Source organism: Mycobacterium timonense (assembly GCF_025821985.1).
GTDB lineage: Bacteria > Actinomycetota > Actinomycetes > Mycobacteriales > Mycobacteriaceae > Mycobacterium > Mycobacterium avium.
In genome coordinates this window covers 1-114,220 of the sequence record NZ_JACKSY010000042.1, presented here as the reverse complement: position 1 = coordinate 114,220, position 114,220 = coordinate 1, and the positions used below count along the sequence as shown (strand labels likewise).

Annotated in this window: 102 protein-coding genes, 2 tRNA genes, 3 rRNA genes and 4 pseudogenes (1 of these 111 cut by a window edge); 40 read left to right on the top strand and 71 right to left on the bottom strand. The window is 68.1% G+C overall.

Annotated elements, in window-relative coordinates:
- Positions 1 to 372: the start of an SDR family NAD(P)-dependent oxidoreductase gene (locus tag H7I87_RS12210; protein WP_003873143.1), read on the bottom strand. The gene continues 453 nt to the left of window position 1, outside the view; 372 of the gene's 825 nt are visible here — the first part of the coding sequence; the start codon lies at positions 370 to 372; its stop codon lies off the left edge, out of view.
- Positions 373 to 429: 57 nt separating this feature from the next.
- A complete protein-coding gene (locus H7I87_RS12205) occupies positions 430 to 1,650 on the bottom strand; it encodes a cytochrome P450 (RefSeq protein ID WP_020371241.1) in 1,221 nt (406 codons plus the stop codon).
- A gap of 181 nt (positions 1,651 to 1,831) precedes the next feature.
- Between H7I87_RS12205 and H7I87_RS12200 the strand changes: the two genes are divergently transcribed.
- On the top strand, positions 1,832 to 3,328 hold the full coding sequence (locus tag H7I87_RS12200) for an acyl-CoA carboxylase subunit beta (protein WP_009975813.1): 1,497 nt from the start codon (positions 1,832 to 1,834) through the stop codon (positions 3,326 to 3,328).
- Between the two features lie 72 nt (positions 3,329 to 3,400).
- Here the strand turns inward: H7I87_RS12200 and H7I87_RS12195 are convergent, their stop codons facing one another.
- Genes H7I87_RS12195 through H7I87_RS12180 form a run of 4 tightly spaced genes read right to left on the bottom strand, consistent with a single transcriptional unit; the run spans position 3,401 to position 7,576 of the window.
- Positions 3,401 to 4,441 (bottom strand): TIGR03857 family LLM class F420-dependent oxidoreductase, encoded by a 1,041-nt coding sequence (locus tag H7I87_RS12195; RefSeq protein ID WP_019732716.1) that lies wholly within the window; start codon positions 4,439 to 4,441, stop codon positions 3,401 to 3,403.
- The gene (locus tag H7I87_RS12190) at positions 4,438 to 4,818 is read right to left on the bottom strand and encodes a nuclear transport factor 2 family protein (protein ID WP_003873147.1); all 381 of its coding nucleotides are present in this window, start codon (positions 4,816 to 4,818) and stop codon (positions 4,438 to 4,440) included. Before H7I87_RS12190 ends, H7I87_RS12195 begins: the two co-directional genes overlap by 4 nt.
- Positions 4,818 to 5,939 carry an alpha/beta hydrolase family protein gene (locus tag H7I87_RS12185; RefSeq protein ID WP_009975810.1) on the bottom strand — a complete coding sequence of 374 codons (1,122 nt, stop codon included), beginning with the start codon at positions 5,937 to 5,939 and terminating at the stop codon, positions 4,818 to 4,820. Before H7I87_RS12185 ends, H7I87_RS12190 begins: the two co-directional genes overlap by 1 nt.
- A gap of 14 nt (positions 5,940 to 5,953) precedes the next feature.
- Positions 5,954 to 7,576, bottom strand: coding sequence for a flavin-containing monooxygenase (locus H7I87_RS12180; protein WP_011724246.1), 1,623 nt, complete (start codon positions 7,574 to 7,576; stop codon positions 5,954 to 5,956).
- A 116-nt stretch (positions 7,577 to 7,692) separates the two neighbouring features.
- Between H7I87_RS12180 and H7I87_RS12175 the strand changes: the two genes are divergently transcribed.
- The 8 genes from H7I87_RS12175 to H7I87_RS12140 all read left to right on the top strand — a co-directional run bounded on the left by H7I87_RS12175 (position 7,693) and on the right by H7I87_RS12140 (position 16,274).
- Entirely contained in the window at positions 7,693 to 8,706 is a 1,014-nt protein-coding gene (locus H7I87_RS12175; RefSeq protein WP_011724245.1) for a Rieske 2Fe-2S domain-containing protein, read from the top strand.
- The gene (locus tag H7I87_RS12170; protein ID WP_019732715.1) at positions 8,703 to 9,332 is read left to right on the top strand and encodes a cysteine hydrolase family protein; all 630 of its coding nucleotides are present in this window, start codon (positions 8,703 to 8,705) and stop codon (positions 9,330 to 9,332) included. The genes H7I87_RS12175 and H7I87_RS12170 overlap by 4 nt, the downstream gene beginning before the upstream one ends.
- Entirely contained in the window at positions 9,329 to 9,961 is a 633-nt protein-coding gene (locus H7I87_RS12165; RefSeq protein ID WP_011724244.1) for a PaaI family thioesterase, read from the top strand. Before H7I87_RS12170 ends, H7I87_RS12165 begins: the two co-directional genes overlap by 4 nt.
- Before the next feature lie 8 nt (positions 9,962 to 9,969).
- Positions 9,970 to 11,622, top strand: coding sequence for an acyl-CoA synthetase (locus H7I87_RS12160; protein ID WP_083071338.1), 1,653 nt, complete (start codon positions 9,970 to 9,972; stop codon positions 11,620 to 11,622).
- A 41-nt stretch (positions 11,623 to 11,663) separates the two neighbouring features.
- Positions 11,664 to 12,506 carry an SDR family NAD(P)-dependent oxidoreductase gene (locus H7I87_RS12155; protein WP_009975804.1) on the top strand — a complete coding sequence of 281 codons (843 nt, stop codon included), beginning with the start codon at positions 11,664 to 11,666 and terminating at the stop codon, positions 12,504 to 12,506.
- 128 nt (positions 12,507 to 12,634) lie between these two features.
- Complete coding sequence (locus tag H7I87_RS12150) at positions 12,635 to 13,837, top strand: cytochrome P450 (RefSeq protein ID WP_019732712.1); 1,203 nt, start codon at positions 12,635 to 12,637, stop codon at positions 13,835 to 13,837.
- Between the two features lie 22 nt (positions 13,838 to 13,859).
- Positions 13,860 to 15,074, top strand: a complete 1,215-nt coding sequence (locus H7I87_RS12145; protein WP_011724241.1) for a CaiB/BaiF CoA transferase family protein — start codon at positions 13,860 to 13,862, stop codon at positions 15,072 to 15,074.
- 54 nt (positions 15,075 to 15,128) lie between these two features.
- Entirely contained in the window at positions 15,129 to 16,274 is a 1,146-nt protein-coding gene (locus H7I87_RS12140) for a thiolase family protein (protein ID WP_019732711.1), read from the top strand.
- A gap of 135 nt (positions 16,275 to 16,409) precedes the next feature.
- On the opposite strand, the gene H7I87_RS12135 is transcribed toward H7I87_RS12140, so the two are convergent.
- The 6 genes from H7I87_RS12135 to H7I87_RS12110 are packed head-to-tail and all read right to left on the bottom strand — an operon-like array spanning position 16,410 to position 23,186.
- A complete protein-coding gene (locus H7I87_RS12135) occupies positions 16,410 to 17,603 on the bottom strand; it encodes an acyl-CoA dehydrogenase family protein (RefSeq protein WP_019732710.1) in 1,194 nt (397 codons plus the stop codon).
- Positions 17,604 to 18,650 (bottom strand): acyl-CoA dehydrogenase family protein, encoded by a 1,047-nt coding sequence (locus tag H7I87_RS12130; protein WP_019732709.1) that lies wholly within the window; start codon positions 18,648 to 18,650, stop codon positions 17,604 to 17,606.
- Between the two features lie 2 nt (positions 18,651 to 18,652).
- A complete protein-coding gene (locus H7I87_RS12125) occupies positions 18,653 to 19,483 on the bottom strand; it encodes an amidohydrolase family protein (RefSeq protein ID WP_019732708.1) in 831 nt (276 codons plus the stop codon).
- Positions 19,480 to 21,117 carry an acyl-CoA synthetase gene (locus H7I87_RS12120; protein WP_019732707.1) on the bottom strand — a complete coding sequence of 546 codons (1,638 nt, stop codon included), beginning with the start codon at positions 21,115 to 21,117 and terminating at the stop codon, positions 19,480 to 19,482. The genes H7I87_RS12125 and H7I87_RS12120 overlap by 4 nt, the downstream gene beginning before the upstream one ends.
- Before the next feature lie 22 nt (positions 21,118 to 21,139).
- A complete protein-coding gene (locus H7I87_RS12115; protein WP_003873162.1) occupies positions 21,140 to 22,342 on the bottom strand; it encodes an amidohydrolase family protein in 1,203 nt (400 codons plus the stop codon).
- 19 nt (positions 22,343 to 22,361) lie between these two features.
- A complete protein-coding gene (locus H7I87_RS12110; RefSeq protein WP_009975795.1) occupies positions 22,362 to 23,186 on the bottom strand; it encodes an enoyl-CoA hydratase in 825 nt (274 codons plus the stop codon).
- A 311-nt stretch (positions 23,187 to 23,497) separates the two neighbouring features.
- On the opposite strand from H7I87_RS12110, the gene mbp1 reads away from it, so the two are divergent.
- Positions 23,498 to 23,740 carry a microaggregate-binding protein 1 gene (gene mbp1 / locus H7I87_RS12105; protein WP_003873164.1) on the top strand — a complete coding sequence of 81 codons (243 nt, stop codon included), beginning with the start codon at positions 23,498 to 23,500 and terminating at the stop codon, positions 23,738 to 23,740.
- A gap of 53 nt (positions 23,741 to 23,793) precedes the next feature.
- Here mbp1 and H7I87_RS12100 read toward each other — a convergent pair whose 3' ends face one another.
- Together H7I87_RS12100 and H7I87_RS12095 are read right to left on the bottom strand one after the other, a co-directional pair.
- Complete coding sequence (locus H7I87_RS12100; RefSeq protein WP_011724239.1) at positions 23,794 to 24,810, bottom strand: dihydrodipicolinate synthase family protein; 1,017 nt, start codon at positions 24,808 to 24,810, stop codon at positions 23,794 to 23,796.
- Between the two features lie 44 nt (positions 24,811 to 24,854).
- Complete coding sequence (locus H7I87_RS12095; RefSeq protein WP_009975793.1) at positions 24,855 to 25,652, bottom strand: SDR family NAD(P)-dependent oxidoreductase; 798 nt, start codon at positions 25,650 to 25,652, stop codon at positions 24,855 to 24,857.
- 180 nt (positions 25,653 to 25,832) lie between these two features.
- Here H7I87_RS12095 and H7I87_RS12090 point away from each other — a divergent pair, with 180 nt between their 5' ends.
- Entirely contained in the window at positions 25,833 to 26,636 is an 804-nt protein-coding gene (locus H7I87_RS12090) for a TetR/AcrR family transcriptional regulator (protein WP_009975791.1), read from the top strand.
- Between the two features lie 19 nt (positions 26,637 to 26,655).
- Here the strand turns inward: H7I87_RS12090 and H7I87_RS12085 are convergent, their stop codons facing one another.
- Positions 26,656 to 27,546: an enoyl-CoA hydratase/isomerase family protein gene (locus H7I87_RS12085; RefSeq protein WP_011724238.1), complete on the bottom strand. Its 891-nt coding sequence runs from the start codon at positions 27,544 to 27,546 to the stop codon at positions 26,656 to 26,658.
- Complete coding sequence (locus tag H7I87_RS12080) at positions 27,543 to 28,238, bottom strand: hotdog family protein (protein ID WP_003873169.1); 696 nt, start codon at positions 28,236 to 28,238, stop codon at positions 27,543 to 27,545. Before H7I87_RS12080 ends, H7I87_RS12085 begins: the two co-directional genes overlap by 4 nt.
- A 177-nt stretch (positions 28,239 to 28,415) precedes the next feature.
- On the opposite strand from H7I87_RS12080, the gene H7I87_RS12075 reads away from it, so the two are divergent.
- The 6 genes from H7I87_RS12075 (at position 28,416) to H7I87_RS12050 (ending at position 35,521) form a co-directional block, all read left to right on the top strand.
- On the top strand, positions 28,416 to 29,237 hold the full coding sequence (locus tag H7I87_RS12075) for an enoyl-CoA hydratase/isomerase family protein (protein WP_009975786.1): 822 nt from the start codon (positions 28,416 to 28,418) through the stop codon (positions 29,235 to 29,237).
- A gap of 104 nt (positions 29,238 to 29,341) precedes the next feature.
- The gene (locus H7I87_RS12070) at positions 29,342 to 30,154 is read left to right on the top strand and encodes an enoyl-CoA hydratase/isomerase family protein (RefSeq protein ID WP_003873171.1); all 813 of its coding nucleotides are present in this window, start codon (positions 29,342 to 29,344) and stop codon (positions 30,152 to 30,154) included.
- Entirely contained in the window at positions 30,145 to 30,951 is an 807-nt protein-coding gene (locus tag H7I87_RS12065; protein WP_011724236.1) for an enoyl-CoA hydratase/isomerase family protein, read from the top strand. The genes H7I87_RS12070 and H7I87_RS12065 overlap by 10 nt, the downstream gene beginning before the upstream one ends.
- A complete protein-coding gene (locus H7I87_RS12060; protein WP_033726734.1) occupies positions 30,951 to 32,408 on the top strand; it encodes a class I adenylate-forming enzyme family protein in 1,458 nt (485 codons plus the stop codon). The genes H7I87_RS12065 and H7I87_RS12060 overlap by 1 nt, the downstream gene beginning before the upstream one ends.
- The gene (locus H7I87_RS12055) at positions 32,398 to 33,972 is read left to right on the top strand and encodes a class I adenylate-forming enzyme family protein (protein ID WP_009975779.1); all 1,575 of its coding nucleotides are present in this window, start codon (positions 32,398 to 32,400) and stop codon (positions 33,970 to 33,972) included. Before H7I87_RS12060 ends, H7I87_RS12055 begins: the two co-directional genes overlap by 11 nt.
- Positions 33,965 to 35,521 carry a class I adenylate-forming enzyme family protein gene (locus H7I87_RS12050; RefSeq protein ID WP_011724233.1) on the top strand — a complete coding sequence of 519 codons (1,557 nt, stop codon included), beginning with the start codon at positions 33,965 to 33,967 and terminating at the stop codon, positions 35,519 to 35,521. Before H7I87_RS12055 ends, H7I87_RS12050 begins: the two co-directional genes overlap by 8 nt.
- On the opposite strand, the gene H7I87_RS12045 is transcribed toward H7I87_RS12050, so the two are convergent.
- The 6 genes from H7I87_RS12045 to fabG all read right to left on the bottom strand — a co-directional run bounded on the left by H7I87_RS12045 (position 35,497) and on the right by fabG (position 41,016).
- The gene (locus H7I87_RS12045) at positions 35,497 to 35,859 is read right to left on the bottom strand and encodes an Rv1352/Rv1906c domain-containing protein (protein ID WP_011724232.1); all 363 of its coding nucleotides are present in this window, start codon (positions 35,857 to 35,859) and stop codon (positions 35,497 to 35,499) included. The genes H7I87_RS12050 and H7I87_RS12045 overlap by 25 nt on opposite strands.
- Positions 35,860 to 35,933: 74 nt before the next feature.
- The gene (locus tag H7I87_RS12040; protein ID WP_011724231.1) at positions 35,934 to 36,626 is read right to left on the bottom strand and encodes a GntR family transcriptional regulator; all 693 of its coding nucleotides are present in this window, start codon (positions 36,624 to 36,626) and stop codon (positions 35,934 to 35,936) included.
- A 6-nt stretch (positions 36,627 to 36,632) separates the two neighbouring features.
- On the bottom strand, positions 36,633 to 37,826 hold the full coding sequence (locus tag H7I87_RS12035) for an acyl-CoA dehydrogenase family protein (protein ID WP_003873177.1): 1,194 nt from the start codon (positions 37,824 to 37,826) through the stop codon (positions 36,633 to 36,635).
- Between the two features lie 22 nt (positions 37,827 to 37,848).
- On the bottom strand, positions 37,849 to 39,048 hold the full coding sequence (locus H7I87_RS12030) for a CoA transferase (protein WP_003873178.1): 1,200 nt from the start codon (positions 39,046 to 39,048) through the stop codon (positions 37,849 to 37,851).
- Between the two features lies 1 nt (position 39,049).
- Positions 39,050 to 40,270, bottom strand: a complete 1,221-nt coding sequence (locus H7I87_RS12025) for an acetyl-CoA C-acetyltransferase (protein ID WP_009975768.1) — start codon at positions 40,268 to 40,270, stop codon at positions 39,050 to 39,052.
- Complete coding sequence (gene fabG / locus H7I87_RS12020) at positions 40,267 to 41,016, bottom strand: 3-oxoacyl-ACP reductase FabG (protein WP_015632616.1); 750 nt, start codon at positions 41,014 to 41,016, stop codon at positions 40,267 to 40,269. The genes H7I87_RS12025 and fabG overlap by 4 nt, the downstream gene beginning before the upstream one ends.
- 167 nt (positions 41,017 to 41,183) lie before the next feature.
- Here fabG and H7I87_RS12015 point away from each other — a divergent pair, with 167 nt between their 5' ends.
- From H7I87_RS12015 to H7I87_RS12005, 3 genes are read left to right on the top strand one after another with little or no spacing between them, the layout of a single operon-like run.
- Positions 41,184 to 42,377 (top strand): acyl-CoA dehydrogenase family protein, encoded by a 1,194-nt coding sequence (locus H7I87_RS12015; protein WP_011724230.1) that lies wholly within the window; start codon positions 41,184 to 41,186, stop codon positions 42,375 to 42,377.
- Positions 42,377 to 43,198 (top strand): mycofactocin-coupled SDR family oxidoreductase, encoded by an 822-nt coding sequence (locus H7I87_RS12010; RefSeq protein WP_009975763.1) that lies wholly within the window; start codon positions 42,377 to 42,379, stop codon positions 43,196 to 43,198. The genes H7I87_RS12015 and H7I87_RS12010 overlap by 1 nt, the downstream gene beginning before the upstream one ends.
- Positions 43,199 to 43,246: 48 nt before the next feature.
- On the top strand, positions 43,247 to 43,675 hold the full coding sequence (locus H7I87_RS12005) for a pyridoxamine 5'-phosphate oxidase family protein (protein ID WP_033726733.1): 429 nt from the start codon (positions 43,247 to 43,249) through the stop codon (positions 43,673 to 43,675).
- Between the two features lie 4 nt (positions 43,676 to 43,679).
- Here the strand turns inward: H7I87_RS12005 and H7I87_RS12000 are convergent, their stop codons facing one another.
- From H7I87_RS12000 to H7I87_RS11990, 3 genes are all read right to left on the bottom strand, one after another.
- The gene (locus H7I87_RS12000) at positions 43,680 to 44,756 is read right to left on the bottom strand and encodes a phosphotransferase family protein (RefSeq protein ID WP_023863557.1); all 1,077 of its coding nucleotides are present in this window, start codon (positions 44,754 to 44,756) and stop codon (positions 43,680 to 43,682) included.
- Positions 44,757 to 44,834: 78 nt separating this feature from the next.
- Positions 44,835 to 46,571: an ABC transporter ATP-binding protein gene (locus H7I87_RS11995; RefSeq protein ID WP_011724227.1), complete on the bottom strand. Its 1,737-nt coding sequence runs from the start codon at positions 46,569 to 46,571 to the stop codon at positions 44,835 to 44,837.
- Positions 46,568 to 49,177: an ABC transporter ATP-binding protein/permease gene (locus H7I87_RS11990; protein ID WP_024637120.1), complete on the bottom strand. Its 2,610-nt coding sequence runs from the start codon at positions 49,175 to 49,177 to the stop codon at positions 46,568 to 46,570. The genes H7I87_RS11995 and H7I87_RS11990 overlap by 4 nt, the downstream gene beginning before the upstream one ends.
- Here H7I87_RS11990 and H7I87_RS11985 point away from each other — a divergent pair.
- Complete coding sequence (locus H7I87_RS11985; RefSeq protein WP_019732864.1) at positions 49,124 to 49,453, top strand: hypothetical protein; 330 nt, start codon at positions 49,124 to 49,126, stop codon at positions 49,451 to 49,453. The two genes, H7I87_RS11990 and H7I87_RS11985, sit on opposite strands and share 54 nt — an antisense overlap.
- A 78-nt stretch (positions 49,454 to 49,531) precedes the next feature.
- Here the strand turns inward: H7I87_RS11985 and H7I87_RS11980 are convergent, their stop codons facing one another.
- The 5 genes and pseudogenes from H7I87_RS11980 to H7I87_RS11960 form a co-directional block, all read right to left on the bottom strand.
- The gene (locus H7I87_RS11980; protein WP_009975755.1) at positions 49,532 to 49,894 is read right to left on the bottom strand and encodes a hypothetical protein; all 363 of its coding nucleotides are present in this window, start codon (positions 49,892 to 49,894) and stop codon (positions 49,532 to 49,534) included.
- Between the two features lie 177 nt (positions 49,895 to 50,071).
- A complete protein-coding gene (locus H7I87_RS11975; RefSeq protein ID WP_023861317.1) occupies positions 50,072 to 50,596 on the bottom strand; it encodes a lipoprotein LppJ family protein in 525 nt (174 codons plus the stop codon).
- An 86-nt stretch (positions 50,597 to 50,682) separates the two neighbouring features.
- Positions 50,683 to 51,121 (bottom strand): annotated as a pseudogene (locus tag H7I87_RS11970) (putative alpha/beta hydrolase); the annotation flags it as partial.
- Positions 51,122 to 51,602: 481 nt separating this feature from the next.
- The gene (locus H7I87_RS11965; protein ID WP_129560134.1) at positions 51,603 to 51,836 is read right to left on the bottom strand and encodes a hypothetical protein; all 234 of its coding nucleotides are present in this window, start codon (positions 51,834 to 51,836) and stop codon (positions 51,603 to 51,605) included.
- Positions 51,837 to 51,845: 9 nt separating this feature from the next.
- On the bottom strand, positions 51,846 to 52,190 hold the full coding sequence (locus tag H7I87_RS11960; protein ID WP_033717905.1) for a hypothetical protein: 345 nt from the start codon (positions 52,188 to 52,190) through the stop codon (positions 51,846 to 51,848).
- 407 nt (positions 52,191 to 52,597) lie between these two features.
- Here H7I87_RS11960 and H7I87_RS11955 point away from each other — a divergent pair, with 407 nt between their 5' ends.
- The 3 genes and pseudogenes from H7I87_RS11955 to H7I87_RS11945 form a co-directional block, all read left to right on the top strand.
- Complete coding sequence (locus tag H7I87_RS11955) at positions 52,598 to 53,362, top strand: hypothetical protein (RefSeq protein WP_129560133.1); 765 nt, start codon at positions 52,598 to 52,600, stop codon at positions 53,360 to 53,362.
- A 126-nt stretch (positions 53,363 to 53,488) separates the two neighbouring features.
- The gene (locus H7I87_RS11950; RefSeq protein ID WP_129560132.1) at positions 53,489 to 53,779 is read left to right on the top strand and encodes a hypothetical protein; all 291 of its coding nucleotides are present in this window, start codon (positions 53,489 to 53,491) and stop codon (positions 53,777 to 53,779) included.
- Positions 53,779 to 54,267: pseudogene (locus tag H7I87_RS11945) on the top strand (tyrosine-type recombinase/integrase); the annotation flags it as partial. The gene H7I87_RS11950 and the pseudogene H7I87_RS11945, both read left to right, overlap by 1 nt.
- Positions 54,268 to 54,368: 101 nt before the next feature.
- On the opposite strand, the gene H7I87_RS11940 reads toward H7I87_RS11945, so the two are convergent.
- Positions 54,369 to 54,452 (bottom strand) — tRNA-Leu (locus H7I87_RS11940).
- Between the two features lie 69 nt (positions 54,453 to 54,521).
- Between H7I87_RS11940 and H7I87_RS11935 the strand changes: the two genes are divergently transcribed.
- Together H7I87_RS11935 and H7I87_RS11930 are read left to right on the top strand one after the other, a co-directional pair.
- Positions 54,522 to 54,914, top strand: a complete 393-nt coding sequence (locus tag H7I87_RS11935) for a hypothetical protein (RefSeq protein ID WP_023861312.1) — start codon at positions 54,522 to 54,524, stop codon at positions 54,912 to 54,914.
- On the top strand, positions 54,911 to 55,261 hold the full coding sequence (locus tag H7I87_RS11930; protein ID WP_003873191.1) for a DUF3817 domain-containing protein: 351 nt from the start codon (positions 54,911 to 54,913) through the stop codon (positions 55,259 to 55,261). The genes H7I87_RS11935 and H7I87_RS11930 overlap by 4 nt, the downstream gene beginning before the upstream one ends.
- Positions 55,262 to 55,275: 14 nt before the next feature.
- Here H7I87_RS11930 and rdgB read toward each other — a convergent pair whose 3' ends face one another.
- The 8 genes from rdgB to clpS form a co-directional block, all read right to left on the bottom strand.
- Entirely contained in the window at positions 55,276 to 55,893 is a 618-nt protein-coding gene (gene rdgB, locus H7I87_RS11925) for an RdgB/HAM1 family non-canonical purine NTP pyrophosphatase (RefSeq protein ID WP_196766668.1), read from the bottom strand.
- Positions 55,894 to 56,366: 473 nt separating this feature from the next.
- On the bottom strand, positions 56,367 to 57,146 hold the full coding sequence (rph, locus tag H7I87_RS11920; RefSeq protein ID WP_003873193.1) for a ribonuclease PH: 780 nt from the start codon (positions 57,144 to 57,146) through the stop codon (positions 56,367 to 56,369).
- 33 nt (positions 57,147 to 57,179) lie between these two features.
- Positions 57,180 to 57,962, bottom strand: coding sequence for a cyclic nucleotide-degrading phosphodiesterase (locus H7I87_RS11915; protein WP_019684009.1), 783 nt, complete (start codon positions 57,960 to 57,962; stop codon positions 57,180 to 57,182).
- Between the two features lie 72 nt (positions 57,963 to 58,034).
- On the bottom strand, positions 58,035 to 58,862 hold the full coding sequence (gene murI / locus H7I87_RS11910; RefSeq protein WP_009975745.1) for a glutamate racemase: 828 nt from the start codon (positions 58,860 to 58,862) through the stop codon (positions 58,035 to 58,037).
- On the bottom strand, positions 58,859 to 59,530 hold the full coding sequence (locus tag H7I87_RS11905) for a rhomboid family intramembrane serine protease (RefSeq protein WP_003873196.1): 672 nt from the start codon (positions 59,528 to 59,530) through the stop codon (positions 58,859 to 58,861). The genes murI and H7I87_RS11905 overlap by 4 nt, the downstream gene beginning before the upstream one ends.
- A gap of 50 nt (positions 59,531 to 59,580) precedes the next feature.
- Positions 59,581 to 60,621, bottom strand: a complete 1,041-nt coding sequence (locus H7I87_RS11900) for a P1 family peptidase (protein WP_033717900.1) — start codon at positions 60,619 to 60,621, stop codon at positions 59,581 to 59,583.
- Positions 60,622 to 60,631: 10 nt separating this feature from the next.
- Positions 60,632 to 61,219: an oxidative stress transcriptional regulator AosR gene (gene aosR, locus H7I87_RS11895; protein WP_063971717.1), complete on the bottom strand. Its 588-nt coding sequence runs from the start codon at positions 61,217 to 61,219 to the stop codon at positions 60,632 to 60,634.
- A 24-nt stretch (positions 61,220 to 61,243) separates the two neighbouring features.
- Complete coding sequence (clpS, locus tag H7I87_RS11890) at positions 61,244 to 61,561, bottom strand: ATP-dependent Clp protease adapter ClpS (protein ID WP_023881213.1); 318 nt, start codon at positions 61,559 to 61,561, stop codon at positions 61,244 to 61,246.
- Between the two features lie 67 nt (positions 61,562 to 61,628).
- Here clpS and H7I87_RS11885 point away from each other — a divergent pair, with 67 nt between their 5' ends.
- Both H7I87_RS11885 and H7I87_RS11880 read left to right on the top strand, forming a co-directional pair.
- A complete protein-coding gene (locus tag H7I87_RS11885; RefSeq protein WP_009975739.1) occupies positions 61,629 to 62,963 on the top strand; it encodes a nicotinate phosphoribosyltransferase in 1,335 nt (444 codons plus the stop codon).
- Positions 62,964 to 62,996: 33 nt separating this feature from the next.
- Complete coding sequence (locus H7I87_RS11880) at positions 62,997 to 65,009, top strand: ATP-dependent DNA helicase (RefSeq protein ID WP_033712534.1); 2,013 nt, start codon at positions 62,997 to 62,999, stop codon at positions 65,007 to 65,009.
- On the opposite strand, the gene glgP is transcribed toward H7I87_RS11880, so the two are convergent.
- Positions 64,993 to 67,608 carry an alpha-glucan family phosphorylase gene (glgP, locus tag H7I87_RS11875; RefSeq protein ID WP_023881211.1) on the bottom strand — a complete coding sequence of 872 codons (2,616 nt, stop codon included), beginning with the start codon at positions 67,606 to 67,608 and terminating at the stop codon, positions 64,993 to 64,995. The two genes, H7I87_RS11880 and glgP, sit on opposite strands and share 17 nt — an antisense overlap.
- Before the next feature lie 305 nt (positions 67,609 to 67,913).
- Between glgP and H7I87_RS11870 the strand changes: the two genes are divergently transcribed.
- The gene (locus H7I87_RS11870; protein ID WP_208618395.1) at positions 67,914 to 69,998 is read left to right on the top strand and encodes an alpha-1,4-glucan--maltose-1-phosphate maltosyltransferase; all 2,085 of its coding nucleotides are present in this window, start codon (positions 67,914 to 67,916) and stop codon (positions 69,996 to 69,998) included.
- 34 nt (positions 69,999 to 70,032) lie between these two features.
- Positions 70,033 to 72,228, top strand: coding sequence for a 1,4-alpha-glucan branching protein GlgB (gene glgB, locus H7I87_RS11865; RefSeq protein ID WP_019732737.1), 2,196 nt, complete (start codon positions 70,033 to 70,035; stop codon positions 72,226 to 72,228).
- Between the two features lie 25 nt (positions 72,229 to 72,253).
- On the opposite strand, the gene H7I87_RS11860 is transcribed toward glgB, so the two are convergent.
- Positions 72,254 to 73,165 (bottom strand): tetratricopeptide repeat protein, encoded by a 912-nt coding sequence (locus H7I87_RS11860; protein ID WP_011724214.1) that lies wholly within the window; start codon positions 73,163 to 73,165, stop codon positions 72,254 to 72,256.
- Positions 73,166 to 73,355: 190 nt separating this feature from the next.
- A complete protein-coding gene (locus tag H7I87_RS11855; protein ID WP_011724213.1) occupies positions 73,356 to 74,537 on the bottom strand; it encodes an acetyl-CoA C-acetyltransferase in 1,182 nt (393 codons plus the stop codon).
- 81 nt (positions 74,538 to 74,618) lie between these two features.
- Here H7I87_RS11855 and mce point away from each other — a divergent pair, with 81 nt between their 5' ends.
- Complete coding sequence (gene mce, locus H7I87_RS11850; protein ID WP_003873207.1) at positions 74,619 to 75,083, top strand: methylmalonyl-CoA epimerase; 465 nt, start codon at positions 74,619 to 74,621, stop codon at positions 75,081 to 75,083.
- A gap of 10 nt (positions 75,084 to 75,093) precedes the next feature.
- On the opposite strand, the gene H7I87_RS11845 is transcribed toward mce, so the two are convergent.
- Together H7I87_RS11845 and nucS are read right to left on the bottom strand one after the other, a co-directional pair.
- On the bottom strand, positions 75,094 to 75,390 hold the full coding sequence (locus tag H7I87_RS11845; RefSeq protein WP_023861306.1) for an Rv1322 family protein: 297 nt from the start codon (positions 75,388 to 75,390) through the stop codon (positions 75,094 to 75,096).
- A 23-nt stretch (positions 75,391 to 75,413) separates the two neighbouring features.
- Positions 75,414 to 76,085, bottom strand: coding sequence for an endonuclease NucS (gene nucS / locus H7I87_RS11840; protein ID WP_003873208.1), 672 nt, complete (start codon positions 76,083 to 76,085; stop codon positions 75,414 to 75,416).
- Positions 76,086 to 76,130: 45 nt separating this feature from the next.
- On the opposite strand from nucS, the gene H7I87_RS11835 reads away from it, so the two are divergent.
- Together H7I87_RS11835 and H7I87_RS11830 are read left to right on the top strand one after the other, a co-directional pair.
- Positions 76,131 to 77,765 carry an adenylate/guanylate cyclase domain-containing protein gene (locus H7I87_RS11835; protein ID WP_019732736.1) on the top strand — a complete coding sequence of 545 codons (1,635 nt, stop codon included), beginning with the start codon at positions 76,131 to 76,133 and terminating at the stop codon, positions 77,763 to 77,765.
- A 60-nt stretch (positions 77,766 to 77,825) separates the two neighbouring features.
- Positions 77,826 to 78,206: a hypothetical protein gene (locus H7I87_RS11830; protein ID WP_175417506.1), complete on the top strand. Its 381-nt coding sequence runs from the start codon at positions 77,826 to 77,828 to the stop codon at positions 78,204 to 78,206.
- A 21-nt stretch (positions 78,207 to 78,227) separates the two neighbouring features.
- On the opposite strand, the gene H7I87_RS11825 is transcribed toward H7I87_RS11830, so the two are convergent.
- The gene (locus H7I87_RS11825) at positions 78,228 to 79,475 is read right to left on the bottom strand and encodes an MFS transporter (protein ID WP_019733946.1); all 1,248 of its coding nucleotides are present in this window, start codon (positions 79,473 to 79,475) and stop codon (positions 78,228 to 78,230) included.
- Positions 79,476 to 79,556: 81 nt separating this feature from the next.
- On the opposite strand from H7I87_RS11825, the pseudogene H7I87_RS11820 reads away from it, so the two are divergent.
- From H7I87_RS11820 to H7I87_RS11810, 3 genes and pseudogenes are all read left to right on the top strand, one after another.
- Positions 79,557 to 80,442, top strand: a pseudogene (locus H7I87_RS11820) (LysR family transcriptional regulator).
- A gap of 86 nt (positions 80,443 to 80,528) precedes the next feature.
- A complete protein-coding gene (locus tag H7I87_RS11815) occupies positions 80,529 to 82,028 on the top strand; it encodes a DNA-3-methyladenine glycosylase 2 family protein (RefSeq protein ID WP_009975720.1) in 1,500 nt (499 codons plus the stop codon).
- On the top strand, positions 82,025 to 82,522 hold the full coding sequence (locus H7I87_RS11810; RefSeq protein ID WP_009975719.1) for a methylated-DNA--[protein]-cysteine S-methyltransferase: 498 nt from the start codon (positions 82,025 to 82,027) through the stop codon (positions 82,520 to 82,522). Before H7I87_RS11815 ends, H7I87_RS11810 begins: the two co-directional genes overlap by 4 nt.
- A gap of 47 nt (positions 82,523 to 82,569) precedes the next feature.
- On the opposite strand, the gene H7I87_RS11805 is transcribed toward H7I87_RS11810, so the two are convergent.
- The 5 genes from H7I87_RS11805 to murA form a co-directional block, all read right to left on the bottom strand.
- Positions 82,570 to 83,067 (bottom strand): pyridoxamine 5'-phosphate oxidase family protein, encoded by a 498-nt coding sequence (locus tag H7I87_RS11805; protein ID WP_003873214.1) that lies wholly within the window; start codon positions 83,065 to 83,067, stop codon positions 82,570 to 82,572.
- A gap of 195 nt (positions 83,068 to 83,262) precedes the next feature.
- A 5S ribosomal RNA gene (gene rrf, locus H7I87_RS11800) occupies positions 83,263 to 83,375 on the bottom strand.
- 90 nt (positions 83,376 to 83,465) lie between these two features.
- Positions 83,466 to 86,578 (bottom strand): 23S ribosomal RNA (locus H7I87_RS11795).
- A 280-nt stretch (positions 86,579 to 86,858) separates the two neighbouring features.
- Positions 86,859 to 88,391: ribosomal RNA gene (locus H7I87_RS11790) — 16S ribosomal RNA — on the bottom strand.
- The 16S, 23S and 5S rRNA genes sit together here, the layout of an rRNA operon.
- A 358-nt stretch (positions 88,392 to 88,749) precedes the next feature.
- Entirely contained in the window at positions 88,750 to 90,003 is a 1,254-nt protein-coding gene (murA, locus tag H7I87_RS11785) for a UDP-N-acetylglucosamine 1-carboxyvinyltransferase (RefSeq protein WP_003877298.1), read from the bottom strand.
- 84 nt (positions 90,004 to 90,087) lie between these two features.
- Here murA and H7I87_RS11780 point away from each other — a divergent pair, with 84 nt between their 5' ends.
- On the top strand, positions 90,088 to 90,681 hold the full coding sequence (locus H7I87_RS11780) for a cob(I)yrinic acid a,c-diamide adenosyltransferase (protein WP_019732348.1): 594 nt from the start codon (positions 90,088 to 90,090) through the stop codon (positions 90,679 to 90,681).
- Here H7I87_RS11780 and H7I87_RS11775 read toward each other — a convergent pair.
- The 21 genes and pseudogenes from H7I87_RS11775 to argS form a co-directional block, all read right to left on the bottom strand.
- Complete coding sequence (locus H7I87_RS11775) at positions 90,678 to 91,121, bottom strand: DUF2550 domain-containing protein (protein WP_003873218.1); 444 nt, start codon at positions 91,119 to 91,121, stop codon at positions 90,678 to 90,680. The two genes, H7I87_RS11780 and H7I87_RS11775, sit on opposite strands and share 4 nt — an antisense overlap.
- Positions 91,122 to 91,137: 16 nt before the next feature.
- Positions 91,138 to 91,503 carry a F0F1 ATP synthase subunit epsilon gene (locus H7I87_RS11770; RefSeq protein ID WP_003873219.1) on the bottom strand — a complete coding sequence of 122 codons (366 nt, stop codon included), beginning with the start codon at positions 91,501 to 91,503 and terminating at the stop codon, positions 91,138 to 91,140.
- Positions 91,504 to 91,542: 39 nt separating this feature from the next.
- Positions 91,543 to 93,000 (bottom strand): F0F1 ATP synthase subunit beta, encoded by a 1,458-nt coding sequence (atpD, locus tag H7I87_RS11765; RefSeq protein ID WP_009975712.1) that lies wholly within the window; start codon positions 92,998 to 93,000, stop codon positions 91,543 to 91,545.
- A gap of 28 nt (positions 93,001 to 93,028) precedes the next feature.
- Positions 93,029 to 93,943, bottom strand: a complete 915-nt coding sequence (locus tag H7I87_RS11760) for a F0F1 ATP synthase subunit gamma (protein ID WP_003873221.1) — start codon at positions 93,941 to 93,943, stop codon at positions 93,029 to 93,031.
- A 6-nt stretch (positions 93,944 to 93,949) separates the two neighbouring features.
- Positions 93,950 to 95,614: a F0F1 ATP synthase subunit alpha gene (gene atpA / locus H7I87_RS11755; protein ID WP_003877295.1), complete on the bottom strand. Its 1,665-nt coding sequence runs from the start codon at positions 95,612 to 95,614 to the stop codon at positions 93,950 to 93,952.
- A gap of 67 nt (positions 95,615 to 95,681) precedes the next feature.
- A complete protein-coding gene (locus H7I87_RS11750; RefSeq protein ID WP_011724204.1) occupies positions 95,682 to 97,022 on the bottom strand; it encodes a F0F1 ATP synthase subunit B/delta in 1,341 nt (446 codons plus the stop codon).
- Positions 97,023 to 97,029: 7 nt separating this feature from the next.
- Positions 97,030 to 97,563 carry a F0F1 ATP synthase subunit B gene (locus H7I87_RS11745; protein WP_033726727.1) on the bottom strand — a complete coding sequence of 178 codons (534 nt, stop codon included), beginning with the start codon at positions 97,561 to 97,563 and terminating at the stop codon, positions 97,030 to 97,032.
- A 9-nt stretch (positions 97,564 to 97,572) separates the two neighbouring features.
- Positions 97,573 to 97,821: a F0F1 ATP synthase subunit C gene (locus tag H7I87_RS11740; protein WP_024636915.1), complete on the bottom strand. Its 249-nt coding sequence runs from the start codon at positions 97,819 to 97,821 to the stop codon at positions 97,573 to 97,575.
- 84 nt (positions 97,822 to 97,905) lie between these two features.
- Positions 97,906 to 98,664, bottom strand: a complete 759-nt coding sequence (gene atpB, locus H7I87_RS11735; RefSeq protein ID WP_003873226.1) for a F0F1 ATP synthase subunit A — start codon at positions 98,662 to 98,664, stop codon at positions 97,906 to 97,908.
- Complete coding sequence (locus H7I87_RS11730; RefSeq protein WP_003877292.1) at positions 98,657 to 99,139, bottom strand: ATP synthase subunit I; 483 nt, start codon at positions 99,137 to 99,139, stop codon at positions 98,657 to 98,659. The genes atpB and H7I87_RS11730 overlap by 8 nt, the downstream gene beginning before the upstream one ends.
- Before the next feature lie 215 nt (positions 99,140 to 99,354).
- Positions 99,355 to 100,576: pseudogene (locus tag H7I87_RS11725) on the bottom strand (glycosyltransferase family 4 protein); the annotation flags it as partial.
- Positions 100,577 to 100,604: 28 nt separating this feature from the next.
- Entirely contained in the window at positions 100,605 to 101,264 is a 660-nt protein-coding gene (locus H7I87_RS11720) for an L-threonylcarbamoyladenylate synthase (protein WP_062888084.1), read from the bottom strand.
- Positions 101,264 to 102,211 (bottom strand): peptide chain release factor N(5)-glutamine methyltransferase, encoded by a 948-nt coding sequence (gene prmC / locus H7I87_RS11715; protein ID WP_081256532.1) that lies wholly within the window; start codon positions 102,209 to 102,211, stop codon positions 101,264 to 101,266. The genes H7I87_RS11720 and prmC overlap by 1 nt, the downstream gene beginning before the upstream one ends.
- A gap of 13 nt (positions 102,212 to 102,224) precedes the next feature.
- Positions 102,225 to 103,298 (bottom strand): peptide chain release factor 1, encoded by a 1,074-nt coding sequence (gene prfA, locus H7I87_RS11710; RefSeq protein WP_003873231.1) that lies wholly within the window; start codon positions 103,296 to 103,298, stop codon positions 102,225 to 102,227.
- 96 nt (positions 103,299 to 103,394) lie between these two features.
- Positions 103,395 to 103,637, bottom strand: coding sequence for a 50S ribosomal protein L31 (rpmE, locus tag H7I87_RS11705; RefSeq protein ID WP_003873232.1), 243 nt, complete (start codon positions 103,635 to 103,637; stop codon positions 103,395 to 103,397).
- A gap of 101 nt (positions 103,638 to 103,738) precedes the next feature.
- Complete coding sequence (rho, locus tag H7I87_RS11700) at positions 103,739 to 105,601, bottom strand: transcription termination factor Rho (RefSeq protein WP_062888078.1); 1,863 nt, start codon at positions 105,599 to 105,601, stop codon at positions 103,739 to 103,741.
- 267 nt (positions 105,602 to 105,868) lie between these two features.
- Positions 105,869 to 106,804 (bottom strand): homoserine kinase, encoded by a 936-nt coding sequence (gene thrB / locus H7I87_RS11695; RefSeq protein ID WP_003873234.1) that lies wholly within the window; start codon positions 106,802 to 106,804, stop codon positions 105,869 to 105,871.
- Between the two features lie 41 nt (positions 106,805 to 106,845).
- The gene (thrC, locus tag H7I87_RS11690) at positions 106,846 to 107,928 is read right to left on the bottom strand and encodes a threonine synthase (protein ID WP_044543606.1); all 1,083 of its coding nucleotides are present in this window, start codon (positions 107,926 to 107,928) and stop codon (positions 106,846 to 106,848) included.
- Positions 107,925 to 109,250: a homoserine dehydrogenase gene (locus tag H7I87_RS11685; RefSeq protein WP_003873236.1), complete on the bottom strand. Its 1,326-nt coding sequence runs from the start codon at positions 109,248 to 109,250 to the stop codon at positions 107,925 to 107,927. The genes thrC and H7I87_RS11685 overlap by 4 nt, the downstream gene beginning before the upstream one ends.
- Before the next feature lie 3 nt (positions 109,251 to 109,253).
- Positions 109,254 to 110,672, bottom strand: coding sequence for a diaminopimelate decarboxylase (lysA, locus tag H7I87_RS11680; RefSeq protein WP_062888076.1), 1,419 nt, complete (start codon positions 110,670 to 110,672; stop codon positions 109,254 to 109,256).
- Positions 110,669 to 112,321 carry an arginine--tRNA ligase gene (argS, locus tag H7I87_RS11675; RefSeq protein ID WP_019734135.1) on the bottom strand — a complete coding sequence of 551 codons (1,653 nt, stop codon included), beginning with the start codon at positions 112,319 to 112,321 and terminating at the stop codon, positions 110,669 to 110,671. The genes lysA and argS overlap by 4 nt, the downstream gene beginning before the upstream one ends.
- A gap of 115 nt (positions 112,322 to 112,436) precedes the next feature.
- Between argS and H7I87_RS11670 the strand changes: the two genes are divergently transcribed.
- The 3 genes from H7I87_RS11670 (at position 112,437) to H7I87_RS11660 (ending at position 114,151) form a co-directional block, all read left to right on the top strand.
- Positions 112,437 to 112,509, top strand: a tRNA-Arg gene (locus tag H7I87_RS11670).
- A 173-nt stretch (positions 112,510 to 112,682) separates the two neighbouring features.
- The gene (locus H7I87_RS11665; protein WP_084027909.1) at positions 112,683 to 113,078 is read left to right on the top strand and encodes a hypothetical protein; all 396 of its coding nucleotides are present in this window, start codon (positions 112,683 to 112,685) and stop codon (positions 113,076 to 113,078) included.
- A gap of 632 nt (positions 113,079 to 113,710) precedes the next feature.
- Positions 113,711 to 114,151: a PIN domain-containing protein gene (locus H7I87_RS11660; RefSeq protein ID WP_063971716.1), complete on the top strand. Its 441-nt coding sequence runs from the start codon at positions 113,711 to 113,713 to the stop codon at positions 114,149 to 114,151.
- The last annotated feature ends 69 nt before the right edge of the window (positions 114,152 to 114,220 follow it).

The window sequence follows — 114,220 nt, the reverse complement described above, 5'->3', positions numbered from 1 at the left end:
GGCCCGGGACTCCAGCAGCACATCCAGCAACTGGGTGGTCAACAGGAACGGCGCCAGGTAGTTGACCTGATAGGTGCGTTCGTAGCCGTCGGCCGTCAGCTCGATCCTGCTGGCCACCCCGCCCGCGTTGTTGAGCAACACGTCGATGCGCGGGTATTGCGCACGCATCTTGTCCGCCAGCGCCCGCACCTGGGACAGGTCGGCGTAATCGACGACGAAGTGATCGGCGCCCAATTCGGCGGCCACCGCGGCGGTCTTGGTTTGGGAGCGGCCGACCACGACGATCCGGTCGCCGGCGCGGCTGAGGCGACGAGCCGCGGCCGCGCCGATGCCGTCGCTGGCGCCCGTGATGACAATCGTCCTGCGCGTCATTGCCAGACCTCCACGGGGAGTGTAGCGATCACGCAGAGGTGGCGGCCTGACCCCGGCTCAGGCCAGCGAATACCGCACCGGCAGGTGCTTGAGGCCGCCGACGAAGGTGGTGGCCACTAGCTCCGGATCACCGGTCAGCTCAATGGATTTCAGCCGGGGAAGCAGCTCGGTGAAGAAACTGTTGACCTCCATGCGGGCCAGCGCCGCACCCATGCAGAAGTGCACGCCGTAGCCGAAGGCCAGATGCTTGTTGGGGTCGCGCCCGACGTCGAAGCGGAACGGCTCGTCGAACACGTCCTCGTCGCGGTTCGCCGAGACGTAGGACAGCAGCACGGATTCGCCCGCGGCGATGGGCACTCCACGCACCACGGTGTCTTTGGCGGCGGTGCGCATGAACTCCTTGACCGGGGTGACCCAGCGGATCATCTCCTCGGTGGCCAGCGGCATCAGGTCGAGGTTGTCGCGCAGCCGCTGCAGCTGGTCGGGGTTCTCGATGAGTGCCTGCAGGCCACCGGAGATGGTGGCGCTGGTGGTGTCGTGGCCGGCGGTGGCGACGATCAGGTAGTAGGAGACGGTGTCGATGTCCGAGAGCGGTTCGCCGTCAACCCGGGCGTTGGCGATCGCCGACGCGAGATCCTCGGTCGGATGCTCGCGGCGCGCGGCGGTGACACCGTTGAAGTAGCCGAACATGTCCAGCAGCGCCGGCAGCTGATCCTCGTTGGAGCTGCCGCGCTTGAATTCCGAGTCGTCGCTGCCGAACAGCTCCTGGGTCAGTTTGAGCATCCGGGGGAAGTCGGCCTCCGGCAGGCCCAGCAGCGACATGATCACGTAGAGGGGGTAATTGACCGCGACCTCCTGGACGAAGTCGCATTCCGGTCCGGCCGCCAGCATCTTGTCGACGTAGATCTTGGCCAGCTCGTCGACGCGAACCTTCAACGCCCGCATCGCCTTTGGCCGGAACCAGTCCGAGCCGATGGCGCGCACCACCCGGTGCTGGGGGTCGTCCATGTGGATCAGGGTGCGCACCCCCGCGGCGGCCTGCATCTCGTCGCCCTCGGCGGTCGTCAGCACCGGGCGCGGCCAGTTGGTGAACAGCATGTTCTCCCGCTCGATGTCCATGACGTCGGCGTGTTTGGTGATCGCCCAGAACGGCTTGTAGTTCGGCACCTCCACCCAGGACACCGGGGCGTTGGCGCGCAGGTGGGTCAGTGCCGCATGCAGTCGCTGCTCGTCGGTGTAGGCCATCGGATCGGCCAGCAACTTGGCGGCCTCGTCCATCGTGGTTGTGCTCACTGGTGCAACTCCTCGATCCGGGATGCTCGGTGCCGCCGACCTCGAGACGGCCGGGGTCAGGCATGCGGGTAACTTTACAGTAAGCAATCCAGTATGTGACCCTGCAGATCTGCGGCCCGCCCCCGACTGGTCGCGCGACGAATCCTCCATGAGGTAGGACATAGGCATGCCGAAAGCCCAGGACTGGGAAGAAACGCTCGCCGATCTCCAGCGGCGCCGTCAGCACGCGTTCGACATGGGCGGCCCGGAGCGGCTGGACAAGCACCGCAACAAGGGCAAACTCGACGCCCGCGCCCGCATCGAATACCTGCTCGACCCGGGCACGTTCCGTGAACTCGGCACCCTGGTCGGTGGCGAGATCGCCGCCGATGGCCTGGTGGTCGGCTCCGGCGAGATCAACGGCACGCCGGTGATGCTGGGCGCCGAGGATTTCACCACCCTGGCGGGCAGCATCGGGCCCGGCGGCAACTCGAAGCGCTACCGCATCGCCGAACTGGCGTTGCGGGACAAGATTCCGTTGGTCATGCTGCTCGAGGGCGCGGGCTTTCGCCCCACCGGCGGGCATTACGGCCGCACCCCGACCGACCTGCTGGCCCAGGCGCAGTGCTCTGGTCGCGTCCCGACCGTCGCCGCCGTGCTCGGCCCGTCGGCCGGACACGGCGCGCTGGTGGCCCCGGTCTGCGACTTCCGGATCATGAGCAGGCAGGGGGCGATCTTCACCGCCGGGCCTCCCGTCGTCAAAGAGTCCACCGGAGAAGACATTTCGAAAGAGGACCTGGGCGGGCCGGATGTCGCGCTGCCCAGCGGCGTGATCCACAACGTCGCCGAAAACGACGAAGCGGTGCTCGACGACGTCCGCCGCTACCTGTCCTACTTCCCGCCCAGCGCCTGGTCGTACCCGCCGTCGCTGCCCGCCGGCGACGCCGCCATGCCGCGGCCGACGCCGGAGCTGCTCGACATCGTCTCCCGGGACAACCGCCGCGTCTACGACATGCGCGCCGTGCTCGACGTGGTGTTCGACAGCCCCGACTGGTTCGAGGTGCAACCCCAGTTCGGCAAGGCGATCATCTGCGCGCTCGCCCACCTCGGCGGCCACCCCGTCGCGGTGGTGGCCAACCAGCCTCAGGTGCTGGCCGGCTCCATCGACGCCGACGCCGCCGACAAGGCGGCACACTTCATCATGGTGGCCGACTCGTTCCACCTGCCGATCGTCTTCCTCGCCGATAACCCGGGCATGCTGCCCGGCAGCCGGTCCGAACGCAGCGGTGTGCTGCGCGCCGGCGCGCGGATGTTCGCCGCCCAGACCGCGGCGACCACGTTGAAGCTGCACGTCACGCTGCGCAAGGCGTACGGGTTCGGGTCGATGGTCATGTCGCTGTTGGGATTCGACCATCAGGTCGCGACGTTCGCCTACCCGGGTGCAACCATGGGCGCGATGAGCGCGGCGGCGCTGAGCCGCGCCTCGCACGCCGGTGAGGACCTCTCCACCAAGCTGCGCAACGCCGAGCTGCAGGCCTCCTACCGGTCGGCCGAGCACATGGGGTTCGACGAACTCATCGACCCGCGTGAGACGCGGGACGCGTTGCTGGCGTCGTTGCGGCGCGGCCTGTCCAGCCGGCAGGCCGCCGCCGAACCGGTGAGCCGGACCGTCATCATGCCCTGAACCGGTACGCCGCGAGAGTGCAACTACCGACGGCACCTCTCGGGAAACGCGTCGCTAGTTGCACTTTCGCGGTCAGCCGGCTCGGTAGGCGGCGACGATCGGCTCGAGCTCGTCGGGTGTGGCGCCGTGCAGGATGACCGCGTCGGCGCCGTAGTCGAATTCCTGGCGGATGCGGGCCACACACTGCTGCGCAGACCCGGTGGCCGAGGGTTCCAGCCATTCGTCGGGGATCAGCGTCGCGATGTGCTCGATCTGCTCCGGGGTGGCCTTGTGGTCGATCCCGCCGGCGATCGACGTCACCACCGGGTCGTCGCGGAACCGTTGCAGCACAGCGGAATCCCAGTCGTTGGTGCGCACCAGCAGGTCTCCGTAGCCCTGCAGGTAGGTGGCCAGCCGGGCGACCGTCTTCTTCAGCCGCAGCTGTTCGGGCAGATGGTCGCCGACGGTGGCGAAGCACGACCACACCCGCACGCTGTCGGGGTCGCGGCCCGCCTTCTCCGCGGCCGACTTGACGGTCTTGACGCTGCGCTGCAAGGTCTCCGGGGTGAAGTAGGTGTGCAGTATGACGTCGTCGAATACCCGCCCGCCGAGCGCGAGCGTGTTGGGCCCGAACGCCACCAGGGCCAGCCGGATGTCCTCGTTGAAGTCCGGATCGAGAAACAGGATGGGGTACTTACCCATCGGTCCGTCGTGGTTGAAGATCAGCTCGCCGTGCCACAGGCGGCGCATCACCCCGGCCCAGTCCTCCATCTGCGCGGTCGTCACCGCCGGTATGCCGAACGCCCCATAGATCGCGGCGATCCCCCGTCCCACGCCGAGGGTGAACCGGCCGCCGGACAGTCGATGCATCGTGGTCGCCCACGACCCGGTGATCAGCGGATGACGGGTGTTGTGATTGGTTGCGGCGGTGGCGATCTGCATCCGGTGGGTGACCGCGCACGCCGCCCCGACCAGAGACGACGCCTCTTTGACGTTCCACCGCTCGGAGATGAAGGCGGTGCCGAAGCCGAGTTCCTCGCCGCGGCGGGCCTCGTCCATCAGGGTCGCGGGGCCCTCACCTCCTGCCCCGGCCAGCAGATAGAAGCCCAACTCGTCAAGCACCCGGTCGCTCAATTCCAAACCCCTTGCTGGTAGCCGCAGTTCCAAACCTCGGTGATCTTGCCATCGACGACCCGGAAAACCTCGATGCCGGCGATGTTGGTTTCCGCGCCGTCCTTGGTCCTGATCGTCGAGTCGTAGACGATCGCCACGTGCTCGCCGTCGTCGCCCTCGACGACGACGTTGAGGTCGAAGTGCAGCGAGTCGGCCATCTCCCACATGTCCACCACCCGCTGTACCGCCTCGGCGTGTGTCAGCGTGTGCGCCGCGCCGACCTCATGCCGGATAACCGTGTCGCCCAACAACTCCCGGGCCAGTTCGATGTTGCGTTCGTTCCACACCACCAGGTTGTACAGCTCGACCACGGTGCGAGCGGTCCAGGTGGGCCGCATCAGGCAAGCACCGCGTCGCGCAGGAACCGGTCGGTGATGCGCTGTACCCGCCGGGAGAAGATGTGCCCGACGTGGCTGCCGTCGTACCAGTACAACTGGCCGGCCCAGCGGTCCTGTAAGGCGTTCGCGGGCTCGCGCATCGCCATCCGGTCGTGCCAGGCCCCCACGATGAGCCGGCGCTCCGGCGGCGGCGCCGGGGTCACCGCCAGCGGGTCGATCACCGAGGTGAGCCGGGTGACCACCGGGGATTGCAGCAGTTCGCGGAATCCGTCCCGGGCCGGCCCCCAGCGCTGCAGGTGCCGGGCGATCATCGCGTTGAGTCCCAGGATGGGCGTGTACAGCGCGACGGCGTCGACCTGCCTCTCCAGGTGGGAGACCAGTGCGGCCACCGGGCTGCCCATCGAAATGCCCGCCACCACAAGGGTGCTGGCCTGCGACCGGGCCCAGCGCACCACGGCGCGCACCTCCGACACCGCGCGCATCATGCCCGCGACGTTGCCCAGCGGATCCATGTCGGGGTAGACCGGCCACTGCCGGCGCCGGCACCCGTGTCCGGGCTGTACCGGCATCGCGATGTTGAACCCCAGCTCGCGATGTATTCGGCCGATGCCGGACAGCAGCAGGTCTTCGGTGCCGCCCTGGCCGGCGCCGTGCACCCAGACCAGCCAGGGTCTGGGCCCGTCACGGTGCCGGCGCAGGTGCACCACCGCCCGGGCCGGGCCGCCCAAGCCGTCGGCCACCAGCGTCGCCGGCAGCGCGGGGTCGTGCTCGAAGGCCATCCGTTCGTAGTCGAGACCGGCGATGCTGCGCCGCCGAATCGAGGTCGGCCGCAACGGGTTCGGCGCGGCGTGCGCGCCGTCGATGCCCAGCGCGGCGAGTTCCTCGGCGGCAGCGGCGCAGGCGTCGACCGGGCGCAGCGCCGCCGGGCTGCCACCCAGCAGCGAAAAGGCGCTCAGCACAAGCTCGTCCAGCATGACCTCACCGAACTGGCGTGCACCGCGGGGCGACAGCGGAGCCCAACCGGTCGACTCCTGCAGGCCCGCCACCGTCCGCGGCACCAGCATGGCCAGTTCCCGGGCGGCGTCTCTGGCCAGGCTGAGCCCGCTCAATGCCTTCGCCATCCGCTCACCTTCAACTAAGCCAGCTTGAAACCGGTGTAGCCGCCGGCCGCGATTTCGTCGCACCTGCGCCGGTATTCGGGGATCCCGCCGGTATAGCCCATGTACATCCGTTTCTTGCCGGGCACGTTGCCACCGTTGTACCAGGAGTTGCACGACGGGTGGACCAGAACCGTGGGCGCGACGAGCGCGGTGGTGTGCTCGATCCACTCCTGCTGGGCGGTGCTCAGCGCCTCGATGGTGCGAATGTGGTTGGCGCGCAGGTATGCGATGCAGTCGCCGATCCATTCCACGTGCTGTTCGAGGGCGGCGACGAAGTTGGTGGCGGCACTGGGGCTGCCCGGGCCCTGGACGGTGAACAGGTTCGGAAAGCCGGCGACCGCCAGGCCCAGATACGACAGCGGCCCCTGGGTGGCCCAGAACTCGGCCAGCCCGATGCCGCCGCGGCCCCGGATGTCGATCCGGCTGAGCGCACCGGTCATGGCGTCGAAGCCGGTGGCGTAGACGATGACGTCGAGCTCGTGGAATCGGTCGTCGGTGCGAATGCCGGCCGGGGTGACCTCCCGGATCGGCGCCTTGCGCAGGTCGACGAGGGTGACGTTGTCGCGATTGAAGGTCTCGTAGTAGCCCTGGTCGATGATCGGCCGCTTGCAGGCGAAGGGATGCACCGGCACCAACGACGCCGCGGTCTCGGGGTCTTTGACGATCCGCGCGACCGCCTCGCCGTACAGTTCGGCGGCCATCCGGTTGGCTTCGATGTCGAAGAAGACGTCACCCCAGTTCAACGCCCCCAGGACGCCGTGCTCCTCGATGGCGCGCAGTTGTTCTTCGCGGGTGGCCGATTTCAGCGGCGGCCGCCCGAGCATTTCCAGCAGGACGGAAAAGGCGCTCAGCCGGGCCGCGCCGATCGGGTGGGCGCGTTGAGCGGCGCGGATTTCGCCGTAGCGCGCCTTCATCTCGTCCAGCTCGCCGGGTTGGAATCGGTGCACCCGCCAGGGCAGGGTGTATGCGGGTGAACGCTGAAACACCGAGAGGTGCAACGCTTCTCGGGCAACCACGGGGATGAGCTGGACACCGGTCGAGCCGGTGCCGATGACGCCGACGCGCTTGCCGGTCAGGTCGACGCCCGCGGCCGGCCAGCGGCTGGTGAACAGCGACGTCCCGGCGAAGGTGTCCATCCCGGGGATGTCGGGCTGCAGCGGCACGGACAGGATGCCGGAGGCGGCGACCACGAACGGAACGCGGAAGGTGTCGCCGGACCGGGTGCGCACCGACCACCTCGCGGCGTCTTCGTCGAAGGTCATCGCGACGACCTCGGCGCCGAATTGGATGTCGCGGCGCAGGTCGAGCCGGTCGGCGACGTAGTTGAGGTAGGCCAAGATCTCGGGCTGCGCCGGCATCGACTCCGTCCACACCCACTCCTGCTGGATCTCCTCGGAGAAGCTGTAGGAGTATTCGATGCTCTCGATGTCGCACCGTGCGCCCGGATAGCGGTTGAAAAGCCAGGTGCCACCGACGTTTTCGGCCATCTCCAGCACCCGGGCGGGGATGCCGAGTTGGCGCAGCCGGTGCAGCATGTACAGCCCGGAGAATCCCGCGCCGATGACGAGTACGTCGAACGGGGTGTCGGCTTCGGTCATCCTCACCGCCCTGGCTGGTCAGCCGCTGTCGTCATGTCACTCCTTGCCGCGCGACGGCCGGACTGCTGAAATCTATACTGTAATGGACTTAGTATCAACGTATCGGAGGCGCTGGCGTGAAAGTCCCCTTCACCTGGAAGGTCACCGGCTGGTTCATGGTCGGCTGGTCACCGGAGTTCCCCATCGGAGAGGTGCGCCCGTTGCACTATTTCGGCGAGGACCTGGTGGCCTACCGCGACGAGTCCGGCGAACTGCACATCTTGGAGGCGCACTGCAAACACCTGGGCGCCCATCTCGGGCACGGTGGCACGGTGGTCGGCGACTGCGTGCAGTGCCCCTTCCACGGCTGGCGCTGGGGGCCCGACGGCACCAACCGCTACATCCCCTACCAACCCGATCGGCCCAACCGCGGGTTGCGGCTGAAGGTGTACCCGGTGCGCGAGCAGTACGACTGCGTGTTCGTCTGGCACCAGCCGCACGGCAAGGAGCCGCAGTGGGAGATGCCGGACATCTTCGGTAAGTTCCCGCAATTCGAGACCGACCCGGCGGCCTACTACCGGGCCTACCCCGAGTTTTCCCGGCGCGCCGAGCGTGAGCCGGTGCATCCGCAGATCGTGGCCGAAAACGCGCCCGACAGCGCCCATTTCGAGTACGTGCACCACGCCACGGTGACGCCGCGGGTGCTGGACTGGAAGATCGTCGAGCAGGAATGGCAGTTCGTCGCCGGCTGGCCCGATGCCAACAGCGACGACCCCGAGGCCCTCGCGCTGCGCTTCCACAGCCACCTGTTCGGCCTGGGCGGGGCGATCAGCGTCTTCGAAGGCGCGCAGAACCATCGGCTGATCTTCACCTGCACACCGGTCGACGACGAGTGCTCGGACCTGTTCTATTCGATCTGGTGGCCCCGCCTCCCCGGCGACACCGCCGACGTGCCCGAGGGCAAGCTGCGCGAGGTCATCGAAAAGCAGTTCCTGTCCACCGTCTTCGACGATCTGCAGATCTGGCGCTACCAGAAATACGTCGAGCACCCGCCGCTGTCCAAGGTCGACGCCAAAGGCTATATGGCACTGCGCAAATGGGCCACCCAATTCTATGAGTTGCCGCCGGCCGGAACGTCGTCACCGGCATGACGGACCTGGCAGAGCTGGTGGCGCCGGCGCACACCGCCGTCATCACGCAAGAAGTCCAGGGCGCGGTCGTCGGTCCCGACGCCGGCCTGGGCGCGCTGGCCGCGGAAGCCCGCCGGGTCGCGCTGCCGAACATCGTGCGGCTGTTGCCGCCGGCCCGCGCAGCCGGTGTGCGAATCGTGCACTGCCTGGTGCAGCGGCGCCCGGACGGACTGGGCTCCAATCACAACGCCAAGATCTTCGCGCTGGGTCGCCGCTCCGGGCAAGGCCGGGTGGACATCTCCCCCGGCACCCCGGGGGCCACGCTGTTGCCCGAATTAGGCTCCGCGCCAAGCGATTTGGTGCTGAGCCGGTGGCATGGCGTGGGCCCGATGGGCGGTACCGACCTCGACGCGGTGTTGCGCAACCTGGGCGTGTCCACCCTGGTGGTGGTCGGCGTCTCGTTGAACATCGCGATTCCCAACGTCGTCATGGATGCGGTCAACGCCGCCTACCGCGTCGTCGTCCCGCGCGACGCCGTCGCCGGCGTCCCCGCCGAGTACGGCGAGGCGGTCATCGCGAACACGTTGTCGCTGCTGGCCACCATCACCACCACCGACGAGCTGCTGCGCGCCTGGAGCCGGCCATGACCGACACCGCACCCGGCACGCTGGACGGGTCTGCCGGCGGATTCCCCGAGATCAAGCCCGCCGAGTCGGCGCCGCCGGGTCTGGGCCGGCTGGTCGCCGCGCTGCGCCGGCTGCAGGACCTGACCGTCGCCACCAACCCGGCGGATCCGCTGTGGACCGTCGCCGCCCGGCACGTCGAGGACGCCTGCGCGGTGCTGGACGGCCACCAGGTTCCCGAAGGCGTGTCGCCGGCCGGGCGGGTCATCGAACTGCCCGGCCTCGGCCACCCGCTGCTGCCGCCGTGGACCGTCGTCGACTCCGGCGCGCACGGCGTCACCATGCAGGGGCATTTCACCCGATCGCACGTGGGCGGCAACAACGCCGTGCACGGCGGCATGATCCCGCTCTACTACGACTGGCTGTTCGGCATGGTGGTGTCCGGCGCGAACTGTCCACCCACGCGCACCGCCTTCCTACACGTGGATTACCGCAACGTCACCCCGATCGACGCGCCGCTGACGGCGCACGGCCGCATCACCGACGTCGACGGCCGCAAGATCTTCATCTCCGCTAGCATGACGGCGGCCGACGGCACGCTGCTCAGTGAGGCCACCGGCCTGATGGTCCGCCTGCTACCCCACCAGCCGTGAGAGGCAAAATGTCCGACACCACAACAGCATTCACGGTACCGGCGGTCGCGAAGGCCGTCGCGGCCGCGATTCCCGACCGCGAGCTGATCATCCAGGGCGACCGTCGCTACAGCTACCGGCAGGTGATCGAACGGTCGAACCGGCTCGCCGCGTATCTGCACTCCCAGGGTCTGGGATGCCACACCGAGCGCGAGGCGCTGGCCGGCCACGAGGTGGGCCAGGACCTGCTCGGCCTCTACGCGTACAACGGGAACGAATTCGTCGAAGCGCTGCTGGGCGCCTTCGCGGCGCGCGTCGCCCCGTTCAACGTCAACTTCCGCTACGTCAAAAGCGAACTGCACTACCTGCTCGCGGACTCCGAGGCGACCGCGCTGATCTACCACGCGGCGTTCGCGCCCCGGGTGGCCGAGATCCTGCCCGACCTGCCGCGGCTTCGGGTGCTCATCCAGATCGCCGACGAGTCGGGCAACGAATTACTCGACGGCGCAGTGGATTACGAGGACGCGCTGGCGTCGGTGTCCGCGGAGCCACCGCCGGTGCGGCACTGTCCGGACGACCTGTACGTGCTGTACACCGGCGGCACCACGGGAATGCCCAAGGGCGTGTTGTGGCGTCAGCACGACATCTTCATGACGTCCTTCGGGGGGCGCAACCTGATGACCGGCGAGCCCTCGTCGTCGATCGACGAGATCGTGCAGCGCGCCGCGTCGGGGCCGGGAACCAAGCTGATGATCCTGCCGCCGCTGATCCACGGCGCGGCCCAGTGGAGCGTGATGACGGCGATCACGACCGGCCAGACGGTCGTCTTCCCCACTGTCGTCGGCCATTTGGACGCCGAGGACGTGGTGCGCACCATCGAGCGGGAAAAGGTCATGGTGGTGACGGTGGTGGGTGACGCGATGGCGCGCCCGTTGGTCGCGGCCATCGAGAAGGGGATCGCCGACGTGTCGTCGCTGGCCGTGGTGGCCAACGGCGGCGCGTTGCTGACCCCGTTCGTCAAGCAGCGCTTGATCGAGGTACTGCCGAACGCGGTGGTCGTCGACGGCGTCGGGTCGTCGGAGACCGGGGCGCAGATGCACCACATGTCGACGCCCGGGGCGGTGGCGACCGGCACCTTCAACGCCGGCCCGGACACCTTCGTGGCGGCCGAGGACCTGTCGGCGATCCTGCCGCCCGGGCACGAGGGGATGGGCTGGTTGGCCCAGCGCGGCTATGTCCCGCTCGGGTACAAGGGCGATGCCGCCAAGACCGCCAAGACCTTTCCGGTCATCGACGGGGTGCGCTACGCGGTGCCGGGCGACCGGGCACGCCACCACGCCGACGGCCATATCGAGCTGCTGGGCCGCGACTCCGTGTGCATCAATTCCGGCGGCGAGAAGATTTTCGTCGAGGAGGTCGAGACGGCCATCGCGTCGCATCCCGCGGTGGCCGACGTGGTGGTGGCCGGACGGCCGAGTGAACGGTGGGGCCAGGAAGTCGTCGCGGTGGTCGCGCTGTCCGACGGCGCCGCCGTCGACGCCGGAGAATTGATCGCCCACGCATCGAATTCGCTGGCGCGCTACAAGCTTCCCAAGGCGATCGTGTTCCGTCCGGTGATCGAGCGCAGCCCGTCGGGCAAGGCCGATTACCGGTGGGCGCGCGAGCAGGCGGTGGACGGATGAAACCCCCTGGGGCCGAGCGCTTTTAGGCTAGGAGCACACCGATGAAGTACCAAGGGCGGGTCGTGGTGGTCACAGGCGCCGGCTCGGGCATCGGCCGGGCGCTGACGCAGGCGCTCACCGCGGGCGGCGCGCATGTCGCGGCGTCCGACATCGACGACAACGGCCTGGCCGAAACCCAGGCGTCGTGCGGGCCCGGACAGGTCACGCCGTATCGCATCGACGTGGCGGACCGGGATGCGGTGCTGGGCTTCGCCGATGAGGTGCGCCGCAAGCACGGACCCGCCTCGATGGTGTTCAACAACGCCGGCGTCGACCTGTTCGCCAGCGTGGCCGACATGTCCTGGGAGGACTTCGACTGGCTGATGGGCATCAACGTCGGCGGTGTGGTCAACGGGACCAAAGCCTTTCTGCCGCAACTCATCGAAGCCGGCTCCGACCGGCGGCCGTCGCGGTTGGTCAACCTGTCCAGCGCCTTCGGTCTCATCGCGGTCCCCTACCAAGGGGCCTACAGCACGTCGAAGTTCGCGGTGCGCGGTTTCACGGAGGCCCTGCGCCAGGAGATGATCATCGAACGCCATCCGGTGACGGTGCACTGCGTGCACCCCGGAGTCGTGCGTACCAACTTCGGCGCCAACATGCGCACCTCGGACACCGAGGATCCCGACCTGGCCGCCCAGCTCTTCGACCGGGCGGCGCTCACCACCCCCGCCAGGGCCGCCCGGCTCATCCTGCGCGGCGCCGAGAAGAACCGGGCCCGGATCCTGATCGGGGCCGACGGACGGGCGATGGCGGCGCTGCCCCGGCTGCTCGGCGTGGCTTATGCGGGCCTGCTGGCGCGTGCCGCGCGGTTGACCGACTCCCGCGCGGCCCACTCCGGACGCTGACCACACCTGCGGCGCCGCAGCCGGTGGCGATCGGGGCATGGCCCCGCCATATTGTCTACTGTAATAATTACAGTATGATCTTACGAAGAAGTGTTCGATCGTGCTGAGATCAAGATGCTGGAGATCAGGTGACGACCAACGTTCCCACCGCCGCCGGAGGCGAGACCGTCAGCCTGCGTGACCCCTACCCGTTCTTCGCCCGCAAACGCCGCGAGGCCGGCGTGTTCGCCGGCACGGTGATGGACTACTCCAAGACGCCGGAGTCCCTGATGCCCAAGCAGGAATACTCCGCGGTGTCCTTCGACGCGGTCAACACCGTGTTCCGCGACGGCCGGGTGTTCAGTTCCAAGCCGTACGACAAGACCATCGGGCTGTTCATGGGGCCGACGATCCTGGCGATGGAGGGCAAGAAGCACCGGGACCACCGCAACCTGGTGTCGGCGGCGTTCAAGTCCAAGGCGCTGGCCCGGTGGGAGCCCACCATAGTGCGCCCGATCTGCAACGCGCTGATCGACGAGTTCATCGATGCCGGAACTGCCGACCTGGTAAGGCAATTCACCTTCGAGTTCCCCACCCGGGTGATCGCCCGGCTGCTCGGGCTGCCCGACGAAGACCTGCCGATGTTCCACACCCGCGCGGTGCAGTTGATCAGCTACCACGTCGACTACGAACGGGCCTTCGAGGCGTCGGCGGCGCTCAAGGACTACTTCCTCGAGCAGATCGAACAACGCAAGTCCAAGCCCACCGAGGACATCATCGGCGACCTGGTCACCGCGGAGATCGACGGCGAAAAGCTCAGCGACGAGGCCATCTACTCGTTCCTGCGGCTGCTGCTGCCGGCCGGGCTGGAAACCACCTACCGGTCGTCGGGAAACCTGCTGTATCTGCTGCTGACCCACCCGGACCAGTTCGCGGCGCTGCAGGCCGATCGCGAGCTGCTGGCGCCGGCGATCGAGGAGGGGTTGCGCTTCGAGACGCCGCTGACCACCGTGCAGCGGTTCACCACCGAAGACACCGAACTGCACGGCGTGCGGATTCCTGCGCGTTCGGTGATCGGCGTGTGCATCGGTTCGGCGAACCGCGACGAGCGGCGCTGGGAGCGTTCCGAGGAATTCGACATCTTCCGTAAACACGTGCCGCACATCTCCTTCGCCGCCGGCGAGCACACCTGCCTGGGCCTGCATCTGGCGCGGCTGGAGACGCGCGTCGCGATGGAATGCCTGCTGAATCGGCTGACCAACGTCACCCTGCTCAGCGACGACGACCCGCACATCCACGGTCAGCCGTTCCGGTCTCCGACGGCACTTCCGGTTACCTTCGACGCCAAGTAGGGTCCCGGGAATGGTGAAGGTAATGCAGGGCTTTCGGGTCCTCGAGGTTGCGCAGTTCACGTTCGTCCCGGCCGCCGGCGCGATCCTGGCGGACTGGGGTGCCGACGTCATCAAGGTCGAACACCCGGTGCGCGGCGACACCCAGCGCGGCTTCGTGAACATGGGTGGCATCCAGGTTGATCCAGAGCGTCACCCGCTGATGGAGCACCCCAACCGGGGCAAGCGCAGCGTCGGGGTCGACGTGTCCACGCCGGGCGGCCAGGAGGTGATCTACGAACTGGCCAAGACCTCCGATGTGTTCCTCACCAATTACATGCCCGCGCAGCGTCGCAAGCACAAGTTCGACGTGGAGCACATCCGGGCGGTCAACCCGAACATCGTGTACGCCCGCGGTTCGGCGTACGGGGACAAGGGCGCCGAGCGTGACGTCGGCGGTTACGACGGGACGGCGTTCTGGACGCGCAGCGGGATCGGCTACGCGCTGACGCCGGAGGAGTTGGGCGGGGCACTGGGACAAGGCATTCCCGCATTCGGCGATTCCATCGGCGGCATGTTCATCGCCGGCGGGATCTCGGCGGCGTTGCTGCACCGTGAACGCACCGGCGAGGCCGTCGAACTCGACGTATCGCTGCTGAGCACGGCATGGTGGGCGGCGGGCGCCAGCGTGACGCAGGGCATGGAGACCGGCGAAGTGATGCGCACCCCGATGCCGGGTGCCGGGGCGCCGTCGGTGAATCCGTTTATGGGCAACTATGAGACCTCCGACGGCGGCACCATCAACCTGTGCATCATCAGCCCGACCGGGCTGATCCGCGACACGTTCGAGCACCTCGGCATCCCCGAGGCGGCCGACGATCCCCGGTTCTGTGATGTGCTGCCGCTGATCCAGAACGCCGACGCGGCCGCCGAGCTGATCGCAAAGGCGTTCGCCGCCAAGCCCTTTGACTATTGGCGCCAGCACCTGAAGACGATGAAGGGCCAGTGGGCACCGTTCCAGAGCCTGCTCGACCTGATCGACGACGAGCAGGCCATCGCCAACGACATGATCGCCGAGGTCGAACTCGCCGGCGGCGGAAAGCCTTTCCGCGTGGTGCGCGGCCCGGTGCAGTTCAATCACGAGCCGCTCGCGACCACGAGGGCACCCCAGGCAAGTGAGCACACCGAGCTGGTGCTGATGGAGTTGGGGATGGACTGGGACCGCATCGAGGAGCTCAAGAATGCAGGAGCCATTGCGTGAGTGCGAGTCGCGCCGCAACGATGCAGAGCGAAGCGATGAGGAGGAGCGGCGCCAATGAGTGACGTCGCCATCATCGGCGTCGGCCTGCACCCGTTCGGCCGCTTCGAGGGCAAGACCGCGATGGAGATGGCCGTCGACGCCATCCAGCTCGCGGTGGCCGACGCGGGTGTCGAATGGAAGGACATCCAGGCCGCCACCGGGGGCAGTTGGACGGTGGCCAACCCGGACGCGATCGTCGGCATGGTGGGGCTTTCGGGCATTCCGTTCACCAACGTGTTCAATGCCTGCGCGACCGCGGCCAGTGCCGCCAAGGCGTGCGCCGACGGAATCCGGCTCGGTGACTACGACATCGGCATCGCCATCGGCCTGGACAAGCACCCGCGGGGTGCGTTCACCGAGGACCCGGCCCTGGTGGGGATGCCGCGCTGGTATGCCGAGAATGGGCAGTACCTCACCACACAGTTCTTCGGCATGAAGGCCAACCGCTACCTGCACCAGCACGGCATCTCGCAGCGGACCCTGGCCAAGGTCGCGGCCAAGAACTTCCGCAACGGCGCCCGCAACCCGAATGCCTTCCGGCGCAAGCCGATTCCGGAGGATGAGATCCTCAACTCGCCGATGCTGAACTACCCGCTCACCCAGTACATGTTCTGCGCGCCCGACGAGGGCGCGGCGGCGGTGGTGATGTGCCGGGCCGACATCGCGCACCGGTACAGCGCCAAGCCCGTCTATCTGCGCGCGGTCGAGGTGCGCACCCGCCGCTACGGCGCCTACGAGGTGAACACCACCTTCGCCCCGATCGACGAGGATGTGGCGCCCACCGTGTACGCGGCGCGGGCCGCCTTCGAAAAGGCCGGTGTGGCACCGCAAGACGTCGACGTGATCCAGCTGCAGGACACCGACGCCGGGGCGGAGATCATCCACATGGCCGAATGCGGGTTCTGCGCCGACGGCGAGCAGGAGAAGCTGCTCGCCGACGGAGTCACCGAGATCACCGGCGCGATGCCGATCAACACCGACGGCGGGCTGATCGCCAACGGCGAACCGATCGGCGCGTCCGGCCTGCGCCAAATCCACGAGCTGGTGCGGCAATTGCGTGGCGAAGCCGGCGATCGGCAGGTGGCCGGTGAGCCGCGCGTCGGGTTCGCTCAGCTCTACGGCGCCCCGGGTACCGCGGCGGCCACCATCCTGACCACCTGACCGTCGCCGAGCGTGCACCCAGCGCGAAAAAGTGCGCGGAATTTCGCCGCCAGTGCACGTTCGGCGCGCAGGAGGCGCGGCAGGAGGCGCGCCAGCGCGGCAGGAGGCGCGCAGGAGGCGTGCCGGCGCGCGCCGTCAGCTGGCGCGCTGGGCCACCGGCGCGTAGGCCGGCTTGCCCAGGCCGAGCATGTACTGCGCGATCATGTTGCGGAACACCTCGAGGGTGCCGCCGTAGATGCCGACCAGCGGGGCGAACCGGAAGACGTACTCGGAGGCGCCGTCGTCGGCCGCGCCGTCGGTGCCGACCGGCAGCGCGGACGCCGTGCCCAGGATGTCCATCAGATCCGGGGAGATGTCGCGCATCGTCTGGGCGAGGGCGACGCGTCCGTAGATGCTGGGCGCGCTCAGCGCCGCCTCCATCCGCGCGGCGTTGCGGCCCAACCGATACGCGATCGCCGAGTCGTCAATGAGCCTGCGCCCGTGCGGGTCTGGCTGCGTGACCTTGGCCGCGACCTTGTCCAGGGCGTCGGCCATGAACCCGGCCTGGTGCATCATGATCGACACGTCCTGCAGCCCGTCCGGGGCCGCCGCCACCGCCCCGTGTTCGACGTTGAGCGGCTCGCGCAACACGGTCCAGCCGGCGTTCACGTCGCCCAGCCGATACTTGTCGTCGACCCGCACGTCGCTGTAGTAGACGATGTTGGTGCGGTCCCCGTCGACGGTGCGGATGCCCTGGATGTCGATGCCCGGCGAGTCCAGCGGAACCAGGAACATGGTCAGGCTCTTGTGCTTCGGCGCATCCGGGTCGGTGTTGGTGATCAGGAAAACGTATTGGCAGTTGTGCGCCCCGGTGGTGAACATCTTGGAGCCGTTGACGATCCAGCCGTTGCCGTCCCGGACAGCCCTGGTCTTGCAGGTGGCCACATCGGATCCGCCCTCGGGTTCGGTATAGCCCAGGCACAGCCGCACGTGCCCGCTGAACACGCCGGGCAGCACTTCCCGCTGTAACTCCTCGGACCCGAACTTGGCCACCGAGCGGGCCACCATGGCGGTGGTCCCCCAGGTCACCCAGGGCACGTGGGCGCGTCGCTTCTCCAGCTCCCAGATGCGACGTTGCACCCGGCTGAAACCGCCCTCGGCCTCGGGCTTCCATTCGCGTTCCAGATAGCCGGCCGCACCCAACGCCAGGTGCACGCCCTCGTCGAAGTTGTCGCCGGTTTCCCGGTCCCGGCGCCTGACCTCGTCGGTCACATGGGTGCGCAGGAACTCGCGAGCCTCGTCCAGGAATCGCTGGTCCTCGTCGGACAGCGTGACACGTGAGAAGTCCACCTATGCGCCCTTTCCGCTTTCCCGCGCGGCGACGAGCTCGCCGATGTACTTCGCGCTGACCCCGGGATCCCCGCCGGCCAGCGCCCAGCCGCGGGCCCGCACCAGATACGCCGTCGCCGCCGCCTCCGCCGAAACACCAAGCCCGCCTTGCACATGCACCGCCATGGTGGCCGCCTTCGCCGCTTCCTCGGCCATGAACACGAACGCCGAGGGCGCCAGCTCCGGCCGCTCGTCGGGCTCGTTGTCCAGGAACCAGGCCGCGCGCCGGGCCAGGTTGCGGCCGCCCTGCACGGTGATCGCGATGTTGGCCAGCGGGTGCGAGATGCCCTGCAGCGTCGAGATCGGCACCCCCAGCGTGTAGCGGGTCTTGGCGAACTCCGCCGCGATCGTCATGGTCTCCTCCACCAGGCCGACCAGCGCCGCGGCGGTGAGCACGCGCCACTCGTCAAGTGCGCGTTGATATTCCGCGAGTGCGTCCGATCCGCCGGCCAGCACGGTGCGGGTGTCGGCCGCCGCCGGATCCACCCAGGCCATGGGCAGCCGGCCGATGTTGTCCACCTTCGCGGGGCGGGTGCCGAAGCTCAGCGCGACGACGTCGTCGCCGTCGCGCACGATGATCGCGTCGGCGATCGACCCGGTCGGGATGAGCCGGGGCCCCGACAGGCTGTCGTGCTGCGGATCGAACCCCGCGAGCCGCTTGCCGTGAACGACATCGGGTTCCACCGCACCGAGCCGGGCCAGCAGCCGGGCGGTGCAGACCTGGTCGATCCACGGCACCGGCGCCAGCGACCTGCCGATCTCCTCGGCCACCAACGTCAGGTCGACCAGCGTCGCCCCGTCGCCGCCGGCGGATTCCGGGACGGCCATGCTCGTTGCGCCCATGGCGCACAACCGCTCCCACAGGTTCTTGTCGAAGCCGGTCTCCTCCGCGGCGCGTACCGTCTCGATCGGGCAGTGCGTCGTGAAGAAATCGCGGTAGGCCGCCTGCAACGCCTGGTGATCGTCGGTCAGGCTGTAGTCGAGCCTGCGCAGTTCATAGCGGTCCATACTCAGCCTTCCTTGCGGCCACCGAAGAAGAATTCGTGCGCGTTGTTGTAGAGGTAGTTTTCCAGCACGTCGGCGGGCAGATCCAACCCGGCCGCCTCGGGGACGACGCGATGCATTTTGAGCACCGGCCAGTCGGACGCGAAGATGACCTTGTCCTGCCCGCGGGTACGCATGTAGTGCAACAGGCTCTCCGGCAACCGCTTTGGCGACCAGGCCGACGTCATCAGGCGCAGGTTGGCGTATTTGAGCAACAGCCTGATGGCGACGTCCCACCAAGGGTCCGCGCCGTGGATCATGCACAGCTTGAGTTCCGGGAAGCGCACGCAGACCCGGTCGAGGTGGATCGGATTCTGCACCTCCCCCGGGATCGGGGGCCCGGGAATGCCGGTGTTGACGCACAGCGGCAGCTCGAGCTCGGCGCACTTGGTGTAGAGCGGATAATAGACGGCGTCGCTGGGCGGATACTGGCCATCCCCCCAAAAGCTCGGTCCCACAGCGGCATACGCGACGGGCAGGTCGGCGACGACGGCGGCGAGCTCGCGCAGGGACGGGATCGGCCGCAGCAGGTTCACCCCACCCATCGCCAGGGCGAAACGCTCGGGCTTGTCCTCGACGAACTTGCGCGCGCTCACCGACGGCTTGGCCAGGTTGTCCATCAGGATGGCTTTGCGCACCCCCTGGGCGTCCATCTCGTCGATCAGCTCGGACAACTCGACGGGCGCGAACATCGACGCCGGTCCCTTGAAGTAGTCGTCGCGCACCTTGAGCATCCACGTCGGCTGCTTCTCGGTCTCGCCGAAGTGCACGTTGACCAGACAATCGATTGCTTTCATGTCGACATCGGCGCCTTCTCGCTAGCTTCGGTGACAGCGTGACGTTTGGCCCAACGGTAATCCGCCTTACCGTTGCCCAGGCGCTGAACCGCAGCGACGAACAGAAATTCCTTGGGCGCCTTGAACCGCGCCAGCCGCGACGTGCAGTGCGCGTGCAACTCGTCGGCGGCGGCACCGGTTCCGGCACGAAGTTCCACCAGCGCGACGATTTCCTCGCCCCAACGCCCGCTGGGCCGCCCGACCACCAGCGCGTCGGCGACGGCTGGGTGGGCGCGCAGCACCTCCTCGACCTCCTCGACGAAGACCTTCTCCCCACCGGTGTTGACCACCAGCGAGTCCCGCCCGAACAACCGCAGTGTTCCGTCGGGTTCCAGGGCGGCGCGGTCTCCGGAGATCACCACTCGTTTGCCGTCGATCACCGGAAAGGTCTTGCGGGTGGCGTCGGGATCGTCGAAGTACCCCAACGGGATTCGTCCCTCGCGGGCGACCCAGCCCAGCTGCGGCTCGCCGGGAGAAAGGAAGCGGCTGTAGTCCTCGGCGAGCACCAGCCCACCCTCGCGCAGTGTGAAGGTGTCGGTTCGGGTGCCGGTTCGGCTGTGGCCGAATCCCATGTTGCCGGTCTCCGACGACCCGTAACCGTTGATGAGAGTGATGTGGGGAAGCAGCTCCAGCAGGGCCTGCTGGTATTTGGGGTTGGTTGCCGCTCCCCCGGTGCCGATGGCGTACAGCGACGACAAATCATAGGAGCCGCACTGCAATTCGGCGACCAGCGGTGCCGCGTAGGCGTCGCCGACCATGGTCATCATCCCGACCCGCTCACGCTGGGCGGTCTCCCACACCGATCGCGGGTCGAGCTTCTTGCCGGTGTCGTAGAGCACCACGGTGGTCCCCGCCATGATCGCCGCGAACGCCGTCCACATGCCGGCCGCGTGCATCAGCGGCGAGACGGCGAACCACGGCGCCCCAGCGGCGCCGCTGACCTTGTCGCGGATCTCCTGAGCGCAGGCGTGATCCGCCCCCACCATCGACGACACGTAGATGTCGGACTGGCGCCACAGCACCCCCTTGGGCCGGCCCGTCGTCCCGCCGGTGCAGATCATCAGCAGATCGTCCGGCGATCCCGGCACCGGGTGACCGGTATCGCCTTGGGCCAGAGCATCATCCAGCGACACCGCGCCCGGCAGTTGCGCGGCCTCGCTGCCGTCGTCGACCGCGATGAGCAGGTCGACGTCTCCGCGGCCGAGGACGTCGGCGAACTTCGGCCCCAGCCCGCGGTGGTAGATGACCGCCCGCGGTCTCAGGTAGTCGAAGAGCTCACCGACCTCACGCGGCGTGTAGTGGTAGTTGACGTTCACCGGCACGGTGCGCGCCTTGAGGCAGCCGACGACCATGTCCGGGTACAGATCGTTGTGCATGACCAGGGCGACCCGGTCCTGCCCGCACTCCCAGTTCTGCAGGACGGCGCGTTCCCGGTGCACGCCCAATCCGTTGCCGGACAGGAAGTTCGCCAACCGGCGGGTGCGGTCCGCCGACTCGGCGAACGTGCTGCGGCGGTCGCCGCACACCGTCATCGTGCGGTCGGGGATGACGTCGGCGATTTCGTCGAGAACCGCCCCTATGGTCCATTCGCTCACGGGCGTCGTCGGTTCCGGATACTCAGGCGGCCGAGCCGACTTGCACGCCGAGCAGATCGAGGGCATTGTCCCGCATGATCTTTCGAATGTCGGACTCGCTGAATCCCTTCAGTTCCGCGGTGAACGACACCGGCGATGCGAGGCCTTCGCCGTGCGGCCAGTCGGAACCGAACAGGATCTTGTCGACGCCGATGACCCGCGCCAGCTCCGGCAGGTCGTCCTCGTAGTAGGGGGCGATCCACACGTTGTTGCGCAGCTGTTCCACCGGGTCCTCGGGGAAGTACTGGGGCTGGGTGTTGGCCGCCTTCTTCAGCCGCTTGATCAGCCGATGCACGAAGTACGAACCGTTTTCGATGCTGACCGCCTTGAGTTTGGGGTGCCGGGTGAACACGCCGTGCACGATCATCGAGGCCATCGTGTCGTGGATCGCCCGGTCGTCGAGCAGCACCTGATCCAGCGGGTCCTTCGCGCCGAAGCCCTCGAACGTCGACTTGCCGCCCCAGGCCGCCGCGATGTGCAGATAGCCGCTGTCGGACAGGTGAAATCCCACCGGCACCCCGGCTTCGGCCAGCCGGGCCCACACCGGGTCGTGGCTGCGATCGCCCAGCGACCGCGGCTTGACCAGGCCGGGCACCGGCGCCGGGCGCACCAGCACCAGCTTGGCGCCGCGGGCCAGCACGAAGTCGACCTCTTCGACCGCCCTGGTCGGATCGGCCAGCGAGACGATGGGCGCGGCGATGATCCGGTGATCGGGCCGGTCGAAGCCCCAGTCCTCGTCGAGCCACAGGTTGAACGCGTGCACGGACGCCATCGTCGCCTCGATGTCGTGCTTGAGCGCCTCCTCGACCCCGCAACCGAACGTCGGCAACATGAACGCCGTCTCGATGTCCTGCTCGTCCATCACCGCGATCCGGGCGTCGCGGTTCTGGTACTCGGGGTGATCGGCCAGCCGCTCGACCTTCATCAGCGACGCCGGGTCGACGCCGTCGGGGATCTCGCCGCGGAACAACAGGTCCAGGCAGCCCGGCACGATGATCGGGTCGAAGGTGGGGTTGGGGATGAAGTGGTTGACCCGGTCGCCGATCACCGCCCAGGTGCGCTTGCCGTCGCTGAGCATCTGGACGCCGCGGCGCTTGAACTTCTTGTCCAGGTGGCGGGTGAACGAGTCCAGCGGCTCGTAATAGTGGTTGTCGACGTCGATCACGCGATAGTTCAGGGCGGTCATGATGATCCTTTCCGGCGGGTCAGGTGGCCAGGGGTGGGAACCGCGGCGGCCGCTTCTCCAGGAAGCTGGTGATGCCCTCGATGACGTCGGGGCGCTGCAGCGACTCGTGCATGAGGGTTTCGGCGCGGGCGCTGACGTCGACGACGTCGCGCAGCGCGTCGTCGTAGGCCTGCCGCTTGATCACCGCCAGCGACGCCGGCGAACAGTTGCGGGCGATGTCGTCGGCGTAGGTCAGGGCGCGGGCCATCAGCTCGTCGGGTGCGACGATCTCGTTGACCAGCCCGAGTTTTGCGGCCTCCTCGGCGAAGAAGGTGCGCCCGCTCAACAGCAGGTCCATCGCCGCGCCCCAGCCGGCCAGCCGCGGCAGGATCCAGGTGATGCCGTACTCGGCGATCAGTCCCCGGCGGGTGAACGCGGTGGCGAACTTGGCGCCGGCGGCCGCGAACCGCACGTCGCACATCAGGGCGTGGGTCAGCCCGATGCCGACGCAGGCGCCGTTGATCGCGGCGATGATCGGTTTGCGCAGTGCGGTCAGGAAGTGGGGATGGCGATCGCCGACCAACGCGGTGACGTCGGTGTCGCCGTCGCCCAGCTTCGCATCGATGGATCCCGCGCCGCCCAGGTTGGCGCCCGCGCAGAACCCCCGACCGGCGCCCGTCAACACGATCACCCGGACCGCGGGGTCCGCCTCGGCGCGGTCGATGCACGCGTAGAAGCCGCTCGAGATGTCGGGTCCCCAGGCGTTGAGCCGCTCGGGCCGGTTGAACGTCACGACCGCAACGCCGGTTTCCGTGGTCTGGTACAGCACCGCCTCGTCGGTGACCACATGGTCGGCGGCACTCATCAAGGCGTCCCCTCACAGCTGACCCGGCAGGGCTGACCCGGCAGGCAAGTTTGTACCCATACTGTATACCTATCGGTAGCGCATTCCACAACTGCGGTATGGCGCGCGTGAACCGGGACTAATCTGCGATTTTCGCCGCGCCGCCTGCCGCGCCGGCCACGTGGCTGCCGTGGGTACCGCCGGGTGCTGACGGCCCGGCCGCGCGGAGCGCAGTCGTTGTGGCGAGGGCCACGCCGGCGCCATGTTTGCCCCCGGCGGGACGACGGGAACGTCCGTGGAAAGAACCGACCATCATGGGGGAAGGAGACGCAATGGTTGACGTCAAGAGCGGCCCGGTCGAGCTGGTGCAGGGCATCGTCGACGACGTGCTGGGCAGGGCCAAGCAGGTCATCGGCATCATCATCGGCCACAACGGCCTGATCGAGCAGGGCAAGGCCCAGCAGGACAAGGCGGATGCTCAGCGCAGCGCCGGCAAGAAGGAAGCCGCCGCCGAGAAGGCCCGGGGCAAGGCCAAGGCCTACGAGCAGCGCGAACGGGCCGAACAGCAACAGTGAGTGACGCGAGGCGGGCCCGGTCGACGACCGGGCCCGTTTCCGTGTAACCGCTTCTACCGCAACGCCGTTGCCAGGAGGCCCAGCCGCTGGTAGGCGTTCTCGATCTGGGCCTTGGCCTCGGCGGGCAGCTCGGCCTGCGGGGGACGCGAGTGCGGGTAGGCGCCGGTCGGCAGCCCCAGCAGCGAGGCGGCGTACTTGAACGCCCCGCCCCAGTGGGTGAAGTAATCGGCCCTGCCCGGGTAGCAGGTCCACCACGAACCGACGTCCAGGTCGAACTGGTCCAACCCGGATTCCCGGCCGTAGTCCATCGCCTCGATGAGCTTGCCGCTCTGCACCAAATCCCAATATTCGGAGAACAATCGGCGCTGCGGGGTCTCGAACAGGTAGCCGGCGGTACCCAGCTGCGCCGGGCACACGATCCCGTCGCGCAGCCACCCGGCGCGGTACACCGTCTTGTCGCATTCCCAGAGCACCAGGCCGGGTGCCAGCTCGTGCAGCAGCCGGCTGGCCCCCGGCCGGAAGGCGCCTTCCTTGGTGGCGCACACCGCGGGAACCTCGTGATAGATCCGGGCGCTTTCGGCCGGCGTCAGCACGTAGCCCGACGACGGCGAGTTGAACATGCCCAGGGCGATGTCGGTGCGCGCCGCCACATACTCGAAGAAGCGCAACACGCCTTCGCCGCCGTGGGCCTCCATCATCGGCGTCTGGATGTAGGCGATGTCGGCGCCCACCTGCTGGGCGTGCAGCGTCAACTCCACGCAGTCCTTCGCCGACATGGCCGCCGTGCAGGCCTGGATCACCACGTCGGGATTCGCGGCGCGTCCTTCTTCGATTGCCACTTCCAGCAGGCGTTTTCGCTCATCGAGGGTCAGGGCCCAGAACTCGGCGATGCCGCTGGTGCACCACAACATCGGGTGGCCGAGATCGCCGACGCAGTAGCGCACCAGTTCCCGGTAGGCGTCCCAGTCGATGTCGTCGCCGTCCGGTCCGCAGAACGGGGTGTAGAGGGAGTCACCGATCCCCCGCAATGCGCCGCGCGCCCAGGTGCGCGCGTCTGCTGCCGTAGCCACAGTCGACTCCTTTTGTCTGCCAATCGTTTTCTTTCACCGCCGGTTCAGGTGAAGTCCGAACCGCCGTCGACGTTGATGTTGGCGCCCGTCATGTAGGAGTTGCGTCGTGAGGCCAGGAACGCCGCGACCGGTCCGATCTCCTCCGGCAGGCCGGCGCGCGGCATGTGCGCGGGATGACCGAAATGCTTGCCGATCGCCTCCATCAGGGCGTACGGGTCGCGCCCGTCGACGCCCACCGAATTCGCCCAGCCCACCAGCGATTCCGACGCGATGCTGCCCGGCGAGATCACGTTGACCAGGATCTCGTCCTTGGCCAGCAGCAGGGACAGGTTCTTGGAAACACTCGTCAGCATCGATTTGGCCGCGGTGTAGGCGGGCAGCAGCACGCTTTGACGCTGCGTCGAATGCGCCGAGAAGTTGACGATCCGCGCCCATTGCGCCTTGCGCAGCAGCGGAAGTGCCGCACGGACACAGCGCACCATGCCCAGCACCCCGTCCTCGACGGCCTGGCGCCACTGCTCGTCGGTCAGGTCCTCGAACGTGCCGGCCGCGCCCGGCCCCACCGTGATCACCAGAGCATTGAGTTCGCCGTCCCAGCGCCGCGCGAGCTCGCCGAACGCCTGGCCCACCGCGGCGTCGTCGCCGATGTCGGCGACCAGCCCGAGCGCGTCCGGGCTGCCGCGTCGGGTGAGATCGGTCACCGCCGAGTCGAGGGCGTCGCGGCTGCGGCCGATCACCGCGACCCGCGCGCCCTCATCGGCCAGGCAGCGCGCCGTCGCCAACCCCATCCCGCGGCTGCCGCCGACCACCACCGCGGCGGCATTGGCCAGCCCTAGATCCATTGCTCTAGCCTGGTCATTTTCGCCTGTCCAGCCGATTTACCAAAAAGCCTACGATAGGTATTACAGTAGCAGAGGGAAATTGCGACACGTAAGCGTATACGCAGGTCAGAACCGAGGAACCGGTAAATTCGAGTTTACCGGCTGCGCCGCCGCCGGACCGCATGCACGGAACAGATTTTGATGGAGGTGCCCGTAGTGGCAAAACAGGCAACCGCCGACAAGCGCCAACGACGCGAGCGCGGGTCCATCAATCCCGATGACATCATCACCGGCGCTTTCGAACTCGCGGAGCAGGTGTCGATCGACAACCTGAGCATGCCGCTGCTGGGCAAACATCTCGGTGTCGGTGTGACGAGCATCTACTGGTACTTCCGCAAGAAGGACGACCTGCTCAACGCCATGACCGACCGCGCGCTGAGCAAGTACGTGTTCGCCACCCCTTACGTCGAAGCCAGCGACTGGCGCGAGACGTTGCGAAATCACGCCCGTTTGATGCGTAAGACGTTCATGGGCAACCCCATTCTGTGCGACCTGATTCTGATTCGGGCGGCGCTGAGCCCCAAGGCGGCGCGGCTGGGGGCCCAGGAGATGGAAAAAGCGGTGGCCAATCTGGTGCAGGCCGGCCTGTCACCGGAGGACGCGTTCGACACCTACTCGGCGATCTCCGTTCACGTGCGCGGTTCGGTGGTGCTGCAACGGCTCTACGAAAAGAATCAGTCGTCCGACGTCGGGCCGCGCGCCATCGAGGACGCCGTTGCCATCGATCCGGAAAAGACCCCGCTGCTGGCTCAAGTGACCCGGATCGGTCATCGCATCGGGGCGCCCGACGAAACCAATTTCGAGTACGGCCTGACCTGCATCCTCGACCACGCCAGCCGGCTGATCGAGGAGGGTAAGGGCGCTAAGGCCGGGCCGTCGCGGCAGCGCAAGCCCGCCAAGTCGTCGGCCGCGCGGGGCCGCACCAAGGCGCCGGCGAATCGCTGACCGTTCCCGAAAAGGCTTGTCACGCCTCGGGTTCCGGCACGTGGAAGTGCTCGTCGCGAAGCCGGAACGCTTCCTTGGCGCCGTGCTCGGCGCGGGTCTTGACGAAGTTGAACTCCCCCGGGGCGAATTGCAGGTTGGTGCCGAAGGCATGGAACAGATAGCTGGCGACCTCCTCGCCCTGATACGCCTGGCTCTGCTCGACCAGCCGGAAGGCCTCCTTGGCGATCACCACCCCGTCGGCGGGCATCTTCGCCGCCTTCTCGGCCCAGTAGCGCGCCCGGGCCGTCACCGCAGCGGGATCGCAGGTGTCGGTGAAGATTCCGAGGTGTTCGACCTGCCCGGCGTCGATGATGTCGCCGGTCAGCAGTAGGCGCCGAGCCAGCACCGGCCCCAGCCGGTGGAAGAACATGTGCAGGCTGCCGAGCGCGGGGCCCAGGAAGCGGGTGGCCGGCATGCCGATCTTGGTGTCCCGCGCGATCACCGAGATGTCGGTCATCAGCGCCATCTCGAAGCCGCCGCCGAGCGCGTAGCCGGCGATCTCGCCGACCGTCACCTTCGGGAAGCCCATGAAATTGTGGTAGAAGCCAAAAGACTTGCGGTCCACCGTGAGTCGCCGACGCTGGCTGGGGCGGCGCCGGGTGGACTCGTCCGCGTTGCGTGACGTGCCGTACCAGCCGTAGGCGTTGTTCATGTCGGCCCCGGTGGAAAAGACCCCCTCGGCCCCGCGCAGCAGCACGACGGTGAGGTCGTCGTCCTCGGCGACGCGATCCAGGCAGCGGGCGATGGCCTCGCGCATGGCGGCGTCGTAGGAGTTGCGCTGCTTGGCATTGTTCAGCGTGATCGTCGCGATGCGGTGCTCGGCGTCGACGTCGAAGAGCACGCGATCGTCGGAGGTGCTCGAGGCGGTCATGTGTCGGACTCCTTTCGGCGCCGGCCGAATCGCGACCCGGCGAGCTGATCCGGGCGCGACGCCAACGTGTTGACCTCGCCGGTGCACAGCACGTCGTCGCCGAGCAACAGCCGTGCGGTCGAGGTGATGCCCCGTTCGCCCTGCGACCGAGTGATGTCGAATGCCAACTCGGTCAGCACCGGCGTCGGCCGGCGGAACGTCACGGCCAGGGAGCGGGTCTTCCCGGACCGGCCGGTGACGCAATTATGGTGCTGGATAACGCAGTCGAAGAACACGGCCAGGAATCCGCCGTGCACCAGCCCCGGCGGCCCTTCGTAGACCAGCGGGAAGTCCACACGCCCCGTTGCCTTTTCGGCATCCAGCCCGGTGAACCGGTACTCGGGGAAACACGGGTTGTAGGCACCGATGTCGGTGGCGTGGTTCAGATAGACCCGCCGCGGGTCATCAGGCATCTCCCCGATGCGCGGCGCATTGTCCGCCGGTGCCGCGGCCGACAGTTCGCTCTCCCACTCGGTGAACTTCGCCAGCATGGCGTCCACCGCCGGGTGCGGATGTTCGAGGGACACCAGCAGCGAGCTGAGCCGCCGGATGGCGGCGGCCGCGGCCACCGTCTGGGCAAGCGGCGCCTCGCCGAACCGGGCGTCACCGCCGGGCGCCGACGCGGGTGCGGCCTGCCCCTCCTCGATCGTCATCGGCGCCGCTCCTCCTCGTCGCTTCGCTGTGCGTCGCCGCCCGCGCGGGTCGCGCTGTCACCGGCTTTCACCGGGGTTGTTTCGCAGGCAGCGTATCCTTGCTAACTTATACAGCGTATCAATCGTATTGCCTACTGTATGGGTAACCGTATCGGTGAAGAAAGGCCGGATTCGACGGTGAGTCAGGGGGCCGACGCGGCCGCAGCCGAGGGTTCGGTGGCGGTGCACCGCCAGGGTGCGGTGCTGCGCCTCACGCTCGATCGCCCGTCGCGGCGTAATGCGTTGACGCAGTTGATGATCGCCACACTGGTCGATGCGTTGACCGCCGCGGCCTCCGACGATTCGCTGCGCGTCGTCCACATCGTCGGCGCCGGGGACGACTTCTGCGCCGGCGCCGACTGGGTGGCCGTCAACGATCCGGGCGGGCCCCGCCCGCGCGCCGGTGATCTGGTGCGCCGCATCCCCCACGCCGCGCACCGGGTGATCGAGCTCGTCGCCGGCATCCAGCTGCCGGTGGTGTGCAGTGTCCGCGGCTGGGCGGTGGGGTTCGGCTGCAATCTGGCGCTGGCCGCCGACTTCACCGTCGCCGCCGCCGATGCGGTGTTCTGGGAGCCTTTCGTCGAGCGAGGATTCAGCCCCGACTCGGGATCCACCTGGTTGCTGGCCCGGCTGGTCGGCCTGGCGCGGGCGCGGCGGATGCTGCTGCTGGGCGAGAAGGTCGGCGGACGCGACGCGGCCGACTGGGGGTTGATCCACCGGGCGGTCGGCGGCGCCGAACTCGACGACGCCGCCGAGGAGTTGGTGGGCCGGCTGGCCGCCGGACCGACCGCCGCGCTCGGCCTGGCCAAGCAGGCGCTGAGCTTCGGTCAGCACGCAACGCTGAGCCAGTCGCTGACCCAGGAGTTGTTCAATCTGGAATTGTCTTGCCGAACAAGTGATTTCAAGGAAGGCCTGGAGGCGTTCCGGCAGCGACGGGACCCGGATTTCCGTGGCCGCTGACTACAGGCGCCGGGGCGTCGAGCGTGGGCGCCATGCACGAAAAGCGGCGCCCACCCGTACATACGGCCCACGCTCGGTGGCGCCGGGATACGAAGGGATGACTCATGCCCGTTGATTCGTTCGACACGATCAAGTACGAGGTCGACGGGCACACCGCGACCATCACCCTGAACCGCCCGGACGCCCTCAACGCGCTCAGCCCGCACATGATCACCGAACTGCGGGCCGCCTACCACGAGGCGGAGAACGACGACAGGGTGTGGCTGCTCGTCGTCACCGGCACCGGCCGCGCGTTCTGCTCGGGCGCCGACGTCAAGGAGATCCCCGAAGACGGCAAGGTGATCTACGAGCGGCCGTACCTGTCGACCTACGACCAATGGGAGGCCCCGCAGGAAGGGACGCCGCCGTTTCGCACCATGGCCAAGCCGGTGCTGACCGCGGTGAACGGAATCTGTTGCGGCGCGGGCATGGACTGGGTCACGACGACCGACATCGTGATCGCGTCCGAGCAGGCCACCTTCTTCGACCCGCACGTCAGCATCGGCCTGGTGGCCGGCCGCGAATTGGTCCGGGTGTCGCGGGTGCTGCCCCGCTCGATCGCGCTGCGGATGGCGTTGATGGGCAAGCACGAGCGGATGAGCGCACAGCGCGCCTACGAGCTCGGGCTGATCAGCGAGATCGTCGAGCACGACCGGCTGCTGGAGCGGGCGCACGAGATCGCCGACATCGTCAATTCCAATGCGCCGCTGGCCGTTCGGGGCACCCGGCTGGCCATCCTCAAGGGGCTGAACGTGCCGCTGCACGAGGCGGAGATCCTCGCCGAGACCTTCCGCGAGCGGGTGTTGCGAACCGAGGACGCGGCCGAAGGACCGAGGGCCTTCGTGGAAAAGCGCCAACCGAATTGGCAATGCCGATGAGCGCGCAGTTCGACACCATCCTGCTCGAGGTGGACGCCACCGACCACGTCGCCACCATCACGCTGAATCGGCCCGAGCAGCTCAACGCGTTCAACCGCGCCATGTGTGCCGAGATGGCTCAGGCGTGGCGCCTGGTCAAGCTCGACGACGCGGTGCACGCGGTGGTGTTGCGGGCCGCCGGCGACCGGGCGTTCAGCGCCGGGCTGGACATCAAGACGCCGTACGGTCAGCCCGAAAACATCTGGAACCACGAGGATCCCGGCGAAGCTCTGAGCCCGAAGTGGCAGAAGATGTGGAAGCCGGTGGTGTGCGCGGTCCAGGGCATGTGCACCGCGGGCGCGTTCTACTTCGTCAACGAGTCCGACGTGGTCATCTGCTCGCAGGACGCCACCTTTTTCGATTCGCATGTGTCGGCCGGCCTGGTCTGTGCCCTGGAACCGGTCGGCCTGATGCGTCGCATCGGGCTCGGCGAGACGTTGCGGATCGCACTGATGGGCAACGACGAACGGGTCGGGGCGGACACCGCGCTGCGGATCGGCCTGGTGACGGAAGTGGTTCCCGCCGAACGGCTCTGGGACCGGGCCCACGAGATCGCGGCGACCATCGCCGCCAAGCCCCCGACCGCGACCGCGGGCACGGTGAAGGCGATCTGGGAATCACTGGACAAGCCGTATCGCGCGGCGATGGAGCAGGGCCTCATCTACACCCGGCTGGGCAATCCGCTGGGCACCGCCGAGCTGGCCGCCGGCCGGGACGCCGGTGCACGCGGCGCGGCACGCACACCGAAGATCCGCTGATGCCGCGTCATCCCCTTGTCCAGCGCATCGCCGACGTGCTCGACCTCGAGCCGCACGGCCGCGCCATCGAGTATGGCGGCCAATGGTTTTCCCGGGCACAGCTGGGCGCGACGGCGCGACAGGTGGCCGCTCGCACCACCGGCACCGAGGTGGGGATGCTGCTACGCAACCGGCCCTGGCAGGTGGCGGCGTTCCTGGGCGTGCTGCTGGGCGGCGGAACGGTCGTGGTGGTCAACCCGTCCCGCGGCGACGAGCGCACCAGGGCCGACCTGGCGCGGCTGCGGCTGCCCCTGATCATCGGCGAGCCCGACGATCTGGCCGCCCTGGTGACCGACGACACCCCGACGATGCCGATCTCGCGCCTCGCCGACCCGCCGGGGCCGGCCGCCCCGCCCGCCGCCGCGCCGCGCAGTGTGGCGGTGCGCATGTTGACCAGCGGCACCACCGGCCCACCGAAGCGAATCGACCTGGGCTACGACATGCTGGCGCGCAGCGTGCTGGGCGTCGAGCCGGGCACCGCACCGGCGCCCACCGAACCGCGGCGCGGCGTCGCCATCGTGAACTCTCCGCTGGTGCACATCGGCGGGGTGTTCCGCGTGCTGCAATGCATCGCCGACGCAAGGCCATTCGTGTTGCTGGAACGCTTCGAGCTGAACGCCTGGGCCGCCGCCGTGCGCAGGCACCGGCCCCGCGCGGTGTCGCTGGTGCCCGCCGCGCTGCGCACGGTGCTGCACTCCGACCTGCCGCGCGCCGATCTGGAAAGCATCCAGGTCGTCACGTGCGGCACCGCGCCGCTGTCGGCCGATGACGCCGACGCGTTCACCGAGAAGTACGGCATCCCGGTGCTGACCTCTTATGCGGCAACGGAATTCGGTGGCGGCGTGGCGGGCTGGACCCTCGCCGATCACCGGCGGTACTGGCGGGTCAAACGGGGCAGTGTCGGCCGGGCCAACCCGGGCGCGGCGCTGCGGGTGGTCGCCGAGGACGGAACACCGCTGGGGCCGGACGAAATCGGGCTGATGGAGGTCAAGCCCGGGCAGCTGGGGCCCGACGCGGACTGGCTGCGCACCACCGACATGGCGCGCATCGACGCCGACGGGTTTGTCTGGATCGTCGGGCGCGCCGACCAAGCGATCATTCGCGGCGGGTTCAAGGTGATGCCCGACGACGTGCGCGCCGCGCTGGAAAGCCACCCCGCGGTCGCCGGTGCGGCCGTCGTCGCCCGGCCCGACCCACGACTGGGAGAGACGCCGGTGGCCATGGTCGAACTCCGCGCGCCGTCGACGACCGACGCACTGGTCGAGCATCTGCGAGAGCGCTTGGCGCGCTACGAGATTCCCACCGAGATCGCGATCGTCGACGCCCTGCCCCGAACCCCGTCCGGCAAGGCCGACCTGGCCGCGGTCCGCGGCTACTTCGCCGAGCGGCCGACGGTACTGCGCGACCATGCCCGGTGATTTCGCGACGGTCGGCGCGACGTTGCGGCACCAGGCGCGGTGGCGCGGCGACCACCCGCTGCTGATCTGCGACGCCGAACGGATCAGCTACGCCGAGGCCGACGTCCGATCGGCCGAACTCGCCCGGGGGCTGATCGCCCTTGGCGCCGGCAAGGGAACGCATGTCGGGCTGCTCCACCCGAACGGTGCGCGGTTCGTCGTCGCGATGCTGGCGGCGGCCCGGATCGGCGCCGTGGTGGTGCCGTTCTCGACGTTCGTCACCGTGCGCGAGCTGCGCGAGCAGCTTCTCGACAGCGACGTCGAGATCCTGTTGAGCGCCCGCTCCTTTCGCTCGCACGACTATGCGCGGCGCTTGTCCGAGGCGGTGTCGGAGACCGACTTCGATCCCGGCCGCCGGTTGTTTTGCACCGCGGCGCCGCAATTGCGCCGGGTGCTGTTCGCCCCGCAGACGGTGGGCGCCCCGGGCGGCGGCATCGACCCGGCACTGCTGGCCGCGATGGAGGACGACGTGCAGGCGTGCGATCCGCTGGCCATCGTGTACACCTCCGGGTCGACCAGCACCCCCAAGGGGGTGGTGCACACCCACGGTGCGCTGCTGGAACACCAGCGCAACCTCAACGGAATCCGGGGTTTGACGGCCGACGACCGATTGTTCTGCAATTCACCGTTCTTCTGGATCGGCGGGTTCGCCTTCGGACTGCTGGCCACACTGGTGGCCGGATCGACGCTGATATGCTCCAACGCCACCGACGCCGGGGCGACTCTGGACCTGCTGGAAGCCGAAAAGCCCACCATGACCAACGGTTTCAGCGCGGGGATCGCCCACCTGGCCGAGCACCCGAGCTTTGCCGACCGCGATCTGTCGTCGATGCGGCGGGGGAACCTGTATCCGATCATGGCGGTCGAGGCGCGGCCCGCCGACCCCGAACTGCGGCACAACATGCTGGGCATGACCGAGGCCGGCGGGGTGGTGCTGATCGGCGACGACGAAGCCGACCAGCCCGAGCACCGGCGCGGCTCGTTCGGCAAACCCGCGCCCGGGTTCGAGGCGAGGATCCTCGACCCCGACACCGGGGCCGCCGTCGCGGTGGGTGAGGTGGGCGAACTGTGCATCCGCGGGCCGTATCTGATGCAGCGGTACCACAAACGGAGCCGGGAAGAGTGTTTCGACCCCGACGGCTGGTTCCACACCGGCGATCTGGTGCGCGCCGACGCCGACGGATACTTCTATTTCGCCGGGCGGCTGGGCGCGATGATCAAGACCGCGGGCGCCAACGTCTCGGCGGTCGAGGTCGAAAAGGCGATCGCGGCGGTCACCGGCGGCGCGACCGCCTACGTGGTCGGGATTCCCGATGCCCGGCGCGGCCAGCTGGTCGCCGCCGCGGTGGTGTGGCCGGATGACCGGGCCGCCCTCGATCCGGACGCGCTGCGCGAACGACTCAAATCCGAACTGTCGGCGTACAAGATCCCCCGGCGGTTCGCTTCCCTGCGCCGCGCCGACGTCCCACTGCTGTCCAGCGGTAAGGTCGACCTGCGGCAACTGAGGAAGCTGTTCGATGCCTGAGGCGAGCACACCCACCATCGATCGCCTGGTCAGGTCGCGCGCCGCCGAGTTCGGCGGCAAGCCGATGGTGATCGACCCGGGTTACCGCATCACCTATGACCAACTCGACACCGCCACAAGGGAACTCGCCGCGGTGTTCGTGCAGGCCGGCGTCGGCAAGGGCACCCGGGTGGGATTGATCATGCCCAACAACACCCGTTGGGTGCTGATCGCCATCGCCCTGACCCGCATCGGCGCCGTCCTGGTACCGCTGAGCACGCTGCTGCGAGCCGGTGAACTCGTCGCGCAGTTGCGGGTCGCCGCCGTGCAGTTCTTGGTGAGCGTGGACGAATTCCGCGGTCACCGCTACCTCGACGACGTCGCGGCGGTGCGTTCCGAACTGCCAGCGCTGCAACAGGTTTGGCCGACCGAACAGCTCGACGCCGCCGCGGCCGGCGCGCGGGCCGGCCAGATCGTCGATGCCATGACCCAAACCGTCACCCCCGCGGACCCGCTGGTGATCATGTTCACCTCGGGAAGCAGCGGAACGCCCAAGGGCGTCTGGCACTCGCACGGCAGCGCGCTGGGCGCGGTGCAATCCGGCCTCGCGGCCCGCTGCATCGACGCCGACTCCCGTCTGTATCTGCCGATGCCGTTCTTCTGGGTGGGCGGTTTCGGCAGCGGAATACTGTCCGCGCTGCTGGCCGGCGCCACCCTGGTGACCGAGGAAATCCCTCGACCGGAGACCACCCTGCGATTGCTGGAAAGCGAACGGGTCACGCTGTTTCGGGGCTGGCCGGACCAGGCCGAGACCCTGGCCAGGCATGCCGGCACCGTCGGCGCCGACCTCTCGGCGCTGCGGCCCGGAAGCCTGCAAGCCCTGCTGCCGCCCGAACAGCGCGCCCGACCGGGCGCCCGGGCCACACTTTTCGGCATGACCGAGGCGTTCGGCCCGTACAGCGGTTACCCCGCCGACACCGACATGCCCGTTTCGGCGCGGGGCAGCTGCGGAAAGCCGTTCGACGGCATGGAAGTCCGCATCGTCGACCCCGACACCGGCGCGCCGGTCGGGGCCGGGACCGCCGGCATCATCCAGATCCGGGGACCGCACACGCTGCGCGGCATGTGTGGCCGCAGCCGCGAAGAGTTGTTCACCGTCGACGGCTTCTACCCCACCGGCGACCTGGGTCATCTCGACGACGCGGGGTTTTTGTTCTACCACGGGCGCGCCGACGACATGTTCAAGGTCAGCGGCGCCACCGTCTACCCGAGCGAGGTCGAGCGCGCGCTACGCACCATCGACGGGGTGGACGGCGCCGTCGTCACCAATGTGCCGGGCGCCACGGGTGACCGGGTGGGCGCGGCGGTGGTGTGCCGTGAGTTGACCGCCGCACAACTGCGCGCCGCCGCGCGAAACCTGTTGAGCTCCTTCAAGGTTCCCAGTGTGTGGCTGGTGCTGCGATCCGACGACGACCTGCCGCGCGGGGTCACCGGCAAGGTCGACGTGCGCCGGCTGCGCGAGCTGCTCGCCGACGCCGACCGGCGTCAGGAAACCCGTGTCCAGGGTTGACAGTTCTGCGACTCGAACGCCTTGACCGCGGAGTTGATGTTCGCATACATCGGGCCGATCGAGGTATTCGTCTGCAGCACATGCTCTTTGTTCGCGTCCGCCGTGCTGTAGGTGAACCACGAACACATCGAGTCCTGGGTCGGCACATTGTTGATCCAGACCCCGAAGGCCGAGCCCGAGCCGCCCGTGTGGTAGAGGCCCGGGGCGATGTCGGGGCCCACCACGAAAACACCGGTGCCGGGAATGGGGTCCATCGGGTCGGCGAAGGCCGGGGCCGCGAGCGCAATCGCCGCGACACAGACAACGAGCACCGCCGATGCGCGAAGCGTCGGGGACATTCTTCCTCGCTCCGTTCTGTTGCCCCCTTAGGTCGCAGCGTATGCCGCACGCGTCGACAAAGACAACACTCGCGTCAACCGGGGTCCGGCCCGCCGCCGTCGACCACCACACCGCGGGCGACCAGGTGATCGATCAGCGGAACCGCACCGGCGGCCAGGTGCTCCGACATCGCCGCACGGGCCAGCTTGTCGTCCCGCTTTTTCAGCGCGGACAAGATGCGCCGGTGGTCCTTCATCGACTGCTCGGGCCAGCCCTGGATCGCAGGGAACACCGATTCCGGTGCGTAGCGGGTGATTTGGGACATCAGCTGCGCCAGTTTGGGTGAGTCGGCGGCGATGTTGATGGCCCGGTGGAATTCGTGGTTCAGCCGGACAGTGCGCTCGTGCTCGTCGCCGGCGTAGGCGTCCTCCAGCTGCGCCTGGATCTGTTTGAGCTCGCGCAGCTGGTCGTCGGTGATGTTGACCGCCGCACGCGCGGCCAGCTCACCGCCGACGTGCGCCTGCACGTTCGCCACGTCGGTGACGTCGCGCCGGGTGACCGGCAGCACAACGAAGCCGCGCCGGGGCTGCTGGCTGATCAGGCCCTCGGCGCGCAGCGCGAACAGCGCTTCACGCACCGGTGTGACGCTGATCCCGAGTTCGGCGGCCAGCTGATCCAGCCGCACATAGGAGCCGGCGGCGTAACTGCCGTCAAAGATCCGGCCGCGGATCAGATGCGCGACGTCGTCGGAAAGTTGCGGTCGGGCCGCGAAATCCGGAACGCTCATCGTTGCCTACACCCGGTATTCGGCGAGCAGCCGCTTACTGATGATGTTCTTCTGGATCTCGCTGGTGCCCTCGCCGATGAGCAAAAACGGCGCGTCGCGCATCAGCCGCTCGATCTCGTACTCCTTGGAATAGCCGTAGCCGCCGTGGATCCGGAAACTCTGCTGGGTCACTTCGGCGCAGTATTCGCTGGCCAGGTATTTGGCCATTCCGGCGGCGACGTCGTTGCGCTCCCCCGAGTCCTTCAGACGTGCGGCGTTGACCATCATCAGGTGTGCCGCTTCGACTTTGGTGGCCATCTCGGCCAGTTGGAACGCGATGGCCTGGTGCTCGGCGATCGGCTTGCCGAAGGTCTCGCGTTGTTGCGCGTAGCGCACCGCCAGCTCGAAGGCGCGGATCGCGACACCGCACGCGCGGGCCGAGACGTTGACCCGGCCCACCTCGATGCCGTCCATCATCTGGAAGAAGCCCTGCCCCGGCGTGCCGCCGAGGATGTCGTCGGCGGCCGCCCGGTAGCCGTCGAAGATGAGCTCGGTGGTTTCGATGCCCTTGTAGCCCAGCTTGTCGATCTTCCCCGGAATCCGCAGGCCCGCAACGACTTCGCCGAACCCGACCGGCTTCTCGACCAGGAACGCGGTCAGGTTGCGGTGCGGCTTGTCCGAGCCCTCGTCGGTGCGCACCAGCACCGCGATCAGCGTCGAGGTGGCACCGTTGGTGAGCCACATCTTCTGGCCGTCGATGGTGTAGCCGCCGTCCGGATCGCGCCGGGCGCGGGTCCGGATCGCGGCCACATCGGAGCCCAGCTCCGGCTCCGACATCGAGAACGCGCCGCGGGTCTCGCCGACCGCCATCCGCGGCAGGAAGCGCTGCTTCTGTTCGTCGGTGCCGTGCTGGCGCAGCATGTAGGCCACGATGAAGTGGGTGTTGAGCACACCGGAGACGCTCATCCAGCCGCGGGCCAGCTCCTCCACGCACAGGGCGTAGGTCAGCAGCGACTCGCCCAATCCGCCGTACTCCTGCGGGATCATCAGCCCGAACAGCCCCATGTCGCGCATCTGGTCGACGATGTCCTGGGGGTAGGTGTCGGCGCGTTCCAGTTCCGCGGCGTGGGGAATGACTTCCTTGTCGACGAATTGCCGTACGGTGGCGATGATCTCGGTCTGGAATTCGGTCAACCCGAGGGTCTGGGCCAGTCTGGTCATGTGCTGCGTTCCCTTCGGTTGCTCAGCAGGCGATGGTCTTGGCGTCGGCCAGCCGCTCGATGTCCGCGGCGGTGAGCCCCAGCCGCGCGAGGACCTCGGCGGTGTCTTGCCCCAGGGCGGGGGCGGGCGCGCCGGCGGGATGGGTGCCGTCGAACGCGGCCGGCAATCCGGGCGCGAAGTAGTCGCCCAGGCCGGGCTGGTGCAATCGGGAAAACAGCGGATTGGCAGTGACTTTCGGCCCCGCCGCGACCTCGGCGAAGGTGCGGTACCGCTCGAAGAGCACGGTGGTGTGCGACAGCGCGGCGGTGATTTCGTCGGCGGTGTGATCGCCGAACCAGGTGGCGAACAGACCGGAGAGCACGTCGCGGTACCGGTAGCGCTCGCCCTCGGAGCCGAAGTCGACACCCAGCGCATCGGCGAGCGCCGACACCGCCGCGCCGGTGCCCGTCACGTCGAGCAGGTCGCGAAAATGCCGACCGGTCAACGTGACAACCATGAACCTGGCTCCGTCGCGGCTGGTGAAGTCCTGCCCGTACTGGCCGTAGATGGCGTTGCCCAACCGTTCGCGCTGGGTGCCGACGACTTGCGGCTCGGTGAGCAACCCCAGGTTGGCCGCGGTGGCCAGCGCGACGTCCTCCAGCGCCAGGCTGATCCGCGCGCCGGCCCCGGACTGCTCGCGGCGGTGGACGGCGGTGACGACGGACAGCGCGGCATACAGTCCGCAGCACACGTCCCAGGCCGGCAGCACGTGGTTGATCGGGCCGGCGTGCTCGGCCGGGCCGGTGACCAGCGGGTAGCCGATGCCGGCGTTGACGGTGTAGTCCACGCCGGTGGAGCCGTCGCCGCGACCGAGTAGCTGGACGTGGATGACGTCGGCGCGCAGCGCCGCCAGCGCATCGTGGCTCAGCCAGGACAGGCCCGCCGCGTTGGTGACGACGACGCCGTCGCCCTCCACGATCAGTCGCTGCACCAGCCGTTGGCCCTCGGCGGACCGCAAATCGATGGTGGCCGAACGCTTTCCCTTGTTCAGCCCGGTCCAATAGATCGACGTGCCGTCCGCCGCCAGCGGCCAGCGTTGCACGTCGGAAGCGCCGCCGATCGGGTCGACCCGGATCACCTCCGCGCCGAGCTGACTCAGCGTCATGCCGCACAACGGCGCGGCGACGAAGCTGGACACCTCCACCACGCTGAGGCCGTGCAGGGGCAGCCGCGGATCGGTCATCTCAGGCGACCCGCTCGAAGACGGCGGCCAGGCCCTGGCCGCCGCCGATGCACATCGTCTCCAGGCCGTAGCGGGCCTGGCGGCGGGTGAGCTCGCGTGCCAGGGTGGCCAGCATCCGGCCGCCGGTGGCGCCGACCGGATGGCCCAGCGAGATCCCGGAGCCGTGCACATTGGTGCGGTCGTGGTCGGCGGCGCCGAACTTCCATTCCCGCATCACCGCAAGCGCTTGCGCGGCAAAGGCTTCGTTGAGCTCGATGAGGTCGATGTCGGACAGTGACAGCCCCGCCTTGGCCAGCGCCACCTCGGTGGCCGGGACCGGCCCGATGCCCATGATGTGAGGGGCGACCCCGGCCACTGCCCACGACACCAGCCGCACCAATGGCCTCAGGCCGTGCTCGTCGGCCTTCTCCGGCGTGGTCACCACGCACATCGAGGCCGCGTCGTTCTGCCCGCTGGCGTTGCCCGCCGTGACGGTGGCCTCTGGATCCTGTTCCAGCAGAACGGGTTTGAGCTTGCTCAGCGACTCCACCGAGGTATCCGCGCGCGGGTGTTCGTCGGTGTCGATCAGCTCGTCGCCGTGCCGGGTGGGCACCGCGACGGCGATGATCTCCTGGGCCAGGATGCCGTCTTTCTGCGCGGCCACCGCGCGCTGGTGTGACCGCACCGCCAGCTCGTCCTGCTCCTGGCGGGAAATGCCGTACTGGCGGCGCAGATTCTCGGCCGTTTCCAGCATGCCGCCGGGCACCGGGTAGCGCCGGCCCCCGGCCGTGGTGCGTCCGCGGGCCAGCCCGTCATGCACCCGCACACCGCTGCGGGCGCCGCCCCAGCGCATGTCGGTGGAGTAGAAGGCGACGTTGCTCATGCTTTCGCAGCCGCCGGCGATGACCAGATCGTGATCGCCGTTGCGCACCTGCAGGCAGGCCTGGATCACGGCTTGCAGTCCCGAGCCGCAGCGCCGGTCGACCTGCATGCCCGGAACCGTCACCGGCAGACCGGAATCCAGTGCCACGACGCGTCCGATCGCCGGCGCCTCGCTGCTGGGATAGCAGTGCCCGAGAATGACGTCCTGCACGGCCTCGGGGGGCAACCCGGTTCGCTGCAACAGCCCACCGAGCGCCGCGACGCCGAGGTCGACGGCGGTGAGCGCCTTGAACATTCCCCCGTAGCGGCCGATCGGCGTCCGGACGGGCTCGCAGATGACGGCTTCGCGGACCGCGCTCACAGGTGCCGGCCGCCCGTGATCTCCATGACGGTGCCGGTCATGTACGACGACATGTCGGAGGCCAAAAACAGCGCCACGCTGGCGACCTCGCTGGGCTCGCCGGCCCGGCCCATCGGCACCTCGGCCACCTTGGAGTCCCAAATGCGTTGCGGCATGGCCTCTGTCATCGCCGAGCGGATCAAACCGGGGGCGATCGCGTTCACCCGCACACCCAGGTAGGCCAGCTCCTTGGCGGCCGCCTTGGTCATGCCCACGATGCCGGCCTTGGCCGCCGAGTAGTTGGTCTGGCCGACCATGCCGACCTTGCCCGACACCGAGGACATGTTGATGATGGCGCCGCGCTTGTTTTCCCGCATGATCGCCGCCGCCAACCGGGTGCCGTTCCAGGTGCCCTTCAAGTGCACGGCGATGACCTGATCGAACTGCTCCTCGGTCATCTTGCGCATGGTGGCGTCCCGGGTGATCCCGGCGTTGTTGACCATGATGTCCAGGCCGCCGAACCGCTCGACGGCGGTCTGGATCAGCGTTTCGACCTCGGACGACTTGGTGACGTCGCAGCGCACGGCCAGCGCCACCTGGTCACCGCCCAGCTGTTTGGCCGCGGTTTGCGTCGCCTCCAGATTGACGTCGCCGAGGACGACCCGCGCCCCTTCGGCGACGAACCGTTCGGCGATCGCGAACCCCAAACCTTGTGCGCCACCTGTGATGACCGCGGTCTGACCACTGAGCAAGGACACCTGTACCACGCCTCCCTTGAATTGGCCCCCGGCCGGGGGTGCCCGACGTCCGAATATCATATTTCATATAGGATCTGCCTCGATGCCGGGTACCCGGCCCGGGCCGACGGAGGGGCCCGCCCCCTGCGGCGCAGGGATCCCGACCAGATAGGTGCCAGAAGAGGGAGCGTCCGCAGATGACCAGCGCTGAAGTCGCCGAGGTCTCGGAGCAGGATTTCGGCGAGATCCTGGCCCAGACCCGCCAGTTCGTCCGCACCGCCGTGGTGCCCCGCGAGCAGGAAATCCTGGACGGCGACCGGGTGCCCGACGACCTGCGCGACCAGGCCAAGAAGATGGGGCTGTTCGGGTACGCCATCCCCCAGCAGTGGGGCGGGCTCGGCCTCAACCTGATGCAAGACGTCGAGCTGGCGATGGAATTGGGCTACACCTCGCTGGCGCTGCGTTCGATGTTCGGCACCAACAACGGCATCGCCGGTCAAGTGCTGGTCGGCTTCGGCACCGAGGCGCAAAAGGCTCGCTGGCTCGAGCCGATGGCGGCCGGCGACGTCGTCGCCTCCTTCGCCCTGACCGAACCCGGCGCCGGGTCCAACCCGGCCGGCCTGCGCACCAAAGCCGTTGCCGACGGCGACAATTGGGTGATCTCCGGGCAAAAGCGCTTCATCACCAACGCGCCCGTCGCCAACCTGTTCGTGGTGTTCGCCCGCACCCGGCCGGCCGACGACCAGGGACCCGGAATCGCCGTCTTCCTGGTTCCGGCGGACGCGGCGGGTGTGCAGATCGGCGCCAAGGACGCCAAGATGGGCCAGGAGGGCGCCTGGACCGCCGATGTCAGCTTCGACGACGTCCGGGTCGGGGGCGACGCGCTGATCGGCGGCAGCGAGGACATCGGGTATCGCGCGGCGATGACCTCGTTGGCGCGCGGACGGGTGCACATCGCCGCCCTCGCGGTCGGCGCCGCGCAACGCGCGCTCGACGAATCGGTGTCCTACGCCTCCACCGCGACACAGGGCGGCACACCGATCGGAAACTTCCAGCTGGTGCAGGCCATGCTGGCCGACCAGCAGACCGAGGTGCTGGCCGGGCGCGCGCTGGTGCGCGAGGCCGCCCGGCTGTGGGTGACCGGCGAGGACCGCCGCGTGGCACCGTCGGCGGCCAAGCTGTACTGCACCGAAATGGCCGGCCGGGTGGCCGATCTCGCGGTCCAGGTGCACGGCGGCAGCGGCTACATGCGCGGTGTCCCGGTGGAACGCATCTACCGCGACGTGCGCCTGCTGCGGCTCTACGAGGGCACCAGCGAGATACAGCGTCTGATCATCGGGTCGAACCTCGTCAAGGCGGCCCAGCGAGCCACTACCACGAAGGAGCGCTGATGGCCGGAAAGCTCGAGGGGCGAGTAGCTTTCATCACCGGGGCGGCCCGCGGCCAGGGCCGTGCGCATGCGGTCCGGATGGCCGCCGAGGGCGCCGACATCATCGCCGTCGACATCGCCGGCAAGCTGCCCTCGTGCGTTCCCTACGATCCGGCGAGCCCGGAGGACCTGAGCGAAACCGTGCGCCTGGTCGAGGCCGCGAACCGCCGGATCGTCGCCGCGGTGGTGGACACCCGCGACTTCGACGGGCTGCGAAAGGTGGTGGACGACGGCGTGGCCGCGTTGGGGCGCCTCGACATCATCGTCGCCAACGCCGGGGTCGCGGCCCCCCAGGCCTGGGACGACATCACCCCGGAAGACTTCCGCGACGTCATGGACATCAACGTCACCGGCACCTGGAACACGGTGATGGCCGGCGCGCCCCGGATCATCGAGGGCGGCCGCGGCGGCTCCATCATCCTGATCAGTTCGGCGGCGGGAATGAAGATGCAGCCGTTCATGATTCACTACACGGCCAGCAAGCACGCGGTGACCGGGCTGGCGCGGGCGTTCGCCGCGGAGTTGGGCAAGCATTCGATCCGGGTCAACAGCGTCCATCCCGGACCGGTGAACACGCCGATGGGCTCGGGCGACATGGTCACCGCGGTGGGCCAGGCCATGGAGACCAACCCGCAGCTGTCGCACGTGCTGACACCGTTTTTGCCCGACTGGGTCGCCGAGCCGGAGGATATCGCCGACACGGTGTGCTGGTTGGCCAGCGACGAATCGCGCAAGGTCACCGCCGCCCAGATCCCGGTCGATCAGGGCTCGACCCAGTACTGAGCGCCGGCCCCGGGAATAGATCACGCGCGTCGCGCACTTGCAGGCCACATGAAACCCTTCAGCGAATCCGAACGCCAGGAGTTCCTCGCCGGCACACACGTCGCGGTCCTATCGGTCGAGGCCACCGACGGCCGCCCGCCGGCCGCCGTCCCGATCTGGTACGACTACACCCCCGGCGGCGACATCCGGATCATGACCGGGGCGTCCAGTCGCAAGGCCCGGCTCATCGAGCGGGCGGGCAAGGTCACTGTGGCGGTCCAGCGCGAGGAGCCGCCGTATCAGTACGTGGTGGTGGAGGGCACCGTCGTCGACGCCACCAAGCCGGCCCCGTCCGACGTGCAATTGGCCGTCGCCATCCGTTACCTGGGCGAGGAGGGTGGGCGCGCGTTCGTGCAAAGCCTGGAGGGTGTCGAGGAGGTGCTATTCACCATCCGGCCCGACCGCTGGCTGAGCGCCGACTTCACCGGCGACCTCTGAGGCGTCAGCCGATCAGCTCGAGGGTGCCCAGCTCGCGGATCGCCCGGCAGCCGCGGCCCAGCATGGTCAGCACCATGTCGTCGCCGCGCTCGGTGGCCGCGGCGAACGCGAACCCCAGCGCGGAGATCAGCGGCGCCTGCAGCACCCCGAGCCGGTAGTCGCGCCAACAGGTTTCGCGGTCGTAGCCGTTGACCCCACCGGCCACCAGCGCGCGGTGGTAGTCGGCGACGAGCTCTTCCTCGATGGCCGCGCGCAGCGGCGAATCCAGGCTGGTCGCGGTGAAGTAGGCAAGGTCGCGGGCCGGAAGGCCGACGCCGAGCGTCTGCCAGTCGACCACGCTCACCCTGGTTCGGTCCGGGTCGAACAGCAGGTTGTCCAGCCGGTAGTCGCCGTGCAGCAGGGCGAACCGGTCATACTCGGACAGCAGCCACGGCGCGATCACACCCATTGCCGCGGCGAAGGTTTCGCGGTCTTCGGCGCTCATCCGATCGCCCAGCCGCTCCAGCGTGATGTCGGCGCTCATCTTCGCCACCTCCCCCATGCCGCCCGCCCCGGCTTCGTCGGGCCGCCCGAACGCGATGCCCGGGAAGTCGAGCCACACCGGGTCACACCAGCTGGGCGCGTGCAGACCGGCCAGCGCGGTGACCGCAAGCCGCGCCTCGGTTTCACCGCAGCCCAACAGCTGATCGCCCTGCACCGCCGGCGCCTGATCGGCCAGCAGCAGGGCGAAATCCATTGCGTCCTCGGTGATCTCGGAGTAGAAGCAGCGCGGTGTCGGCACCTGCACCCGGTCGGCCACCGAGGAGTAGAACGCGCATTCGCTGCGGTAGCCGATGACCACCCGGTCGCGCACGGTGTCGTCCTGAGCGGGAAGTTTGATCACGAAGGTCTGCGGCAGGTCACCGGGATCGGTGGCGTAGCGGGCCGTCACCCGGTAGGTGGCCCCGGTCTGCCCGGTGCCGATCGCGGCCACGTCCACCTCGGCGACCTCGACGGGAGCGCCGCGCCCGCTCAGCGCCGCCGACAGCCACTGCGGGGTGACGTCGCCGGGGTAACGCGGTATCGACAGCACAGCACTCATCGCGGCACGCCTCCTGGATGCAGATCCGACTGACAAACTGTAAGGCATACCGCAAGAGTTGCGGTCAACCGCGGTGAGCTAACCGGCCGGAATCCGCCATTCGGCGGCCTCGTGCTGCTGCCGCCAGAATTCGGCGAAACGCCCGCCCGCGGCGCGCAATTCGTCGACCGTTCCGTCCTCGACCACCCGTCCGTGGTCGAGGAACAGGACGCGGTCGGCGTGCCCGATGCTGGCCAGCCGGTGCGCCACGATGATCTGGGTGCGCGAGCGCGGGTCGGCGGTGAGCGCGTCGACGACCGCCGCCTCGTTCTCGGTGTCCAGCGCGCTGGTCGCCTCGTCGACCAGCAGTATGGGCGCCGGTTTGAGCAGTGCGCGGGCGATGCTGACGCGCTGGCGTTCACCGCCGGACAGCGCCGAGCCGGCCTCCCCGACCACGCTGTCGGCGCCGTCGGGCAGTCGTGCGACGAGCTCGTCGACGCGGGCCAGCGCCACCGCGCGCGCGTAGGCGTCGTCGCCGGCGCCGGGATCACCGGCCAGCACGTTGTCGCGGATGGAGCCGTGGAACAGGTAGGGGTGCTGGAACACCACGCTGCTGGCCGCGCGGCGGGATTCGGCGTCCAGCGTCGCCGCGTCCACGCCGTCGATGCGCACCCGGCCCCGGGTGGGCTCGTGCAGTCCGGCGATCAACGCCAAAATGGTGCTCTTGCCCGATCCGGACGGTCCGACGATCGCCGTCGTGCTGCCCGGCTCCAACGAGAAGCTCACCCCATCGAGCACCGGCACGCTCGCCCCGTCGTAACGGAAGACGACGTCGTCGAACTCGATGCGCGGCGCCGCGGTACCCGGCAGGGACGCCGAGCCGGCGTTCATTTGCGGCGCGGTGAGCACGGCGCGGATGTTGTCGAGCGTGGCGCGGGTGCTCTCCAGTGCGGGCGCCAGCTCGCTGATGGTGGTGAACGGCTCGAGGTAGCGCACGATGACGACGATCAGCGCGATGGCCTCGGCCACCGTCAGCGTGCCGTTGACGGTCAGCGCGGTGGCGGCCCCGGCCAGCAGGATCAGGGCCAGCTGGCTGGCCAGGCTGAACAGCAGCTGGCCCGGGACCTGCATGGCCAGCAGGCGCATCGTCGCGCCGTGCTGGGCGGCCAGCGCGTCGCCGACCAGGCTGCGCGCCGGCTCGACGCGCCGCGCGGCCCGCAGCGCCTGCTGGGTGCGGGCGAACTCGATGATCCGCTCGGTGAGCGCGCTATTGGCTTCGGCGGCAGTCGAATCGGCGCGCCGCGCCAGGCGCGCCGACGCCCACAGCGCGCCCAGCATCAGCGGCAGCCCGCCCAGCGCGGCCAGCCCCAGTTGCCAGGACACCGGCACTAGCGCCACCGCGATGGCGGCGGGCAGCAGCACCGCCGAGATCAGCGGCGTGAGCAGGTTGACCACCAGGCCGACCAGTTCCGGACCGGTGGCCGCGATGGCCTGCCGGGCCGTCGCGGTGTGCTCGACGGTGAACCAGTCCAGCCGCACCCCGGGCAGCCGGTCGGCCACATCGTGCTGGCTGTGGTCGAGCACCGCGAAACCCAGGTTGAAGCCGATGCGTGCGGTGGCGGTGTCGATCGCCCAGCCGATCGCGGTGGCGGCGGTCAGCCAGCCCAGCCAGACCAGCGCCCGGTGCGGGGCGCCGCTGAACAGCGCGCCCACCAGCGGCACCAGCAGAACGGTGGCCACCGCGCGCACCGCGACGGACAGCAGGGCCAGGACGGTATAGGCGACGACCTTGTTGCGGCGGTCCGCCGGGACCAGGCTCAGCCAGGTGCGAATCATCGGGCAACCTCCCCCGCCGTGCCGACGGTCACCGCGCCGCGCCGACCGCCCTCCCACAGCCGCCGGTAGCGGCCGTCGGCGGCCAGCAGTTCCTCGTGCCTGCCGCGCTCGACGATGCGGCCGTGGTCGAGCACGACGATCTGGTCGGCCCGGGTGATGGTGTGCAACCGGTGGGCGATCACCAGCACGGTGCGGTCCCGCGTCAAGCGGTTAAGTGCTTGCTGCACAAGGTATTCCGATTCCGGATCGGCGAACGCGGTGGCCTCGTCGAGGATCAGGATCTCGGTGTCGGCCAGGATGGCGCGGGCGATGGTGAGGCGTTGCCGCTCCCCGCCCGAGAGCCCGACGCCGGCGCCCAGCACGGTGTCATAGCCGTGCGGTAGCCGCATGATGCGGTCGTGGATCTGCGCCTCGCGCGCGGCTTGCTCGATCTGCGCGGCGGTGGCGTCGGGCACCGCCAGGGCGATGTTCTCCGCGACCGTCCCGTGCACCAACTGCGTCTCCTGCAGCACGAATCCGACCCGGGCGTAGAGCTCGTCGGCCGTCATCGACCGAATGTCGCGCCCCCCAACGGTTATCGAGCCCCGGTCGACGTCGTGGAAGCGGGCCAGCAGGGCGGCCAGCGTCGACTTGCCGGATCCCGACGGGCCGACCAGCGCGGTGAGGGTGCCGGGCCGCAGCGTCAGCGACACGTCGTGGATCACCGGAACGTCGGGGCGGTAGCCGAAACCGACGTTGTCGAACACCACCGCCTGCGCCGACTCCCCGGTGGGCTCGCCCGGCTCGCGCACCTCGAGTTCGTGTTCGTCGAGCGTGTTCTGCAGGCGCCGGGCCGCCAGCATGCCGGCCCGGATACCGCCGAGGCCGTAGGCGATGCCGAGCAGTCGTGCGCCAAAGGTGGTGCCCAGCAACAGGAACGGCAGCAGATTCACCGGATCCATCCGGCCCGCGACCACGAGCAGGGTGCCGACGGCCGCGATGAGCCACAGGAAGGTCGAGGGACGGGTGACCAGGTCCATGAAGGTCTTCTTGCCGGCCAGCGGGCGCTGCCAGGCGACCAGGAAGCCGACGTACTCGTCGAGGCGGCGCCGGAAACTCGATGCGGCGGCACCACCGAAGACCCGGATCACCGGCTGGCCCTCCAGGTAGGCGCCGGCCTCGTCGCTCATCGTCTCGGCCCAGCGCTGCGACTGCGGGATGCGGGGCCCCGACTGGATCGTCAGCGACGACGTCAGCACCAGGTAAACCAGCACCGGCACGAACAGCACCAGCGCCACCCGCCAGTCGACCGCGAACAGGTAGACCAGCACCGCGACCGGCGCCACCACCGCGGCGACCGCGTCCGGGATGGCGTGGGTGACCAGGTAGTGCAGCGACAGCGTGTCGTCCTGCAGCAGCTGCTTGATGGAGCCCGATCCGCGGGCGGTGAACCAGCCCAGCGGCAGCCGGGAAAGCTTGCGCAGCAAGGCCGAACGAAGGTCACGGGCGAACCGCGCGTCGACGACATGCAGCCACAACGTGAGCGCGGCGCCCAGCAACGCCCCCAGACCCAGCAGCGACACCGCGGCGATGCCGACGTCCCACAGCCGGGCGGCGGGCGCCCCGGCCACCAGGCGCCGGACCAGCTCGACCAGCAGCACGAACGGCGCCAGTTGGATCAGCGTGATCACCGCCTGCAGCACGCCGGACAGGATCAGCGCCCAGCGCAGCGGTGCCAGCAACCGGCCGGCGGCCTGGGTGCGCCAGTTTCCGCGCGCCGCCGGCACCGGCGCGGCCTCGGGCTGACGTTGGGGCGAATCGACCTGTGCCGCAATGTCTTCCGCGGCTTCGGTGCCGCCGTCGGTGGTCGCCGACTCGTCCCCGCGGCGGGTGCCCATCGCGCGCCCTGCGCTCCAGTAGGCCTGGGCGTGCACCTCGGACTTGGGGAAGCCGAACTCGTCGCGCAGCCGGGCGCGCACGTGCTTGAGCGTGGTGGCCTCGGGAGTCGCCCACGCGTACCAGTTGGACCAGTCGCGGCTTTCCAGTGCCGCGGCAAGCGATTTCTCGTCGCGCCGGGCGACCCAGTGCACCCGCAGCCGGGGGTGCACGGCAATCGGGATCAGGGTGTCGTCGTCGTGGTGCTGTTCGAGGTACATCTCGATCGGGACGTCGTCGGGGACGACGCCGATGATGCCGTTCATTCCGGGGATGGATGCCGAGTCGCCGATCAGCAGGTAGCCGGCGGGCTGCTCGTCGGGCACGTCGAACCGGGACGAGCCCATCAGCGCCATCACGGCGATGGTGGCGCCGGGCTGCACGGTGCGCGCCCACCGCGACGCCGGCCCGGCGGGGTCGTGCAGCACGACGTCGACCGCGAACCGTCCGGCGGTGGGGTCGGCCTCCGAAATCGTGTAGGCGCGCTGGAATTCGGTTTTCGACCCGTCCGGGTCCGGGAACCAGAACCGTAGCCAGGCGGCGGGCTCGGCATCCACGTCCTCGAAGAGCGTGGGCGAGGTCATGCGGACCCGCACGAAATGCGGTGCGATCCGCACGGTTTCGAGCACCGTCGCGGTGTGGTCGCGGGCGCCGAAGCTGCGCAGCATCACACCCTGGAGGCCGCGGGCCATGAGCGCTCCTTTCTCGCGGCGCGCCGGACACCGGCCTCGCCGATCCGACGCCCGGGCAGCATCGTCGCCGCCGGGGCCGCGGCCAATCCCGGTCTCGTCACCCGGGCGTGCCCGGGTGGGTGGCATCCCCGTTCGCCGACCACCGGCCAGCCGCTCACGACTCGGTACGTCACCCACAAACTAAGGGTTGCCTTACCAAAGGTCAACCTGCGGGCCCGGCCGCTGCCGGCCCGGCTGCGCGACTGGCTCTACGACCGGGTCGCCGACGTCCGGTAGCGCCTGTTCGGTAAGTACGACACTCGTCCGCTGCCGGCGCCCGACGTGCGGGCCCGGTTCATCGAGGACTGGCCGGCGTCAGTCGCTGGCCGACGCCGGAGAGGCCAGGTCGGCGGCGGATTCCCGGCGCTTGCGCTCGGCCAGCTTGCGGTCCTCCGCCGCCGCCTGACGGTGCTTGATCGCCGACGCGCGGTGCATGTCCACCTCCGGCACGCCCTGTTGGACCGTCCAGTCCTGCGTCTTGGCGACCCGTTCGTGTTGGACGGCGGATTCCTCGAAACTGCGCGCCGCCGACAGTCCCGCGCGGGCGGCGCGTTCCCGCGCCTTCGCGGCCCTGAGTTCGGCGAGCTCGACATCTTCTGCGCTGACGGCCTCTTCGCCGTGTGGTGTTGACTCGTATCCGGTGGGCATGGCGTCTCCCTCATATCCCGTGAGGTCCATGTACCCGGCAGGACGTGTTTGACGCCTACCAGTCCGCAGGATTTCGGTGGCGCTGTACCGGCACCGTGTCGAGGGAACTAGCCGACCAGCTCGCCCATGACGTCGCGACCAGCCTGGAAGTTCGCAAAAGTCCCTGAGCAATAACTTTCGGTCAGGTTTGTCCCACTCGGCCTTTTGTCACTGAGGCTGGATTTCCTTGCTGACGTCGACGGGAGACGTCGAGCCGTCAGTGCGGTGGTCGGTGGTGTCGCGGCATTCGCCGTTGATGTCGGCGCCGACATGCCGGTGATAGACGGTGCTGGGCCCGGCTTGCGGCGCGATCGTCAGGATGACGATGACGCCGTTCTTCTTCAGCGTTGCGCCGTGCGATACGAAGTCGGAATCGGTGCTCCACCCGTCGGCGACGAGGCCCTTGATGACTGCTTGCGGGTCGACGGCCTGGTTGTGCGGCACTCCTGGCATCCAAAACGACAGGTTGACAACACCGCGAAAAGGCGCCTCGCCCTGGTCATTACACGACTCGTAGCTGAAGTTCGCTTCGGTCACTTCAGCGTGGAGCGCCTGGACGATGTCGCGGGCGGCGGCGATGACCTGAGCCCGCGCCTGTGGCGGCGCGATGGGGTTGCGCACTTCAGAACAGCCACTCAGGAGCAGGCTGACAGCTGACGCCGCAACCGCGATTCTGGCTCCCAAGGTCCACACTCGTCACTTCCCTTCTGAAACGGTATTCCTCATCCACCGGGGGCGCTGTGTGTGTGCCCGGTGGTTGCCTGCCCACCCACATGATTGGGATGGCCGTATTGCAGGTCATGCTCAGCAGCGTCGATCACATTGTCGAGGCCCTGCAACTCGTCTTCCAACAAGCCGACTCGTTGCGTCCCCGCCTTCTGCGCTTCAGCCAGCGCGGCGGCGATGTTCTTCCAGATCGGTGCCGATCTTGGGAAGTTGCTCCGACTGCGCGCCAAGGGATTTGACGAGGCGCTGCACTTCGGCGGAGTCGTTGATCGGGTGGTCGCCGTTCTGGTGATTCCAGGCCGCGTCGAAGCGTTTCCGGGCTTGCTCGAATGCGTGATCGGCTTCGGCCGTGTGGCGTCCGGCTCCGTGGAAAGCCTCAGCGAGGCTGGATATTTGAGAGGGGCTGCCGGCCTGAAGGCTCTGGTTGATCGCCCACGGATCGCCGCCGGCTTCCGCGATCAGCTCGGCGACGCTCAACCACTTCAGCTGCACTGCCGCGCCCGAGTTTTCGCAGTTCTCCCCGTCGCCCTGCGGCCGTGCGTCGGACATTGCGACCGGGCCAACCTAGCGAGCATCGCCCATCCCTTTCCCCGCCAGCTTGATGACCCACGCTAGTACCGCACGTCAGGCGTCACGGCTGATACCGCCGCGCCTAGCAACACCGGTTTGGGCGGCCGCGGCGCGTTCATCGAGCAGCGCGTCCAGCAATGCAGCTCGCCCAAGTTACTCGTGAGTTGTGGCCAAAATGCGGCCACGGAGCGGCCAGAGAGAACATGAAAACCGCTGTCTACCTGCATGAATTCCCTTACCGCATCGGTGCGGGCGGAGGGACTCGAACCCTCTACAGCTATGCAGGTCAGAGGCTCAAATAGCCGTCTAGCTGCGCAAACACGCTACGCGACTTAACGCTAGTTATCTGTAACTGTCGGATTTTTGTGCTCAAAATGTGCTCACGAGGGTGTTTGCCGACCGTTCAACGGACCCGCCCGGATGCCGATTCACCGGGACCGACCACTTGAAAGCTGTAAGACCACACCATCACGGCGTCATTGCCAAGATCGGCCTGACCACCATCCAGGATGAGATCAAAGACGTGCTCACCTTCGGCGACAGTCGACCACGCTTGCGCAAGAGCCGCGTCGTACGCCCGTTGTGCGGACCCCCGGTTGTTTGGCAGGCGGATTTTGCCGTACCGCAGCTCGCTCATGCGCCGGACTCAGGCAGTGCAGTCCACTGCTGCTGCCGGGGTCACGCTCGACCGGTACTGAGCTTCTTCGAGCATGTTTTCTAGCCAGCCATCCCAGGTGCCGGTGTGCCCGCCTGCCGTGTGTATCGCAGTACGGGCCGCTGTGAACGCTTTCAGCAGAGCGTCTGGCGGGTTGTCGGCGGTGACCGTGATGCACAGATCGACTCGCCCCGCCGCGACGTCAGCTCCCACATCGCCATCAACGCCGGTCAGATCAGCGAGCGCCTCGGCAACGTCGTCAAGGTGAGCCAGCATGTCGTCGTTGAACTGGCCGCGACCGTCGTCAAAGTTCAGCTCGACGTAAAAGCTAGGCATCTTGCTCACCTTCCTCCCAACATTCTTGACGCTCAAACCACTTCAAGGTGTTCCGCACATAGTTCGGGTCGCTAGGCGATTTGTGGATCGTCTTCTGGTGCTTCCCGCACGGGCATCGGAACTTGTAGTACCGCTTCCCGGTGACCTCGACCCATCCATGGCCCAAGACCGTCTCTATCAGCGCTCGGATTTCCTTGTCGTGTTGCCCCACTACCAGCAACAATAGCGTCTCCCGATCTCGGCAGCGCATCGAACCGCTTAAGTGCTGACAACAGCCAGCTTGGGACAATCAGCCACGTCACGCGGCGTCGGCGTCTTGCGGCCTGATCCGCCAGCTCGTTGCTCCAAAACAACCACTTCGGCACTCGCCAGTTTTACGCTAGTGACCCGAGTGGGGAGAACGGGCGATGAGCGACGACGACACCCGCCAGGCCGAACCTGGCGACGAACCGGAAACCACCAGCGTGCCGACCAGCGCCGCGCCGACACCGGAGCTTGCCTGGTCGGCCGACGACGGCGACGACGAGTCACAGCGCCGCTCATGGCCGCGCACCGCTGCGCTCGCGACCGGCATCGTGGCCGCTGGCGCTGCGATCGGTGCCGGGTTATGGCTCGCGGTACCAGGTTTCAAAACAACAGTCACGAATCACGTTGTGCCGCAACACTCGACAACGACGACTGTCGCAGCCGCGCCGAGCACGACGCCACCGACCGTAACCGTGGTGAAACCCTCCGTACCACCGGTATTGAGCGCTGATGACCGACGTCTTTTGTACCAGCTCCGATCGGTTGAAGGGTACGAGGCTGATAACCCGGCTTTGGTGGTTGCGCACGCACACCGGTACTGCGAGCTTATACAGCAAGGGTTTTCGGGCTATCAAGCCTGGCAAGGTGTCGTGTCCGAGTCGAACAACGACGTTGGTATGCACCTCACCATCCCTCGTCCGCTGCTCGGCGCTGCTCGTACCCCGACAGAGATGGCATGGAACATACTCGCGGCCGATGCGTCGACTGTGTACCCGAACTGCTCCGAGCTGCCGCCACCGGCACCGGCGACCACGCAGCGATACAAAGATGGCGATGGAATGCCGCCCACGACGACGACACAGCTACAGCTAGACCCGAACCACCCTGAGCTGCCACCACCGGGATACGGCGGCAGTAACTACTAACCCACTCACAGCGGCCTCGGTCTAGACGCTCGGGGCCGCTTCTGTGTGCCCGATTGCCGGGGCTCAGCGCCACGGAGAGACACCGTTTGCTGGTCCGGCAGCGTACCGGCGCTACCATTCCTAGGCATGGCAGAGCGGGTATCAGAACCGACGACCGGGGTGGTGCGGGCCGAGCTGATTCCGGCCCTGTGGAGGGATTCAGCCGCGCTATGGCTGGGCATTTCCGGCGAAGCACCCGGTCCATGCAGCGCCAACATCTGGCACCGGGTCACGGACGTGTCCGAGACATCCGAAGGGATCGCTGTCAGCTTTGACGACGGTCCCGACAAGATCCTTGCCGCCGACGAACAGGTGGACGTCCGGGTCTCGACAGACATTGGCCGCCTCCGCGGCCTCGCGGGCTGGTTGCCTGGTTGATCACCGCCCGGGTGCGTGATGTGCAATTCCTGCGTCGGCGTCTGAGCATTCACAATAACGCGGTACAGATCGGGGTCAGGCATGAAGTCGGACCCACCAAGGGCCGCGAGGCGCGGTCGGTGCCGGTGCCCGAATTCGTGCTCAACGAATTGTCGGCGATCTGCGCCGGTAAGGGTCCGAACGATTTGGTGTTCTGCACACCGGACGGTCGGTACCTGCAACGCCCGAAGTCGTCCAACGGCTGGTTTACGCGGGCGGTGCGGGCCGCTGGCGTGCAAACGGTGACGCCCCATGACCTTCGGCACACGTGCGCCTCGCTGGCCGTGTCGGCGGGCGTGAACGTGCTGGCGCTGGCGCGGATGCTCGGCCACAAAGACCCCTCGGTGACGTTGCGGGTGTACGCCGACCTGTTCGACACCGACCTAGACGCGGTGGCCGCGAGCTTGCACGTCCAGTACGGGCCTGGGCGAGCGCGTGACACCGTGTGAGTTTTGCTGTGCGAGCAGACGTGTTTTGGAGTGTGCTCAAAATGTGCTCAAACGGACTGTGGCAAGCCCCAAAAACACCCTCTGACCTGCGTCGATACCAGTGCGGGCGGAGGGACTCGAACCCTCAAGCTCTTTCGAGCAATGGCACCTAAAACCATCGCGTCTGCCAATTTCGCCACGCCCGCGGCGTGGCGATCGTAACGCCTCGTCGCCTCCCGGGCCGTCTGGGCGGTGCGCAGCGGTACGGTCGAGGGGTGTCCACCCCGGCCCCTCGGAAGCGCCGTCGCCGGCCCGCGCTGATCGCTCTGGTGATCATCGCGGCGTGCGGCTGCCTGGCGCTGGGCTGGTGGCAGTGGACCAGGTTTCAGTCCGTCTCCGGCTCGTTCCAGAACCTCGGCTACGCGCTGCAATGGCCGCTGTTCGCGTGGTTCTGCGTGTACGCCTACCGCAAATTCGTTCGCTACGAAGAGGAACCGCCCCGGCCGCGCGACACCGCTGCCGTGACGGAGATACCCGCCGGGCTGCTGCCCGAGCGGCCCAGGCCCACCCCCCGGCCGCCCGACGACCCGGCGCTGCGGGAGTACAACCGTTATCTGGCCGAGCTCGCCGCCCAGGACGCCGCACAACAGGACAGGACAACCACATGACCACACCGGAGACGCCCGGAGCGCCCGTGCCCGCGGTCCCCGTCGACAAGATCCGCACCGCGCTGCTCGGCTACCGGATCATGGCGTGGACGACGGGGCTGTGGCTCATCGCGCTGTGCTACGAGATCGTCTCGCACCTGGTCATGCACCACGAAATCCGGTGGATCGAGGTGGTGCACGGCTGGGTCTATTTCGTCTACGTGCTGACCGCATTCAACCTGGCGGTCAAGGTGCGCTGGCCGATCGGCAAGACGATCGGCGTGCTGCTGTCCGGCACCATCCCGCTGCTCGGCATCATCGTCGAGCACTTCCAGACCCGGGACGTCAAGGCGCGCTTCGGCGTGTAAGCCCGGCCGCCGATTCAACCCGGCGCGCGGGCCAGCGTTTCCAGCGCCGGCACCAGCAGCCGCAGCGCGCGACCGCGATGCGACACCGCGTCCTTCTCCGCCGGGCTGAGCTGTGCCGCGGTGCGGCCCCCGGCATCGTCGGGAACGAAGACCGGGTCGTAGCCGAAGCCGCCGTCCCCGCGCGGCTCGCAGGCGATGCGGCCCGGCCACTCGCCGCGAACGACGACCTCCCCCGACGCCGACACCAGCGCGCACGCGGACACGAACGACGCGGCACGCCGCTCGTCGGGCACATCCCGCAATTGCGCCAGCAGCAACGCGGTGTTGGCGGCGTCGTCGCCGTGGCGGCCCGACCAACGGGCCGAAAGCACGCCGGGCATGCCGTTCAGCGCGGCCACCTCCAGCCCGGAATCGTCGGCCACGCTCGCCAGACCGGTCGCGGCGAACGCGTCCCGGGCCTTGGCCAACGCATTCTCCTCGAACACCGCACCGGTCTCCGGCGCCTCCTCGAACGGCGCCACATCGTCGAGCGACACCAGCGTCAACCCCGTCACACCGGCCGCGTCGAGCACCCGGCGCAACTCGGCCAGCTTCTTGCGATTGCGGCTGGCGACCAGCAGCGGGCTCAACAGCTATCCCTGAACATGCGTCGGCTTCACTTGCACGACTCTAGGCAATCTGTCAGGGCGACCAGGCGAGGGAACCCCTGCCCGGTGGGAGGCAGGACTAATTTCCCTGTGCCACAACTAAATTCGTGTCAGGCTTTACTGATCCTGCTCAGCAGCCAGGTAGTCCGCATCCCGTGCCGCTCGATGCCGCTCGGCAGACCTGTGGTGAGCTTCGACGTCACCGAAGCCCCCCCCAGCAGCTCTGTCGTGCAACTGCGCGGCACGCTCATGGGCATCGCCGGCGGACAGGCGGGCCGCATGCAGACGTTCACGTGCCGCCGCGACACGCTCGGCCGCCTCATCAGCGGACCTACGTGCGGCTCCCGACACTCTGGACCGCCGTTCGGCGTCGTCGCTCATGCGGCACCTCCAAGCCCACAACGCTACGCGCATGTCGGGCGGGTATCACACGGAAACGCTGGTCACCGGCAGGCGGGTCAGCTGCCGAACGCCTTCGGCGGCGGCGGCCCCTCGGGCAACACCCCCGGGTAGGGCAGCTTGAGCGCCTCGCGCTGGGCGGCGAACAGCTTGTCGCAGGCGGCCAGCGCCGCGTCGAGCAGTTTGTCCAGGGTCGAACGCGGGAAGGTGGCCCCCTCGCCGGTGCCCTGCACCTCCACCAGCGTGCCGGTGTCGGTGGCGACGACGTTCATGTCGACCTCGGCGCGGGCGTCCTCCTCGTAGGGCAGATCGACCCGGATCCGGCCGTCGACCACGCCGACGCTGACCGCCGCGATGGCACACGACAACGGCCGCGGATCGGACAGTTTCCCCGCCGCCGACAGGTAGGTGACGGCGTCGGCCAGCGCCACGAAGGCGCCGGTGATTGCCGCGGTGCGGGTGCCGCCGTCGGCCTGCAGCACGTCGCAGTCGACGGCGATCGTGTTCTCCCCCAGCGCCGCCAGGTCGATGCAGGCCCGCAGCGACCGACCGATGAGCCGGCTGATCTCCTGGGTGCGCCCGGACAGTCGGCCCTTGACCGATTCGCGGTCCGAGCGGGTGTGCGTCGCCGACGGCAACATCGCGTACTCGGCGGTCAGCCAGCCCAGGCCCGAGCCCTTGCGCCAGCGCGGCACGCCCTCGGTGACGCTGGCCGTGCACATCACCTTGGTGTGGCCGAATTCGATCAGCACCGAACCGGCGGGGTGTTCGGTGAACCCGCGGGTGATCACCAGCGGGCGAAGCTCGTCGTCCAGGCGGCCGTCTTCTCGTCGCGTCACCCAGTAACCCTAAGCCACCTCGAACCGGTCGGCTCAGACCCTCTCGGAACGGCGGACGTCGAACGTCTCGCCGCACACCACCGCGTGCACGGGGCCGTCGAACTCGGCCTTGGCCTCGCTGATGACGTCCTCCCGCGAGGTCCACGGCGGGATGTGGGTCAACAACAACTCGTGGACGCCGGCCTGCGCGGCGGCCCGGCCCGCCTCGGTGCCCGACAGGTGCAGCGCGGGCGGGCGGTCGGGCGAATGCGTCCAGGAGGCCTCGCACAAAAAAACATCGGCGCCGCGAGCCAGCTCGACGAGCTGATCGCAGGCGCCGGTGTCACCGCTGTAGACGAAGGACGCGCCGGTGTGATCGGTGACGCGCAAGCCGTAGGACTCGGTCGGATGGGCCACCACCCGCGGCGTCACCGTCAACCCTCCGATCGTCACCGGCTCGCCGTCGACCCAATGGCGAACGTCGAAAATATCTGAGCAGTCATCGATTTCACCGCCGTAGGGTGACGACGCCGCGCCCAACCGCGACCAGGTGTCGCCGGGGCCGTACAGCATCGCCTTGCCGAGCGGGCGCGTCGGGTGATAGCGCCGCCAGACGAAAAGCCCGGGCAGATCCAGGCAGTGATCGGCATGCAGATGCGACAGGAGCACGTGCACCGAACTGGGATCGGCGTAGCGCTGCAGCGCGCCCAGCACACCCCCGCCGAAGTCGATGACCAAGGGCGGAGTATCCGGTGCCCGAAGCAGATAACCCGACGCAGGCGAATCCGGACCCACCACGCTGCCCGAGCAGCCGAGCACGGTTATTCGCACGGACACTACTGTGCCATGCCCGATGGGACCATGACGAAAACATTGCCGCATTGGTGTGACGAGAATCTCGTCCGCGGGTCAGTCAATACGCACATGATGGACAGGCCGGACACCCGAGACGGCCGGACCCAGGAACCGGGCTGCCAATCGGGTGAATGCCTCGGGGTCGCCGGTGGCTTCGAACACCCGGGACGGCCCGGCGGCGCGGGGATCGTCGGGGTGCGGGTGCAGTAGGTCCCGCTCGGTGAGCACCCGCAGCACCTCCTTGGCGGTCTCCTCGGCGCTGGACACCAACGTCACGTTGTCCCCCATCGCCAACTGGATCAGCCCCGACAGCAACGGGTAGTGCGTGCAACCGAGCACCAGCGTGTCGACCTGCGCGCGCTGCAGCGGCTCCAGATAACCCTCGGCCAGCCCGAGCACCTGACGGCCGCTGGTCACCCCGCGCTCGACGAAGTCGACGAACCGGGGACAGGCCACCGCGGTGATCTCGGTGTCGCGGGCGGCGGCGAACGCGTCCTGGTAGGCGTGCGAATTGATGGTCGCCTGGGTGCCGATCACCCCGATGCGGCCGTTGCGCGTGGTGGCGACCGCGCGGCGCACCGCGGGCAGGATCACCTCGACGACGGGCACCTCGTAGCGTTCGCGGGCATCCCGCAGGCAGGCCGCCGACGCGGTGTTGCACGCGATCACCAACGCCTTGACCCCGCGGCCGACCAGGTCGTCGCCGATGGCCAGCGCGTGCGCCCGCACCTCGGGGATGCTCAGCGGGCCGTACGGCCCGTGGCCGGTGTCGCCGACGTAAATGATGTGCTCGTCGGGCAGCTGGTCGATGATGGCCCGCGCGACGGTCAGTCCGCCGACGCCGGAGTCGAAGATCCCGACGGGCGCCAGTGCCGAGCTCATGTCTTGGGGCGCGGCGCGCCGGCGCCGGTCTTGCGGCCGGAGCGGCCCTTGCGTTCCGGTTCGGACAGCAGGTAGGCGGCCAGCACGCCGGCGATCGCCCCGCACAGGTGGCCCTGCCAGGACACGCCGCCGCACAGGCCGAGCACCGGCATGGCGCCGAGCAGCACGCCGCCGTAGGCGAACATGACCGCCAGGCCGATGATGATGTCGCGGACCCGGCGCACGAAGATGCCGAACACCAGCAGGAAGGCCAGCCAGCCGAAGATCAGGCCGGAGGCCCCGATGTGGTCGGTGGGCCCGCAGCTGCTGCCGACGTTGCCGATCAGCCAGGTGCCGAAACCCCCCACGATCCAGATGATCACGGTCGCCCAGACGAACCGGGCCAGCCCGGCCAGCGTCATCAGGAATCCGAGCACCAGCAGCGGCACGGTGTTGGCCATCAGGTGCTGCCAGCTCTCGTGCAGCACCGGGGCGAAGACGATGCCCCACAGGCCGTCGACCCGCTGCGGCCGGATGCCGTGGACGTCCAGGGCGTGGCGGGTCAGCTGGTCGATCAGCTCGACGAGGTAGAGCAGCGCGACGAAGGTGACGATGGTGGTGGCGCCCGCCGCCGCCGTGGACCGCTTCTTGGTCTGGGCGGCAGGTGCCCGTCCGGTGGTCTTACCCATGGCTGCCCTTCCAGCGCGCTGCCAGCATCGTCAAGGCTACCGGTCGGCGTTCACCGGCCCAGCGCGCCGGGCAGCACGTCCCGGTAGCTCGGGATGCCGGCGACGGAGTCGGCGGCCAGCACACCGCCCAGCACTGCGTGCGCCAGGCAGTCGGCGGCGGCGACGCCCACCTCGGTGGCCAACCGGGTCTCCGGCGAGAAGGCGGCCGGCGTATCGGCCTCGGGCGGCACCTCGACCGCCCCGGTGGCCAGCACGAACACGGTGTCACCGTCGACCGGGGTGTGGGCCGGGCGGATGCTGCGGGCCAGGCCGTCGTGGGCCGCGACGGCCACCCGCCGGCAGGCCGCCGCGCTCAGCGCGGCGTCGGTGGCCACCACCGCGATGACGGTGTTGAGCGGGTTGTCCAGCGGGTTCGACGGCGACGGCAACGCGGCGAACGCCTCGATCTGCTCGACCGGCGGCGGTCGCAGCCCGAACTGCTCGACCAGGTCCGTCATCCACGGCAATCCGGTCGCCCGGTCGACGACCTCGCCCGCGGAGTTCACCACGGCCAGCGCCCCGACGGTCACACCGCTGGGCAAGCTGCGCGAGGCGGTCCCGACGCCGCCCTTGAGCGCGCCGGCCCGCGCCCCCACCCCGGCGCCGACGGTCCCGACGGCCGGCGCGTCGTCGTCGCGCGCGGCGGCGCAGGCCAGGTAGCCGAACTCGGCCGTCGGGCGGCAGTGCCAGCCGCCGACGGGCAGGTCGAAGATCACCGCCCCGGGGACGATGGGCACCACGCCGCCGTCCATCGCCACCCCACGGTCGTGTTCCTCCAGCCAGCGCATCACGCCGTCGGCGGCGGCCAGCCCGTAGGCACTACCGCCGGCGAGCAGCACCGCGTCCACGAACCGCACGGTGTTGGCCGGGTCCAGCAGGTCGGTCTCGCGGGTGCCGGGCGCACCGCCGCGGCAGTCCACCGCGCCGACGGTGCCCGGCGGGGTGAGCACGACGGTGACGCCGCAGGCCCAGCCGGCGCCCAGCGACGCGTCGGGATCCAATCGCTGGTGGTGGCCGACGCGGATGCCGCCGACGTCGGTGATGGCGTTCATCGCCGAGCCGTCACGATGGCCGGGGCCCCATGAGCACCAGGACCAGGTACTCCTGCAGCACGGTCAGCCACTGGTAGACGTCGAAGTGCACGGCCAGCGGATGGTCGGCCGGCAGCCGCTCCGGGCCGTCCGGCCCGATTTCGAGCATGACGCCCAGCGTCAGCCGGATGTCGTTGACCGCCGCGATCCACGCGTTCGCGTCGTCCTCGGTCAACTCGAACCGGCCGCCGTCGTCGGGGACGGTGTCCAACAAGCGCTGTGCGGCAACACGTTTGGCGTTGACGATGCCGGGCTCGTGCAGGCTGCGCAGCGCGGCGTTCAGGCTCTCGGCGGCATCGGGCGACTCGTCGCCGTTGTCGTCGGGCCGGTAGAAGTCGGGCAGCAGCCGGCGCAGCGTCGGATCCTTCGGTGGTTGCGCGTTCCCGGTCTTGATGCCGGTGATTTCCTCGAGTTCGTCTGCCGGCGAAGAGGATTCACGCTCATCGAGCAGCCCGATCATCGCGGTGGCCAGGTTTTTGAGCAGCGCGGCCTCATGGGAGGCCAGGGCGGACCGAAAACGGGGACCGTCCGCAGTCTCGACCCGCTTCCACTTGCGCACAGGAAATCGCCGGTGCCCCGAATCTCAGCGGTCCTGCTGCATGGTCGCCCACAAACCGGCGGCATGCAGTTTGGACACGTCCACTTCCATGGCCTCGCGGCTGCCCGCGGACACCACGGCCTTTCCCTCGTTGTGCACCTGCAGCATCAGCTTGGTGGCGTGCGGTTCGCTGTAGCCGAACAACTTCTGGAACACGTAGGTCACGTAGGTCATCAGGTTGACCGGGTCGTCCCAGACGATCGTGACCCACGGGCTGGCCGTGACCTCCTCGGGAGCGGACTCGCGTTGTCCTGTAGTGCCCGGCCTGGACTTCGGCTCGGTGGGCGCTGACATAACAACCATGGCCCCCACGATACCGAGGTATGGACGACGTTACCGAGCCCCGATCCGCAGCCGATACCGTTATGGAATGAACGACCCGGTCGTCACTGGGCTCCTGACCGACAAATACGAGTTGACCATGTTGGCGGCCGCATTGCGCGACGGCAGCGCCGGTCGGCGGACCACCTTCGAACTGTTCGCGCGCCGGCTTCCCGAGGGACGCCGGTACGGCGTGGTGGGCGGAACCGGCCGGCTGCTCGAGGCGCTGCCGCAGTTCACCTTCGGCGACGAGGCCTGCCAGTCGCTGCGGCAATTCCTCGATCCCGACACGCTGCGGTACCTGCGCGATTTTCGGTTCGGCGGCGACATCGACGGCTACGCCGAGGGCGAGCTGTATTTCCCCGGGTCGCCGGTGCTGTCGGTGACCGGGACCTTCGCGGAATGCGTGGTGCTCGAAACGCTGGCGCTGTCGATCTTCAACCACGACACCGCGATCGCGTCCGCCGCGGCGCGCATGGTCAGCGCGGCCAGGGGCCGGCCGCTGATCGAGATGGGGTCACGGCGCACGCATGAGCAGGCGGCGGTGGCCGCGGCCCGCGCTGCCTACATCGCCGGCTTCGCCGCCTCCTCGAACTTGGAGGCCCAGCGCTGCTACGGAATTCCGGCCGAGGGCACCTCGGCGCACGCGTTCACCATGCTGCACGCCCGCACCGACGCCGCCGCGGAATCCACTGAACTGGCGGCGTTTCGGGCACAGGTGCAGGCGCTCGGCGTCGACACCACGCTGCTGGTGGACACCTACGACGTGACGACCGGGGTGGCCAACGCGGTGACGGCGGCCGGCACCGGGCTGGGCGCGGTGCGCATCGACTCCGGCGAGCTGGGCGTGCTGGCCCGCCAGGTCCGCGAGCAGCTGGACAGGCTCGGAGCCACCCGCACCCGCATCGTGGTCTCCGGTGACCTCGACGAGTTCTCCATCGCCGCGCTGGCCGCCGAGCCGGTGGACAGCTACGGCGTGGGCACCTCAGTGGTGACCGGTTCGGGCGCCCCGACGGCGAACATGGTCTACAAGCTCGTCGAGGTGGACGGCCTGCCGGTGCAGAAGCGCAGCAGCCACAAGGAATCCCGGGGCGGGCGCAAGGAGGCGCTGCGGCTCTCCCGGGACACCGGCATCATCACCGAGGAGCTGGTCTATCCGGCCGGCCATCGGCCGGACGTCGCCGAGCCGGCCCGGGCGGTGACGGTGCCGTTGGTGCGCGGCGGCGAGCTGGTGTCCAAACCGAACCTCGCCGCGGCGCGCGAACTGGTAGCTTCCGGGCTGCGCAGTCTGCCGTGGGAGGGGCTGAACCTGTCCCACGGCGAACCCGCGATCCCGACCACCCAGATCCCGGCCGACCGGCGACGGCCGCCCGGCATCGACTGACCGGGCTCGACCGAGCAGAACCGAGCGAAGAGGATCGTCACGTCCGAGCTTTCCGTGCCCGAGTTGCTGGCCACCGCCGTGGCCGCGCTGGGCGGCAGCGAGCGCGAAGGCCAGCAGCAGATGGCCGCCGCGGTGGCCCAGGCCTTCGACACCGGCCGGCACCTGGTCGTGCAGGCCGGCACCGGCACCGGCAAGTCGCTGGCGTATCTGGTGCCCGCGATCGTGCACGCCCTGCGCGACGACTCCCCGGTGGTGGTGTCGACGGCCACCATCGCGTTGCAGCGCCAGCTCGTCGACCGCGACCTGCCCCGGCTGATCGATTCGCTGGCCGCGGCGCTGCCGCGGCGGCCCCAGTTCGCGTTGCTCAAGGGACGACGAAACTATTTGTGCTTGAACAAGATTCACAATGGCGGGCCGGCCGACGGTGAGGAAGCCGCCGACCGGCCGCAGGAGGAACTGTTCAACCCGATGGCGGTCAGCGCGTTGGGCCGCGACGTGCAACGGCTCACCGAATGGGCGTCGAGCACCGACTCCGGTGACCGCGACGACCTCAAGCCCGGCGTGCCGGACCGGTCCTGGTCGCAGGTCAGCGTTTCGGCGCGGGAATGCCTCGGGGTGGCGCGCTGTCCGTTCGGCGCCGAATGCTTCTCCGAGCGCGCGCGCAGCCGGGCCGGTCAGGCCGATGTCGTGGTCACCAACCACGCGCTGCTGGCCATCGACGCGGTGTCCGACTCGGCGATCCTGCCCGAGCACGCGCTGCTGGTCATCGACGAGGCGCACGAGCTGGTGGACCGGGTGACCTCGGTGGCCACCGCGGAGCTGACGTCGGCGGCCCTCGGCATCGCCGCGCGCCGGATCGGCCGGCTGGTGAGCCCGGAACTGGTCCAGCGGCTGGAGGCGACGACGGCGACCTTCGCCGCGGCCATCCACGACGGCACGCCGGGGCGCATCGATCGCCTCGACGACGAGCTGGCGACCTACCTGGCGGCGCTGCGCGACGCGGCGAGCGCGGCCCGCTCGGCGATCGACACCACCAGCGACCCCAAGGCGGCGTCCGCGCGCGCCGAAGCGGTTGCGGCACTGAGCGAGATCTCCGACACCGCGTCGCGGGTGCTGGCGTCGTTCGGCCCGGCCATCCCCGACCGCACCGACGTGGTGTGGCTGGACCACGAGGACAACCGGGGCGCGATGCGCCCGGTGCTGCGGGTGGCCCCGCTGTCGGTGGCCGACCTGTTGCGCGACCGGGTGTTCTCGCGTTCCACCGTGGTGCTGACGTCGGCGACGCTGACCATCGGCGGCTCCTTCGACGCCATGGCCGCGGCCTGGGGGCTGAAAGGACCCGACGGTGACGACCCGCCCTGGCGCGGCCTGGACGTGGGGTCGCCGTTTCAGCACGCCAAGGCCGGAATCCTTTATGTGGCAGCGCATCTGCCGCCGCCCGGACGCGACGGCGTCGGCTCGGCCGAGCAGCTGACCGAGATCGCCGAGCTCATCACCGCCGCCGACGGGCGCACCCTGGGCCTGTTCTCGTCGATGCGGGCCGCCCGGGCGGCCGCCGAGGCGATGCGCGACCGGCTGTCGACGCCGGTGCTGTGTCAGGGCGACGACAGCACCTCGGCGCTGGTCGAGCAGTTCAGCGCCGAGCCGCAGACGTCGCTGTTCGGCACCCTGTCGCTGTGGCAGGGCGTCGACGTGCCCGGCCCGTCGCTGTCGTTGGTGTTGATCGACCGCATCCCGTTTCCCCGGCCCGACGACCCGCTGCTCGGAGCGCGGCAGCGCGCGGTGGCCGCGCGCGGCGGCAACGGCTTCATGGCCGTTGCCGCCAGCCATGCCGCGCTGCTGCTGGCGCAGGGCTCGGGCCGGCTGTTGCGGCGGGTCAGCGACCGCGGCGTGGTCGCGGTGCTCGACTCGCGCATGGCCACCGCCGGCTACGGCGGCTACCTGCGCGCCTCGCTGCCGCCGTTCTGGCAGACCACCAACGGCGCGCAGGTGCGAGCGGCGCTGCAGCGGCTGCGCACCGCCGCGACGGCTAGCGGGCCAGGGTGACCAGGCCCAGCTCGTTGCCGGCGGCCAACATCGGATGCCGGGGCAGCACCCGCACCGTGTAGCCGACCGACCCGGCCAGCGGCAGCGGCGTCGTCGTCGAGAAGACCTGATTGCCGCCCTCGGCCGTACCGGCGTACGACATCTCGACGGTGACCGGCTCGAGCAGTGCATCGCTGCCGTCCACCCGGCCCACCACCGCCTCGACGGTGACCTCGTCGGGCGCCAGCCCGCCCAGCGCCACGGTGGCGGTCAGGGTGAGCTTGGAGCCGAGCACCGGGCTGTCGGGCAGGCCGGTGCTGTCCACGTCGGTGATCACGATGTTGGGCCATGCCTCTTCGGCGCGCCGGCGATAGGCGGCCAGCTCCCGGGCGGCGCCGAACTCGGCGCCGCCGGTCGCCCCCTCGGCCGGTCCGATCGTCCGGCGCCACGACTGCGCGGCCGGCGTGTAGTACTGCTCGACGTAGTCGCGCACCATCCGCGACGCCAGCACCTTCGGGCCGAGCGTCTGCAGGGTGTGGCGCACCATCTCGATCCAGCGCGGCGGCACCCCGCGCTCGTCGCGTTCGTAGAACTTCGGCGCTACCGCTTCCTCGAGCAGCCGGTAGAGCGCGCCGGATTCCAGGTCGTCGCGGCGTTGCTCGTCGGCCACACCGTCGGCGGACGGGATCTCCCAACCGTTTTCGCCGTCGTACCACTCGTCCCACCAGCCGTCGCGGATGGACAGGTTCAGCCCGCCGTTCAGCGCGCTCTTCATCCCCGAGGTGCCGCAGGCCTCCAGCGGCCGTAGCGGATTGTTCAACCAGACGTCGCAGCCCCAGTACAGCAGCCGCGCCATCGACATGTCGTAGTCGGGCAGGAAGGCGATGCGGTGGCGCACCTCGGGCCGGTCGGCGAAGCGCACCACCTGCTGGATCAACGCCTTGCCGCCGTCGTCGGCCGGGTGGGATTTGCCGGCCACGATCAACTGGATCGGCCGCTGCTCGTCGAGCAGCAACTGCTGCAGCCGGTCGGGGTCGCGCAGCATCAACGTCAGCCGCTTGTACGTCGGCACCCGCCGGGCGAACCCGATGGTCAACACGTCGGGATCGAAAGCCGTTTCGATCCAACCCAATTCGGCGTCCGTGGCACCTCGTTCCAGCCATGAGCGGCGCAGCCGCTGCCGCACGTCCTCGACGAGCAACGACCTCAGCTGGCAGCGGATCCCCCACAGATGGCCGGCGTCGACCTGCTGCACCCGCAGCCACACGCCCGGGTCGCTGAACGAATCCGACCCCGCCAGTTCGTAACCCAGCTGCAGCCACTGCGGGGCCGCCCAGGTGCGCGCGTGCACCCCGTTGGTGATCGAACCGATCGGCACCTCGTTGCTGTCGAAGCCCGGCCACAGCTCGTTGAACATGGCCCGGCTCACCCGGCCGTGCAGCGACGACACACCGTTGGCCCGCTGGGCCAGGCGCAGACCCATGTGCGCCATGTTGAATTTCGTCGGATCGTCCTCGGCGCCGAGCGCCAGGATGCGGGCGGTCGGCACCCCCGGCAGCAGCACGGGCGCTCCCGCCGCGTCGTCGGCGTGGTCGTCGAAGTACAGCCGTACCATGTCGATGGGGAACCGGTCGATGCCGGCCGGCACCGGTGTGTGCGTGGTGAACACCGTGCTGGATCGCACCACCGCCAGGGCGGTGTCGAAGTCCAAGCCCGAACCCGTCATCAGCTCGCGGATGCGCTCGGCCCCGAGGAAGCCGGCGTGGCCCTCGTTCATGTGGAACACCTCGGGTTCGGGCAGCCCGTGGATCGTGGTGTAGGCGCGGATCGCCCGCACCCCGCCGATGCCGGCCAGGATCTCCTGCCGCATCCGATGCTCCTGATCGCCCCCGTACAGACGGTCGGTGACGCCGCGCAGGTCGTGCTCGTTCTCGGGCACGTCGGAATCCAGCAGCAGCAGCGGCACCCGGCCCACCTGGGCCACCCAGATGCGGGCATGCAGCTGCGCGGAGTCGGGCAGCGTCAACTCGACCAGGGCGGGATCGCCGGTGGCGTCGGTCAGCAGCCGCAACGGCAACCCCTGGGGGTCCAGCGCCGGGTAGTTCTCGTGCTGCCAGCCGTCGGCGGTCAACGACTGCCGGAAGTAGCCGGAGCGGTAGTACAAGCCCACCGCCACCAGCGGCACACCCAGATCCGACGCGGACTTCAGGTGGTCACCGGCGAGGATCCCCAGCCCGCCGGAGTAGTTGGGCAGCACCTCGGCGACGCCGAACTCCATCGAGAAGTAGGCGATGGCTGCCGGCATCTGCGCCCCCTGGTCCTGCTGCTGCTGGTACCACAGCGGGCGGCTCAGGTAGTCGTTCAGGTCGGCGGTCAGCTCGTCGAGCCGGCCCAGGAACGTCTCGTCGACCGCCAACTCGTCCAGCCGCGCCGGTTTGACCGCGCCCAGCAACGCCACCGGGTCGCTGCCGCAGCGCTGCCACAGCTCGGGATCGATGCTTGCGAAGAGGTCCTGAGTGGGCTTGTCCCACGACCAGCGCAGGTTGGTCGACAGCTGGTCCAGCGCGGCCAGACGCTCGGGCAGATGAGCACGGACGGTAAACCGGCGGAGGGCTTTCACGCGTCCCTACCTTACTGAGGTTCCCGGCCCGCGCACGGCGGCAGGAAAACACCGCTGCCGTGCGCCTGCGTTTGCTTTTCAGTGGCGGGGGTGTGACCGGAGACTAGGGTGGGTACCGGATAGTTATCGGGGTCGCGACGATGCTTCCCCACCCAGAAAGTTCCCCACCACAGGAAGTTTCCCGACGAGCGGCATTCCGCACGGAGCACACCGCGGGTGGGCCGCCCACAATCGGAAAACCCCGGTGCCGATTGCGAACCGCCAGGCGGGCGCGAAGGACCCGGGCAGATCGGAACGGAGTGTTGGTGCCCGGTTGTGTCGAGATCGATAACGTCCAGCCGGTCGTCTCCTGTGGGACATATCCCGCCAAGGCCGTCGTCGGCGAGGTGGTGCCGGTCAGCGCCTCGGTGTGGCGCGAGGGACACGAGGCGGTGGCGGCGACGCTGGTGGTGCGCTACCTGGGACCGGCCTATCCGCCGGTGACCGAGACGCGCCGGGTCAAGGCGGTGCAGGCACCGGTCGCCGACCGCGAGGGCAGGGTCGACCAGCAACGGATCAAGCCGCTGTCGCTGCCGATGACGATGGGCCCCGAACCCTACGTCTTCCACGGTCAGTTCACCCCCGACCAGGTCGGATTGTGGACCTTCCGGGTGGACGGCTGGGGCGACCCGATCCACTCCTGGCGGCACGGGCTGGTCGCCAAGCTGGACGCCGGCCAGGGCGAGACGGAGCTGTCCAACGATCTGCTGGTCGGCGCGGAGCTGTTCGAGCGCGCCGCCACGGGTGTGCCGCGCACCCGGCGCGAACCGCTGCTGGCCGCCGCGGCCGCGCTGCGCACCGCCGGGGACCCGGTCACCCGGACGGCGCTGGCGCTGGCGCCGGAAATCGAGGAGATCCTGGCGGAGTATCCGCTGCGCGATCTGCTGACCCGCGGCGAGCAGTACGGGGTCTGGGTGGATCGGCCGCTGGCCCGCTTCGGCTCCTGGTATGAGATGTTCCCCCGCTCGACCGGCGGCTGGGACGACGACGGCAACCCCGTGCACGGCACCTTCGCGACGGCGGCCGCGGCGCTACCGCGCATCGCGGCGATGGGCTTCGACGTCGTCTACCTGCCGCCGATCCATCCCATCGGGAAGGTACATCGCAAGGGGCGCAACAACTCTCCGACCGCCGGCCCGACGGATGTGGGCTCGCCGTGGGCGATCGGCAGCGACGAGGGCGGCCACGACGCCGTCCACCCGGATCTGGGCACCATCGAGGATTTCGACGCGTTCGTCGCCCGGGCCCGCGAGCTGGGCATGGAGGTGGCGCTCGACCTGGCGCTGCAATGCGCGCCGGATCATCCGTGGGCGCGCGAGCACCGCAACTGGTTCACCGAATTGCCGGACGGCACCATCGCGTACGCGGAGAACCCGCCCAAGAAGTACCAGGACATCTATCCGCTCAACTTCGACAACGACCCGGCCGGTCTCTATGACGAGGTGCTGCGGGTGGTCCGGCACTGGATCGACCACGGCGTCAAGTTCTTTCGCGTCGACAACCCGCACACCAAACCGCCGGACTTCTGGGCCTGGCTGATCGCCGCGGTCAAGGGCATCGATCCCGATGTGCTGTTCCTGTCCGAGGCCTTCACCCCGCCGGTCCGGCAATACGGGCTGGCCAAACTGGGCTTCACCCAGTCCTATACGTACTTCACCTGGCGCACCGCGAAGTGGGAGCTGACCGAGTTCGGCAACGACATCGCCGCGCTGGCCGATTTCCGCCGGCCCAACCTGTTCGTCAACACACCCGACATCCTGCACGCCATCCTGCAGCACAACGGTCCGGGGATGTTCGCCATCCGCGCGGTGCTGGCCGCCACGATGGGTCCGGCCTGGGGGGTGTACTCGGGCTACGAACTGTTCGAGCACCGCGCGGTGCGCGAGGGCAGCGAGGAGTACCTGAACTCCGAGAAGTACGAACTGCGGCCCCGCGATTTCGCCGGCGCGCTCGCCGAGGGAAGGTCGCTCGAGCCATTCATCACGCAGCTCAACACGATTCGGCGGCTCCACCCCGCGCTGCAACAGCTGCGCACCATCCATTTCCACGGCGTGGACAACGACGCGCTGCTCGCCTACAGCAAGTTCGACCCGGCCACCGGCGACTGCGTGCTGGTGGTGGTGACGCTCAACGCATTCGGCCCCGAGGAAGCGACGCTGTTTTTAGACATGGCGGCATTGGGTATGGAGCCTTACGAGCGCTTTTGGGTGCGCGACGAGATCACCGGCCAGGAATTCCAGTGGGGGCAAGCCAATTACGTTCGCATCGACCCGGCACAGGCGGTCGCTCACGTCATCAACATGCCGCTCATCCCCGATGAGGCTCGAATGACCTTGCTACGCAGGCGCTGAACGCACGACGAAACGGACCGGAGGTGAAAGGGACATGAGCAACGCCGATCAACTCGCTCGGACGCACCTGGCGCCCGATCCTGCGGACCTGTCGCGCCTGGTCGCCGGCACCCACCACGACCCGCACGGAATTCTCGGGGCCCACGAATACGGCGATCACACCGTCATCCGGGCGTTCCGGCCGCACGCGACCGAGGTCGCCGCGCTGGTCGGCGGCGACCGGTTCGCGATGCAGCACATCGAATCCGGCCTTTTCGCGGTGGCCCTGCCCTTCACGAACCTGATCGACTACCGGCTACAGATCACCTACCCCGACTCCGAGCCCTACGTCGTCGCCGACGCCTACCGCTTCCTGCCCACCCTGGGCGAGGTCGACCTGCACCTGTTCGGCGAGGGGCGCCACGAGCGGCTCTGGGAAGTCCTTGGCGCGCATCCCCGCTCGTTCACCACCGCCGACGGCGTCGTCACCGGGGTGTCGTTCGCGGTGTGGGCGCCCAACGCCAAGGGCATCAGTCTGATCGGTGAGTTCAACGGCTGGACCGGTACCGAAGCGCCGATGCGGGTGTTGGGCTCGTCGGGCGTGTGGGAGCTGTTCTGGCCCGACTTCCCGATCGGCGGGCTGTACAAGTTCAAGGTGCACGGCGCCGACGGCGTGGTCACCGAGCGGGCCGATCCGATGGCGTTCGCCACCGAGGTGCCCCCGCACACCGCCTCCCGGGTGACGCGCAGCAGCTACACCTGGGGAGACGCCGACTGGATGACCCAGCGCGCCGCGCGCAACCCGGTCTTCGAGCCGATGAGCACCTACGAGGTCCACCTGGGCTCCTGGCGTCCCGGGCTCAGCTACCGCCAATTGGCCCGCGAGCTGACGGACTACGTTGTGGAGCACGGCTTCACCCACGTGGAGCTGCTGCCGGTCGCCGAGCATCCGTTCGCCGGCTCCTGGGGATACCAGGTGACGTCGTACTACGCGCCGACCTCCCGATTCGGCACGCCCGACGAGTTCCGGGCGCTGGTCGACGCCCTGCACCAGGCCGGTATCGGTGTGATCGTCGACTGGGTGCCGGCACACTTCCCGAAGGACGCGTGGGCGCTGGGACGGTTCGACGGCACCCCGCTCTACGAACACTCCGACCCCAAGCGTGGGGAGCAACTCGACTGGGGCACTTACGTATTCGACTTCGGCCGTCGGGAGGTGCGTAACTTCCTGGTGGCCAACGCGTTGTACTGGCTGCAGGAGTTCCACATCGACGGGTTGCGGGTGGACGCGGTGGCCTCGATGCTGTACCTGGACTACTCCCGCCCCGAGGGCGGCTGGACCCCCAACGTCTACGGCGGCCGGGAGAACCTGGAGGCCGTCCAGTTCCTGCAGGAGATGAACGCCACCGCGCACAAGTCCGCGCCCGGCATCGTCACCATCGCCGAGGAGTCGACCTCGTGGCCCGGCGTGACCAGGCCGACAAACCTTGGCGGACTTGGATTTTCGATGAAGTGGAACATGGGCTGGATGCACGACACGCTGGACTACATCAGCCGCGACCCGATCTATCGCAGCTACCACCACCACGAGATGACGTTCTCGATGCTCTACGCATTCAGCGAGAACTACGTGCTGCCGCTCAGCCACGACGAGGTGGTGCACGGCAAGGGCACCCTGTGGGGCCGGATGCCGGGCAACAATCACGTCAAAGCCGCCGGGCTGCGCAGCCTGCTGGCCTACCAGTGGGCGCACCCCGGTAAGCAATTGTTGTTCATGGGCCAGGAATTCGGGCAGCGCGCCGAGTGGTCCGAAGAACGCGGCCTGGACTGGTGGCAGCTCGACGAGCAGGGCTTCTCCAACGGGATCCTGCGTCTGGTGCGCGACATCAACGACATCTATCGCAGCCACCCGGCGCTGTGGAGCCAGGACACCGTGCCCGACGGCTACTCCTGGATCGACGCCAACGACTCGGCCAACAACGTGCTGAGCTTCCTGCGCTACGGCAAGGACGGCTCGGTGATGGCGTGCGTCTTCAACTTCGCCGGCGCCGAGCACAGCGGCTATCGGCTGGGATTGCCGTCGGCCGGCCGCTGGCGCGAGGTGCTCAACACCGACGCGACGGTCTACAACGGCTCGGGCATCGGCAACATGGGCGGCGTCGACGCCACCGAAGACCCTTGGCACGGTCGGCCCGCCTCGGCGGTGCTGGTGCTGCCGCCGACGTCGGCGCTGTGGCTGGAACCCGAGTAGCCCGCAACGACTTTCGCGAGCGCGCTTAATACAGCGCGTTTGCCAGGTTGCGCCGTCCAGCCACGACCTCGGGGTCGGCCGGATCGAAAAGGTCGAACAGCTCGACCAGCCTGGTCCGCACCCGGGCCCGGTCGTCGCCGGATGTGTTGCGCACCAAGGCAATCAGGCGGTCGAACGCGGCGCCGACGTCCTGGTTGAGGATCTGCACGTCGGCGGCCGCGAAGGCGGCGTCGATGTCGCCCGGCGCGGCATCGGCGACGGCGACGGCGTCCGGGCGCTGCGCGGTGGCGCGGGTGAGGAAGTCGATCTGGCGGATGGCGCCCTTGGCCTCCGCGCTGGCCGGGTTGGCATCCAGGATCGCCTGATACGACGTCCGGGCCGCCTCGAAGTCGCCGGCCTCCAGCTGTTGACGGGCCGCGGCCAGCTCCGGGTCGACCGCCTCGGATTCCGCGGAACCCGTTGCGCCCTTGAGCTTCCCGGCGGTCGCCGAAAGGATCTGATCGAGCCAGCCGCGCAACTGGTCGGCCGGCTGCATGCCCTGGAAGCTCGAAATCGGCTGCCCGGCAGCCAATGCCACCACGGTCGGAACGGCATCCACCCCGAATATCTGGGCCACCCGGGGCGCCACGTCCACGTTGACGGTGGCCAACGACCACTTGCCGTTGTCCTGGGCGGCCAACCCGGACAGCGTGTCGAGCAGCTGGACGCACGCGTCGCTGCGCGGTGACCACAGCAGCACCACCACCGGCACTTCCTCGGACCGGATCAGCACCTCGGCCTCGAAGTTGGCCTCGGTGACCGCGCTGATGCCGGGGCCACCGTCGGCCGGCGCGGGCCCGCCGGCCGGGCCGCTCGCCGCCTGGGCCCGCTGCTTGAGACCGGAAAGATCGACGGCCCCGGCCAGGGCGGGGCCGATGGAAGGTCGCGGACGTGTCACGTCGTCAAGTTTGGCATGCGCATCGGCAACCGCTCCACCCGGTGGCGACGGCGCTCAGGCACTGGCCCGGCCACGGCGAAAGCACCCGAAAAAGCCCCGAAAAAGCGGTGTGATCGGCCGATATGACGAAGATCACACTTCGTCGCGGCGGGCGAATGCCAGCAACCTCGGCGAACGCCGCGACCGCTGGCTAACCCGCCCGCAGAATCAGCGCGTCGCCCTGCCCGCCGGCCCCGCACAGGGCCGCGACGGCGTAGCCCGAGCCGCGCCGCGACAATTCCAGCGCGGCATGCAGGGTGATCCGCGCCCCCGACATCCCGATCGGGTGCCCGACCGCGATCGCACCGCCGTTGACGTTGACGATGTCGGGATTCACGCCGAGTTCGCGGGTCGAGGCCAGCGCCACGGCCGCAAACGCCTCGTTGATCTCCACCACGTCGAGCTGGTCGACGGAGATGCCCTCGCGACCGAGCGCTTTCTTGATGGCGTTGGCCGGCTGCGACTGCAGGGTGGAGTCCGGTCCGGCGACCACCCCGTGCGCACCGATCTCGGCCAGCCAGCTCAGCCCGAGCTGCTGGGCCTTGGCCTTGCTCATCACGACCACCGCGGCCGCGCCGTCGGAGATCTGCGAGGCCGACCCGGCGGTAATGGTGCCGTCCTTGCGGAACGCCGGCTTGAGGCCGGCCAGCGACTCGGCGGTGGTGTTGGCCCGGATGCCCTCGTCCTCGGTGAACTGCAACGGATCGCCCTTGCGCTGCGGGATGTTCACCGGCACCACCTCGTCGGTGAACACGCCGTCCTTCCACGCCGCGGCCGCCCGCTGATGCGACCGTGCGGCGTACTGGTCCTGCTCTTCGCGGGTGAACTTGTCGACGTCGTTGCGCTGCTCGGTGAGCGCGCCCATCGGCTGGTCGGTGAACACGTCGTGCAGGCCGTCGTAGGCCATGTGGTCCAGGACCGTCACGTCGCCGTACTTGTAGCCCGCGCGGCTGTCCATCAGCAGGTGCGGCGCCTTGGTCATCGACTCCTGACCGCCGGCTACCACCACGTCGAACTCTCCGGCGCGAATCAGCTGGTCGGCCAGGGCGATGGCGTCGATCCCGGACAGACACATCTTGTTGATGCTCAACGCCGGCACGTCCCAACCGATGCCGGCCGCCACGGCCGCCTGCCGGGCCGGCATCTGACCGGCCCCGGCCGTCAACACCTGCCCCATGATCACGTACTCGACCAGGTCGGCCGGGACGTTGGCCTTCTCCAGCGCGCCGGCGATGGCGATGGCACCCAGGTCGCTGGCGGAGAAATCCTTCAGCGAACCCATCAGCTTGCCGATGGGTGTCCGCGCTCCAGCAACGATCACCGACGTCGTCATGACTCTCTCCTCAGGCCTGCTAATGCCTCCCGGGAGCCTCCCGGAGAAGCGCAATCTTTGCCGTCAGGTTACCGTTATGAGATGACGACCGATCAAGTTGACGCCCGTCAGGTCCTGGCCACCGCGCTGGTGACGGCGATCGATCACGTCGGCATCGCAGTCGCCGACCTGGACGCGGCAATCGCCTGGTATCACGACCACCTCGGCATGATCCTGGTGCACGAGGAAGTCAACGAGGAGCAGGGAATCCGCGAGGCGATGCTGGCCGTGCGGGGTGCCCCGGCGGGCACCGCGCAGCTGCAGCTGATGGCCCCGATCGACGACTCCTCGACCATTGCGAAGTTCCTGGATAAGCGGGGGCCTGGCATCCAGCAGATGGCGATGCGGGTCAGCGACCTGGACACCCTGATCGAGCGGCTCCGCGAGCAAGGCGTGCGGCTGATCTACGACGCACCGCGTCGCGGCACGGCAAACTCGCGGATCAACTTCATCCACCCCAAGGACGCCGGCGGCGTGCTCATCGAGCTCGTCGAGCCGGCCGCCTGAGCCGTCGGATTCACGACCACTTCCGGGTGGGGCCGCGGGTGGCGCGGTGCGCCCAGCAGCCGGTGTGCCAGTGCCGGCGGTCCTCGGCTCCCCCGAGCGTCGGCTCGACCGGCCATACCACCAGATGGGCTGCGCCCGAACGGATTTCGTGATCGCAGCCGGGGCACCGGTAGGTCTTGACGGCACGCGCCGCCGCGATGGGACGGACCTCGTAGTCATGCCCGTCGGGCCCGGCTTCCACCCGGCGCAGTGCCGGTGGCGGCCCGAGCGGCCGTTGCCGGCGGGGCGGTGTGCGGCGCCGAGCCATGCGACCAGTGTAGGGGCGAGGCCCTAGAACAGCCGGTATTCGTCGCTGTCCATCCCGCGCATCTTGTCGTAATCCAATGTCACACAACGGATACCACGATCGGTGGCCAGCGTGCGGGCTTGCGGTTTGATCTGCTGCGCGGCGAACACGCCGCGCACCGGCGCCAGCACGCTGTCGCGGTTGAGCAGCTCGAGGTAGCGGGTGAGCTGTTCCACGCCGTCGATCTCGCCGCGCCGTTTGATCTCCACCGCCACCGATCCGCCGCGCTCGTCGCGGCAGAGCAGATCGACCGGCCCGATGGCGGTCATGTACTCGCGGCGGACCAGCGTGTACCCCTCGCCCAGCAGTTGCACGTGCTCGGCGAGCAGGGCCTGCAGGTGCGCCTCGACGCCGTCCTTGACCAGGCCGGGATCGACGCCGAGGTCGTGGCTGGAGTCGTGCTCGATGTCCTCGACGGTGATGCGGAGCTGCTCGCCGGCCTTGTTCTCGACCACCCACACCGGCGCCGCATCGCCGGCCTCCTCGCGCAGCCAGCACGGCGGGCTCATCCAGTTCAACGGCTTGTAGGCACGGTCGTCGGCGTGCACGCTGACCGATCCGTCGGCCTTGAACAGCAGCAGCCTGCGCGCCGACGGCAGATGCGCGGTGAGCCGGCCGACGTAATCCACGGTGCACTGGGCGATCACTAGACGCACCCGACTCACCTTAGAGCGTGGCCGACAAATTAGGCTGACGCCACCATGTCGGCCACGCAGAGCACGGCACAACGCATCGGCCGGGTGCTCGAAAAGATCACCCGGCAAAGCGGCCGCCTGCCGGAGACCCCCGCCTACGGCTCCCTGCTGCTGGGGCGGGTCACCGAGAGCCAGCACCGGCGGCGGATCCGCATCCAGATCATCATGACCGTGATGGTGCTGGGCGCCAACCTGATCGGCATCGGGGCCGCGCTGATCCTGGTGATCGTCGCCATTCCGGCGCCGAGCGTGTTCAACGACGCGCCGGCATGGATCACCTTCGGGGTCGGGCCGGCCTATGTGGCCTCGGCGTTGGCGGTGGGCACCTACTGGATCACCCGGCGGACCGTGCTGGCGCTGCGCTGGGCCATCGAGGAGCGCAAGCCCACCCCCACCGACGAACGCAACACCTTCCTGGCCCCGTGGCGAATCGCGCTGGTGGATCTGGTGTTGTGGGGCGCCGGGACGCTGTTGCTGACCGTCCTCTACGGCCTGGTCGACACCATGTTTATCCCGCGGTTCCTGTTCGGGGTGAGCTTCTGTGGTGTCCTGGTGGCCACCGCGTGCTACCTGCTCGCCGAGTTCGCGCTGCGCCCGGTGGCTGCTCAGGCCCTCGAGGCGGGACCGCCGCCCCGGCGACTGACCGCGGGCATCATGGGCCGGACCATGACGGTGTGGTTCCTCGGCTCGGGCGTGCCCGTCATCGGCATCGCCCTGTTGGCGCTGTTCGAGATATGGCTGCGGAACCTGACCGAGACCGAGTTCGCCGTCGGCGTGCTGATCGTGTCGACGGCGGCGCTGATCTTCGGCTGCCTGCTGATGTGGATCCTGGCCTGGCTCACCGCGACGCCCGTGCGCGTGGTGCGTGCCGCCCTGAAACGCGTGGAGCGCGGCGACCTGCGTGGCGACCTGGTGGTGTTCGACGGCACGGAACTCGGTGAGCTGCAACGGGGATTCAACGCGATGGTGGACGGCCTGCGGGAGCGCGAGCGGGTGCGCGACCTGTTCGGCCGGCACGTCGGTCGCGAGGTGGCGTTGGCCGCCGAGCGGGAACGGCCGAAGCTGGGCGGCGAAGAACGCCACGTCGCCGTCGTGTTCATCGACATCGTCGGCTCCACCCAACTGGTCACCCGCCGGCCACCGGCCGAGGTGGTATCGGTGCTCAACCAGTTCTTCGGCATCGTCGTCGAGGAGGTGGACCGGCACTGCGGCTTGGTCAACAAGTTCGAGGGTGACGCGACGCTGGCCATCTTCGGGGCGCCGAATCATCTTGACTGCCCCGAGGATGCGGCGCTGACCGCCGCGCGCGCCATCGCCGACCGGCTGGCCAACGAGATGCCGCAGTGTCGCGCCGGCATCGGCGTGGCGGCCGGGCAGGTCGTCGCCGGCAACGTCGGCGCCCGGGAACGCTTCGAGTACACCGTCATCGGTGAACCGGTCAACGAGGCGGCCCGGCTGTGCGAGCTCGCCAAGTCGCACCCCGGCCGCCTGCTCGCGACGGGCGACGCCATCGAAGGCGCGAGCGAAAAAGAGCGGGCCCGTTGGTCTTTGGGCGACACCGTGACCCTGCGCGGCCACGAGCGTCCCACCCGGCTGGCCTCGCCCGCCGGCGCCGCCGACCGGCCGGCCGGAACGGATTGATTTTCGGAAGAAATGGGTAGAGGGACAACGACTCCAACCCCTCGAGAGATTGGTTTCGACGTGACCGGTAGCCGAAGTGCCCGCCGTATTTCCGTCGCCGCCGGGATGGCCGCCGCGATAGCGTTGAGCCCGCTGGCCGCGGGGTGCAGCTCGGGCAACAACAAGAGCCCGACGACCTCGACCGTCACCACCACCGTCACGACACCGGTCACCGTCACGACCACCGCACCGGCGGCGACGACCACCGCCGGGCCGGGCGGTGGCGGTGGCCCGATCGTCGGACCGGGCGGTGCGACCACCGCCGGCCCCGGCGGATCCGGGGCGGGGGCCGGACCCGGCGGCGCGAGCGCGAGTGTGCCGGGCGCCGGAGCATCCGCGGGGCCCGGCGGCGCGGGTGCCTGCGCCGGCGGTGTCTGCGTGGGGACCCCGCCCGGGCCGTAGCCGCGGACCCGCGGGCGAGCCTCACTTCACGCTGGCCACGCCGGCGACCACGCGCCGGCCGATGCGGAATCCGTTGTCCCGCACCAACAATGCGACCAGTGCGGCGCCGGCCATCAGCAGCACGACGACGAAACAGACAGTCGCCGACCAGCCGCCCACGCCGTACAGGACGCCGCCGAACGCACCGGCCACCGAACCACCCAGGTAGTAGCTGAACAGATACAGCGCCGACGCCTCGGCGCGGTCGCGCTGAGCGACGGCGCCCACCCAACCGCTGGCCACGGTGTGCGCGGCGAAGAAGCCCCCGGTGAAGACGCCGACGCCGGCGACGATGGCGGCCAGGGAGGGCGGCACGGTCAGCAGCAGTCCGGCTACCGCGATGGGTAACGCGGCCCCCAGCACCAGGGGGCGTCCCCGGCGATCGGCGAGCCGTCCGGCCACGACCGACGTCCCCGTCCCGACGAGATAGAGCAGGAAAAGCAGGCCCACCACCGACGGCGCCAGCCCGAACGGCCGGGCGGCCAGCCGGTAACCGAGGTAGTTGTACACCGTCACGAATCCACCCATCAGCACAAAGCCCACCGCAAAAAGCTTGGCCAACACCGGGTTTCGCAGATGCCCGGCGAGGTTGCGCAGGGCGGCGCGCACGCTGGCCGGCTTCGGGGTGAAGAACCGGGACCGCGGCACCAGCACCGCGAACACCGCCGTGCCGGCCAGCGTGATGAGGGAGCACGCCAGCAGGGCCACCCGCCAGGTGCCGACCTGGACGACCACCGACGGAACGATCCGCCCGGCCAGCCCGCCTATCGTGGTTCCGGCGATGTAGCGCCCCATCGCGGATCCCAGGGACGACGCGTCGACCTCCTCGGCCAGCAGCGCCATCGCGACCGCGGGTATCCCGGCGAGCGCGACGCCCTGCACCGCACGTCCGAAGACCAGCACGCCGAGCGAGGGGCTGAACGGCAACAACAGCCCGATGACACTGGAGGCCACCCCTGAGATCAGCATCACCCTGGTCCGGCCGTAGCGCTCGGAGAGCACACTCGCGGGAATGATCGACAGCGCCAACGCGCCGGTTGTCAGCGACACGGTCAGCGCCGCGGTGGCCGGGCCGATCCGGTAGTGCGCCGATAACGCGGGAAGCAGCGCCTGGGTGCAATACATCGCGGCGAAGCTGGCCAGGCCGGCGCCGCAGAGCGCGGCGGTCATCCGCCGGTATCCGCGGGTTCCTGCTTGATGCGCGACCGGACCGTGGGGCATGACCACCATGCTTCGGGCCGGCACCGCCCGACAGAAATGAATTTTCGCCCGCCCTATGATGCGTTCAGCGCATAAGTAGAGGTGGACGGGATGGCAGTGGGTGACTACGAGTGGTTCATCACACTCGCCGAGCTGCAGCACGTCACTGCGGCGGCCGAGCAGCTGCACGTCGCACAGCCGACGTTGACCCGGATGCTGGCGCGCCTGGAACAGCGACTCGGCGTGGCGCTGTTCGATCGTCACGGCCGGCGACTGTCCCTCAACACCTACGGCCGCATCTTCTACGAACACTCGCGCCGGGCGCAGTTGGAGCTGGATTCGGCACGGCGCGCGATAGCGGATCTGGCGGATCCCGCCGTCGGCGAGATCCGGTTGGCCTACCTGAGTTCATTCGGATCAACCGTGGTTCCGCAGTTGATCGCCCGGTTCAAGGAGTCGTCTCCGCGGGTGACCTTCACGCTGGAGGAAGGCGCCGCCGAATCGATCGCCGATCGCGTGCGGTCCGGCGGCGTCGACATCGGGGTGGTATCCCCGCGACCGGTCGAGCGAACCCTGGCCTGGCGCAGCCTGTTTCGCCAGCGCCTCGGTGTCGCGGTGCCCGATGGTCATCGATTCGCCCGCGGTGCCGCGGTGTCCATGGTGGACCTGGCCGACGAGCCCTTCGTGACGATGCACCCTGGTTTCGGGATGCGACGGCTCCTCGACGAGCTTTGCGCCGCAGCCCAATTCCGGCCTCGGGTCGCCCCTGCAAGCGCCGAATCTCACGACCGCGGCCAGCCTGGTCGCCGCGGGGCTGGGCATCAGCCTGGTCCCGATCGACGGCAGCAGTTATCCGTCCGGAGTATCCGTCAAGCCGCTGGCCGACGCGGATGCCTACCGCGATGTCGGCATGATCTGGGATTCCGGCCGACCGTTGCCGCGCTCGGCGCGCGACTTCATCGCGGCCGCCGCGGCCGTCGGGCGCGGCGGCTGGTAGCCGGCCGCCGATCCCGCTCCACGCCCGGCGACGACGATGTCGCTTTTCCGCTAGTTTTGTCGGCGGGCGGGTGTAAGTCTTGAGGCGTGCACGACGATTTCGAACGCTGCTACCGCGCCGTCCAGTCCAAGGATGCGCGGTTCGACGGGTGGTTCGTCACCGCCGTGCTGACCACCGGGATCTACTGCCGGCCCAGTTGCCCGGTGCGCCCGCCGTTCGCCCGTAATGTGCGGTTTTATCCGACCGCGGCGGCCGCTCAGCGCGCCGGCTTCCGGGCCTGCAAGCGGTGCCGTCCCGACGCCTCGCCGGGATCGCCGGAATGGAACGTGCGCGGCGACGTGGTGGCGCGCACGATGCGGCTGATCGCCGACGGCACGGTGGACCGCGACGGTGTCGGCGGCCTGGCCGCCCGGCTGGGCTACACCACCCGGCAGCTGGAGCGGTTGCTGCAGGCGGAGGTCGGCGCCGGTCCGCTCGCGCTGGCCCGGGCGCAACGCGCCCAGACGGCGCGGGTGCTGATCGAGACCACGGAGCTGCCCTTCGGCGACGTGGCATTCGCCGCCGGCTTCTCCAGCATTCGTCAGTTCAACGACACCGTGCGCGCGGTGTTCGAAAGCCCGCCGAGCGTGCTGCGCCGGCGCGCCTCGGCGCGCTGCGCATCCACGGCCAATTCGCCTGGCGCCGTGTGCCTTCGGCTGCCGGTCCGCACACCCTTCGGCTTCCAGGGCGTCTTCGGTCACCTCGCCGCGAGCGTCGTTCCCGGGTGCGAGGAGGTCCGCGACGGCGCCTACCGACGCACGCTGCGGCTGGGGTTCGGCACCGGCATCGTCACGTTGACCCCCGCCGCCGACCACGTCCGTTGCGAGCTGGTGCTCGACGACTTCCGGGACCTGACGGCGGCGATCGCCCGTTGCCGGCGGCTGCTGGATCTCGACGCCGACCCCGAAGCGGTGGACGAGGCGCTGGCCGCCGACCCGCAGCTCGCCCCGGCGGTGAGAAAGGCGCCCGGCCAACGCATTCCGCGCACCGTCGACGAGGCCGAGCTCGCGGTGCGCGCCGTGCTGGGCCAGCAGGTGTCCATCCGGGCGGCCCGCACCCATGCGGGGCGTTTGGTCGCCGCCTACGGCCGGGCGGTCCACGACCCCGAGGGAACCTTGACCCACACCTTCCCGTCGGTGCAGCAGCTGGCCGACGTCGACCCCATCCATCTGGCGGTGCCCAAGGCCCGGCAGCGCACGCTGGCCGCGCTGGTCGCCAGCCTCGCCGACCGCAGCATCGTCTTGGACACCGGGTGCGACTGGCAAAGCGCCCGAACGCAATTGCTGGCATTACCGGGAGTCGGCCCGTGGACCGCGGAAGTCATTGCGATGCGCGGCCTGGGCGATCCCGATGCCTTCCCGGCCGCCGACCTGGGTCTGCGCGTCGCGGCCAAACGGCTCGGATTGCCGTCGAGCCAGCGGTCGCTGACCGCTGCCAGCGCACGCTGGCGGCCCTGGCGTTCCTATGCCACGCAATACCTTTGGACCACTCTCGAGCATCCGGTGAACCATTGGCCACCGCAGCAGCCATCGAAGGAGACAGCATGATCGAGTACCGCACCGTCGACAGCCCGATCGGACTGCTGACCCTGGCCGGGCGCGATCCGGTTCTGACGAACTTACGGATGGTCGACCAGACCTACGAACCGAGCCGCACCGGGTGGACGGAGAATCCGCGGGCGTTCGCCGGGGCCGTCGAGCAACTCGGTGCCTATTTCGCCGGCGAGCTCACCGAGTTCGACATCGAGCTGGATCTGCGCGGCTCGGAATTTCAGCGCCGGGTGTGGCGGGCGCTGCAGACCATCCCCTACGGGGAAACCAGGTCGTACGGCGAAATCGCCGAGCAGATCGCCGCGCCCGGCGCCGCGCGCGCCGTCGGATTGGCCAACGGGCACAACCCGATCGCGATCGTGGTGCCCTGCCATCGCGTCATCGGCGCCAGCGGGAAGCTGACCGGATACGGCGGCGGACTGGACCGCAAACAAACGCTGCTGGCACTGGAGAGGCGCCACTCGCCGGCGAGCCTGACACTATTCGACTGAGCGGGTGCCGGGGCCGGTAAAACTGGCAAGCATAAGGATTTTCGGTTTCATTCACCGCGGTTGCCCTCGGTCAAGTCCGCGAGGAATCGCGGCAGGCGACCCGCACCGAAATCGTAGAAGCGTACCCAGGTCGGTGTGATCCCGATCCTCGCCTGGCGGTCGTACGTCTTGCGCACCTGCTCCTCGAACCTCGCGGCGGCGTCGGCGTCCATGCTCTTGCGGGCGGCAGCCAGGTACTCCGGCACCACGCCGTCGACGATCTGCACACGGGCCCGCCCGCGAATCGATAACGCGCGCGCCGTCTCCGGCGTATCTCCACCGTCGATGGACAGGGCGACATCGGCACACGCGGACAGGGCGGCGACCTTCGGAGACGTGGCGGCGGTGGCGATGACGAATTCCGCACCGGTCCAGAAGTAGCCCACCGGGATCACCCGCGGCGTCCCGTCCTTGGCCGTATACGCCAGATGCGCCGCCGACGTGGAGGCGAGCAACTCTTGCGCCCCGGGCGCACCCAATTCGGCCGCGATCTCGGACCTATCCATGACGAACCCGCCTCGATCGTGTCCGCGACATGAGCGCCTCCCCTTTTCGTCTCGACGCAAGGGTAGACCCGGCGGCGCCGTTAAAGTCATCGCATTCAGGAAGCCCCGCACGCACGGTTACCCGCCCGTCGATCTACCAGCCTCGATGACAGCGAATGTAAAAACGCCCCCGGTTTCCCGGGGGCGTTTTTGTATGTTCGGCGGTGTCCTACTTTTCCACCCGTATGGGCAGTATCATCGGCGCTGACAGGCTTAGCTTCCGGGTTCGGAATGGGACCGGGCGTTTCCCTGTCGCTGTGGCCGCCGTAACTCTATTTAAATTTGTTTCGGTGGGGGGTGTGGTGCCCGAGTTTCCACGGCGAATTGCCGCGAAAATGGATCGTGGTTGCGAGTTGTGTGTTGGTAAGTTTTCGGCCGGTTAGTGCCAGTTCCCTGCACTCATTACTGAGCTTCCAGGTCTGGCCTATCAATCCCGTGGTCTGCGGGGGGCCTTATCCCTCTAAAAGGGTGAGAAACCTGATCTTGGAGAAGGTTTCCCGCTTAGATGCTTTCAGCGGTTATCCTGTCCGAACGTGGCTATCCAGCCGTGCCCCTGGTGGGACAACTGGTATACCAGAGGTTCGTCCGTCCCGGTCCTCTCGTACTAGGGACAGGTTTCCTCAAGTTTCTGACGCGCGCGGCGGATAGAGACCGAACTGTCTCACGACGTTCTAAACCCAGCTCGCGTGCCGCTTTAATGGGCGAACAGCCCAACCCTTGGGACCTGCTCCAGCCCCAGGATGCGACGAGCCGACATCGAGGTGCCAAACCATCCCGTCGATATGGACTCTTGGGGAAGATCAGCCTGTTATCCCCGGGGTACCTTTTATCCGTTGAGCGACACCCCTTCCACTCGGGGGTGCCGGATCACTAGTCCCGACTTTCGTCCCTGCTTGACTTGTAAGTCTCGCAGTCAAGCTCCCTTGTGCACTTACACTCGCCACCTGATTGCCGTCCAGGTTGAGGGAACCTTTGGGCGCCTCCGTTACATTTTAGGAGGCAACCGCCCCAGTTAAACTACCCGCCAGGCACTGTCCGTGAACCCGATAAGGGTTCGACGTTAGGTGTCCAATACGATCAGAGTGGTATTTCAACAACGACTCCACACAAACTGGCGTCTGTGCTTCAAAGTCTCCCACCTATCCTACACAAACCGTACCGAACACCAATACCAAGTTGTAGTGAAGGTCCCGGGGTCTTTTCGTCCTGCCGCGCGTAACGAGCATCTTTACTCGTAGTGCAATTTCGCCGAGTCTATGGTTGAGACAGTTGGGAAGTCGTTACGCCATTCGTGCAGGTCGGAACTTACCCGACAAGGAATTTCGCTACCTTAGGATGGTTATAGTTACCACCGCCGTTTACTGGGGCTTAAATTCTCCGCTTCACCCTTACGGGTTAACGGGTCCTCTTAACCTTCCAGCACCGGGCAGGCGTCAGTCCGTATACATCGTCTTGCGACTTCGCACGGACCTGTGTTTTTAGTAAACAGTCGCTACCCACTGGTTTCTGCGGCCGAATCCCGCTCCCACCGCAAGGGTGTTCACGGTATTCCGGCCCCCCTTCTCCCGAAGTTACGGGGGCATTTTGCCGAGTTCCTTAACCATAGTTATCTCGTACGCCTTGGTATTCTCTACCTGACCACCTGTGTTGGTTTGGGGTACGGGCCGTGTATGTGCTCGCTAGAGGCTTTTCTTGGCAGCAGAGGATCACCGAATTCGCCTCAACCGGCTATGCATCACCTCTCAGGATTAGTGAGCGACGGATTTGCCTATCGCTCTCCCTACGGGCTTGCCCCAGTATTACCACTGACTGGTACGGCTGCCTTCCTGCGTCACCCCATTGCTTGACTACTACCAGCGAAGGTCCCACGCAGCCCCGAATCGCCACGCCCCCGAAGGGGAATGGTCGATCCGGTTTTGGGTGGTTAGTACCGCTGATTCATCAGGGACGCCCATACACGGGTACGGGAATATCAACCCGTTGTCCATCGACTACGCCTGTCGGCCTCGCCTTAGGTCCCGACTCACCCTGGGCGGACTGGCCTGGCCCAGGAACCCTTGGTCTTACGGCGGGCAAGGTTCTCACTTGCCTTATCGCTACTCATGCCTGCATTCTCACTCCCCCACCCTCCACCACCGGTCACCCGGAGGCTTCGCTGAATGGGGGACGCTCCCCTACCCACATCCACCGTAAAGATGAATGTGCCGCGGCTTCGGCGGTGTGCTTGAGCCCCGCTACATTATCGGCGCATAATCACTTGACCAGTGAGCTATTACGCACTCTTTCAAGGGTGGCTGCTTCTAAGCCAACCTCCTGGTTGTCTCTGCGACTACACATCCTTTTCCACTTAGCACACGCTTAGGGGCCTTAGCCGGCGATCTGGGCTGTTTCCCTTTCGACGTACGGAGCTTATCCCCCGCCGTCTCACTGCCACGCTTTACACCACGGCATTCGGAGTTTGGCTGACGTCAGTAACCTAGTAGGGCCCATCGGCCATCCAGTAGCTCTACCTCCGTGGTGAACCACGCAACGCTGCACCTAAATGCATTTCGGGGAGAACCAGCTATCACGGAGTTTGATTGGCCTTTCACCCCTACCCACAGCTCATCCCCTCAGTCTTCAACCTAAGTGGGTTCGGGCCTCCACGCGGTCTTACCCGCGCTTCACCCTGGCCATGGGTAGATCACTCCGCTTCGGGTCCAGAACACGCCACTACACCCCAAAGGGGATGCGCCCTATTCAGACTCGCTTTCGCTGCGGCTACCCCGCACGGGTTAACCTCGCGACGTGTCCCTGACTCGCAGGCTCATTCTTCAAAAGGCACGCCATCACCCCACGAGGAGGCTCTGACGGATTGTAGGCACACGGTTTCAGGTACTATTTCACTCCCCTCCCGGGGTACTTTTCACCATTCCCTCACGGTACTAATCCGCTATCGGTCATCGAGAAGTATTTAGGCTTACCGGGTGGTCCCGGCAGATTCACAGCAGATTCCACGGGCCCGCTGCTACTCGGGTGTTGATATAAGGCAGGTGCCGGGTTTTCGCGTACCGGGCTCTCACCGTCTACGGCGGGCCGTCCCAGGCCACTTCCGCTAACCACGCCACTTTCTGACTACCCCTCAGCCAGGTAGAGCTGAGACATATCAATCCCACAACCCCGCACACACAACCCCTACCCGGTTGTCCATGCATGCGGTTTAGCCTGTTCCGCGTTCGCTCGCCACTACTGACGGAATCACAATTGTTTTCTTCTCCTACGGGTACTGAGATGTTTCACTTCCCCGCGTTACCTCCCGCACCCTATATATTCAGATACGGGTAACACGACATCACTCGTGCTGGGTTTCCCCATTCGGAAATCCTCGGATCAATGCTCGGTTGACAGCTCCCCGAGGCATATCGCAGCCTCCCACGTCCTTCATCGGCTCTCGATGCCAAGGCATCCACCATGCGCCCTTAAACACTTACTTACACACAAGAGTTAAAAAAGAAATTACACATTTCGATGAACGCCGGCCACGAAGACCATGCGCTCATCTAGATGCTCGCAACCACTATCCAATACTCAAACACCACACCCCACCACCAAGATGGAGGGACTCCACACGGACGGACCGAGTGTTGTCTCAGGGCCCAATAGTGTGTCTGGCAATCATTTGCTGTTGCGCACCCGGCCCCCGTCCACTACAGACGGGAACCCCTCACGGCTCGCACCCCACCAGTTGGGGTGCTTTTCGTGGTGCTCCTTAGAAAGGAGGTGATCCAGCCGCACCTTCCGGTACGGCTACCTTGTTACGACTTCGTCCCAATCGCCGATCCCACCTTCGACAGCTCCCTCCCAAAAGGGTTAGGCCACTGGCTTCGGGTGTTACCGACTTTCATGACGTGACGGGCGGTGTGTACAAGGCCCGGGAACGTATTCACCGCAGCGTTGCTGATCTGCGATTACTAGCGACTCCGACTTCATGGGGTCGAGTTGCAGACCCCAATCCGAACTGAGACCGGCTTTAAAAGGATTCGCTTAACCTTACGGCATCGCAGCCCTTTGTACCGGCCATTGTAGCATGTGTGAAGCCCTGGACATAAGGGGCATGATGACTTGACGTCATCCCCACCTTCCTCCGAGTTGACCCCGGCAGTCTCTCACGAGTCCCCGGCATTACCCGCTGGCAACATGAGACAAGGGTTGCGCTCGTTGCGGGACTTAACCCAACATCTCACGACACGAGCTGACGACAGCCATGCACCACCTGCACACAGGCCACAAGGGAACGCCTATCTCTAGACGCGTCCTGTGCATGTCAAACCCAGGTAAGGTTCTTCGCGTTGCATCGAATTAATCCACATGCTCCGCCGCTTGTGCGGGCCCCCGTCAATTCCTTTGAGTTTTAGCCTTGCGGCCGTACTCCCCAGGCGGGGTACTTAATGCGTTAGCTACGGCACGGATCCCAAGGAAGGAAACCCACACCTAGTACCCACCGTTTACGGCGTGGACTACCAGGGTATCTAATCCTGTTCGCTCCCCACGCTTTCGCTCCTCAGCGTCAGTTACTGCCCAGAGACCCGCCTTCGCCACCGGTGTTCCTCCTGATATCTGCGCATTCCACCGCTACACCAGGAATTCCAGTCTCCCCTGCAGTACTCTAGTCTGCCCGTATCGCCCGCACGCTCACAGTTAAGCCGTGAGATTTCACGAACAACGCGACAAACCACCTACGAGCTCTTTACGCCCAGTAATTCCGGACAACGCTCGCACCCTACGTATTACCGCGGCTGCTGGCACGTAGTTGGCCGGTGCTTCTTCTCCACCTACCGTCAATCCGAGAAAACCCGGACCTTCGTCGATGGTGAAAGAGGTTTACAACCCGAAGGCCGTCATCCCCCACGCGGCGTCGCTGCATCAGGCTTGCGCCCATTGTGCAATATTCCCCACTGCTGCCTCCCGTAGGAGTCTGGGCCGTATCTCAGTCCCAGTGTGGCCGGACACCCTCTCAGGCCGGCTACCCGTCGTCGCCTTGGTAGGCCGTCACCCCACCAACAAGCTGATAGGCCGCGGGCCCATCCCACACCGCAAAAGCTTTCCACCAGAAGACATGCGTCTTGAGGTCCTATCCGGTATTAGACCCAGTTTCCCAGGCTTATCCCGAAGTGCAGGGCAGATTGCCCACGTGTTACTCACCCGTTCGCCACTCGAGTACCTCCGAAGAGGCCTTTCCGTTCGACTTGCATGTGTTAAGCACGCCGCCAGCGTTCGTCCTGAGCCAGGATCAAACTCTCCAAACAAAATCTCCTCGCGCAGCGAGGTGAATTTCAAATCAGAGATACCTGACAAGACGCCAAAAACTGGCATCATAAATTGCCATACCCACACACGGGGAGTGCTAGGTATGGCCAAAAACAACAACAAATAAAAAGACCAAACACACTATTGAGTTCTCAAACAACACTTGTTTCGCCCGTTTTGGGGCAACCCTGCCAGCTTAATACAGATCTGGCAGAGGAGTCAACTCCCAGTTTCGGGTCTTCGCAGACCCTTTCGGGAGCAGCCGTGCCAGGCTAGTACCAATCCGGCGAGGGAGTCAAGGCCCCGATCTCGTTCACCTTCGCGTTGGTGACCTCGCTTGTGGGGCACTGACTTTGGCTACTCTACCCGCTCGATCTCCGCTCCCAAAATCGCCAGGTTTTCCACGAACAACGGGTAGCCGCGGTCGATGTGGAAGACGTCGTGCACCTCGGTGTCCCCGTCGGCCACCAGCCCCGCCAACACCAGGCCGGCGCCGGCCCGAATGTCCGAACACCACACCGGCGCACTGGACAATTGCGGCAGCCCGCGCACCACCGCGTGGTGCCCGTCGGTGCGGGCGTCGGCGCCCAGCCGGATCATTTCCTCGACGAACCGGAAGCGCGCCTCGAACACGTTCTCGGTGATCATCGACGTGCCATCGGCGATCGACGCCAGGGCGATCGCCATCGGCTGCAGGTCGGTGGGAAATCCGGGAAACGGCAGGGTGGCCACGTTAACCGCCTTGGGCCGCTCGTACTGGGTCACCCGGAAGCTGTCGTCGGTCTGGGTCACGGTGGCCCCGGCATCGTGCAACTTGTGCAGCACCACCTGCAGGTGGGCGGGGTCGACGCCGGTCACCGAGATGTCCCCGCGGGTCATCGCCGCTGCGATGCCCCAGGTCGCGGCCACGATGCGGTCGCCGATCACCCGATGTTCGGTCGGGTACAGCCGCGGCACGCCGGTGATGGTCATGGTCGGCGAACCCGCACCCTCGACCTGCGCGCCCATCTGGTTGAGCATCGTGCACAGATCCACCACGTCGGGTTCGCGGGCCGCGTTGTGAATGGTGGTGACGCCCTCGGCCACCACCGCCGCCATCAGGATGTTCTCGGTCGCCCCCACCGACGGGAACTCCAGCTGAATCTCCGCGCCGCGCAACGTATCCGCCTGCGCCACCACGCATCCGTGCTCGATGTTGCAGGTGGCGCCCAGCTGGCGCAGGCCGGCCTGATGCATGTCCAGCGGGCGCGACCCGATGGCATCGCCACCGGGCAGCGCGACCCGGGCGCGCTTGCACCGGCCGACCAGCGGCCCCAGCACGCACACCGAGGCCCGGAACTGTCGCACCGCGGCGAAGTCGGCGTCGTATTTCGGCTCGTCGGGAGAGGTGATGCGGGCGACGTCGCCGTCGAGTTCGACGGTGGCGCCCAGGCCGCGCAGCACCTCGGCCATCAGCGGCACGTCCAGGATGTCGGGGCAGTTGGTGATGGTGCTGGTGCCCTCGGCCAGCAGGGTCGCGGCCATCAGCTTGAGCACGCTGTTCTTGGCGCCCCCCACTGCGACTTCGCCGGACAACCGGTTGCCGCCGGTCACCACGAATCGCTCGGCCACCCGGGTCAGTCTAGTGAAGCGGTGTCGGCTTTGTCAGTCAGCCAAGGCTCGGTCCCACCCGGGCGCCGCAGTACCGTTTTGGTCATGGCAGTGCATCTGACGCGCATCTACACGCGGACCGGCGACGACGGCACCACCGGATTGAGCGACTTCTCCCGGGTCTCGAAGAACGATCCGCGCCTGGTGGCCTACGCCGACTGTGACGAGGCGAACGCGGCGATCGGCGTGGCGGTGGCGGTCGGCCGGCCCGACCCGGAGCTGGCCGGCGTGTTGCGGCAGATCCAGAACGACCTGTTCGACGCGGGCGCGGACCTGTCGACACCGGTGGTGGAGGACCCCGAGTACCCCCCGCTGCGGGTCACCCAGCCCTACATCGATCGGCTCGAAAAATGGTGTGACACATACAACGAGTCGCTGCCGAAGTTGAATTCCTTTGTGCTGCCGGGTGGTTCGCCGCTCTCGGCGCTGTTGCACGTCGCCCGCACGGTGGTGCGCCGCGCCGAACGCTCGGCGTGGGCCGCGGTGGACGCCGCTCCCGAGGGGGTCAGCGCGCTGCCCGCGAAATACCTCAACCGGCTCTCGGACCTGTTGTTCATCCTGTCCCGGGTGGCCAACCCGGACGGTGACGTGCTGTGGAAACCGGGCGGTCAACAAGGCGGCGAGCCAGCTCCCGGCTAGAGGCTGCGGCGACGTGACCGGGGCGACGGACGCGACTCCAGCCAGGACAAAAACGCCGTCAACGCGCCCTTGTCGAACGCGATCTCGTAGCCGGACCTGCGGTCCTGGGTGGTGTCGCGCAGCTCGATGACGACGATCTCGTCGGTCATGATGTCGAACTCGTCGCCGCGCGGCGCGCGGCGGGACACGATCTCCACACCGCGCCGGCTCAGCCGACGGTCCGGCCACAGCCGCAGGCTGGACAGCCGATAGAACGCGGCCTCACCGCCGCGGTAACGGATCACCCCGTGCCGCCAGCCGTGACCGCCGACCGCGGGAATGTCTCGCATGATCCCCGCCGTGCCGCCCTGACGCAGCTTCCACAGCCGATAACTCAGCGCGATGACGGCGGCCGCCAGCACGACGACGAGCACGACCATGCCAGCCATGGGCGCGCTCATCGTTGCATCCGAGGCGCTAGTCGATCGCGCCGACGGCGCGCAATCTCGCGCGCCCCCGGGCCGCGACACGAGGATCGTCCGACTCGGCGGCCTCTCTGGCGGCGCTCTCGTCGATCTCCGAGGAGAACTCGGCGGATTCGGCGAGGATCGTCACCGTCTCCTCGGTGACCGACAAGAAGCCACCGTCCACCGCAATCCTCAGATCGTCTTCGCCTTCCCTTTCGACGCGCACCATTGCGTCGTCGACCAATTGCGCCACCAGCGGGATGTGCCGGGGCAGGATGCCGATCTCGCCGACCGTGGTGCGGGTGAACAGAAACGTTGCCTCACCCGACCAGATCTTGCGGTCGACAGCGACGATCTCAACGTTCAATTCAGCCATGCCACAGCACCTTTCGATACCTTTCGGTCCAGCCGCGGGTTACAGCTTGGCGCCAAGGCTCTCTGCCTTCTTGGCCAGGTCGTCCAGGCCACCGATCAGGAAGAAGGCCTGCTCGGGCACGTGGTCGAACTCGCCCTTGGTGAGCCGGTCGAATGCCTCGATGGTCTCCTTGAGCGGGACCGTCGAACCCGGCTGGCCGGTGAACTGCTCGGCCGCCATCATGTTCTGCGACAGGAACCGCTCGATCCGCCGCGCCCGGTTGACCAACTGCTTGTCCTCCTCGGACAGCTCGTCGATACCGAGGATGGCGATGATGTCCTGAAGGTCCTTGTAGCGCTGCAGGATTCGGATGACTTCCTGCGCCACCCGGTAGTGCTCTTCGCCGACCACGCCCGGGTCGAGAATGGTCGAGCTGGACGCCAGCGGGTCCACCGCGGGGAAGATGCCCTTGGAGAACACCGAACGCGACAGCTCGGTGGTGGCGTCCAGGTGCGCGAACGTCGTCGCCGGCGCCGGGTCGGTGTAGTCGTCGGCGGGCACGTAGACCGCCTGCATCGACGTGATGGACCGGCCACGGGTCGAGGTGATGCGCTCCTGCAACTCGCCCATCTCGTCGGCCAGCGTGGGCTGATACCCCACCGCCGAGGGCATCCGGCCGAGCAGCGTCGAGACCTCGGAGCCGGCCTGGGTGAACCGGAAGATGTTGTCGATGAACAACAGCACGTCCTGGCCCGCCTCGTCGCGGAACCACTCCGCCATGGTCAATGCGGACAGCGCCACCCGCATACGGGTGCCGGGCGGCTCGTCCATCTGACCGAACACCAGCGCGGTGTCCTTGAGCACGTTGGCTTCCTGCAACTCGACCCACAGGTCGTTGCCCTCACGGGTGCGCTCCCCCACCCCGGCGAACACCGAGGTACCACCGAAGTTGCGGGCGATGCGGTTGATCATCTCCTGGATGAGCACCGTCTTGCCCACGCCGGCGCCGCCGAACAGGGCGATCTTGCCGCCACGCACGTACGGGGTGAGCAGGTCGACGACCTTCAGACCCGTCTCGAGCATCTCCGTGCGGGGCTCCAGCTCCTCGAACGGCGGCGGCTTGCGGTGAATCGACCAGTGTTCGAAGTCTTCTCCGTAACCCGGCTTGTCCAGGCAGTGCCCCAGGGCGTTGAACACGTGGCCCTTGACCTCCTGGCCGACCGGCACCGAGATGGAACGACCGGTGTCGATCACCTCGACGCCGCGCACCAGGCCGTCGGTGGGCTGCAGCGAGATGGTGCGCACCAGGTTGTCCCCGAGGTGCTGGGCGACCTCGAGCGTCAGCGTCTTGGCCAGCTCCTCGAACGTGATCTCCGCGTGCAGCGCGTTGAACAGGCCCGGCACCGAACCCCGCGGGAACTCGACGTCGACGACCGGTCCGGTGACCCGCACCACCCGGCCGCTGGTGTCGCTGTTGGCCGACTTCGTGTTCTTGTCGGCGGTTTCAGTAGCAGGCATATCTTCTTTCGCTTCCTAGTGGTGCTGCCTAGCGGGCGTCGGCGAGCGCGTTTGCGCCACCGACGATTTCGCTGATCTCCTGGGTGATCTGGGCCTGCCGCTCGCGGTTCGCCATCAGCGTCAGGGCCTTGATGAGGTCATCGGCGTTGTCGGTCGCGGACTTCATCGCGCGCTGGCGCGACGCCAGCTCCGAGGCCGCGGATTCGAGCAGCGCCGCGTAAACGCGGGTGGTCAGGTAGCGCGGTAGCAGCGACTCGAAAAGCGTTGTCGCGTCCGGCTCGAACGAGTACAGGGTCCGCACTTCGGGTGGTTCCTCCACGTACTCCACCACCATCGGGGCGATCCGGTGGGCCACCGCCGACTGCGACAGCATCGACTTGAACTCGGTGTAGACGATGTGCAGCTCGTCGACGCTCTCGGCGTCGGACTCACCCTCGTCCTCGCCGCCGGTGCCGCGCATGAACGACTCGACCAGCGTCTCGGCGATCTCGGCGGCGTTCTCGTACTGCGGCTGCTCGGAGAACCCGGTCCACGATCCGCTGATGTCCCAGTTGCGGAATGTGTAGTAGTTCAATGCTTTACGGCCCACCGAGTACAGCACCGGCGTCTTGCCCTGTTCACGCAGCAGCGAGAACAGCTCCTCGGCGCGGCGGAAGATGCTCGCGTTGTAGGCGCCACACAGACCGCGGTCCGAGGACACCACCAGGACACCCGCGCGTTTGGGTTCCGGCCGCTCGACGAGCAGCGGATGATCCAACGCGGCCTCGGCGGCCAGGGTGGTCAGCATCGCGGTGATCTGGAAGGCGTACGGCCGGGCCGAATCGAGCCGGGCCTGCGCCCGACCGATACGCGACGTCGCGATCAGCTCCTGGGCCTTGGTGATCTTCTTGATCGACCCGGCCGAGCGGATCCGTCCGCGTAGTTCACGAAGTGTGGCAGCCATCGGTTGCTACTTCTGCTCTTTCTTTGCCTTCTTTTCCGGCGCCGGCTTCTTCACCTTCACCGATTCCTTTTCCAGCTCCTCCTCGTCGAGCGCCTCGACGTGCTCGTCGGGCACCACCGAGGCGCCGCCGGTGGCGGCGAAGCCCTTCTTGAAGTTGTTGATCACCTTCTCCAGCTCCTCGGCGGCCTCGTCGGAGAGCTTCTGGGTGTCGCGGATCCCGGCGAGGATCTTGTCCTCGGAGGCCCGCATGTGGTCCAGCAGTTCGGTTTCGAACCGCCGGACGTCCTCCACCGGCACCGAGTCGAGGTGACCGCCGGTGCCGAGGAAGATCGAAACCACTTGCTCCTCAACGGGCATCGGCTGGTACTGCGGTTGCTTGAGCAGCTCCACCAGCCGCGCGCCGCGGTCCAGCTGGGCCTTCGACGTCGCGTCCAGGTCGGAGGCGAACGCGGCGAAGGCTTCCAGCTCACGGAATTGCGACAGGTCCAGCCGCAGGCTGCCCGCCACCTCCTTCATCGCCTTGATCTGCGCGGCGCCACCCACCCGGGACACCGAGACGCCGACGTTGATGGCCGGCCGCACACCCTGGTTGAACAGGTCGGACTCCAGGAAGCACTGCCCGTCGGTGATCGAGATGACGTTGGTGGGGATGTAGGCCGAGATGTCGTTGGCCTTGGTCTCGATGATCGGCAGACCGGTCATCGAGCCGCCACCGAGTTCGTCGGAAAGCTTGGCGCAGCGCTCCAAAAGCCGTGAGTGCAAATAGAACACGTCACCCGGGTACGCCTCGCGGCCCGGCGGGCGGCGCAGCAGCAGCGAGATCGCGCGGTAGGCCTCGGCCTGCTTGCTCAGGTCGTCGAAGACGATCAGCACGTGCTTGCCGTCGTACATCCAGTGCTGGGCGATCGCCGAACCGGTGTAGGGCGCAAGCCATTTGAACCCGGCGGAGTCGGAGGCCGGCGCCGCGACGATGGTGGTGTAGTCCATCGCCCCGCCCTCTTCCAGGGCGCGCCGGACCGACGCGATCGTGGTGCCCTTCTGGCCGATGGCCACGTAGACGCAGCGCACCTGCTTCTTCTCGTCGCCGCTCTCCCAGTTCTGCCGCTGGTTGAGGATGGTGTCCACGCAGACGGCGGTCTTGCCGGTCTTGCGGTCGCCGATGATCAGCTGGCGCTGGCCACGGCCGATCGGGGTCATCGCGTCGATGGCCTTGATGCCGGTCTGCAGCGGCTCTTTCACGCTCTGCCGCTGCACCACCGAGGGCGCCTGGATCTCCAGTGCCCGCCGAATGTCGGTCTCGATGTCGCCCTGGCCGTCGATCGGCTGGCCCAGCGGATTGACCACACGGCCCAGGAAGGCGTCGCCCACCGGAACCGAGAGCACCTCGCCGGTGCGCTTGACCTGCTGGCCTTCCTCGATCTTCTCGAAGTCACCCAGGATCACCGCGCCGACGCTGTGCTCGTCCAAGTTGAGCGCCACGCCGAGCACGCCGCCGGGGAACTCGAGCAGCTCCTGGGTCATCACGGACGGCAGGCCTTCGACGTGGGCGATGCCGTCACCGGCGTCGACGACGGTACCGACCTCTTCGCGGGAGGTGTCGGAGGTGAAAGAGCCTACGTACTCCTCGATGGCGCTCTGAATGTCATCAGCGGAGATTGTCAACTCGGCCATGGCTTTTCGTCTTCCTACTTGATCTTGGTATCGCGTATGTCGGGATGGTCAGTGGTTGGTGCTGCGGTCAGTCGGGCAACTGGGCCTCTGCGGCGGCCAGACGGGACGCGAGCGTCCCGTCGATCACTTCGTCAGCCACCGCGATCAGCAGACCACCCAGCAGTTCGGTGTCGATCTGCAGCTGTACCGAGACCGGGTGGCCGTAGATGCGGCTGAGCACTTCGGTGAGGCGGCTGCGCTGCGCGCCGCTCAGGTCGGCTGCCGCGCTGACCTGGGCGACGACCTCGCCGCGGCGCGCCACCGCCACCTCCGCGAGGAACTGCACGGCCTCTTCGGCCGGCCGGCCGCGCAGCAGCTCGACCGTCTGGGTCAGCAGCGCGGCCACGATCGGGTTGACCGTGATGCTGGCGCTGTCGAGCACCTTGCGCAGCAATCCCACTCGGCCTTCGACCGGAACGGCGTAGTCGCCCAACAGGATTGCCAACCGCGGTTGCACGTCCAGGATGCGGGAGAACCGGAACAGCTGTTCTTCGACCTCGTCGACCTTGTTCTCGCGCTCGGCGACTTCGAGCAGCGCCTGCCGCGACAGGTGCTCGAGGGCGTCGATCAGGTCGGAGTTGGCCGACCAGCGCTCCGACACGGCCGCCCGCAGCACCTCGAGGGTGACGTCGCCGACCTTGCCGGACAGCAACCGCTCGATCAGCCGGACCCGGGGGCCCGCATCCTCGGCGGGAACGGTGAGATACCGCGTCACCACGATCTCGCGGTCCAGCATCTGGGCCACCGACACCAGTTCGCTGGACAGGGCGGAAAGTGCTTTGTTGTCAAGGTCTTTGGCGACGGTGGTGAATCGCTCCGTCAGGTTGACCAGCGCGACGCGGCTCGAGGAGCGCATCTTGGTCATCAGCGGGTACTGGACGTCGGCCGCCGCGGGCGCCATCGCGTCGAGGTCGTCCAGGAATCGGTCCACGGTCGCCGATTGCTGGGCCGGGTCGGCGACATAGTTGCGTACCAACTCGCCGGCCTGCCGCACCGCTTCGTGCCCGAGTTCCAGCCGCAGCTGACGGGTCAGCTGGGTGCGCAGCAGGTCGACCTGCCGGCTGCCCTGCGATTTGATGCGTTCGGCCTCGAGGCCGGCCTGCGCCGCCAACTGCTCGGTGATGCGTTTGGCGTCCGCCTGCGCCTCGTCGACAACCCGCTTCGACTCCGCCTTGGCCGCTTCCACGGCCTTGCTGTGCGCGGTGGTCGATTCGGTCAACCGGTCGGCCGCGGCGGCCGCGTCCTGCAGCTGCTGGCGCACCGCCTCCTGGCGCGCGGCCATCAACCGTCGCACCGGCGGCACCACATAGCGGACCACCAGGAACACGATGGCCGCAAAGCCCACCAACTGGCCGATGAAAGTCGACATACTTCGATTACCGTCCGGATGTCTTGGTTGCGGATGTGGTCGCGGCGGCGGGGGCGACGTCGACACCGAGGATTCGGCTGGCCAGGGTCGCCGACATGGACGCCACATTGGCACGCAGGTCCAGTTCCACGGCGTCTCTTTCCCGCTTCAGCTGCCGGGCGGCCAGCTGCAGCGTCGACAGCACCTCTTGCTCGGCCTTGGCCCGCGCGTCCTCCACGGCCTTACGACCCTCGGCGCGGGCGTTGTCGCGTAACGACGACGCCTGCACCCGGGCTTCGGTCATGGCTTCTTCGTAATCGGCCTGGGCGGCCTCGAACTGTTCGGCCGCCTTCCGGTTGTCGGCGGCCGTCTTGGCGACCATGGCGTCGCGCTCGCGCAACACCTTCATCACCGGCGGCACCACGAAGGTGCCGATGACGGCCAGCACGATCAGGAAGATGGCCAGCACGAAGAAGAAGGTGCCGTTGGGTACGAGGAAGTTGTTGCCTCCCTCGGCCACCACCTGGCTGGATGCCAGCACGCTCAGGCTCGCGTCACCCATCACAGCGAACTAGGTGCCGACGGGTGTGGCGAAGACGAACAGCGCCATGAACGCCAGGTTGATGAAGTACGCCGCCTCGACCAGACCGACGGTGATGAAGAACGGCGTAAACAACCGGCCTTGCGCCTCGGGTTGCCGGGCGATACCGGAAACCAGCGCGTTACCGGCGATACCGTCACCGATACCGGCACCGATCGCGCCGCCGCCCATGATGAGTCCACCGCCGATGAGCGCAGCGGCAGCGACTTGGGGGTCCAGAGCCATTCTTATCCTCCTTGTAACTGGTAGGGGTCTACCAGGCTTGTCGAAATCGTGCGTGGGTCAAGGCAATTCGTGGTGGTCTCAGTCATGGTGTTCCTCGATCTCCATGGCCTGGCTGAAGTACAGGATGGTCAGGATCGAGAAGATGAAGGCCTGGATCGCGCCGACGAACAGGTCGAAGGCTTTCCAGATCGCGTTGGGGGCCCACATGATGTAGGGCGGGAACAGCGCGATCAGCGCGACCAGGATGCCGCCGGCGAAGATGTTGCCGAAAAGTCGCAGCGACAACGAGATTGGCTTGGCCAACTCCTCGACGACGTTGATCGGCGCCAGGAACGCCACGTGACCCTTGAGCACGGCCAGCGGGTGCCCGACGACGCCGCGACGCCAGATGCCGGCCACGTGGTAGCAGACGAAGACGAAAAGAGCCAGCGCCAGAACGTAATTGATGTCCGCGGCCGCCGACTTCAGCAGCTCGGTGGTGTGCCCGGACTTGTCCGTGTACTGCAGCGGAAGCACCGACAGCCAGTTGGAGATCAGGATGAACACGAAGATGGTGACGGCCAGCGGCAACACGAACGGCGCGATCCGCATGCCGACCGCGCTCTCGATCTGATCGCGCATCTGGACCGTGATGGCCTCCCAGAACAACTGGACGCCGCTGGGCACGCCGGTGGAGGTGATCTTCGCGCGCAGGAAGAAGGCCAGCGCGAGGACGATCAGCGCGGCGATCCCGGTCGACAGAATCGTGTCGGTGTTGACGGTCATGCCCAGCCAGGTGGCGTGGTTGTGTTCGCCGACCTCGATGGCGGATTCGGCCAGGAACGTCGTCTCAGGCATCGGTGCTGTTCCTTCCTTCCGTTCCGTCTGAACCCGCGGCGGCGCCGTCGGCGGACGGCGCCCAGTCACCGGCACGCAGTTTCTTCCACACCGGCAGCGCCGTCGATGCCACCAAGAGGACCTGGAACAGCGCCAGCCCGAACAGCACGCCCAGGCCGGCGGGCCGGAACAGGTAGGCGATGATCAGCCCGACGACGGTGATGATGGCCAGCCGGGACGCCGAGTTGACCGCCATCGACCTCTTCAGCGGGTGCTCCTTGGCGGTGATCGAGTCAACCGAGCGGCGCACCAGTACGGCGTTGAGCAAACCCAGCAGCAACCCGATGCCGAAGAAGACCCCGACCATCAGGTGACCGGACAGTCCGGCGGCGAGCACCGCCACCGCGGTGATGGCAACGCTGATCGCGAACAGCCGAACCGGACGGAAAGCAACAGAGGGGAACACCAACGGCGCGTCCTGCGCTGGTGTCGTCACTGCAGCACCTCAATCCCAGGTTGGTGGAACGGGAACCCCCCGACCGACTGATCGGTGGCCCGCCGAGCGTATCGCACGTCACAGTTGAATCACCCAAGGGGTATCTCCCGGGGCCGGTCTTGCACCGGCCCGATCGGAGCAGCCTCCGACGGACCGGTCGCCTGCGCGGCTTTTTGGGGTTCTACCTGCACCGTACCACAGGCCGAAGCCCACTACTACTGCCTGTCGTACTCTTCGTCTTCGTAGTCGTCGCCGCGGCGTAACAGCGGTATGGCCGTCGCGATCCCGGCGACCACGATGGCGCCCAGCATCACCGCCGCGGTGTCGCGGGGGCGGAAGAAAATGGTGCTCGCCGCGCCGAACGCCACGATGCCGACCCACAGGTAGATCAGCAACACCACCCGGCGGTGCGAATGGCCGATCTGCAGCAACCGGTGATGCAGGTGCATCTTGTCGGGGCTGAACGCGCTGCGGCCCGCCCGGGTGCGCCGCACGATGGCCAGCAGCAAATCCAGCATCGGCACGAAGATGACCGCCGCGACCAGCAGGAACGGCGAGAGCAGCGCGAAGACGTCGCGCGCGCCGTAGGCGTTCTGCGAGACCGGGCCGGCCGCCGTCGTCGACGCCGCGGCCAGCATCAACCCGATCAGCATGGAGCCGGAGTCGCCCATGAAGATCTTGGCGCGATGGAAGTTGTGCGGCAGGAAGCCCAGGCACGCCCCGGCCAGCACCACCGAGATCACGGCGGGCGGATAGAACAGCACGTCGCCGCCGTGGTCGCGCAGCAGCCCGACGGAGAACATGCAGATCGCCAGGGCGGTGATGAGACCCAGCCCGGCGGCCAGACCGTCGAGCCCGTCGACGAAGTTCATCGCGTTGACCACCGACACCGTCAGCGCCAGGGTCAGCAGGATCGACGAGGCCTGGTCCAGCACGATGGTGCCGACGCCGCCGATCGGGATGTACAGCACGCTCCACGCCACGCCCATGGTGACCAGCACGCTGGCCGCGGTGATCTGACCGGCGAACTTGGTCAGCGCGTCCAGGCCCCAGCGATCGTCGATCAGGCCGATGCCCATGATGACAGCGCCGGCCACCAGGACGGCGGGCATGCCGCTGGAGTAGACGAACCCGCGGGTGAGCGCCGGCAGCTGCGAGGCCAGGAAGACGGCGCAGACGACACCGAGAAACATCGCCAGGCCGCCCATCCGCGGGGTGGGCGTCACGTGCACGTCGCGCTCACGCGGATAGGCGACCGCGCCCAGCCGGGTGGCCAGCACCCGCACCGGCCCGGTCGCGAAGTAGGTGATGATGGCCGCGGTCAGCCCCACCAGTGCCAGCTCGCGCAGCGGAACACCGGCGCCGCGGTCGGAAAGGGCGAGCAAACCACCGGCAAGGTCGGTTACGTCGCTGGACACCAACGAGACCGTACTGGACAAAGCTGGGACCTCGACAACCGCTTGGGTCAGCCCGGGACGGCCAGGCTTTCCGGGTCGACGCCGAGCACTTCCGCGATCCGCTGCGCGCTCACCGGGCCCGGGCGCAGGATCCGCGGCGTGGCGCCGGTCAGGTCCACGATGGTCGAGGCGGCGCCCCGCTCGGCCCGCCCGGCCGCCAGGTAGACGTCGACCAAATCACCAAGCTGGCCGCGGGCCTCGTCGGCGTCGACGGCCGCCGGATGGCCGGAGATGTTGGCGCTGGACACGGCCATCGGCCCGACCTCGCGCAGCAGCTCGATGGCGACCGGGTGCAGCGGCATGCGCAGCATCACCGTGCCGCGGGCGTCGCCGAGATCCCACTGCAACGACGGGGCCTGGGTCACCACCAGGCTCAGCGCGCCCGGCCAGAAGGCGCGGATCAGGTCGCGGGCGCCGTCCGGCATGGTGTAGACGAGTCCCTCGATGGTGTGCCAGGAGCCGACCAGCACACCCACCGGCATGTCGCGGCCCCTCCCCTTCGCCGACAGCAGCGCCGACACCGCGGCGCTGTTGAACGCGTCGGCGCCGATGCCGTACACGGTGTCGGTCGGCATGACGACCAGCCGGCCGCCCTTGACGGCCGCGGCCGCCGCCGCGATGCCGCGGGAACGCTGATCGGGGTCGGCGCAGTCGAAGAAGTCAGACATCAGCGCCACTCCTCCTCATCGCTGCGCTCTGCATCGTCGCGACGCGAGACATCAGCGCCACTCCTCCTGCGGGCGGTCACGAACCGTGGCCGGCCGGTCAGGTCCCGGTGCGCCCGCACGTCGTCGAAAAGCCCGGTGCGGTCGAACAATTCGACGGTCTGGTGCGAGGTGGTGTCGTCGTGCTCCATGCCGATCAGTCCGCCCGGCCGCAGCCACCGGCCGGCCAGTTCGACGACGGGGGCGATCACCGCCAGGCCGTCGGGCCCGCCGAACACCGCGTGGTGCGGATCGTGCTGGGCGACTTCGGGTTCCAGCACAGCACCGTCGGGAACATAGGGCGGGTTGGCCACGACCAGATCCACCCGACCGTCCAGGTCGGGCGCCGAGCCGGGCACACGGGCCAGCTCGATGACGTCGGCGCGCACCAGCTCGACCGTCGTGCCCGCGGCATTGCGGCGCGCATATTCCAGGGCCGCATCGGAATTGTCTACGCCGACGATGCGCGCCGGCAGGCCCCGGCCGGCGCAATGGTGAGCCAGCGCTACCGCCAGGGCGCCCGACCCGGTGCACAGGTCGACGATGACGGGCCGCGGTGGAAGTTGTTGCGCGGTGGCCCATTCCAGCAGCGCCTCGGTTTCGGGACGCGGGACGAAGACCCCGGGTCCGACGTGCAAAAGGACCGGACCGAAGGCCGCCGTCCCCAACAAATGCTGCAACGGCACCCGTCGGGCGCGGGCCGACACCGCGTCGCGGTACCGCTGGAAGAACTCTTGACCCGGCGACTCGAGCAAGCCCAGCCGGCCTCGGTCGACGCCCGCCAGGTGCGCGGCCAGCTGCTCGGCATCCCAACGCGCGGAAGCGATTCCGGCTTCAGCGAGGGTGGCCGTCGCGTCGTCGATCGCGCGCCGCAGGCTCAGCCGGATCGTCTCGCTGCTCATCGTGTGCATCGTCGCCGGGAGGTCATGCCTGCTGCAACCGCGACTGCTTGTCGGCGGCGGCCAGCGCGTCGAACAACGCGTCCAGGTCGCCGTCGAGCACCTGGTCGAGGTTGTGCGCCTTGAAGCCGATGCGATGGTCGGTGATCCGGTTCTCGGGAAAGTTGTAGGTGCGAATGCGTTCGCTGCGGTCCACGGTGCGAATCTGGCTGGCCCGATCGGCCGACGCCTCGGCCGAGGCCTGCTCCTCGGCCATGGCCTGCAGCCGGGCCGCCAGCACCTGCAGCGCGCGGGCCTTGTTCTGCAGCTGGGAGCGCTCGTTCTGGCAGGTGACCACGACGCCGGTGGGCAGGTGGGTGATCCGCACCGCGGAGTCCGTGGTGTTGACGCCCTGCCCGCCCTTGCCCGACGAGCGGAACACATCGATGCGCAGATCGGACTCGTCGATCTGCACCTCGGCGACCTCTTCGGGTTCGGGATAGACGAGCACACCCGCCGCCGAAGTGTGCACGCGGCCTTGGGATTCCGTGACCGGGACGCGCTGCACCCGGTGCACCCCGCCCTCGAACTTCATCCGCGACCACACCCCGTCGGCGCTGTCGCCCTTGCTGCGGATGGACAGCGTCGCGTCCTTGTAACCGCCCAGGTCCGAGGTGATCTCGTCCAGCACGGTGACCGTCCAGCCGTGCCGCTCGGCGTAGCGGATGTACATCCGGGCCAGGTCGGCGGCGAACAACGCCGACTCTTCGCCGCCTTCACCGGATTTGACCTCGAGCACGATGTCGTCGGCGTCGTGCGGGTCGCGCGGGGCCAGCATGTCGGTCAGCTGGGTGTCCAACTGGGCCACCCGGGATTCCAGGTCGGCGACCTCGGCGGTGAACGAATCGTCGTCGGCGGCCAGTTCGCGCGCGGTCTCGAGGTCCTCTCGGGCGGCCATCAGCTTGCGGTAGGTGCCGACGATCGGGGCGAGCCGGGCGAACCGCCGCCCGGCCTTGCGGGCCTCGTCGGGATTGCTGTGCAGGTCGGGGTCGGACAGCCGGCGTTCCAGGTCGGCGTGTTCGGCCAGCAGCACGTCGATGGTCTGAACCGGCTGCGTCATCTCACACCTCCTGCCCTGCCCCGCGCCACGACCGCAAACGTGAACCGACGCCCGGCCTGTGCGACTGCACGCACAGTTCGGGCGTCGGGAACCGAGCTATTTGTCGGCGCTTTCGGCTTTCTCGGCGCCGGCCTTGCGCTTGCCGTAGCGCTTCTCGAAACGGGCCACCCGGCCGCCGCTGTCCAGGATCTTCTGCTTGCCGGTGTAGAACGGGTGGCACTGCGAGCACACCTCGACGACGATGCGGCCACCGTCCTTGGTGCTGCGGGTCTGGAACGTGTTGCCGCACCCACAGAGCACCGTGGTCTCCGCGTAGGTGGGGTGAATGTCAGCTTTCATGATTCCTCTTCGATCTCGTCGCGCGTCGATTATGCCAGGTCAACCGCTACCCGCCCAAAACAGTGGGATGCGTCGGGGCATTCCCGCCGGGCGTCGCGCGGCTAGTCGTTGTCCATCGCCCCTGGCGTGGTCTTGGACACCTGGACCAGGAACTCGTAGTTGTTCTTGGTCTTGCGCAGCTGGCTCATCAGCAGGTCGATGGCCTGGTGCGAATCCAGGCCGGACAGCACCCGGCGCAGCTTGTGCACGATGCCGAACTCGTCCGGCGACAGCAGCAGCTCGTCCTTGCGGGTGCCCGAGGGGTTCACGTCGACCGCCGGGAAGACCCGCCGCTCGGCGATCTTGCGGTCCAGCTTGAGCTCGGCGTTACCGGTGCCCTTGAACTCCTCGAAGATGACGGTGTCACCGGTGGATCCGGTCTCGACCATGGCGGTGGCGATGATGGTCAGCGAGCCGCCTTCCTCGATGTTGCGGGCAGCGCCCAGGAACCGCTTGGGCGGGTAGAGCGCGGTGGAGTCCACACCACCGGACAGGATGCGGCCCGAGGCGGGCGACGCGTTGTTGTAGGCGCGGCCCAGCCGGGTGATCGAGTCCAGCAGCACGACGACGTCCTTGCCCTGCTCGACGAGGCGCTTGGCGCGCTCGATGGCCAGCTCGGCGACCGAGGTGTGGTCGGACGGCGGCCGGTCGAACGTCGAGGCGATGACCTCGCCCTTGACCGAGCGCTGCATGTCGGTGACCTCCTCGGGCCGCTCGTCGACGAGCACGACCATGAGGTGGCATTCGGGGTTGTTCTTGGTGATCGCGTTGGCGATGTCCTGCAGGATGGTCGTCTTACCCGCCTTGGGCGGCGACACGATCAGCGCGCGCTGGCCCTTGCCGATCGGCATGATCAGGTCGATGACCCGCGTGGTCAGCCGGTCCGGCGTGGTCTCCAGGCGCAGCCGCTGGTTGGGGTACAGCGGCGTCAGCTTGCCGAATTCGGGACGCTTCTTGGCGTCCTCGACGGAGCCGCCGTTGACGCTGTCCAGGCGCACCAACGGGTTGAACTTCTGCCGCTGGTTGGGCTGCTCGCCGTCCTTGGGCACCCGGACCGCACCGGTCACCGCGTCACCGCGGCGAAGGCCGTTCTTGCGCACCATGTTCATCGACACGTAGACGTCGTGCGGGCCGGCCAGGTAGCCGGAGGTGCGCACGAAGGCGTAGTTGTCGAGCACGTCGAGAATGCCGGCTACCGGCTGGACGACGTCGTCCTCGCGCAGTTCGGCGTCGCCGCCCTCACCGGACCGTTCGCCGCGGCGCCGGCGGTCACGGAAGCGGCGTCCCCGCCGGCCCTGACGTCCCTCGCCGTCGTCGTCCTGCTGGTTGGAGCCGCGCCCCTGCTGGCCACCGGAGCTCTGCTGGTCCTGGTCGCCGCCGTCCTGCTTGCTTTGCTCGCGGCTGTCCTGCTTGCTTTGCTCGCGGCCGTCGGTCTCGCGGTCGGCGTCGTCGTTGCCGCGGCCGGCCGCTCCCGCGTCGCGGGACGCGCTGCGTCGTTCGCGGCGCGGCGCCTCGGTGGTGGCGCCGTTCTGCTCGCTCGGGGCCGGCGCCTCGGCGGCGCTTTGAGCGCCGGTGTGGTCGTTGGCGTCCTTGGTGTCGGGCGTGGTGTCGTCCTTGGCGTCCTTGGCGTCGGGCTTGCCGCTGTCCTCGGCCGGCTCGGCGCCGTTGGCCTGCTCAGCGGGCGCGGCCCCGTTGGCCTGCCCCCGGACTTCCTTGATCGCGGCGATCAGTTCGTTCTTACGCATGCCCGACGTCCCCTTGACGCCGACCTGGTTAGCCAGCGCGCGCAGCTCGGGCAGCACCATGGTGGTCAGGGCACCGACCGGCGCATGCGTCTTCGCGTCTGGGGTGTCTGTGGTCACGGCAGTAGAGAGTTGATTGGCGTCAGTGTTTTCGCCAGCCGTGAACAGGTCCGTATCAGTCACGGATTTCCTTTCTTCCCCCGCTGATCAGCTCATACAGGGGGTTCGTTGCATTCAGCCAAATTGCCGAGTGCGCCCAATCATCGACTTTGCAACGGTGATCGCCTGGATCGGCGGAGTAAACGGCGAACCTCGTCCACAAGAAGAATTGGTGTTGTCCTAGCGGCAAGGCAGTATGTATGCAGATGCAGATGCTGCGATTGCTGGACGGCTCCGAGGATAGCCCCCATCCCTGCCGGAAGCAAGCAAACCCTCCGGCCACGCTGTGGATCAACCGACGACGGTGACTCCCGGGCTCCAGCGAACTCCTTCGCCGGCGGTCATTTCGGCGAGGGTGAATCCGTTCGCCGCCCCGTACTCCATCACTTCCGGGGGCAACGCCGACGCTGTGGTCAGTGCGATCAACGAGGGTCCGGCCCCGGAAAGCGTCGCTGCCACGTTATGACGCCGCAGCAGCCGCAAATATTCCGCCGAGGCGGGCATGGCCGGCGCCCGCTGCGGCTGATGCAGCACGTCCTCGGTGGCCGCCATCAGCAGATCCGGGCGTTCGGTGAGCGCGACCACCAGCAACGCGGCCCGGCTCACGTTGAAGCGTGCGTCCTCGTGGCTGACCTGCGCGGGCAGCAGCACCCGGGTCTCCGCGGTCAGCGATCGTTCCTGGGGAATCGCGCAGTACAGGTGGATATCGGGGTGCAGCCGCAGCGGCGCCGCCGCGTACCGGGGGTGCTGTCCGCCGCGGTCGATCCAGGAAACGATCGCGCCACCAAACACGGCGGCCGCGGCGTTGTCCGGATGCCCCTCGAACTCCGAGGACAGCTGGATCAGCGCAGCATCACTCAGCGGTTGGCAATTCGCTTGTGCGACAAGGCCGTTCGCCGCAGCGAGGCCGCCGACTACCGCCGCGGCGGACGAGCCCAGGCCGCGGGAGTGCGGGATGGCGTTGCGGCAGCGCACCACCAGGCCCGCCGCGCGGACGCCGACGGCGCGCAGGCCGCACTCCACGGCGCGCACCACCAGGTGTTCCGGGCCGAGCGGCACCTGGTCGGCACCCTCGCCCTCGACCTGCACTACCAGGCCGGAATCGGTTGTCTCGACGGTGATCTCGTCGATGAGGCTCAGTGCCAGGCCGATGCTGTCGAAGCCGGGACCGAGATTGGCACTGGACGCCGACACGACGGCGGAGGCCACCAGCCCGGCGGGCAGCATGGAGGTCACCAACAGCCTTTCGTTGCGAGCGCGCCCATTCGTCAGGCCAGCCCGAGCTTCTCGACCACCAGGACCGGATCGACCGGCAGCGGGGTCACGGTCGGCATGTCCCGCAGCGCGGTGTCCGGATCCTTCAGGCCGTTGCCGGTCACCGTGCACACCACCGTCGACCCGCGCGCCACCCAGCCGTCCTCGACCGCCTTCAGCAGTCCCGCGATGCTGGCGGCCGAGGCGGGTTCGACGAACACGCCCTCGGACTCGGCGACCAGATGATAGGCGGCCAGGATCTCGTCGTCGGTGGCCGCCAGGAAGCGGCCGTGGGATTGCTGCTGCGCGTCGACGGCCGCGGTCCACGACGCCGGCGCGCCGATGCGGATAGCGGTCGCGATGGTCTCGGGGTTTTTGACCGGCTCGCCATGCACGAGCGGGGCCGCCCCGGCGGCCTGGGTGCCGAGCATGCGGGGCAGCTTCTCGATCAGGCCCTCGTGGTGATACTCGGTGTATCCCTTCCAGTACGCGGTGATGTTGCCGGCATTGCCGACCGGAAGCGCGTGCACGTCCGGCGCGGCGCCCAGGACGTCGACGATCTCGAACGCGGCGGTCTTCTGACCCTCGATGCGCACCGGGTTGACCGAGTTGACCAAGGAGATCGTCGGGAAGTCGGCGGCCATCTTGCGGGCCAGTTCCAGGCAGTCGTCGAAGTTGCCGTCGATCTGAATGATCTTGGCGCCGTGCATGACCGCCTGCGCGAGCTTGCCCATCGCGATCTTGCCCTGCGGGATCAGCACCGCGCAGGTGATGCCGGCACGGGCCGCATAGGCCGCCGCCGACGCCGAGGTGTTACCGGTGGAGGCGCACAGCACCGCCTGCTGGCCGCGCGCCAGCGCGTCGGTGACCGCCATCGTCATGCCGCGGTCCTTGAAGGAGCCGGTGGGGTTGAGACCCTCGACCTTGAGATGGACTGTGCAGCCGGTCTTTTCCGAGAGCCGACGGGCCGCGATCAGCGGGGTGCCGCCCTCGAGCAGGGTCACCGGGGTCCAGTCGTCGCCCACCGGCAGCCGGTCCCGGTAGGCCTCGATGAGGCCGGGCCAGGGCTGATGGACGGCGGTGCGCTGGGCGCTCATAGGCTGGTCCCTTCCAGTCGCAGCACGCTCGTCACGCTCTGCACGACGTCCAAATCGGCGAGCGCATGCACGGTTTCGGAAAGCGCGGCATCGGTGGCGGTGTGGGTGACCACGACGATGCGGGCGCCCACCCGGCGGCCGCCCTCGTCGGCGACGCCCTCCTGACGGACCTCGGCGATGCTCACCTCGCGCTTGGCGAATTCAGCCGCCACCGACGACAACACACCCGGCTTGTCGGCCACGTTCATGCTCACGTAGTAGCGGGTGGAGATGAAACCCATTGGCGCGACCGGGAGTTGGGCGTACTTGGACTCCCGCGGGCCGCGGCTGCCCAGCACCCGGTTTCGTGCGGCCATCACCAGGTCACCGGCCACCGCGGACGCCGTCGGCGCCCCACCGGCGCCCTGGCCGTAGAACATCAGCCGGCCGGAGGCCCTGGCCTCGACCACCACCGCGTTGAAGGCGCCGTTGACCGTGGCCAGCGGATGGGACAGCGGCACCAGCGCCGGGTAGACGCGCGCCGAAACCCGTTCCTGGCCATCGTCGCCGGTGATGCGTTCGCAGATGGACAGCAGTTTGATGGTGCAGCCCAGGGCGCGGGCGGAGGCGAAGTCGGCCGGGGTGATCTTGGTGATGCCCTCCCGGTAGACGTCGTCGGCGGTCACCCGGGTGTGGAACGCGATCGACGCCAGAATCGCGGCCTTGGCCGCGGCGTCGTACCCCTCGACGTCGGCGGTGGGGTCGGCCTCGGCGTAGCCCAGGTCGCTGGCTTCGGCCAGCGCGGTGTCGTAGTCGGCGCCGGTGCTGTCCATCGCGGACAAGATGTAGTTGGTGGTGCCGTTGACGATGCCGGCGACCCGCAGCACCGTGTCACCCGCCAACGACTGGGTCAGCGGCCGGATCACCGGGATGGCGCCGGCCACGGCGGCCTCGAAATACAGGTCCACGTGCGCGCTTTCGGCGGCCTGTGCCAACTCGCCGGTGGAAGTGGACAGCAGCGCCTTGTTGGCCGTGACGACCGACTTGCCGTGCTCGAGCGCGCACAGGATGGCCTTGCGGGACGGTTCCACCGGCCCCATCAACTCCACGACGATGTCGACGTCGTCGCGCGCGGCGAGTCCTTCGATGTCGTCGGTGAGCAGCTCGACCGGAACACCGCGGTCGTCGGCGACGCGGCGCACCCCGACGCCCCGCAGCACCAGGGGCGCACCGATGCGGGCCGCCAGGTCACCGGCGCTGTCCTCGATGATGCGGACGACTTCGCTGCCGACGTTGCCCAACCCGAGTACCGCTACACCGACCGGCTTTTCGTCACGGGGCACAGCTCACCTCACTTCCAGACTCAGTAGATCGTCGACCGTCTCGCGGCGCAGCACCAGACGTGCGCGGCCGTCACGCACCGCGACGACGGCCGGGCGGCAGACCATGTTGTACCGACTCGACAGCGAATAACAGTAGGCGCCGGTGGCGGCCACCCCGATCAGGTCGCCGGGCCTCAGATCGCCGGGGACCCAGGTGTCTCGAACCACGATATCGCCGCTCTCGCAATGCTTTCCGACGATCCGGGCCAGCTCGGCGGGTGCATCGCTGACCCGGGAGACCAGCCGGGCGTCGTACTGGGCGTCATACAGCGCGGTGCGGATGTTGTCGCTCATGCCGCCGTCCACGCTCACGTAGCGCCGGTGCGCGGTGGCGCTCACGTCGACGTCCTTGACGGTGCCCACCTCATAGAGGGTGATCGTGCCGGGGCCGGCGATGGCCCGTCCCGGCTCGACCACCAGCCGCGGTGTCGGCAGCCCCACCGCCGCGGACTCGTGCTGCACGATCGCGCTCAGCTTGCCCGCCAGCTCACCCATCGGCGGCGGATCGTCCGCGGCTAGGTACGAAATGCCAAGTCCCCCACCGAGATCCACGGTGGCTATCTGCGCTGTTTTCTCGACGCCGAACTGCTCGACCGCGTCGTGCAGCAAGCCGATGACGCGGCGAGCGGCGAGTTCGAAGCCGGCGACGTCGAAGATCTGCGAACCGATGTGGCTGTGCAGGCCGACCAGCCGCAGGTGTTCGGTGTCGAAAACCCGGCCGACGGCGGCCAGCGCCGCACCGCTGGCCACGGACAGCCCGAACTTCTGGTCCTCGTGCGCGGTGGAGATGAACTCGTGGGTGTGGGCCTCCACACCGACGGTGAGACGCACGAAGACGTCCTGGACAATGCCCGCGTCGGCCGCGATGGCGTCCAGCCGCTCGATCTCGGTCATCGAGTCCAAAACGACATGCCCCACACCGGCTTTGACCGCGGCCGTCAGCTCCGCGACGGATTTGTTGTTGCCGTGGAAGGTGATTCGCTCCGGGGGGAAGTCGGCGTGCAGGGCGACGGCCAGTTCGCCGCCGGTGCACACGTCGAGTGACAGGCCTTCCTCGTCGATCCAGCGGGCCACCTCGCTGCACAGGAAGGCCTTGGCGGCATAGTGCACGTTGTTGCCGCCGCCGAAGGCCGACGCGATCTCGCGGCAGCGGGACCGAAAGTCGTCCTCGTCGACAACGAACAGCGGGGTGCCGTACTCGCGGGCCAGCTCGGTCACCGCGACCCCGGCGATGGTCGCGACGCCGGCCTCGTTGCGAGTCACGTTGCGGGGCCACACATTCGGCGCGAGCAGCAACAGCTCCTCGGGAGACTGCGGGCGCGGCGGGCTTTCGGGATGGCGGGTCTCTTCGGCATGCCGAGGACCGGCGGGGTGGACGTTCACATTCGCTCCGGAGCGGTCACGCCCAGTATCGCCAGCCCGTTGGCGATCACCTGCCGGGTCGCCTGGCACAGCGCCAGCCGGGCGGTGTGCAGATCGGTGGGCTGCTCGTCGCCCTGCGGCAGCACCCGGCAGGAGTCGTAGAACCGGTGGTAGTCACCGGCCAGGTCCTCCAGATACCGGCACACCCGGTGCGGCTCGCGCAGCGACGCCGCGGTTTTGAGCACCCGCGGGAATTCGCCGAGGGTGCGCAGCAGCGTCCCCTCCTTGTCGTGGCTGAGCAGTTCCAGGTGCGCGGTGTCGGGGATGAGGCCCAGTTCGGCGGCATTGCGGGCCAGCGCGGACAGCCGGGCGTGCGCGTATTGCACGTAGTAGACCGGGTTTTCGTTCGACGCCGAGGACCACAGCGCCAGGTCGATGTCGATTGGGGTGTCCACCGAGGAGCGGATCAGGCTGTAGCGCGCCGCGTCGACGCCGATCGCCTCGACCAGGTCGTCGAGCGTGATCACGGTTCCCGCCCGCTTGCTCATCCGGACCGGCTGGCCGTCGCGGACCAGGTTGACCATCTGCCCGATGAGCACCTCGACGGCGGCCGGGTCGTCGCCGAACGCGGCGGCGACCGCCTTGAGCCGGGCGATGTAGCCGTGGTGGTCGGCGCCCAGCATGTAGATGCACAGGTCGAAGCCGCGCTGCCGCTTGTCCAGGTAGTAGGCGATGTCGCCGGCGATGTAGGCGGGCTTGCCGTCGCTCTTGATCACCACGCGGTCTTTGTCGTCACCAAATGCACTGGTGCGCAACCACGTTGCGCCGTCCTTCTCGTAAATGTTGCCCGTTTCGCGCAGCCGGGCGATGGCCTGGTCGACCCGGCCGCTGGTGTGCATCGAGTCTTCGTGGGTGTACACGTCGAAGTCGGTGCCGAACTCGTGCAGCGACTCTTTGATGTGGGTGAACATCAGGTCGACGCCGATGGCGCGGAAGGTCTCGCGCAGCTGCGGCTCGGGCAGGCTCAGCGCGTCGGGCGCCTGGCGCAGCACCTGGGCGGCGATGTCGTTGATGTAGCTGCCGGCGTAGCCGTCTTCGGGCGTCGGCTCGCCCTTGGCGGCGGCGATCAGCGAGCTGGCGAACCGGTCGATCTGGGCGCCGTGGTCGTTGAAATAGTATTCGCGCACCACGCCGGCGCCCTGGGTGGACAGCAGCCGGCCCAGCGCGTCGCCGACGGCGGCCCAGCGGGTGCCGCCGATGTGGATCGGCCCGGTGGGGTTGGCCGAGACGAATTCCAGGTTGATGTTGTGGGTGGACTGCGCGTCGGAGTGGCCGTAGCGGTCGCCGGCGTCGAGCACGTTGGTGACGACGACGGCCTGCGCCGACGCCTCGAGGCGCAGGTTGATGAAGCCCGGGCCGGCCACCTCCGCCGAGGCGATGCCGTCGGTTTCGGCCAGCGCCGCGGCCAACCATCCGGCCAGCTCGCGGGGATTGGCGCCGACCTTTTTGCCCAGCTGCAGCGCGAGGTTGCTGGCGTAGTCGCCGTGCTCGGGGTTGCGGGGGCGCTCGACGACGACCGTCGCCGGCAACGCGGCCGCGTCCAGCCCACGCTCGGCCAGCACCGCGGCGGCGGTGTTTCTGAGCAGCTCGGCGAGGTCAGCGGGGGTCACGAGCGTCCATCCTATTGGCTGAGGTGCCCGCGCCCCGAATCCATTGCGGTGACGAAGCGGTCATCCGGATGCGTTAGGCTGTCGGGGCCCATTGGTGCAACAACAACGTTGTCGCGCCCCCGTAGCTCAGGGGATAGAGCGTCTGCCTCCGGAGCAGAAGGCCGCAGGTTCGAATCCTGCCGGGGGCACTCAGTGTGTTTGCAGCTCAGACGCTGTCTCTTAGGACTCCCCACCCTCCGTTGTGCAACTACCGTGCACCTTCGGGCGGCGCAGCCGCACCGACCAGCAAATTCTGCCCCTTGAATGTTCGCCGGAGGCGAGCCATCGTCGGTTGGACGAAACACCACGCTTGGAGGCATCTTTGCAGCTCACGAGACCCACCGGCCGGTACGGCCAACTGCGCTGCGGTGGGCACGTGGCCTATGCCGACGACCCCCACGAGCCCTTCGGCCTCGCGGTGGAGATCCCGGCCGTCGAGTACGGCCAGCCATTGCCCGGCACGGTGCGGGTGGCGTTCTACGACTTCGGCGGCAACATGGCCGACATCATGGAAGCCCGGTCGCTGGTGCCGGTGAGCGAGCGGCGGCTGCTGCCGCGGCCGGGACGCGTCACGCCGTACCAACGGCGGGCCATCGCGGGCTGCCCATGGTGCGACACCCTTGGCCTGGTCGACGGCCAGGACGGCGACCCGGTGTTCTGCGACCACCGGGCGGCGGACGCGGCGGTGGTGCGCTCCAGCGTGGATGACACGACATAGATCACTTCTGCCTCAGCAGTCACAACTTCTTGGCCATCCGTGCGGCGTGTCGCGCGCCCGCGGAGCGCTCGATCCCCCATGATGATTGCGGATTCTCAGGATTTTCGGAGACACGGCGCGCCTGCGCGGCCAATGTCCGCCCGGTCCGATATCTTTGCCGTAATGGAAGCAAGGCCCCAGGCCCGCGCCTGGGAAGGCTTTGGGTCCTGAGGCTTTGCAACCTACGTGGTGGTAGACCGTCAAAGTATCAGGTGAAGCTGTGCCAGTCGCGCCGACTGGCCAGATTCGAAACCCAGCCACTCTCCTTGCTGCCGTTGCGGGCTGCGCATTTCGCGGGCGCAGTCCAGAACGAACGCGAGGAGAGGAGGTGATCACCATTACTGCGTCTACTGGTCAACTTTGTCCAGCGAGCGGGGTCTGGCAGTCCTTGGACTACCCCAGCACTACCGCTCCGATCGCGAAGGGTAACCGCATGCCGCCCCATAACGGCAAGTCGGTTACCTGGCAGCTGATTCAGTACGCCTAACGGCGTCGACCGAGGGGCGGCACCAGCGCGGGATGGTGTCGTCCTTCTCCTATCCCGCACCATTTGGAGACTACGGGCGACCACCGACATCATCCTGGAGGCTGACGTGTCTGAAGCAACGGAGGCACCCGTCGCCGTGCTGCACCTGCTGGTCGACACGTCGACATGGCTCGACCTCGCCAAGCGCCGGGACGGCCAGCGCCTCATGCGACCGCTACAGACTCTCGTCGAAGACAGGCACGTGGAACTGTTAGTGCCGCAAGTGATCATCGATGAGTTCGACCGCAACAGAGCGGGTGTCGAGAAGACGATGACAACCAGCCTGACCGACCGGTTCAAGGCGATCCGCCAAGAGCTCGCGGCATACGCCGAAATGGATTACCGGAACGAGGAGCTGAGGCTGTTCGACCAGTGGGCGCACCAGGTGTCGCTGAGTGGAGCACTGACCACCCGAAATTTCGACGACATCCGTTCGTTGCTGGCATCCGGCAAGGGGAACGTCCCGGGGCGTGGTGTAAATAGTGGCGGCGTGTCGGTGCTGATGTAGAGGGCCATCGCGTGAGTCTCTGTGGTGAAACGACCAAGGATCACTACCGAGAGGAACATCGCGATGGCC

Bases quoted from the DNA above. Each gene is read 5' to 3' on its own strand.
- H7I87_RS12110 (WP_009975795.1), bottom strand. From the start codon at position 23,186: ATGAGTGCCGCCGACCATGTGGTCACCGACGAGGCGGTGCTGTACCAG.
- H7I87_RS12170 (WP_019732715.1), top strand. From the start codon at position 8,703: ATGACGGACCTGGCAGAGCTGGTGGCGCCGGCGCACACCGCCGTCATC.
- prfA (WP_003873231.1), bottom strand. From the start codon at position 103,298: ATGACGCAGCCGGTTCAGACCATCGACGTGCTGCTGGCCGAACACGCC.
- H7I87_RS12205 (WP_020371241.1), bottom strand. From the start codon at position 1,650: ATGGACGAGGCCGCCAAGTTGCTGGCCGATCCGATGGCCTACACCGAC.
- H7I87_RS12130 (WP_019732709.1), bottom strand. From the start codon at position 18,650: ATGGACCGCTATGAACTGCGCAGGCTCGACTACAGCCTGACCGACGAT.
- H7I87_RS12040 (WP_011724231.1), bottom strand. From the start codon at position 36,626: ATGAGCGTTCCGGATTTCGCGGCCCGACCGCAACTTTCCGACGACGTC.
- H7I87_RS11930 (WP_003873191.1), top strand. From the start codon at position 54,911: ATGACCACACCGGAGACGCCCGGAGCGCCCGTGCCCGCGGTCCCCGTC.
- H7I87_RS12035 (WP_003873177.1), bottom strand. From the start codon at position 37,826: ATGACCAGACTGGCCCAGACCCTCGGGTTGACCGAATTCCAGACCGAG.
- H7I87_RS12050 (WP_011724233.1), top strand. From the start codon at position 33,965: ATGCCTGAGGCGAGCACACCCACCATCGATCGCCTGGTCAGGTCGCGC.
- H7I87_RS11905 (WP_003873196.1), bottom strand. From the start codon at position 59,530: ATGGGTAAGACCACCGGACGGGCACCTGCCGCCCAGACCAAGAAGCGG.
- rpmE (WP_003873232.1), bottom strand. From the start codon at position 103,637: ATGAAAGCTGACATTCACCCCACCTACGCGGAGACCACGGTGCTCTGT.
- H7I87_RS12015 (WP_011724230.1), top strand. From the start codon at position 41,184: ATGACCAGCGCTGAAGTCGCCGAGGTCTCGGAGCAGGATTTCGGCGAG.
- thrB (WP_003873234.1), bottom strand. From the start codon at position 106,804: ATGCTGCCCGCCGGGCTGGTGGCCTCCGCCGTCGTGTCGGCGTCCAGT.
- H7I87_RS11855 (WP_011724213.1), bottom strand. From the start codon at position 74,537: ATGACGACGTCGGTGATCGTTGCTGGAGCGCGGACACCCATCGGCAAG.
- H7I87_RS11960 (WP_033717905.1), bottom strand. From the start codon at position 52,190: ATGCCTAGCTTTTACGTCGAGCTGAACTTTGACGACGGTCGCGGCCAG.
- H7I87_RS12060 (WP_033726734.1), top strand. From the start codon at position 30,951: ATGCCGCGTCATCCCCTTGTCCAGCGCATCGCCGACGTGCTCGACCTC.
- H7I87_RS11995 (WP_011724227.1), bottom strand. From the start codon at position 46,571: ATGATTCGCACCTGGCTGAGCCTGGTCCCGGCGGACCGCCGCAACAAG.
- H7I87_RS11760 (WP_003873221.1), bottom strand. From the start codon at position 93,943: ATGGCTGCCACACTTCGTGAACTACGCGGACGGATCCGCTCGGCCGGG.
- H7I87_RS11845 (WP_023861306.1), bottom strand. From the start codon at position 75,390: ATGGCTCGGCGCCGCACACCGCCCCGCCGGCAACGGCCGCTCGGGCCG.
- atpA (WP_003877295.1), bottom strand. From the start codon at position 95,614: ATGGCCGAGTTGACAATCTCCGCTGATGACATTCAGAGCGCCATCGAG.
- prmC (WP_081256532.1), bottom strand. From the start codon at position 102,211: ATGCACACGATGAGCAGCGAGACGATCCGGCTGAGCCTGCGGCGCGCG.
- H7I87_RS12065 (WP_011724236.1), top strand. From the start codon at position 30,145: ATGCCGATGAGCGCGCAGTTCGACACCATCCTGCTCGAGGTGGACGCC.
- H7I87_RS12115 (WP_003873162.1), bottom strand. From the start codon at position 22,342: ATGACCGCCCTGAACTATCGCGTGATCGACGTCGACAACCACTATTAC.
- mbp1 (WP_003873164.1), top strand. From the start codon at position 23,498: ATGGTTGACGTCAAGAGCGGCCCGGTCGAGCTGGTGCAGGGCATCGTC.
- H7I87_RS12055 (WP_009975779.1), top strand. From the start codon at position 32,398: ATGCCCGGTGATTTCGCGACGGTCGGCGCGACGTTGCGGCACCAGGCG.
- H7I87_RS12095 (WP_009975793.1), bottom strand. From the start codon at position 25,652: ATGGATCTAGGGCTGGCCAATGCCGCCGCGGTGGTGGTCGGCGGCAGC.
- clpS (WP_023881213.1), bottom strand. From the start codon at position 61,561: ATGGTTGTTATGTCAGCGCCCACCGAGCCGAAGTCCAGGCCGGGCACT.
- murI (WP_009975745.1), bottom strand. From the start codon at position 58,862: ATGAGCTCGGCACTGGCGCCCGTCGGGATCTTCGACTCCGGCGTCGGC.
- H7I87_RS11770 (WP_003873219.1), bottom strand. From the start codon at position 91,503: ATGGCTGAATTGAACGTTGAGATCGTCGCTGTCGACCGCAAGATCTGG.
- H7I87_RS12045 (WP_011724232.1), bottom strand. From the start codon at position 35,859: ATGTCCCCGACGCTTCGCGCATCGGCGGTGCTCGTTGTCTGTGTCGCG.
- H7I87_RS12160 (WP_083071338.1), top strand. From the start codon at position 9,970: ATGTCCGACACCACAACAGCATTCACGGTACCGGCGGTCGCGAAGGCC.
- atpB (WP_003873226.1), bottom strand. From the start codon at position 98,664: ATGCCTGAGACGACGTTCCTGGCCGAATCCGCCATCGAGGTCGGCGAA.
- H7I87_RS12070 (WP_003873171.1), top strand. From the start codon at position 29,342: ATGCCCGTTGATTCGTTCGACACGATCAAGTACGAGGTCGACGGGCAC.
- H7I87_RS12165 (WP_011724244.1), top strand. From the start codon at position 9,329: ATGACCGACACCGCACCCGGCACGCTGGACGGGTCTGCCGGCGGATTC.
- H7I87_RS12190 (WP_003873147.1), bottom strand. From the start codon at position 4,818: ATGCGGCCCACCTGGACCGCTCGCACCGTGGTCGAGCTGTACAACCTG.
- H7I87_RS11780 (WP_019732348.1), top strand. From the start codon at position 90,088: ATGGCAGTGCATCTGACGCGCATCTACACGCGGACCGGCGACGACGGC.
- H7I87_RS12085 (WP_011724238.1), bottom strand. From the start codon at position 27,546: ATGACCGCCTCGAGCACCTCCGACGATCGCGTGCTCTTCGACGTCGAC.
- H7I87_RS11810 (WP_009975719.1), top strand. From the start codon at position 82,025: ATGATCGAGTACCGCACCGTCGACAGCCCGATCGGACTGCTGACCCTG.
- H7I87_RS11965 (WP_129560134.1), bottom strand. From the start codon at position 51,836: ATGAGCGAGCTGCGGTACGGCAAAATCCGCCTGCCAAACAACCGGGGG.
- H7I87_RS11900 (WP_033717900.1), bottom strand. From the start codon at position 60,621: ATGAACGCCATCACCGACGTCGGCGGCATCCGCGTCGGCCACCACCAG.
- H7I87_RS11775 (WP_003873218.1), bottom strand. From the start codon at position 91,121: ATGAGCGCGCCCATGGCTGGCATGGTCGTGCTCGTCGTCGTGCTGGCG.
- mce (WP_003873207.1), top strand. From the start codon at position 74,619: ATGACGACCGATCAAGTTGACGCCCGTCAGGTCCTGGCCACCGCGCTG.
- H7I87_RS11980 (WP_009975755.1), bottom strand. From the start codon at position 49,894: ATGGACCTCACGGGATATGAGGGAGACGCCATGCCCACCGGATACGAG.
- glgB (WP_019732737.1), top strand. From the start codon at position 70,033: ATGAGCAACGCCGATCAACTCGCTCGGACGCACCTGGCGCCCGATCCT.
- H7I87_RS11825 (WP_019733946.1), bottom strand. From the start codon at position 79,475: ATGGTGGTCATGCCCCACGGTCCGGTCGCGCATCAAGCAGGAACCCGC.
- thrC (WP_044543606.1), bottom strand. From the start codon at position 107,928: ATGAGCGCCCAGCGCACCGCCGTCCATCAGCCCTGGCCCGGCCTCATC.
- H7I87_RS12030 (WP_003873178.1), bottom strand. From the start codon at position 39,048: ATGACCGATCCGCGGCTGCCCCTGCACGGCCTCAGCGTGGTGGAGGTG.
- H7I87_RS12010 (WP_009975763.1), top strand. From the start codon at position 42,377: ATGGCCGGAAAGCTCGAGGGGCGAGTAGCTTTCATCACCGGGGCGGCC.
- H7I87_RS11750 (WP_011724204.1), bottom strand. From the start codon at position 97,022: ATGTCGACTTTCATCGGCCAGTTGGTGGGCTTTGCGGCCATCGTGTTC.
- H7I87_RS11955 (WP_129560133.1), top strand. From the start codon at position 52,598: ATGAGCGACGACGACACCCGCCAGGCCGAACCTGGCGACGAACCGGAA.
- H7I87_RS11720 (WP_062888084.1), bottom strand. From the start codon at position 101,264: ATGTCTGACTTCTTCGACTGCGCCGACCCCGATCAGCGTTCCCGCGGC.
- H7I87_RS12185 (WP_009975810.1), bottom strand. From the start codon at position 5,939: ATGGCGAAGGCATTGAGCGGGCTCAGCCTGGCCAGAGACGCCGCCCGG.
- H7I87_RS11990 (WP_024637120.1), bottom strand. From the start codon at position 49,177: ATGGCCCGCGGCCTCCAGGGTGTGATGCTGCGCAGCTTCGGCGCCCGC.
- H7I87_RS12180 (WP_011724246.1), bottom strand. From the start codon at position 7,576: ATGACCGAAGCCGACACCCCGTTCGACGTACTCGTCATCGGCGCGGGA.
- H7I87_RS11835 (WP_019732736.1), top strand. From the start codon at position 76,131: ATGTCGGCCACGCAGAGCACGGCACAACGCATCGGCCGGGTGCTCGAA.
- H7I87_RS11950 (WP_129560132.1), top strand. From the start codon at position 53,489: ATGGCAGAGCGGGTATCAGAACCGACGACCGGGGTGGTGCGGGCCGAG.
- H7I87_RS12145 (WP_011724241.1), top strand. From the start codon at position 13,860: ATGCAGGGCTTTCGGGTCCTCGAGGTTGCGCAGTTCACGTTCGTCCCG.
- H7I87_RS11745 (WP_033726727.1), bottom strand. From the start codon at position 97,563: ATGGGTGACGCGAGCCTGAGCGTGCTGGCATCCAGCCAGGTGGTGGCC.
- H7I87_RS11885 (WP_009975739.1), top strand. From the start codon at position 61,629: ATGAACGACCCGGTCGTCACTGGGCTCCTGACCGACAAATACGAGTTG.
- H7I87_RS12155 (WP_009975804.1), top strand. From the start codon at position 11,664: ATGAAGTACCAAGGGCGGGTCGTGGTGGTCACAGGCGCCGGCTCGGGC.
- H7I87_RS12125 (WP_019732708.1), bottom strand. From the start codon at position 19,483: ATGAAAGCAATCGATTGTCTGGTCAACGTGCACTTCGGCGAGACCGAG.
- H7I87_RS12140 (WP_019732711.1), top strand. From the start codon at position 15,129: ATGAGTGACGTCGCCATCATCGGCGTCGGCCTGCACCCGTTCGGCCGC.
- H7I87_RS12090 (WP_009975791.1), top strand. From the start codon at position 25,833: ATGGAGGTGCCCGTAGTGGCAAAACAGGCAACCGCCGACAAGCGCCAA.
- atpD (WP_009975712.1), bottom strand. From the start codon at position 93,000: ATGCCTGCTACTGAAACCGCCGACAAGAACACGAAGTCGGCCAACAGC.
- H7I87_RS12200 (WP_009975813.1), top strand. From the start codon at position 1,832: ATGCCGAAAGCCCAGGACTGGGAAGAAACGCTCGCCGATCTCCAGCGG.
- H7I87_RS12080 (WP_003873169.1), bottom strand. From the start codon at position 28,238: ATGACGATCGAGGAGGGGCAGGCCGCACCCGCGTCGGCGCCCGGCGGT.
- H7I87_RS12000 (WP_023863557.1), bottom strand. From the start codon at position 44,756: ATGAGTGCTGTGCTGTCGATACCGCGTTACCCCGGCGACGTCACCCCG.
- H7I87_RS12005 (WP_033726733.1), top strand. From the start codon at position 43,247: ATGAAACCCTTCAGCGAATCCGAACGCCAGGAGTTCCTCGCCGGCACA.
- H7I87_RS11805 (WP_003873214.1), bottom strand. From the start codon at position 83,067: ATGGATAGGTCCGAGATCGCGGCCGAATTGGGTGCGCCCGGGGCGCAA.